The sequence below is a fragment of the Rhizobium sp. K33 genome (assembly GCF_056501445.1).
In genome coordinates, this window is the sequence record NZ_CP096478.1 from 2,708,384 (window position 1) to 2,823,726 (window position 115,343).

The following is a 115,343-nucleotide window of genomic DNA, read 5'->3' on the forward strand; positions in this document are numbered from 1 at the left end:
GATTTTTCAAAGACGCTTCTCCTCGACATGATGCATTTGCCAGCCCCGACGAGGGCTGGACCAACAACGCGCTTCACGATCCGAGGAGAAGTTTCATGACCAAGACCACCATCAACACCGCCGCCCTCGCAGCCGCCGTCACCATGGCCATCGGCAGCGCCGCCCTCCTGTCGGGTCCGGCGGTCGCCCAGGAAAAGGAAAAGTGCTTCGGCGTCGCCATGGCGGGCAAGAATGATTGCGCCGCCGGCCCCGGCACCACCTGCGCCGGCACCTCCAAGGTCGACTTCCAGGGCAATGCCTGGACCTATGTTGCCAAGGGCACTTGCACGGCCATGGCTCTTCCCGATGGCCGCATGGGTTCGCTCGAAGCCCTCGACCGCGACCTGCCCAAGGCCTGAGCCGATACGGCACCTGCGGACGACCCGCAGGTGCCGTCCCCTCGTTCCCGAAACCGGAGGAGCCGGTCATGTCAGCGGCAGATGCACCGAAGGCACCCATGCGCGTGTCGAACCAGACACCCCGCGATCACGGCCTGCCGGCCCGCGCAGGCGCCGGCTTCAAGCCGCAACACGCAGACGCCATTCTGGCCGATGACTTTCGCATCGGCTTTCTCGAAGTCCATGCCGAAAACTATATGGGCGCCGGCGGCCAGCCGCATCGCATTCTCACCCGCATGCGTGAAGACTTTCCGCTCTCGATCCACGGGGTCGGCCTTTCCATCGGCAGCCCGACCGGTCTCGATCCGACACATCTCGCTCGCCTGAAGACGGTCGTCGATCGCTACCAGCCGGAGCAGGTCTCGGAACACCTCGCATGGTCGACGCATGACAGCCATTTCCTGAACGACCTCCTGCCGGTGCCCTATGATGAGGCGACGCTTTCGCGTGTCTGCGCCCACATCGATGAGGTCCAGGACACACTTGGCCGCAAGATCCTGCTAGAAAACCCCTCGACCTATCTCGGCTTCGAGGCCTCTACGATGAGCGAGACGGACTTCATTCGCGAGATCGCCCGCCGCACCGGCTGCGGACTGCTGCTCGACATCAACAATGTCCATGTATCCGCCACCAATCACGGCTATGGCGCCCGCGACTATCTCGCCGATTTTCCGCTGGACTTCGTCGAGGAGATCCACTTGGCAGGCCATGCGGAGGACATCGACGATGCTGGTCTCCCGCTGCTGATCGACAGCCACGACCGCCCTGTCGATGACCTGGTCTGGGATCTCTACGTCCACATCATCGGCCAGCTTGGTCCTCTGCCGACCCTCATCGAATGGGACAACGACGTGCCGGACTGGCCGGTCCTGAAACGGGAAGCCATGCTTGCCGAGGCGATCCTCCACCGGCACCAGGCAATGCGTGGCGGGATGCGCCATGCGTCCTGATCCCGTCTCGAGCGGCACCTTCGCTGCGGCCCTTTTCGCCCCGGATATGGCGCCGCCGGAAGGTCTGACGGGCCGGCATCAATTCGCCCCACAGCGCCGTTTCGCCGTCTATCGCAACAATGTCACTGTCTCGCTCGTCGATGCGCTCGCCTCGATCTTCCCGACGGTCCAGAACCTCGTCGGCGAGGAGTTTTTCCGCGCGATGGCCCGTCTCTATGTGACCGCCCATCCACCCACATCACCGCTGCTCTTCACCTATGGCGAAAGCTTTCAGGCCTTCCTTGAAACCTTCCCTCCGGCAGCGGACCTGCCCTTCCTCGCGGACGTCGCCCGCATCGAGCGGCTCTGGCTCGAAGCCTATCACGCGGCCGATGCGGAACCGCTTGATCCGGCAGCCCTGGCTCAGGTCTCCGCCGACGACCTTCCCGCGATACTGTTCCGGCCGCATCCGGCCACGCGGATCAGCCGCCTCACGCATGCCGCCGGCACGATTTGCCTCAGGGACCGCTCCGGCCAGTCGCTCGAAGGCGTCAATCCGATGGCACCGGAAGCGGTGCTGATCACACGCCCCAATTTCGAGGTGGCGATCGAGGTCCTGCCATCAGGCGGCGCCACCTTCTTTGAAGCGCTCCTTGCGGGCGAAACACTGGGCGAGGCTTGCCTTGCCGCCAGCGCGGAAGATGCCGACATTCCCGCCCTGATCGGCCTATCGCTCACCTCCGGCGCCTTCTCGAAAATCGACCTAACGCAGGAAAGCGACAGATCATGACTTCAGCCGTCTCGCTCATCGAATTCTACCGGCGCACCGTCCGACAGCTGGATGCCATTCTGGACGGCTGGTTCCTCGGGCTTTTCGCGCGCCTGGTCTTTCTCGCCGTTCTCGTGCCGTATTATCTCAACTCGGCGCTGACCAAGTTCGACGGGCCCCTCTCGATTGCAGACAGCGCCTATTACCAGATTGCCCTGCCCGCCGTGGATGCTGCCGGCGGTGATGTCTCGGCCGTTTCCTTCTTCCCCTGGGGGCTGATGGTGTTTCTCGGCTCCTATGGCGAAATCATCTTCCCGCTGCTGCTCGTCGCGGGTCTCTTCACGCGCATCGCGGCCCTTGGCATGATTGGCTTCATCATCGTGCAAAGCCTGACGGACATCCTGGTGCACAATGTCGATGCGACGACCATCGGCGCACTTTTCGACCGCTTCCCCGACAGCGTCATTCTCGACCAGCGCCTGCTCTGGATCTTCCCGCTCGTCTATCTTGCCGTGAAGGGTGCGGGCCTGTTCTCGTTGGACAAGCTGCTCTGCACGATCTGGACACGCCGACACAGCGCGCATGAAAAAAGCGGCCGGCTTTCGCCGACCGCCTGACTGGAGCCCGTGGAGCGCGACCGCGCTTAGTTCACATGCGCCTCGATTGCCTTCGGTGCCGTGCCGACGGGTTCGGCGGCAATGGCAATCCGGCGCGGCTTCATGGCTTCGGGAATGTTGCGCAAGAGGTCGATGTGCAACAGGCCGTTCTTCAGCGATGCGGCGGTGACTTCCACATGATCGGCAAGCTGGAAGCGGCGTTCGAAGGCGCGCTTGGCAATGCCGCGATAGAGGAACTCGCTCTGCTCGGTCTTCTCGTCTTCGGCCTTCTCACCCTTGACGGTCAGCACATGGGCATGCGCCTCGATCGAAAGCTCGGTTTCGTCGAAGCCGGCAACGGCCATGGTGATCCGGTAAAGGTTCTCGCCGGTGCGTTCGATATTGTAGGGCGGATAGCTCTGGGCCTGTTCCGGCTGACCGAGGCTGTCCAGCATGGTGAACAGGCGATCGAAACCGACGGTGGAACGGTAGAGCGGGGAAAAATCGACGTGACGCATGGTGTCCTCCTTGAAGCGACGTTGGCGTTCTCTTTGGACCGCGGGCATCCCGCTTGGGGCGATGCTGGCGGCGGTTCACGGACCCTTCTGGCGTCCGCAGGCACGATGTGGGAAATGCCGAGATTGAATTCAAGATCCTCTGTCCCGGGCCGGATTATCCCGGGATGAACTTCGGGTGAACGGCCGGTTCAAGCCGGGTTCAAATGCCCTCTTCTAGATTGGCATCATCGGTTGTCTCGACCGACCGGGCCGGAGATATCGTCCCTTCCACTTCGGCCGGACTTCGCCGGGATCGCAGCCCTCCGTCTGCGGTCCCGGCTTTTTTCTTTGACTTGAGCCACGGCTCGGGCCTATCCCGAAAGAGACGAGACGCGCTTCAACCGACAGGCAGTGCAGGCATGGAAGCCATTCTTCACGCGACCCCCGGCAACCCCATCCCTGGAACGCCACTGGTCGGTTTCTTCGAAGGTCATCGCGGCGTAAAGCTGCGCTACGCGGTCTTCCGTTCGAGCACAGCGAAGACCAAAGGCACCATCGTCCTCGTCCACGGGCGCAACGAGGCCATCGAGAAATACTTCGAGACGATCCGGGATCTGACGGAGCGCGGCTTCTGGGTGGCGACCTATGACTTCCGCGGTCAGGGCGGCTCCGAGCGTCTGCTCAAGGATCCGCGCAAGGGCCATGTCGGCCGCTTCGACCATTACGTCCGCGATCTCGAGATCTTCCTCGAGCAGATCGTCCTGCCCGACACCCGCCTGCCCTTCTTCCTGCTTGCCCACTCGACCGGTGGGCTGATCGCGCTGAAGGCGGCACCGCGACTTTCCAACCGGATCGAGCGCATGGTGCTGACAGCCCCCTTCGTCGGGCTCGGAGGCCAGAAGGCCTCGCCGGAAAACATCAGGCGGCTGGCGACGCTCGCCTCCTTCACCGGCTTTGGCAAGATCAACCTCAACAAGGACGAACCGCTGAAGCCTTTCGAGGGCAATCCGCTGACGACGGACGAGTTTCGCTTCGCCCGCAATCAGAAGATCCTTGTCGAGCATCCGGAGCTCGCACTCGGCCCGCCCACGGCGCGCTGGCTTTACGAGAGCCAGAAGGCGATCGACGACGTCAGGCGTCCGGGCCATCTCGCCTCGATCACCGTGCCGACGGTGATCGTCGCGCCGGGCAATGACCCGATCGTGCCGTATCATTATCAGGAGTCGCTGGCGCAGTATTTCCGGGCCGGGCAACTGGTGCCGGTGCCTGGCGCGCGCCATGAAATCCTGCAGGAGCAGGACCGCTACCGGAACCAGGCGCTGGCCGCCCTCTTCGCCTTCATACCGGGCGGAGAGCCGGACGAGGCAGATCCGGTCGGCGAATTGACCGACACCGCGCTCGAAGCTTGAAGCCCCGCGTCAGCGGCGCTTCAGCATCTCCATAGCCTCGGCATGCACGGCCTTCGACCCTGCCGCGATGATCGAGCCGCCCGATTCCGGCCGCCCGCCATCCCAGGTCGTGATGATCCCGCCCGCCTGTTCGATGATCGGGATCAGCGCGCCGACGTCGTAAGGCTTCAGCACGGTCTCGATGACCAGATCGACATGGCCGGCGGCGAGCAGGCAATAGGCATAGCAGTCGACGCCGTAGCGGAAGAGCTTGACCTTGTCCTGCACGGCCTCGAAACGCTCGACCTCCCAATCCTTGAAGAGATGCGGCGAGGTGGTGAACAGGATCGCGTTTTCGAGGCTGCCGCAATCGCGCACCTGGTTCTGCCGCTCGCCGTCGGGACCGGAATACCAAGAGCGCTCGCCATCGGCATAATAGCGCTCACCCGTGAAGGGCTGCTCCATCAGCCCCATGACCGCGCGGCCCTTTTCCTGGAAGCCGATCAGCGTGCCCCAGACCGGCACGCCCGAAATGAAGGCCCGCGTCCCGTCGATCGGATCGATGACCCAGACATGATCGCTGTCCATGCGGATATTCTCGTGCTCCTCACCGAGAATGCCATGGGTCGGGAACTCGGCCTCGATCAGCTTTCGGATCGCGATCTCCGCCGCCTGGTCGCCCTCGGTCACCGGGTCGAAACCCGCCTTCTCCTTGTTGACGACGGAAAGCCCGGAGCGAAAACGCGGAAGGGTCTCGGCCTTGGCAGCATCGGCAAGGCGGAAGAAGAAGTCACGGTCAGGGCGCATGAAGATATCCGTCGTCTGGAGGGAGCACCCGTCTTACTGCCAGATGCTGCGAAAGAAAACCTCCGGCTACCCCGCGCGGGTGGTCGCGCCCGGGCCGCGACCACCAAAATGCGTAAATTTTGGCCTTGCTCAAAAATGCACCAAAAATCGACTTGACAATGGTGCACCGCAACATCTAACGTGTCACTTACAGTCTTCTGACTGTAAATACCCTCCTTGGGTGTTTCCTCCCTAGACTTAACCGCGCCACGAGCGCGGTTTTTTTTGCCCGACGCGAGGCATCGGGGAGTTTCTTCGGAGATGCAGTGGAAGTTGTTACTCGGCAGCGAGCGCCCGGTCGCCTGCATAATCCGCGACGAATTCTGCCATCTGTTCCATGAAGACAGCCAGAGAACCGGCGAGAACATCGAAATCGGAGCGTTTTTCGAGCGTCGTCTCGTCGATATAGATCGAGCGGTTGACCTCGATCTGCAGCGCGTGGAGCCCACGTGCCGGGCGGCCGTAATGCTCGGTGATGAAACCGCCGGCATAGGGCTTGTTGCGCACGGCCGTGAAGCCGAGATCCTCGAGGAATTGCAGAGCCGCCTGGCTGAGTTCGGCCGAGGCGCTGGTGCCATAGCGGTCACCGACGATGAAATCGGGTTTCAGACCGCTGCCGGCGACACGGATATTGCCCGGCATGGAATGGCAGTCGATCAGAACGCCAAAGCCGAACATTGCATGTGTCCGGGCAATCAGTCTGCGCAGGCAGGCGTGATAGGGCTTGTAGCAGCTCTCGATCCGCTCCATCGCGACGGTGAGAGGCATGCGCCGCTCGTAGATCTCCATGTTCTCGGCAACGATGCGCGGGATGGTACCGAGCCCGCCGGCCACCCGCGCCGAATTGCTGTTGGCATAAGGCGGCAGCGGATCGGAGAACATCCGCGGGTCGAGCTCGTAGGGCTCCCGGTTGACATCGACATAGGCGCGCGGGAAATGCGCAACAAGCAGAGGCGCGCCGAAACGAGGAGCAGCGGAGAACAGCTCATCGACATAGTGATCTTCCGAACGGCGAATCGAAATCTCGTCGAGTCGCGACTCATCGAGGAAGGTCGAGGGATAACGACGACCGCTATGCGGGGAATTATAGACGAATGGAATGGTCTGGATCGCGGGCTCTCGAACCTCGAACAGCTCGATTTCGTTGGTCATCCGCTTCCCAGGGCCTCTTCTTTACCAAGTCACAAACTTGTTGTGTTCGCCATGTTGCCAGTCGACCGCTGCAAAGTCCATACTCCCGGAAATGGCGGAGCAGGCTCACTTTTTCGTTGTTCACCGGTTCTTTACTGAGCCAACCCTAAAGTGAGCGGCTGCGAGCCTCCCTATGCAATCGAGTACAGCGGTCCCTAAATGACTCAGAAAATCCTTCTCGCCGAAGATGACAACGACATGCGCCGGTTCCTGGTGAAGGCGCTGGAAAAGGCGGGGTACAAAGTCTCCTCCTTCGACAACGGCGCCTCAGCCTATGATCGCCTGCGGGAAGAGCCCTTCTCCCTTCTCCTGACCGACATCGTGATGCCCGAGATGGACGGCATCGAGCTGGCGCGCCGCGCCACCGAACTCGATCCGGACCTGAAGGTCATGTTCATCACCGGCTTTGCCGCCGTCGCTCTGAACGCCGATTCGAAGGCGCCGAAGGATGCCAAGGTCCTCTCCAAGCCTTTCCACCTTCGCGATCTCGTCGACGAAGTGAACAAACTCCTTGCGGCATAAGGCCTTCCGAGGAGATCGAAAAAATCTCTTCACAAAACTGCAAAATGCCTATTGACGGGCGAAGCGGTTTTGTGGTCTTAAGCCGCCATCGGATGGGCGTGTAGCTCAGCGGGAGAGCACTACGTTGACATCGTAGGGGTCACAAGTTCGATCCTTGTCACGCCCACCATTCGAATTCTTTCAAGGGCTTGCCGGAAACGGCGAGCCCTTTTGAGTTTCTAGGATTTCAACCTGAAAAAGTGGCGAATCAGGAAGGGTCTCTACCCCTTCACCACCGCTACATCCTCCCCCGCATAGACCACCACATAACCGCCGGCCGGCTTCAGAGACCGTGCCTTTTCCTCGAGCCAGCCATGATAGGGCGCATCCCGCCAGATCGCGGCCGCCTCTGGCTCGACCAGCACCGTGAGCTGCGGCCCCTGCCCGTACATCATCATTCGGCTCACCCGCGGATCCCATTCCTCCCCGAGCGCCGGGTCTGTCCGCCAGAGGCAGAAGAAGTCGCGACAGGTGGCCGGCCTTACATCATAGGCGTCGCAGCCACCGCCGGGCTGGCAGTGGCGGCAGGGCTTGTTCGCCGGTTTGTCGAATTCCGCGATGTCGGGAAGGATGCAGCAGAGCGAACAGCTGCCGCAGTCGCGGCCCGGCACCAGCGCCGGGCCGGCTTCGACCTTGATTCCCGCACCCACTGCAGTCACGTCAGACCGCCGGGCCGATCGTGACGGTGATCGGGGAAAGGCCATCCACGGCCCCGACAAGCCGATCGCCTGGCTGCAACGCGCCGACGCCGGAGGGCGTGCCGGTATAGATGAGATCGCCCGGCGTGAGGTGGTAGTAGCGCGAGAGATGGCTGATCATCTCGGGCACCGACCAGACCATCTCGTTGAGATGCCCTTCCTGGCGCAGGGCGTCATTGACCCTGAGCGAAATGCGCTGCTCGGCAGGAGCAAAATCGGCGGCAGGCGTGATCGGTCCGATGACGGCCGACTCCTCGAATGCCTTGGCGATATCCCAGGGCCGCTGCTTCTCCTTCATCGCGTTCTGCAGGTCGCGCCGCGTCATGTCGAGCCCCACGGCATAGCCGAACACGGCCTTCATCGCGTCCTCTGCTGACACCTTGAAGGCGGGCGCACCAATGGCGATCACCAGCTCGATCTCATGGTGATAATCCTCCGTACCCGGCGGATAAGCGATCGAGCCGCCGTCGAGCACGAGGCCGGTCGGCGGCTTGGTGAAGTAGAACGGCGCGACCCGGTCGACGGTGTTGCCGAGTTCGGCCGCATGCGCCGCATAATTGCGGCCGACACAGAAGATGCGATGGATCGGAAAGCCTTCCTCGGCACCCACTATGGGGATGAGCGGAGCGGAGGGAACGGAAAACAGCGGACGGGATGCGGACAAGGCACACTCTCTTTGAATGGGACAGCGAACAACGCAGCCGGCTGCTGCGACTAAGGCACCATAACCGTCGCCGGGACGTTATGCATCCTCTCTGATTATGATGACCGATGCGCAGGTCGGGGTTGGAACATCGCGCCAAACATGTAACAAAACCGCCGCACCTGCGTTCAATTGCGCATGCGACACGTCTGTCGCTCCGACATCAGCCGGGACGGAAACGCCCCGGCAAGACATCGAAAGGCAAGAAAACATGAGCATCAAGATCGTGCCGGTCATCATGGCCGGTGGCAAGGGAACAAGGCTCTGGCCGCTGTCGCGCGCTGCCGCTGCCAAGCAGTTCATCCGCTTCCTCGGCGAAGAAACGCTGCTGCAGAAGACTTTGGCCCGCGTCTCCGACGAAGCGCTCTACGATGCTCCTGTGGTAGTGACCAACGAGGATTTCCGCTTCCTTGTAGCCGAACAGGCCCGAGAATTGGGCGTGGCCCTCGACGGCATCGTGCTGGAGCCGGAGGCGCGCAACACGGCCGCCGCCGTCGCCGCCGCAGCCCTCCTCGTCGCAGGGCGCCATGGCCGCGACACCCTGATCCAGATCCTGCCTTCCGATCATGAGATCACGGTGGATGCGACCTATCGCTCCTGCGTTGAAAAGGCCGCGAAGGCCGCACAGGACGGCAAGATCGTCACCTTCGGCATCACGCCGACCGAGCCCGCCACGGGCTATGGCTACATCGAAATCGGCAAGGAGCTTGTCGACGGCGTGCATCAGGTGTCGCGCTTCGTCGAGAAGCCCAATGCGGATGTTGCCGAGCAGATGCTGGCGGAAGGGAATTACGCCTGGAACTCCGGCATGTTCGTCTTCTCCGCCGGCCAGATGATCGCGGAGCTCGAAGCCCTTGCGCCGGAGGTGCTCGCAGCCGTCGAAAAATCCATCGAGAACGCCAAGACTGACCTCGACTTCACCCGCCTCGATGCCGAGAGCTTTGCAGAAAGCCCGAGCATTTCGATCGACTATGCCGTGATGGAAAAGACGGAGAATGCCGCCGTCGTTCCCGCCTCCATCACCTGGTCGGATCTTGGCAGCTGGGATGCGATCTGGAAGCTCGCCGGTGGCGATGAAAATGGCAATGTCGTCAACGGCAATGCCACCGTCTCCGACACCACCAATTCGCTGGTCATGTCGCGCAACGCCCATCTCGCCGTCCAGGGCATGGAAGGCGTCGCTGTCATCGCATCGGAAGATGCCGTCTATGTCGGCCGCCTCGATCGCAGCCAGGATGTCGGCAACCTCGTCAAGATGCTGGCGGCGGACAAGAAGACCAGCCACCTCACCGAAAACCATCCGACGGCACTGCGCCCCTGGGGCGGCTACACATCGATCCTCAACGGCGATCGTTTCCAGGTGAAGCGTCTCTTCGTCCATCCGGAAAAGAAGCTCTCGCTGCAGAAGCACCATCACCGCGCCGAGCACTGGGTCTGCGTCAAGGGAACGGCCGAGGTCACGATCGACGACAAGGTGACCGTTCTGCACGAGAACCAGTCGATCTACATCCCGCAGGGCTCGGTCCATCGTCTCGCCAACCCCGGTAAGATCCGCCTTGAGGTGATCGAGGTGCAGACCGGCTCCTATCTCGGCGAAGACGACATCATTCGCCTCGTCGACGAATTCGGCCGCAGCTGAGACGTCTCATCCACCGCATGTTCCACGGCCCGGCGGCTTCCACCGTCCGGGCCGCTTGCTTTATGGCGCTGCATTGCACAAGATCGATGCAAGCCGGAAAAAACGGCAGGGGCGAACAGCGAAGCGGTAACGAATGTCGATCAAGGCAAGCATCTATCACCTCACGCATTACAAATACGACAACCCGGTCCGCCTCGGGCCCCAGATCATCCGGCTGAAGCCCGCTCCCCACTCGCGCACGAAGGTGATCTCGCACTCGCTGAAGGTCACGCCCGAGAACCACTTCGTCAATCTGCAGCAGGACCCTTACGGCAACTATCTCGCCCGCTTCGTGTTTCCCGACCCGGTCTCGGAATTCAAGATCGAGGTCGATCTCGTTGCCGACATGACCGTCTACAACCCCTTCGACTTCTTCACCGAAGAGGAGGCGGTCAAATGGCCTTTCGACTATCCGGCCGATATCCGCGAAGACCTGAAGATCTACATGACGCCCGAGCCGGCTGATCCGGCGCTTGAAGCCTTCGTCAAGACGATCGACAAGACACCCGGCCAGGGCACGGTCGACATGGTCGTCGGCCTCAACGCCCGCCTTCAGCAGGAGATCGGTTACGTCATCCGCATGGAGCCGGGCGTCCAGACGCCGGAGGAGACACTGACCTCGGCCCGTGGCTCCTGCCGCGATTCGAGCTGGCTGCTCGTCCAGATCCTGCGTCACCTGGGCTTTGCCGCCCGCTTCGTCTCGGGTTACCTGATCCAGCTCACCCCGGACCTGAAGGCACTCGACGGCCCCTCCGGCACCGAAGTCGACTTCACCGATCTGCATGCCTGGGCGGAAGTCTATATCCCCGGCGCTGGCTGGATCGGCCTTGATCCGACCTCGGGTCTGCTGACAGGCGAAAGCCACATCCCGCTGGCCGCGACCCCGCATTACCGGAACGCCGCGCCGATCTCCGGTGGTTACTTCGGAGAGGCCAACACCGAATTCGCCTTCGACATGCAGGTCAAGCGCGTCGCCGAGCACCCGCGCATCACAAAACCCTTTTCCGATGACAGCTGGGATGAGCTTAACCGCCTCGGCCACCAGGTCGATGCCGAGCTGCAGGCCCGCGACATCAGGCTCACCATGGGCGGCGAACCAACCTTCGTCTCCATCGATGACTTCCAGTCGGACGAATGGAACACGGCAGCCGTCGGCCCGACCAAGCGCGACAAGGCCGATCAGCTGATCCGCCGCCTGCGCGAACGCTTTGCCCCCGGCGGCTTCCTGCATTACGGCCAGGGTAAGTGGTATCCCGGCGAAAGTCTGCCCCGCTGGACCTTCTCGCTCTACTGGCGCCGGGACAACAAGCCGGTGTGGAACAATCCGGATCTAATCGCGGTGGAAAGCCGCGACCACAAAGTCAGCCATAAGGACGCCGCGCGCCTCCTGCAGGCGATCGCGACCGAGCTCGACATTGCCACCGAAAACGTCATGCCGGCCTATGAGGATCCCGCCGAATGGATCGTCAAGGAAGCGAACCTGCCGGAGAACGTCGACCCCTCGAACTCGAAGCTCAAGGACCCGGAAGAGCGCAGCCGCATTGCCAAGGTCTTCTCCAACGGGCTGACCACCCCGGCCGGCTATGTCCTGCCCGTGCAGGCCTGGCAGTCCCGTGTGTCGGGCCGGACCTGGGTGTCGGAACGCTGGAGCACACGGCGCGGCCGGCTCTATCTCGTGCCCGGCGACAGCCCCGTCGGCTTCCGTCTCCCCTTGAATTCCCTGCCCTACATCGCCCCGTCCTGGTACCCTTATATCAATCCGGTCGATCCGACAGTCGAGAAGCCCCCGCTGCCCGACTTCACCACGGAGAAGGGCCGGGTCATGCCGGAGCACTCCTTCCAGGCGGACATTGCCCAGCAGCAGCTGCTCGGCCAGTCCTATGAGGAGATCGGCGGACGCGTCCGCACGGCAATTTCGGTGGAAGTCCGCGACGGTCGTCTTTGCATCTTCATGCCGCCGACGGCGGCACTCGAAGACTATCTCGACCTGATCGCCTCGGCCGAACGCGCGGCTGCCGCGCTCAATCTGCCGGTCCATATCGAAGGCTACACACCACCGCATGACGAGCGCTTGAATGTCATCCGCGTCGCGCCGGACCCGGGAGTGATCGAGGTCAACATTCATCCGGCCTATGACTGGGAGGATTGCGTCGCCACCACCACGGCGATCTACGAGGAAGCACGCCTCTGCCGCCTCGGCGCCGACAAGTTCATGATCGACGGCCGCCATTGCGGCACCGGTGGCGGCAACCATGTCGTCGTCGGCGGCGCGACCCCGAACGACAGCCCTTTCCTGCGTCGGCCCGATCTCCTGAAGAGCCTGGTCCTGCACTGGCAGCGCCACCCCTCGCTCTCCTACCTTTTCTCCGGCCTGTTCATCGGTCCGACCAGCCAGGCACCCCGCATTGATGAAGCGCGCCATGATTCGCTCTACGAGCTCGAAATCGCGCTCGCCCAGATCCCCATGCCGAACCAGGGCGAGCTGCCGCCCCTGCCCTGGCTGGTCGATCGCCTGTTCCGCAATCTGCTCGTCGACGTCACCGGCAACACCCATCGCTCGGAAATCTGCATCGACAAGCTCTTCTCGCCCGATGGCCCGACGGGGCGCCTTGGCCTCGTTGAATTCCGCGGTTTCGAAATGCCGCCGAACGCGCGCATGTCCCTCGCTCAACAGCTCCTGATCCGCGCGCTGATCGCTCGCTTCTGGAAAAACCCGATCAGCGGCAGCTTCGTCCGCTGGGGCACGAGCCTGCATGACCGTTTCATGCTGCCGCATTACATCTGGCAGGACTTTCTCGAAGTGCTGGCGGATCTCCGCCAGAACGGCTTTGACTTCAAACCGGAATGGTTCGCGGCCCAGCTCGAGTTCCGCTTCCCTTTCTTCGGCGAGGTCGAATACGAGGCATCCAGGCTCGAACTGCGCGGTGCGTTGGAGCCCTGGCATGTCATGGGTGAGCAAGGGGCGATCGGCGGCACGGTGCGTTATGTCGATTCCTCGGTCGAGCGCCTGCAGGTGAAGCTGGAGACGGCCAATCCGGAGCGCTTTACGGTCGCCTGCAACGGACGCGCGGTGCCACTGCGCAAGACCGATGTGAATGGCGTGGCCGTGGCCGGCGTCCGCTACAAGGCCTGGCAGCCCGCATCGGGCCTGCATCCGGTGCTGCCTGTCAACACACCGCTAACATTCGATATCTATGATACATGGTCTGGCCGATCGATCGGGGGCTGCGTCTATCACGTCGCTCATCCCGGCGGCCGCAACTACGATACTTTCCCTGTGAATGGGAATGAAGCGGAAGCCCGTCGGCTTGCACGTTTCGAGCCTTGGGGCCATACAGCCGGCTCCTATCCTCTTTGGCCCGAGACCGTGTCGCCGGAGTTCCCGCACACTTTGGACCTGAGACGACCGCAAGGTATCTGATTGATGGCACAGAAGACGGCAGCGGAACTTGCCCCGCCAGACGCGCCGATAAGCGAGGCCCGCACGGCCGGCTATCGCGCATTGGCGGGCGCTGCCGACGAGATGATCGACACACAAGGCAATGTCCGGCCCGTGTGGCAGGCCCTCGTCTCCGCCATCGACACCATGCCCGAACAGGATCTGCATGAACGCTTTGCCCGTGCGGATCGCTATCTGCGCGATGCCGGCGTCTTCTACCGAGCCTATGGCGCTGGCGGATCGAGCGAACGGGCTTGGCCCTTTTCCCACATCCCGGTGCTGATCTCCGATGCTGAATGGCAGGTGCTGGCCGAGGGGCTCGTTCAGCGCGCCAACCTGCTGGAAGCGGTCGTTGCCGACATTTACTCCGAAAACCGGCTGGTGCAGGAAGGCTTCCTGCCGCCGCAGCTGATTGCGTCCAACCCCGAATTCCTCCGCCCCCTCGTCGGCATCAAGCCTGCCGGCGGCCACTACCTTCATTTCTGTTCCTTCGAAATCGGCCGGGGTCCCGACGGCAACTGGTGGGTTCTGGCCGACCGCACCCAGGCGCCCTCGGGCGCAGGCTTTGCGCTCGAAAACCGGGTCGCCACCGCGCGTGCCTTTTCTGACATCTATTCCGAGACGCATGTCCACCGGCTCGCCTCCTTCTTCGGCGCCTTCCGCAAGGCGCTGCAGGCGCGCACCCGCAGCAGCGACGAGCGCATCGCAGTGCTGTCGCCAGGCCCCGCCAACGAGACCTATTTCGAACACGCCTATATCGCCCGCTATCTCGGCATCATGCTGCTCGAGGGCGAGGACCTGACCATCGTCAACGGCCGCGTCATGGTCCGGACCGTGGCCGGCCTGAAGCCCGTGAGCGTCCTCTGGCGCCGCCTCGATGCCGCCTTCGCCGATCCGCTGGAACTCGATCAGAACTCCTATATCGGCACGCCCGGCATGGTGCAGGCGCTGCGCAACGGTTCTGTCACCTTCGTCAATGCACTCGGCTCCGGGATCCTTGAGACCCGCGCGTTGCTTGCCTTTATGCCGACGCTCTCGCGTCACCTGCTCGGCGAAGAGCTGAAGCTGCCCTCGATCGCCACCTGGTGGTGTGGCCAGAAGGCAGAACGAGAGCACGTCGCCGCCCATCTCGACCGCATGGTCATCGGCTCGGCCTTCTCCCGCCTGCCCTTCTTCGACGACAATGGCCGGTCCGTCATGGGGTCCCGCTACAAGGACCCGCAAGGTCGCACCACGGCCGAATGGCTGGAAGCCGAAGCGGGCAACCTCGTCGGCCAGGAAGTGGTGACACTCTCGACCACGCCGGCCATGATCGACGGCAAGCTGACGCCGCGGCCGATGTCGCTGCGCGTCTTTGCTGCCCGCACGAAAGATGGCTGGCAGATCATGCCGGGCGGCTTCGCCCGGATCGGCAGTGGTTCGGATGTATCCGCGATCGCCATGCAGGCGGGCGGCAGTGCGGCCGATGTCTGGATCGTCTCGGACAAGCCTGTCGACCGCACCTCGCTTCTGCCGGCGGAAGAGACCTTTACCCGTAACATGCCCGGAAGCCTGCCGAGCCGCGCGGCGGACAACCTCTTCTGGCTCGGTCGCTATATCGAACGCGCTGAAGGCGTGTTGCGCATCCTGCGCGCCTGGCACGCCCGTTATGCCGAGAGCGCCAACCCGGATCAGCCGCTGCTGGCCTTCGTCAGCGAATATCTCTCCAACATCGACGTCGACACCAAGTCTGGCGTGCCGGAAAGCCTGCTGCGAAACATCGACAGCGCCGTCTATTCGGCGAGCAACATCCGCGACCGGTTCTCGCCGGATGGATGGCTGGCGCTGACCGACCTGTCGAAGACGGCCAAGCGCTTCCACGAGAAGGTGAAGCCGGGTGACGATGCGGCGCACGCCATGACGATCCTCCTGCGCAAGCTCGCGGGCTTTGCCGGTCTCGTGCATGAAAACATGTATCGCTTCACCGGCTGGCGCTTCCTGACTATCGGCCGCCTGCTGGAACGCGGTCTGCACATGACCCGCCTGCTCGGCCACATGACCGGACCCGACGCGCCCGATGGCGGCCTCGATATGCTGCTCGAGATCGGCGACAACGTCATGACCCATCGCCGGCGCTACAACGTGTCTACGGCGCGGCTCACTGTTACCGATCTGCTGGCGCTCGACCCGCTCAACCCGCGCTCGATCCTCTTTCAGTTGAACGAGATCCGGATCGAGGTGGAGCAACTGCCCAACGCCATGGTGAACGGCCAGATGTCGAGCCTCTTCCGCGAGGCAATGCGCCTGCATTCGGGCCTTGCGGTCATGACGCCGGAAGCCATGAATGCCGATGTCTACACCAACCTGGAGCGGGAATTGGAGAAACTCTCCGACATCCTCGCCCAGTCCTATCTGAACTGACGCGATGCTGTACGACCTGTCGCTCCATATCGGCTATCGCTACGAGGTTCCCGCATCGGGCGCTCACCACATACTGCGCCTGCTGCCGCTGTCTTTGCCCGACCGGCAGCGCCTTGTCGCCGGCGCGATAACCGTGTCGCCAGAACCCGACGAGCTCTCAACCTTCAACGACTTCTTCCACCATCCGACGAGCCATGCGATCCTGCGCGGCCCGCACGAGAAGCTCGACATCCGCATGCAGGCCCGCGTCATGGTGCAGGCCCAGCCGCTGGCCGCCGATTTCTCGCCGCTGCTCGACCGCCTGCCGCAGGAGATGGCCGAGACCTGGTCGCTCGACGCCGAATCCCCGCACCATTTCATTGGCACCAGCCCCCGCCTCCCGCGCGACAAGGCGATCGCCACCTATGTGCGCGATATGCTGAAGCCCAGCATGACGGTGCGCCAGATCGCCGAGACGCTCTGCAGCCGCATCCACAAGGACTTCAAATACGACGCCGAAGCAACCACGGTGGACACCACACCCGCGGAAGCGTTTGAAAAGAAGCGCGGCGTCTGCCAGGATTTCAGCCATGTGATGATCGTGGCGCTGCGCAGCCTCGGCATCCCCGCCGGCTATGTCAGTGGCTTCCTGCGCACCATCCCGCCACCGGGCAAGGAGCGGCTGGAGGGAGCCGACGCCATGCATGCCTGGGTCAGGGTCTGGTGCGGTAAGCTGACCGGCTGGCTGGAGCTCGACCCCACCAACGACATTCATGCGGGCACCGATCACATCGTCGTCGGTTACGGCCGCGATTATGCCGACGTGGCCCCGGTCATTGGCGTGCTCAAGAGCTACGGCTCTCATCAGACGGCACAGGCCGTCGACGTCATCCCGGTCCGACAATAGAGCATCGTTTCATCGAATTTTATCGATCCGCTTAAACGGATCGCAAGAGGCTGTAGGGTATATCGGTCCAAACGCTGATGTTGGATGGACATGATGACTAACCCTTGCAGCCGCACGAAATCTCTTCTCTCCCGCCTCTGGCGCGACCGAGCCGGCAATTTTGGTATAGTGACAGCCATCATTCTGCCGGTTGCCGCAGCCACGGCGGGTATCGCGCTGGACCTCAACAAGATGGTCCAGATCCGCGCCGCACTTCAGGAATCAGCCGACTCGGCCGTTTTGTCGGCTGCGAATGCTCTGGCTCGAGACGAGGCCATGACGGACCAGGAAGTCCTCGAGTTCGCTCGGAAGTTCATGAAGGCCCAGTTTGCCAATGTCGTTCCCTCTGCGGGCAGCGATGAGTCCGATGAAGCTGCCGAGGAGGATCCACTGGCGGGAGCCGTCGGCAACGTCGAACGGGAACTGGGCCAGAGCGGCAAGTCCGTCGAGGTCACGCTGTCGCCCTCATACACGATGCCGACCAATGGCATGACTGCTCTCCTGGGCTGGAAGGAAGTGACCTTGAGCGTCACGGCAACCGCCCAGTCCACCCCTGAAAGCGGTGCCGCCGTGTCGATGTATGTCGTTCTCGACAGATCGGGCTCGATGTCCTTCGTCACGGACACGGTGGACACCTCGGTGGATAGCTGCGTGAACTATACCTCGTCGAACTGGGCTTACAAGGACGTCAAGCCGGGGAAGAGCGGGTACATCAAGCCCACTAAACCCTGCTACGTGAAGAAGATCCAGGCCCTGAAGACAGCCTCAGCGGTGATGATGAATGAATTGGTGAAGGCAGATCCTGAAGGCGATCTCATCCGTGTCGGCGCGGTATCCTACAATGACAGCACGCAGAGCCCCTCGGGCATGGCCTGGGGTGTCACGACCGCCACGAACTACATCACCGCTTTGCCATCCGTCCCGACCGGGGGCACGAATGCCTCAGGTGGCATGAAGCTCGCCTACGATGCTCTCTACACGGAGAACAAGACTGAGGAGAATGCCCACGCGGCGAAACGGAACAGCAGCTTCACCCGCTACATCGTCCTGATGACCGACGGCGAAATGACTGGGAACAGCTCCTCGTGGAATAAGAGCATCGACGACGCCGTTCGGGCTCAGTGCACCGCAGCCAAGGAAAACGGGATTCAGGTGTTTACGGTAGCTTTCATGGCCCCTCAGAGAGGCCAGGATTTGCTGTTCGACTGCGCGACGTCCCCCGACCATTACAAAGCGCCGACCGATATGGCTGGTCTGGTCGCGGCCTTCGGCGAGATCGGCAAGGCAGCGGCCGCCGCCTCCACGCGCCTGACCAACTGACCTGATCCAAAACGTTTTGGATTTTGACAGACGTTTCGACCGCAGCTCCCGGGCTGCGGTCTTATCGTTTCTTCATGCTTCTCACATAATCCAAAGGGATCAAGGGGTTGCCCACGCGAATAGCTCCTTGAACAAATTTGCCGGCCTTAGCTGAGGCCTGTTGCAACTGTCTCATTTCGATGCGTAAACTGCCGTTCACGGGAGCGGCACCGTCATCGCGTCGCCGATGCCCGGAGACACCAACAACGCCAGGCGGACCGATGATCAAGACTCCCCACAAAGTCGACCTTCCCCTTCCAAAGCGCGGTGTTTCCGATCCGGACGCCCTGGCTGCCGAAATCATGGAAAAGCTGACCTACAGCATCGGCAAGGATGCCAAGGTAGCGACCCCGCACGACTGGCTGACGGCCACCATCCTCGTGGTGCGCGACCGCATCATCGACACCTGGATGGAATCCACCCGCAACACCTACATGAACAACGGCAAGCGGGTTTATTATCTGTCGCTCGAATTCCTGATCGGCCGCCTGCTGCGCGACGCCATGTCGAACCTCGGCCTGATCGACGATATCCGTCAGGCGCTCTCCTCGCTCTCCGTAGAGTTCGATGTTATCGCCGGTCTGGAGCCGGATGCCGCTCTCGGCAATGGTGGCCTCGGTCGCCTCGCCGCCTGCTTCATGGAAAGCATGGCGACCGTCAACATCCCGGCCTACGGCTACGGCATCCGCTACGTGCACGGCCTTTTCCGCCAGCAGATGGCCGATGGATGGCAGGTTGAACTGCCGGAGAGCTGGCTTGCGCACGGCAACCCCTGGGAATTCGAACGCCGCGAAAGCTCCTACGAAGTCGGCTTCGGCGGCACGGTCGAGACCATCGAGGGTCCCGACGGTGAGCCACGTTATGTCTGGAAACAGGGCGAGCGCGTCATTGCCACCGCCTATGACACTCCGGCCGTCGGCTGGCGTGGCGAGCGGGTCAATACGCTCCGCCTCTGGTCGGCCCAGCCGATCGACCCGATCCTGCTCGACGCCTTCAATGCCGGTGACCATATCGGCGCCTTGCGCGAGAGCAACAAGGCGGAATCGCTGACCCGCGTCCTTTATCCGGCAGACGCCACACCGGCCGGCCAGGAACTGCGTCTGCGGCAGGAATTCTTCTTCTGTTCGGCGTCTCTGCAGGACATCGTCCGCCGTCACCTGCAGCAGGGCAACTCGCTTGCCCAGCTGCCGGAAAAGGTGGCGATCCAGCTCAACGACACCCACCCGGCCGTCTCCGTCGCCGAACTGATGCGCCTCCTCGTCGATGTGCACGGTGTCGCCTTCGACGAGGCCTGGGAGATCACCCGCAACACCTTCTCCTACACCAACCACACGCTTCTGCCCGAAGCGCTGGAAAGCTGGCCGGTGCCGCTCTTCGAGCGCCTCCTGCCGCGCCATATGCAGCTCGTCTATGCGATCAATGCCAAGGTGCTGCTCGATGCCCGCAAAGTCAGAGGCTTCAACGACCATGAAATCCGCCAGATCTCGTTGATCGACGAAAGCGGCGACCGCCGGGTGCGCATGGGCAACCTCGCCTTCATGGGTTCGCATTCGATCAACGGCGTCTCGGCGCTCCACACGGAGCTGATGAAGGAGACCGTCTTTGCCGACCTCCACAAACTCTATCCCACCCGCATCAACAACAAGACCAACGGCATTACGCCCCGCCGCTGGCTGATGCAGTGCAACCCCGACCTGACCGACCTGATCAAGGAAGCGATCGGCCCGGACTTCCTGGATGATGCGACAAAGCTCAACGGACTGGATGCCTTTGCAGATGATGCGTCGTTCCAGCAGAAGTTCGCCGCGGTGAAGTTCTCCAACAAGCAGAAGCTGGCAGGCCTTGTGGCGAGCCGCATGGGCATCAAGCTCGATCCGCATGCGATGTTCGACATCCAGATCAAGCGCATCCACGAATACAAGCGCCAGCTTTTGAACATCATCGAGACCGTCGCGCTGTTCGACCAGATCCGCTCGCATCCGGAACGCGATTGGGTCCCACGGGTCAAGCTCTTCGCCGGCAAGGCAGCGCCGAGCTACCACAACGCCAAGCTGATCATCAAACTGGCCAATGACGTCGCCCGCGTCATCAACACGGATCCCTCTGTCCGTGGAATGCTGAAGGTCGTCTTCATCCCGAATTACAATGTCTCGCTGGCCGAAGTCATGGTGCCGGCGGCAGACCTCTCCGAACAGATTTCGACCGCAGGCATGGAAGCCTCCGGAACCGGAAACATGAAGTTCGCGTTGAACGGTGCACTGACAATTGGAACGCTCGACGGCGCCAATGTCGAAATGCGCGATCATGTGGGCGAGGAGAACATTGTGATTTTTGGAATGACCGCAGATGAGGTCGGACGCGTGCGAGCGGATGGACATAATCCCCGCGCCGCGATCGATGCTTCGCGCGAACTGCAGCAGGCCCTGTCATCGATCGCATCTGGCGTCTTCTCGCCTGATGACCGCGACCGCTATGCCGATCTGATGCAGGGCATCTACCAGCATGACTGGTTCATGGTGGCCGCCGATTTCGACGCCTATGCCAAGGCGCAGCGTCAGGTCGACGACATCTGGACCGATACCTCGGCCTGGTATTCCAAGACCATCCGCAACACGGCCCGCATGGGCTGGTTCTCGTCGGACCGCACCATCCGGCAGTACAACGCGGACATCTGGAGAGCTTGATGGCAAAATCACCGAAGAGGAGCGGTGACGTAGCGAAGCCGGACACACCGTCGGCAGCAGAAATCGAAGCGATCATTCAGGGCACCCACGGCGATCCCTTCGCCTTTCTGGGGGTCCACGAGGCAGGCACAGGCCACGTCGCCCGCTGCTTCATCCCGGGTGCAGAAACCGTCGTTGCCTATAATCTCGCAGGCGAACAGATCGGCGAGCTCGCGCGTCTGCACGATGCCGGCTTCTTCTCCGGCTCGGTGAAGCTGGACGGTGTCCTGCCCGTCCGCTACCGCGCCACCCGCGGCGACGCCGAATGGACGGTGACCGACCCCTACAGCTTCTGGCCGATCCTCGGACCGATGGACGATTACTTCATCAAGGAAGGGTCGCACCTGCGCCTCTTCGACAAGATGGGCGCCCATCCGATCAAGCACCAGGGTGTCGACGGCTTCCACTTTGCCGTCTGGGCACCGAATGCCCGCCGCGTCTCCGTCGTCGGCGACTTCAATGACTGGGACGGCCGCCGCCACGTCATGCGCCTGCGCCGCGACACCGGCATCTGGGAAATCTTCGCGCCTGATGTTCGCGCCGGTGCCACCTACAAATTCGAGATCGTCGGATCGCATGGTGACGTTCAACCGCTAAAGGCCGACCCCTACGCACGTCGCGCCGAACTGCGCCCCAAGAACGCCTCCATGACCACGCCGGAACTGGAGCAGGTCTGGGACGACGAAGCGCATCGCAAGCATTGGTCGAGCATCGACCAGCGCCGCCAGCCGATCTCCATCTACGAAGTCCATGCCGGTTCATGGCAGCGTCGCGACGACGGCTCCATGCTGACTTGGGACGAAATGGCAGCGCGCCTGATCCCCTACTGCGTCGACATGGGCTTCACCCATATCGAATTCATGCCGGTGACCGAGCATCCCTACGACCCGTCCTGGGGTTACCAGACGACGGGCCTTTACGCCCCGAGCGCCCGCTTTGGCGAGCCGGAGGGCTTTGCCCGCTTCGTCAACGGTTGCCACAAGGTCGGTCTCGGCGTCATCCTCGACTGGGTACCGGCACACTTCCCGACGGATGCCCATGGGCTTCGCAACTTCGACGGCACGGCGCTTTACGAACACGCTGACCCTCGCCAAGGCTTCCACCCAGACTGGAACACGGCGATCTACAATTTCGGCCGTCAGGAAGTCCTGTCCTATCTGATCAACAACGCGCTTTACTGGGCCGAGAAATTCCATCTCGACGGCCTGCGCGTCGATGCCGTCGCCTCGATGCTGTACCTCGACTATTCCCGCAAGGAAGGCGAGTGGATCCCCAACGAATATGGCGGTCGCGAGAACCTGGAGGCGGTGCGCTTCCTCCAGCAGATGAACCACCATGTCTATGGCAGCCATCCCGGCATCATGACCATCGCCGAGGAAAGCACTTCGTGGCCCAAGGTATCGCAGCCCGTCCACGAAGGCGGCCTGGGCTTCGGCTTCAAGTGGAACATGGGCTTCATGCACGACACCCTGAGCTATTTCGCCAGGGATCCGATCTACCGGAAGTACCATCATCAGGAGCTGACCTTCGGCCTGCTCTACGCCTTCTCGGAAAACTTCGTTCTGCCGATCAGCCATGATGAAGTCGTGCATGGTAAGGGTTCGATGATCGCCAAGATGCCCGGCGACGATTGGCAGAAATTCGCCAATCTCCGCGCCTATTACGGCATGATGTGGGGCCATCCCGGCAAGAAGCTGCTCTTCATGGGCCAGGAATTCGCCCAGTGGGGTGAATGGTCCGAGGAGCGTTCGCTCGACTGGAACCTGCTCGACTACGCCCCGCATGAAGGAATGCGCCGCCTCGTGCGCGATCTCAATTTCACCTATCGCTCGAAGGCAGCGCTGCATGCCCGCGATTGTGAGGGCGAGGGCTTCGAGTGGATCGTCGGAGATGACCAGGAAAACTCCGTTTTCGCTTGGCTGCGCAAGGCACCTGGCGAGAAGCCGATCGCCGTTATCTGCAACCTGACGCCGGCCTATCACGACAGGTACGAATTGAACTTGCCTGCCGCCGGTCGTTGGCGTGAGATACTAAATACCGATGCCGAGATTTATGGCGGCAGCGGCAAGGGTAATGGTGGACGCGTGGAGGCGCATGCCACGGGAAGCGGATGGGCAAAGGCGGGTCTGACCCTTCCGCCGCTCGCCGTGATCATGTTGGAATTGGAACAGTAAGGGGAGGAATTACATGACCGAGAAAACGGCAAGAAGCCTGTCGCGCGATGCCATGGCCTATGTTTTGGCCGGCGGGCGCGGCAGCCGCCTGAAGGAATTGACGGACCGCCGGGCAAAGCCCGCCGTCTATTTCGGTGGCAAGGCACGCATTATCGACTTCGCCCTCTCCAACGCGCTCAATTCCGGCATTCGCCGTATTGGCGTTGCCACCCAGTACAAGGCACACTCGCTGATCCGCCACCTGCAGCTCGGCTGGAACTTCTTCCGGCCGGAGCGCAATGAGAGCTTCGACATCCTCCCCGCCTCCCAGCGCGTGTCCGAGACGCAGTGGTACGAGGGCACGGCAGATGCCGTCTACCAAAACGCCGACATCATCGAATCCTACGCGCCGGAATACATGGTCATCCTTGCGGGCGACCACATCTACAAGATGGACTACGAGCTGATGCTGCAGCAGCACGTCACCTCGGGGGCAGATGTGACGATCGGCTGCCTGGAAGTGCCGCGCATGGAAGCGACGGGCTTCGGCGTCATGCATGTAGACGCGACCGACCGCATCATCGACTTTGTCGAAAAGCCGGCCGACCCACCGGGCATTCCGGGCAATCCGGATCTCGCGCTGGCCTCGATGGGCATCTACGTCTTCCACACCAAGTTCCTGATGGAACTTCTGCGCCGAGACGCCGCCGATCCGGAATCCAGCCGCGACTTCGGCAAGGACATCATCCCTTACGTGGTGAAGAGCGGCAAGGCCGTCGCCCACCGCTTCGCCCAGTCCTGCGTCCGCTCAGACTTCGAGCGCGAACCCTACTGGCGCGACGTCGGCACGATCGACGCTTACTGGCAGGCCAATATCGACCTGACCGACATCGTTCCGGAACTGGATCTCTACGACAAGACCTGGCCGATCTGGACCTATTCAGAGATCACCCCGCCCGCCAAGTTCGTCCATGACGACGAAGGGCGCCGTGGCTCGGCCATCTCTTCGCTCGTCTCGGGCGACTGCATCATCTCCGGATCGTCGCTCTACAAGAGTCTGCTCTTCACCGGCGTCCGCGCCAACTCCTATTCCCGCCTAGAGGGCGCAGTGGTCTTGCCGAAGGTCCAGGTTGGCCGTCATGCGCGTCTCACGAATGTCGTGATAGACCATGGCGTGGTGATCCCCGAAGGACTGATCGTCGGGGAGGATCCGGAAATGGATGCCAAGCGCTTCCGCCGCAGCGAAAACGGGATCTGCCTCATCACACAGGCGATGATCGACAAACTGGGTTAGCCAATTCGATGAAGGTCCTTTCGGTCGCCTCCGAACTTTATCCGCTGATCAAGACCGGGGGCCTCGCCGATGTCGCGGGCGCGCTACCGATCGCGCTCGCCGCCCATGGCGTCGAGACGAAGACGCTCATTCCCGGCTACCCCGCCGTGATGAAGGCGATCAAGAAGCCGAAGAAGGTCCACGAATTCGAGGATGTCCTCGACGAGCGGGCGACACTGCTAGAGGTAAAACACGAAGGCCTCGATCTCCTGATCCTTGACTGCCCGCCGCTCTACGAGCGCTCGGGCGGTCCCTATCTCGACACCCAGGGCCGCGACTATCCGGACAACTGGAAGCGTTTCGCGGTGCTGTCCAAGGTTGGCGCGGAGATTGCGGCAGGGGCTATTGCGGGTTTCAAGCCGGATCTCGTCCATGTGCATGACTGGCAGGCAGCTCTGGTGCCTGTCTACATGCGGTATTCCGAGGCGCCGGAGGTCCCGAGCCTCATCACCATCCACAACATCGCCTTCCAGGGCCAGTTCGGCGCAACGCTCTTTCCCTATCTCGGCCTGCCCACGCACGCCTGGCACGAGGCGCTCGAGTACTACGGCACGATCAGCTACCTGAAGAGCGGGCTCCTGACGTCCCACGCGCTGTCCACTGTCAGCCCCTCCTATGCCGAGGAAATCCTGACACCCGAATTCGGCATGGGCCTCGATGGCGTCATCGCCAGCCGGGCCTCCGACCTCTATGGCATCGTCAACGGCATCGATGCCGATGTCTGGAACCCGGCCAGCGATCCGCTTCTGCCGTCGGGCTATTCGGCCACGACACTCAAGAAGCGTGCCGGCAACCGCGCGGCCCTCGTCGAGCGCTTTGGCCTCGATGGTGACGACGGCCCGATCTTCTGCGTGATCTCCCGCCTCACCTGGCAGAAGGGTCTGGACCTCCTGCCTGAGGTGATCGACGAAATTCTCGCAGCTGGCGGCAGATTGGCGATCCTCGGGTCGGGCGAAAGCGGTATCGAAGCGACTTTGCAGGGGGCGGCAGCCCACAACCGTGGCCGGATCGGCATGGTGCTCGGATATGACGAGAAACTCTCCCACCTGATGCAGGCCGGGTCGGACATCATTCTCGTCCCCTCGCGCTTCGAGCCCTGTGGTCTGACCCAGCTCTACGCCCTGCGCTATGGCTGCGTGCCGCTTGTCGCCCGCACCGGCGGCCTTGCCGATACCATCATCGACGCCAATGAAGCGGCACTTGCCGCGGGTGTCGCAACCGGCATCCAGTTTGCCCCGGTGACATCAGAAGCCCTGCGCCGGGCGATCCGCCGCACGCTCAGGCTCTACAGTGACCAGCGTCTCTGGTCGCAACTGCAGAAGCAGGGCATGAAGTCCGACGTCTCCTGGAACAGGAGTGGCGCGACCTATGCCGATCTTTATCAACGCCTCGTCTCGAAAGGCCAGTAATCGATGATCTCGACCGTCTCCACGAAACCCTATGCGGATCAGAAACCGGGCACATCCGGCCTGCGCAAGAAGGTTCCGGTCTTCCAGCAGGAAAACTATGCGGAGAACTTCATCCAGGCGATCTTCGACAGCCTTGAGGGCTTCGAAGGCCAGACGCTGGTGATCGGCGGCGACGGCCGCTATTACAACCGCGAAGTCATCCAGGTGGCGCTAAAAATGGCCGCTGCCAATGGCTTCGGCAAGGTCATGGTCGGCAAGGGCGGTATCTTGTCGACGCCGGCAGCCTCGCATGTCATCCGCAAATACCATGCCTTCGGCGGCATCGTGCTCTCTGCCAGCCACAACCCCGGCGGCCCGACCGAAGACTTCGGCATCAAGTACAATATCGGCAATGGCGGCCCGGCACCGGAAAAGATCACCGACGCGATCTTCGCCCGCACCAAGGTCATCGACAGCTACAAGATCGCCGATGTCGCCGACATCGACCTCGACACGGTCGGCAGCTTCGATCTGGCTGGCATGACCGTAGAGGTCATCGACCCGGTGGCCGACTATGCCGACCTGATGGAAACCCTCTTCGACTTCCCCGCGATCCGCAACCTGATCTCGGGCGGCTTCCGCGTAGTGATCGATTCGATGAGCGCCGTCACCGGCCCTTATGCCGTCGAGATCCTCGAAAAGCGCTTGGGCGCACCTTCAGGCTCCGTCCGCAACGAAGTCCCCCTGCCGGACTTCGGCCACCACCATCCAGATCCGAACCTCGTCCACGCCAAGACCCTCTATGACGATGTCATGAGTGCCGACGGCCCGGACTTTGGCGCGGCTTCCGATGGCGACGGCGACCGCAACATGGTCGTCGGCAAGGGCATGTTCGTCACGCCCTCCGACAGCCTTGCGATGATCGCTGCCAACGCCACCTGCGCCCCCGGCTATAAAAACGGCATCGCAGGCATCGCTCGCTCGATGCCAACAAGTGCTGCCGCGGATCGCGTCGCGGAAAAGCTCGGCATCGGCATGTACGAGACCCCGACCGGCTGGAAGTTCTTCGGCAACCTTATGGATGCCGGCAAGGTCACCGTCTGCGGCGAGGAAAGCTTCGGCACCGGCTCGGACCATGTGCGCGAAAAGGACGGCCTTTGGGCGGTGCTTTTCTGGCTCAACATCGTCGCCGCCCGCAAACAGAGCGTCAAACAGATCGTCGAGGCCCACTGGGCCGAATACGGCCGCAACTACTATTCTCGCCACGACTATGAAGGCGTGGACACCGACAGTGCCAACGCTCTGGTCGCAGCCCTCCGCGCCAAGCTCGACAGCCTGCCCGGCACCGCAATCAACGGCCTGACCGTCAGCGCTGCCGACGACTTCGCCTATCACGACCCGATCGACCACTCCGTGTCGAAGAACCAGGGCATCCGCATCCTCTTCGAAGGCGGCAGCCGCATCGTCTTCCGCCTCTCCGGCACCGGCACCTCGGGTGCTACGCTTCGCCTCTATGTCGAGCGCTACGAGCCCGACGCCAGCCGCCACGGCATCGAGACGCAAGGAGCCTTGTCCGACCTCATCGCGGCGGCGGAAGAGGTGGCCGAGATCAAGCGCTACACGGGGATGAACGAGCCGACCGTCATTACGTGAACCCATCAAGATCTTCGCTCACACATCGAAACCCCGGTGTCTTTGACACCGGGGTTTTTCTTTGCCGGCAGCATCACCCCGATTGACTCCACATTCATATCCACTATTCTGGATATATGGATGAAAAATCGACAATCGCGGCCCTCGCTGCCCTGGCCCAGCCGACACGCTTGCAGACCTTTCGTCTGCTGGTGGCGCATGAACCCGACGGCGTGCCCGCCGGCGAACTCGCGCGCCTGATCGGCGTGCCGCAGAACACCATGTCGGCGCATCTGTCGACGCTTTCCCAGGCAGGCCTCGTCACCGGCGAGCGCCAGAGCCGCTCGATTATCTACCGCGCCGATCTCGATCGCTTCCGCGCCGTTGCCCTTTACCTGCTCAAGGATTGCTGCGGCGGCAATGCCAGCCTCTGCCAGCCGCTGATCGACGATCTCGCCTGCTGTTCACCCACCCTCGAAGTCACCCGCCCCAACTGAGAGACCGGCCATGTCCGACAAGATCTATAACGTGCTCTTCCTCTGCACCGGCAATTCCGCCCGCTCGATTATCGCAGAAGCGCTCCTAAACCGTCTTGGCCAGGGCAAGTTCAAGGCCTATTCAGCCGGCTCTCAGCCGAAGGGCGAAGTCCACCCCTACACGCTGCAGCTTCTGAAGGGCATGAACTACGACACCGGCTTTGCCCGCTCGAAAAACTGGGACGAGTTTGCAGTCCCCGGCGCGCCTGAACTCGATTTTGTCTTCACCGTCTGCGACAACGCGGCCGCCGAAGCCTGCCCCGTCTGGCCCGGCCAGCCGATGACCGCCCATTGGGGCGTGCCGGATCCCGCCGCCGCAGAAGGCACGGACAGCGAAAAGCACTTCGCCTTCGCCGAGGCCTATCGCATGCTCAATCACCGTATTTCCATTTTCGTCAGCCTGCCGATGGTGAGCCTCGACAAGCTCTCACTGCAAAAGCGTCTGGCCGAGATTGGCACGACCACTGATGCCGCCAACCCCGAGGTTGCCTGACCCATGTCCACTTTCGAACGTTACCTGACCCTCTGGGTCGCGCTGGCGATTGCCGCTGGCATCGCGCTTGGTTCGGTCTTTCCCGGCCTCTTCCAGCTCATCGGTTCGGCCGAGATCGCCAAGGTCAACCTGCCGGTCGCTGTGCTCATCTGGCTGATGATCATTCCCATGCTGATGAAGATCGACTTTGCCGCCATCCGCGAAGTCGGAACCCATTGGCGCGGCATGAGCGTCACTCTCTTTGCCAATTGGGCCGTGAAGCCCTTTTCCATGGCGGTCCTCGGCTGGATCTTCATCGGCTGGCTCTTCGCACCTTTCCTGCCGAGCGATCAGATCGACAGCTATATCGCGGGTCTCATCCTGCTTGGGGCCGCACCCTGCACCGCCATGGTCTTCGTCTGGTCGAACCTGACCCGCGGCGACGCGCCTTTCACCCTCACCCAGGTGGCACTGAATGATGCCGTGATGGTGCTGGCTTTCGCGCCGATCGTCGCCATCCTGCTCGGCGTCTCGTCGATCATCGTGCCCTGGGACACGCTTCTCATCTCGGTCGCGCTCTTCATCGTCGTGCCGGTGATCGTCGCCCAGATCCTGCGTCGGGCACTCGGCAGCGGCGATGGTCGCGCCCTGCAGCGCTTCCAGGCCCAGATACAGCCGCTCTCGATCGGCGCGCTGCTCCTGACGGTCGTTCTGCTCTTTGCCTTCCAGGGCAACCAGATCCTCGCCCAGCCGATGGTAATCGCCATCCTCGCCGTGCCGATCTTCCTGCAGACCATCTTCATCTTCGGCTTCGCCTACCTGGCAAACCGAATGACTGGTGAAGCCCATTGCATTGCAGGCCCCTCGGCCCTGATCGGCGCCTCCAACTTCTTTGAGCTTGCGGTCGCAACCGCCATCAGCCTCTTCGGCTTCAACTCGGGCGCCGCCCTTGCCACCGTTGTCGGCGTGCTGATCGAAGTGCCCGTGATGCTGGCACTGGTCGCCATCGTCAATCGCAGCAAGGATTGGTACGAGGCCGGCCATGCCGTCACCGCCAGATCCGCCAATCAAGCAAAGGCCTGAAATCCCATGAACGTCACCATCTATCACAACCCGGCCTGCGGCACCTCGCGCAACACGCTCGACCTCATCCGCCATGCCGGCATCGAGCCCACGGTCATCGAATATCTGAAGACCCCGCCGAGCAAGGAAGATCTGGCAAAGATGATCGCCGATTCCGGCCTTTCGGTGCGTCAGGCGATTCGCGAAAAGGGCACGCCCTATGAGGAACTCGGCCTTGCCGATCCCGCCCTCTCGGACGACCAGCTGCTCGACGCGATGATCGCGACGCCGATCCTGATCAACCGCCCGCTTGTTGTGACCGAGATGGGCACGCGCCTCTGCCGCCCGTCCGAAGTGGTGCTCGACATCCTTCCCGCTGACGCTTTCACCTCTGCCTTCGTCAAGGAAGACGGAGAAGCCGTGCTCGATGCGGAGGGCAAGCGCATTGTCTGATGTGAGAGTAGACCTGCCCGCCGCCGATCTCGATCACCTGCGCCTGCCGGACCTGGAAGCACTGCGCCGCCCCTTCTCGACCCACAAGCCGCGTATCCTGATCCTCTATGGCTCGCTGCGGCAGGTCTCCTACAGCCGGCTGCTGGCGATGGAGGCCAAGCGCCTGCTCGAGCATTTCGGCGCCGAGGTGAAAGTCTTCGACCCGTCAGGCCTGCCGCTGCCCGACGATGCACCGGTGAGCCACCCGAAGGTGCAGGAGCTGCGCGACCTCTCGGCATGGTCCGAAGGCCAAGTCTGGGTGAGCCCCGAGCGCCACGGCACGCTGACCGGCATCATGAAGGCCCAGATCGACTGGATACCGCTCTCGGTCGGCGCTGTCCGCCCGACCCAGGGCAAGACGCTCGCTGTCATGCAGGTCTCCGGCGGCTCGCAGTCGTTCAATGCCGTCAACGCCATGCGCCTGCTCGGCCGCTGGATGCGGATGATCACCATCCCCAACCAGTCCTCGGTGGCCAAAGCCTATCAGGAATTTGACGCCGACGGCCGGATGAAGCCCTCCTCTTATTACGAGCGCGTCGTCGATGTCTGCGAGGAACTGGTGAAGTTCACGCTTCTGACGCGCGACATCTCCAGCTACCTCACCGATCGCTACAGCGAACGCAAGGAGGCGGCAGTCAAGGGTGTGAACCTGAAGGCCATGTGATGGGAACGGCTCTGGTCCGGTTCGGGCCGCCTGCTATTGTTTCTCGAAGGCAAGCGAATCAACCGGACCACGAGGCGATCCATGACCAAGCCGATGCTCGGAGCCACCCCTGGCAAGACGGGTGCGGATGTTCGTCTCTGGTCGCATCATGCAAGCCTCGTGGAACTCTGCCTCTTCGACGATCGTGGGGAGACCGAACTCGCCCGCCTGTCGATGACGCGGGGTGATGGCGATGTGCATCATGTGTACGTCGACGGCATGAAGGAAGGTGCCCGCTACGGCTTCCGCATTCACGGCCCCTATGATCCGGCTGAAGGGCACTGGTACGACCCAGCGAAACTGCTGGTCGACCCCTATGCCACCGAGCTTGACCGACCCTTCGTCTATGATCCGAGGCTCGGCCAGTTCGGTATCGACACCGCCGATCTGATGCCGAAAGCCATCCTGAAGGCGCACAAGTCGCTGAAGCCCATGATGCCGCTCGGCGAGCGCACCGGCTTTATCTATGAGGTCAACGTCAAGGCGCTGACCATGCTGCATCCGGACGTGCCGGACGGGCAGCGCGGCACGCTCGCAGCCCTCGCCCATCCCGCCATCCTCGCCCATCTGAGGCGCATCGGCGTGGACATGGTCGAACTCATGCCGATCACCGCCTGGATCGACGAGCGGCATCTGCCGCCGCTCGGCCTCACCAACAGCTGGGGTTACAATCCCGTCGCCATGATGGCGCTCGATCCGCGAATTGTCCCAGGCGGTGTCCAGGAACTGCGCGAAACGGTCGCCGCCCTGCATGCCGAAGGCATTGGCGTCATCCTCGACCTCGTCTTCAACCATACGGGCGAAAGCGACGTCCTGGGGACGACGCTGTCGCTCCGTGGCATCGACAACCGCTCCCTCTTCCGCCATGTGGCGGATGATCCGGGCACGCTGGTCAATGACACCGGCTGCGGCAACACGCTGGCCTGTGACCATCCCTTTATCAGACAGCTGATCGTCGATACGCTGCGACACTTCGTTTTGTCAGCAGGCGTGGACGGTTTCCGCTTCGACCTCGCGCCGATCATGGGCCGCCACTGGGACGGGTTTCATCCGGATGCCGCGACGCTGAAGGCCATCCTCGAGGACGAGGTGCTCGAGGATCGCATCCTGATCGCCGAACCCTGGGACATCGGGCTCGGCGGCTATCAACTCGGCCGCTTCCCGCCCGCCTTCCTCGAATGGAACGACCGCGCCCGCGACACCTTCCGCCGCCACTGGCGCGGCGATGGTGGAACGACGGGCGATCTCGCGACGGCGCTGGCCGGCTCTGCCGATCTCTTCGCCCTTGACGGTAAGGACCAGACCCGCAGCGTCAATTTCATCGCCGCCCATGACGGCTTTTCGCTCTACGACCTCGTGTCCTTTGAGCACAAACACAACGAGGCGAATGGCGAGCAGAACCGCGACGGCCACAACGAGAACCATTCCTGGAACAACGGCATCGAGGGTGAAACCTCCGACAAGGCGATCCTCAAGAAGCGCCGGCAGGATGTCGAAGCTTTGCTCTCCACACTGTTTGCCAGCCGCGGCGCCGTGATGCTCACCGCCGGCGACGAGTTCGGCCGCAGTCAAGGTGGCAACAACAATGCCTATTGTCAGGACAATGCCCTCACCTGGCTCGACTGGTCGAAGGCGGATGAAGAGCTGATCGAAACCACCGCCCGCCTTGCCGCCATGCGCCAGCGCTTCAGCTGCTTCATGGATGCGAGTGTTCTCACCGGCGATGGTGATGTCAGCTGGCTGAATAGTCACGGCCTGCCCATGACGGTGACCGACTGGGAAACACCGGATCTCGGCGCCTTTGCCATGGTGCTTTGCGCCATCGATCGCGAAACCGGCAAGGAATGCCGTGTGGCGGCGCTCTTCAACCGTACATCCGAGCCGACAGACTTCGTGCTGCCGCAGGACGACAAGCGCAAATGGCGCCGCCTCCAGACCGGCCGCAGCGCCTCGAAGATCGGTGTGAAGGCCAGAACTGTCGATTTCTGGATCGAAACCTAGTTTTTTGCACGGCAGTGACCGAAGCCTATTCCGCTTCGGCGCAAGCGGCTGTACCCTTCGGAAATTATTGAAGGATCAGGTTCTTTTCATGCCGCAAGAGATTTCGCTCAGAGACGTCCCCGGCCTCGTTGGCACCGTCGTCGGCGTATCGGACTGGATTACCGTCGACCAGCCGATGATCGACGCCTTCGCCGGCGCCACCATGGACCACCAGTTCATCCATACCGACCCCGTGCGGGCGGCGGCGGAGACCCCCTTCGGGGGCACCATTGCCCATGGCTTTCTGACGGTTTCGCTGCTCTCAGCCATGAACTTCAACTGCCTGCCGAAAATCCGCGAGCAGACGCTCGGCATCAATTATGGCTTTGACAAGCTGCGTTTCATGTCGCCGGTGAAGACGGGAAAGCGCATCCGGGGGTCATTCAAGCTGGCCGGAGCACGCTTCCGCGGCGCCGGCATGCTGATGAACACCTATGAGGTAACCGTCGAGATCGAGGACGAGCGTAAACCGGCGCTGACCGCCGACTGGATTACGATTTCCCAGTTCGACCCGAAGGATCGACCCGAAAACGTCTGATGATGGCCCGGCACAAGGGAGAGCCCGACGATGACCGACGAGCGCGCTGAGGCCATCCGGCAGAGCTTCCGCCGTCAGGCAAAGGCCTGCGATGATCTGGGCTCCCCCTTCACCGCGCGCCTCTGCACGCTGGCGGCAGAGCGGATGACCGGGGAAACCCGTGTCGGTGCAACAGTCCTCGGCTGGCCCGGCAATCCCGACGGCACAGGGGATGCCCTGGCGCTGAGGCTCGCGGGCACACTGCATGCACTGGTGCGCTCCGGATCGGATCCGCAGCTGGCCGCTGTCTATCCGCCACACGCCGCCGATGACGACACCCTCTGGGCCGCTGTCGAGGCCGCCCTGCGCCGCGACGAGGCTTTCATCCTCGACCGCCTGACATCCGCCCCGCAGACCAACGAGGTGCGCCGGTCCTCCGCCCTGCTCCCTGGCTTCCTGACCATCGCTGCGTTGACCGGCAAGCCGCTCGTTCTGTCGGAAGTCGGCGCCAGCGCGGGGCTCAACCTGCAATGGGATCGCTACCGCTACCGCCTCGGAGATTTCAGCTGGGGCGAAGCCTCCGCTGTCGAACTCGCCCCGCGCTGGGAAGGCCCGCCGCCACCGCAAGCCGCAATGGAGATCACCGAACGCGCCGGCTGCGATCTGAACCCGCTCGACCCATCCTCCGATGACGCCCGCCTGCGGCTCTTCTCCTATATCTGGGCCGACCAGCAGGACCGCCTCGACCGCACGGCAGCCGCACTCGCAATGGCCACGGAAAGCGGCGTGAAGGTGGAGAAGGCCGATGCCATCGACTGGCTGCGCAAGCGTCTTGCAACGCCGCGTCCGGGCATGGCCCATGTGACCTACCACACCATCGCCTGGCAATATCTGCCGTCGGCGCTGAAAGCCGAGGGCGAAGCGCTGATCGCCGACGCCGGCAGCCGCGCGACGGAAGCCGCCCCACTGGCCCGCCTGCAACTGGAGGCCGACGGCAAGCCGGAGGGAGCGGCAATCCTGCTCACGCTGTGGCCGACAGAGGAAACCCGCGAGATCGGCCGGGCGGACTTTCATGGGCGCTGGGTGAAATGGGTGGGGTGGGAAGGTTCAGCCGCTTGAATGGCAGAAAGCCGGTCTTACGTCCACTATTGGCGCGAAGCGGAAGACGCCTCTCGGCCCAGTGCGGTCATACCTTGCTCAGCAAGTCTATAAGGCCGTCAGGGAATATGGTGTCGCAAGTTTCTCGAAGCTCTTGTTCGGACCACCAGCGATGATCGGCCATCACTTCTCGTTCATTCTCGGTCCAACCGGTGTCGGCAATGGGACTTCGTTCGGCTCGGATGCCAAAGAACCTCTCCTCCGCCCAAACAACCTCACCTCTCGTCAGGGGAAGCTCAAAGGACCGACGGCCAACTTCGCCGGTCAAATCGACGCCAACGAGGCCAGTCTCCTCTTCCAACGCTCGCAATGCCGCCGCCTCAAAAGTTTCACCCTCGTCGACCGCACCACCGGGCATTGCCCAGTATGCTTTACCAATCAAGGGCCCCGAGGAATGAGAAAATTTGAAAAGCAGAACTCAACCGAATTGGTCGATGACCAATAGCCGGGAAGATGGCCGTGACCGCATGAATAATCTCCTATCAATCATGCGTACTATAGAGCGTCAAGCGAGGCTCGCCATGACCGCTTTTGGCGCTGAGCGCCAAACGTCTCTCGACCCGAAGCGGTTGCCTGCTAACCGTCATGCGGAAGCTGGAATGGCGGCAAGCGGCATGCTGTGAGCTGGGCGAGCTTCACCGTTCTTCACCCATACAGGTTGCCCGATACAAACGATGTCGCCCTTAATCACGATCAGGCCGTCTCCGTCATTACACGCGATGATGGGTCTTGGCGTGTGCCTGCTGTAGCGAATTAGATCTGGAAGATATCTTGGGCTTGAATTGAGATGAGGAAAAAACTCGAATGGAACGAGCCCAAGCGCGGTCTCACTCATATGGTCTTGCGGCGCTTGATCGATGAATAGCGCGTCGGTGGCTATCGTTGGGGTTAGAATAATGGCTCCTGCGCTGGTTCCGATAAGCAATCCTCCATCGGTAGCCCATTGCTTCAGGCGTGGAAACAACTCGCTCCGCTTCAACCGAGAGAGAAATCCCCCGGTATGGCCTCCCGAGAGATGGATCGCATCACAGTCAAACAATGCGTCTTCATCGTGCGAAGAGCGGGGCTCATCCAGATCATGGAACAGACAAAGGTCCAGTCCATGGCGCGCATAGTAAGCTGCCCGCTCTAGGAAAAAGCGCCGATCCGGCTCAGGCCCCGAAGCGATGTATCCGAGCCGGTTCCCCAAGCCGTTAGCGGCTATCGCTGCCAGGAGTGTTTCGGTTATGGCTTCGTTCTCTGGGATGATCTGGTCGCTGTAAAAAGCCAAATTGATCAAGACGCTTCTCCAAACCTGCGCGGCAGAGACTTGCACCGAATGCTGTGGTGCGCAATGTCCCGTGTTGGCACGAAGCGGTCATCAGCTCTCCACACCTTCGAGTCACATGCTACCTCGCAATGCCATCCCCACACTTGCGCCGAATCCGCCATCAAATGAAAAAGGCCGGGTCACCCCGGCCTCCTCAAATCCCATCGAACATCCCCGCCCCTCAGAGCGAGGCATCTTCCGCGCCCTCGGCCAGCATGCCGAACGCATATTCGGCAAACGAGCGCCAGCATTCGAGACGAAACGTCTCTTCCTCGACGCGGTAGAGGATGATCTCGATCTTGCCGAAGACGGTGCGTGTGACGGCACCCACCGGGAAGGCGGTGAGCGAGAGGTCGAGCGGGCAAGCCGCATTCAGGGTGTCGGCAGCCGCAGGTCCCGAGACGATGATCGCGGTGTTGCGGTGGGAGATGTCGGTCGCCGAATGAACCACGCCGGAGGCGGCGCAGTCGGCCATCAGCGCATCACCCTTCTCGTCGATCAGGAACCACTCGTCCGGACCGATCCAGAAGGCCGTGCGCCCCTTGGCCGAGGCGGACGTCTTCGGCTTCACCGGCAGCTTCAGGCCGAGCGACTTCGACAGACCGGCAACGGCATCGGCACCGGCGCGCAGCGACACGCGGGTGGCGGGCAGCGCCGGGGAGAGGCGCACCTTGGCGCTGCCGCCATGGAAGCCGGCAAGAACGGTCTTGCGTTCTGCAACAGACATATCAGCCATGGATGCGGCCTCCTTCCTTGTCAACGAACACCATATCGGTGACTTCCACCGCGATGGTCTTGTCCTTCATCGGCACATAGAGCGTCTCGCCCATGCGGGCGCGGCCACCGGCCACCATCGCGATCGCAATCGAGCGCCCGAGGTTTTCCGACCAGTAGGACGAGGTCACATGGCCGAGCATGGTCATCGGCTTCGGCTGGTTCGGGTTGGCGACGATCTGCGCGCCCTCTTCCAGCACTTCGTTCGGATCCTTGGTAAAGATGCCGACGAGCTGCTTGCGGCCTTCCTTGACCAGATCCGGACGCTTCATGCCGCGAATACCGACGAAATCGGTCTTCTTCTTCGACACCGCCCAGGAGAGGCCGGCATCGTCGGCCGTCAGGGTGCCGTCGGTGTCCTGACCGACGATGATGTAACCCTTCTCAGCGCGTAGCACGTGCATGGTCTCGGTGCCATAGAGGCAGGCGCCGAGCGACTGGGCGCGTTCCCAGATCTGGCGGAAGACATCCGCGCCGAAATCGGCGGGGACGTTGACTTCGAAGCCGAGTTCACCGGTGAAGGACACGCGGAAGAGGCGCGTCGGCACGCCGCAGAACTTGCCTTCGGCAACGCTCATATGCGGGAAGGCTTCGTTCGAGATGTCGATGCCCTCGACGAAAGGCGCGATGATGTCACGCGCCTTTGGACCCTGGACGGCGATGACAGCCCATTGTTCGGTGGTCGAGGTAAGCCAGACCTTCAAATGCGGGAATTCCGTCTGCAGATAGTCTTCCATGTGGTGCATGACGCGCGGCGCACCGCCCGTCGTGGTCGTCACGTGGAAGCGATCCTCGGCGAGACGCCCGACGACGCCATCGTCATAGATGAAGCCGTCTTCGCGCGTCATGATGCCATAACGTGCCTTGCCCGGCTTCAACGTGTCCCAGGCGTTCGTATACATCAGGTTCAGGAACTCGGCGGCATCAGGACCGACGACTTCGATTTTGCCGAGCGTCGAGGCATTGAACACGCCGGCGGCATCGCGGACCGTCTTGCATTCGCGGTTGACGGCGGCATGCATGTCTTCGCCCGGCTTCGGATAATACCAGGCGCGCTTCCAGTTGCCGACATCTTCGTAGACGGCACCCTGGGAGACCTCATAGGCATGCATCGGCGTCTTGCGGGTCGGATCAAACAGCGCATCGCGCGAATGGTTGATCAGCGTGCCGAAGGTGACGGGCGTATAGGGCGCCCGGAAGGTGGTGAGACCGACCTGCGGGATCTCCTTGCCGAGCACTTCCGCTGCGATGGCGAGGCCATGCATGTTGGAGAGCTTGCCCTGGTCAGACGCCATGCCGTTCGTCGTGAAGCGCTTGATATGCTCGATCGAATGCATGCCCTCACGCACGGCAAGACGAATGTCCTTGGCGCAGACATCATGCTGGAAGTCGACGAAAGCCTTGACGTTGTCTTCGCGGCCAGCACCTTCGGCAGCGCCGATCATGCCGCCGGTCCAGGCATGCGCATTGGCACCGGAAAGCGAAACGGCAGGCGTTTCGGTCGCACCCGCAGCCTTGGCGGAGGAGAGACCGGCAGCGGTTGCCTCGTCGAGCAGCGCCTGCAGATCGTCGGTGCCGTTGCAGCCACCGACGCAGATGCAGTCCTGGGCATAGACGTCAGGCAGGAAGCGCTGGTTGGCAGCATCGAACTTCAACTTGCCGCGCGACTGCGAGAACATGTGCACGGACGGCGTCCAGCCGGCGCACATCAGCAGCGCATCGACCTCGATCTTGCGGGTAGAGCCGCCGCCATTGCGGCGAACGGTGATCGAACGGACACGCAGACGACCAGCGGTATTGACCACGCCATGGCCGGTCAGCACCTCGATGCCGAGTGCGCGGGCCTCTGCCAGCACCTTTTCGCCCGGCTTCTCGCGGGCATCGACGATGACGGGCACCGAAACGCCAGCCTTCTTCAGGTCGATCGCCGCTTCATAGGCCGAGTCATGTGCCGTGTAGACGCCGACCTTGGCACCGACGGCCACGCCGAAATGGTTGAGATAGGTGCGGCCGGCGGAGGCGAGCATGATGCCGGGGCGGTCATTGTTGGCGAACACCATGTGCCGTTCGATCGAACCACTGGCGATGATCACGCGCTTGGCACGCACCTGCCAGAGCCGTTCGCGCGGCTGGCTCTTCGACGGCTTGGCCACGTGATCGGTGACACGCTCGACCAGCGCCACATAATTGTGGTTGTGATAGCCGAAGGCCGTCGTGCGGGAGAGCACGGTGACGTTGGACATGCCCTTCAGCTTGGCGACGGTTGCTTGCGCCCAGTCCCAGCCGCTCTGGCCGTCGACGGTCGCACCGGTGTCGAAGTGGAAGGCACCGCCCATTTCCGGCTGTTCGTCGACGATCATGACGCGCACGCCCGTCTGGGCGGCGGCCAGCGCCGACGCGAGACCGGCGGCACCGCCACCGATCACCAGCACGTCGCAATGCGCATAGCGGTTGGCGTAATGATCCGGATCGGCTTCTTTCGGCGCATGGCCGAGACCGGCCGCGCGACGAATGAAAGGCTCATAGATCTGATGCCAGGCAGCCTTCGGCCACATGAAGGTCTTGTAGTAGAAGCCGGCGGCGAAGAAGGGCGAGAGCAGATTGTTGACCTCGCCGATGTCGAGCGACAGCGACGGCCAGCGGTTCTGCGTCTCGATCTTCATCCCGTCGAAGACTTCCTGCACGGTCGCCCGCACATTCGGCTGGCGGCGGGCGGCGTCACGCGAGACGTCGAGCAGCGCATTCGGCTCTTCCGGACCTGCGGTCAGAATGCCGCGCGGACGGTGATACTTGAACGAGCGACCGGCGAGATGCATGCCGTTGGCGATCATGGCAGAGGCAACAGTGTCGCCCTTGTAAGCCGTCAGCGTGCGGCCATCGATGGTGAAGCGGGCAGTCAGCGCCGGCGTCAGGCGGCCCTTGCCGGGGATACGGTTGGCAGCGCTCATGCCTTCTCTCCCTTGGTGACGGTGGCGGACTGAAGCGTTGCAGGATCGGGCATGGGTTCACCGGCCTTGTAGGTCAGCAGGATCTTGTCGGAGATGGTGTCGCGGGCCGCGTTGAAGAAGCGCCCGCAGCCATGGATGTGGCGCCAGCGTTCGAAGATCAGGCCCTTCGGGTTGTCACGCAGGAAGAAGTAGTCGGCGAACTCCTCGTCCGTGATCGAGGCGATGTTTTCCGGGCGTGCGATATGCGCTTCACCGGCGGCGCGAAACTCGAGCTCTGCGCGCTCTTCTTCGCAATAGGGGCATTTGATGACCAGCATGGTGAGTGATCCCTAAAATCAGTGCGCCACGGCAGCGGCAGCTGCCTCGTCGATGAGGCGGCCGGTGCGGAACCGGTCGAGCGTCAGGCCCTGGGCCAGCCGGTGTGGCTCGCCCTTGGCAATGAGATGAGCGAACAGGTTGGCAGACCCCGGCGTCGCCTTGAAACCGCCCGTACCCCAGCCGGCATTGACGAAGAGGTTCGGAACCGGCGTCACGCTCTGGATCGGCGAACGGTCGGCGGTGTTGTCGGTGATCCCGCCCCACTGGCGCATCATCTTCACGCGACGGAACATCGGGAAGAGCTCACAGATGGCATCGAGCGTATGCGTGATGATCTGCATGCCGCCGGTCTGGCTGTAGGAGTTGTACTGGTCGGTACCGGCCCCGATGACCAATTCGCCCTTGTCCGATTGCGAGATATAGGCATGCACGGTGTTCGACATGACCACGCAGGGGAAGATCGGCTTCAGCGGCTCGGACACGAGCGCCTGCAGCGGCGTCGAGTGAACCGGAAGGCGCACGCCCGCCATGCCCATGACGACGGAAGAATGGCCGGCAGCGGAAACGCCGATCTTCTTCGCGCCGATAAAGCCCTTCGTCGTGTCGACGCCGGTCACTTCACCATTCGGGCCACGGCGGATGCCGGTGACTTCACAGTTCTGAATAATGTGCACGCCGCGATCGGACGCCGCACGCGCATAACCCCAGGCGACCGCATCGTGACGCGCCGTGCCGCCGCGACGCTGGAGTGCTGCCCCATTGATCGGGTAGCGAGCGGTCTTGGAGATATCGAGCGGCGGGCAGAAAGCCTTGGCCTGCTCCGGCGTCAGCCACTCATTGTCGATGCCATAGAGATTGTTGGCATTCACATGGCGCTTGAACGACTGCATGTCATGCACATTGTGCGACAGCATCATAACGCCGCGCGGTGAATACATGACATTGTAGTTGAGGTCCTGAGACAGACCTTCCCAGAGCTTCAGCGAATGCTCGTAGATGTCCATGCTCTCTTCATAGAGATAGTTGGACCGGATGATCGTCGTATTACGGCCGGTATTGCCACCGCCGAGCCAGCCCTTCTCGATGACTGCGACATTGGTGATGCCGTGCTCTTTGGCGAGGTAATAGGCCGCGCCGAGGCCATGGCCGCCGGCGCCGACAATGATCACGTCATAGGACTGCCGCGGCTCGGGAGAGACCCACTGAGCCTCCCATCCCTTGTGGGCACGCATGGCCTCACGGACAACGGCAAAGACCGAATATTTGCGCATTCGCCTTAAACTCCTGTGGTTCAGGCACTGGGGTAGGATGATACAGGTCGCAGATCAACCCACGACATGACGTCCGTTTTGCGACGCATTGTCATCCGTCTTTCGACACCCCGAAGATGTTCTGGTGAGTAGCGCAAATTTGTTGCTTCAAGGCCCTGCGACATATGGACTTCACCAGGGTCTTCTGGTATCTCGCTCGCTAATCGCCGGACTCACGGGCCGAGCGAACCATTATGCTGTTTCCGAAGATGTGACCTCCATCGACGGAAGGACCAACTCAAAGAACCAAAGGAACGGGATAAACGTGCAGGTACTAGTCCGCGACAACAACGTTGACCAGGCGCTCCGCGCTCTCAAGAAGAAAATGCAGCGCGAAGGCATCTTCCGCGAAATGAAGATGCGCGATTTCTTCGAAAAGCCGTCTGAGAAGCGTGCACGCGAGAAGGCTGAAGCTGTTCGTCGCGTCCGCAAGCTGGCGCGCAAGAAGATGCAGCGCGAAGGCCTGCTGCCGGCTGCACGCGGCCGTTGATCTGCCCCGATTTGGGCGTTTTCCTATGAAATGAGGGCGGGGGCGAGACGAATCGCCGCCGCTCTTTTGATATGCAACACGAACTTGTGCTGCCCGATGCCTTTCGAGGTCCCGGCGGCCGCCGGATGATGCGCCTCATGACGAAAACCTCCGTGCTCTCCCCAGCCTCCTCTGTCGCATCCAGATCGCGACTGGCATCTGCAGCTGCTCTCTTTGCTGCCTTGACCCTGGCAGGCTGTGCCACGACGACGGAAACGACGGATGTCATTCGGCTCGATCGCGCGCAGGGATCCGACGAAAACATCGCCTCGCTGACAGCCGTTATCCAGGCCAATCCGCGCGATCCGGAGGGCTACAACGTTCGTGGTTCGGCTTATGGCCGCGCCGGCCAGTTCAAGCAGGCGCTCGACGATTTCAACACGGCGCTGCAGCTCAATCCGCAGTTCTTCCAGGCTTACGCCAACCGCGCGCTGGTCTATCGCAACATGGGTAAGCCGGTTGAAGCGGCAGCCGACTACAATGCGGCGCTGAAGATCAACCCGAATTACGACGTCGCCTATATCGGCCGAGGCAACATCTACCGCCAGGCTGGCCGCATCGACGAAGCTTTCGGCGATTTCAACCGCGCGATCCAGCTCGATACGACGGACGGTCGCGCCTACCACAATCGCGGCCTGATCTATCAGCTGCGCGGCGACCACCCGAAGGCCATCGAAGACTTCTCCAAGGCGATTTCGCTCTCCTCGCGCGCCCCGGAACCCTACAATGGCCGTGGCGTCTCCTACATCGCGCTGAACGACGACGAAAACGCCTTCGCCGACTTCAACCTCGCCATCGAGCTCAACGGCAACATCGCCGAAAGCTGGGCGAACCAGGCGCTTGTCTACGAGCGCCGCGGCGACAAGGCACGGGCCGCCAAGTCCTACAGCCATGCGCTGCGCCTCGATCCGAAATACGAGCCGGCCAAGCAGGGCCTTGCGCGCACGCGCGGCACGACCTGACGGGCCGACACAGCACTGAGGTTCCAAACGGCGGGGAGACCCGCCGTTTTTTGTTATCCATGCTGGGCGGATGAGACGGCAAACAAAAAGGCGGCCCGTTTCCGGACCGCCTCTGACATTCGAAGTTTTTCGACGCTGATCAGCGCATCATGAAGACGCCGGCAACCGACAGCACGATCCAGATGAAGAGGCCACCGAGCAGGCCGGCGCCGCCGAAGAAACCAGCAGCCATGGCGATCATCAGCGCGACCAGGATGGCGGTGCCATACTTGGTGCCGGCGATGAAGAGGTCATAGGTCTTCTCGTGCTCCTTGTAGTCCATCGAAGCACCGGTTTCGACCGGACCGGAATGATGTTCGCTCATGTTCGATCTCCCAAATCTTAAGCCAGACGGCACCACGGCAGAATCACGCAAGGACGCGGCTGTGGGCGAAATTTTCTCTGTTTCCGCATACACAAAGGCCGGCCCAAGTGCAATCGCATCCGGGGATCGTGGTCAATAATCACGGCCCGCCACCGCACCGATGATCTTCCCATCGGCCACGAGCCGCGCCGAAGGCAGAATCGTCAGCGGCGTCGTCGGCAACCGCCCCTCCCCGCGCCCGAACATCAGCCGCCGCTCGTGAACGCCCGAATCGAAAAAGGGATAACGCTTGAGCAACTTCGACCCGGTCGTATGGGTATTGGTCGCCATGAGAGTGAGTTCAAGACCGTATATCTCGGTCATGCGGCGCTCCACGACTGTCTCCGCATAAAACACGCGCTTATAAAACGCAGCGTGATGCGGGCGCACGTGCTGCAGCACGCGATCAGCCTTGAAATAGGCAGCAGCAACAATGCTGGGACGTAGCGTTATATAAGGTAGAATCGGCAGCTCAGCCGCGACCTGTGGATCGACAGCAAATCGGGCAGGATCGATAAGGGTCAGCCCAGCATCGAGATAGGCTTCCATAACATCCGGAAACACCCCTTCAGATTGAGAAAGCGGGTGGGAAGGTGTCACGTGATGGAGCCTGATGGTGCTCACCAGCTCTTCGAAATAGTAGATGCCGAAGACATAGGCATGTCTATCAAAGTCGGCATCATCGATCATACTTGGTGCCGCGACCGGCAGCACATTCGCTGCTTTATATGCCTTGTAGCGGAGATGCTCGATGTCTTCAAAATCCTCTTGCGTCTCAATGCGGCGATACTCGACATAGTCGAGGTATCGCATCAGTCGCTCCGAAAAGCCTTCAAGTTCCATACCCGACGCTCACCATGGTTAACACCCGGTGAATGGCTAGCACGCATTGTTCCCTGCCGCGCCCCCAAATATTAATAACAAATTAAAACCCCATAGGTTAAGGTTAACAGTCGCATATGCGACTACGCGTTTCCAAGCGGCAGGACCGAGTCACGGCGGAGCTGAGTTTTCTAATTTGCTTGGGCAGCCTCAGGCGACGCCGGCGTGACCTGACAGGCCATGAAGGGACGCTTCTTCCGCAAGACCTTCGATGGCGTGGGTCGCTATCGGTGTGGAAAACACATAGCCCTGAATGAGGTCAGCACAATTGTGTTTCTTGATGAGAGCAAGTTGCTCCCGGGTCTCCACCCCCTCGACAACAATGCCGATATCAAGCCCCCGCGTGAGGCTGACAATACCGCGCAACAGTTTGAGGCGACGGGCGTCCTCTCCAATGTTCCGAACAAACGACCGATCGATCTTGACGACGTCAACGGGCAGTGTGTCCAGATAGCTCAGACTTGAAAATCCGGTGCCGAAATCGTCAATAGAGATGGTTATGCCGAGTGATCTCAGTTGCTCCAACACGTCACGCGCAGCAGAGAGCTCTTCAATAAGACTGCTTTCGGTCACCTCCAGATGGAGGCGTGCCGCTGGCAATCCGGCATTCGTCAGGATCTTCTCTACTGTTGAAGCAAGATCTCCCTGCCTCAAGTCTTGGACTGAAAGGTTTACTGACACGCCAATGGATTCAGGCCAGGTCCGGCAATCGGCACATGCTTTCTGCAGGACCTGATGCGTGATGTCGGTAACGATACCCATCTCCTCCGCGATCTGGATGAAGATGTTGGGGGCGATCGGTCCTTTTTCCGGGTGGTGCCACCTGGCGAGCGCTTCGCAGCAGGCCAGCTTACGACCATCCGGGGTGAACATCGGTTGATAGACGACCGTGATGCCATGGCTGTCCACAGCGGCACGCAAGTCTGCTTTCAGCCGCTGACGCTCAAGATAGCGAGCATCCATCTCATCGACGAACAGCGTGAAATTTCCGCGTCCGCGTGCTTTGGATTCAAAGAGCGCGATGTCCAGCTTGACGAGCCACGCCTCCATATCGCCTTCAGCGGTGTCTACCAGTGCTGCGCCGGCAGAGAAGTTGATCGGAAAGCGGGTGCCGTCGATTTCGTATTCTCCTCTCGCCGCAGCATGTAGACCTTTCATCTCGATCTCGAGATCCGGCCGCCCCTGCACATTCGGGAAGAAGAAGATGAAGTGATCGCCTACCTGACGTCCAACGACCGCCTTGCCGGCAGCCAGTTCCGTCAACCGCTCCCCGACAGCGACGAGCAGCTTGTCGCCCGTGATGTGCCCCTTGAGGTCGTTCACATGCTTGAAATCGGCGATGTCCAGCAGCAGCATCCCGACAACGGGTCCGTATTCGCCCGGGCGATCCAGACGGTCGCGCACGAGTTCGGCAAAATAGCTGCGTTGCGGCAGCCCCGTCAGCGCATCGTAACGCGCCATGTGAAGGATCTTGCGATCCGCGCGCACACGAGCCGTCACATCTTCGAAGATCAGGACAACGCCACCCTCGTCGCGCCGTTTGGCGGAGAACTCGAGAACGAGGTCCTCGGAAAAATGCATCACGGCTCGGCTGGTTAGCCCCTGCGTGAGTTGGGAAAGCTGCTTCTGCAGCAAACTCGGCATGGCACCGTCGACAAAGGTGTGCCGCACGCCGTAGCGCAGGACCACATCCAGGTCGCAGCCCGTCAGCCGTCGACGGTCGCCCAAGTTGAGCAACTCACAGGCCTTGCGGTTGACGACCTCGATCCGGTTGTTCGGGTCGAGCATCAGCAGGCCGTGCGTCATGTTGCTCAGAGCCGTGTCGAAGCGGTCGGCGATCTTCGCCATCTCGCGCGAGGCGATGACATTTTCATAGAGAAAGTCTCGGACGCCATTGGCCATCGATCGGACCGTGAGCCCAAAGGGCACCAGCATGAGTGATAGCAACGACTTGAAGATGTCCTGCGCAAGGAGACTGCCAATCACCATCGGCGCGCAGCAGGCCAGCGTCTGCAAGTCTACAGCGAGCCGGGAACCATAATTGCGCCCGACAACGGACACCATCGACGCCATGGCCACGGCTATACATGCGAGTTCCGCGAACGTGTCCTCGAATGCGAGCATGGCATAGCCGCTACCAATCCCGAGAATAGCGGCTGTCAACGCACCGCCCAGCACATAGCGCCGTTCCCAGGCCGCGATCTGTTCGCGGCTCAGCGCGGTTTTGTCCTCACGATCGAACAGGAAAAACGAATGCAGGCGAAAGGAGAAGACGAGAACGAAGCAGCCGCAGAGCAGCAGATAGAAACCCGCACCGGTCTGAACATAGACAGTGACGAAGGTCAGGATGTGGACAACCATGCCGGTGAACAGCGTGAAGCGGTTGTCGAACAGGGAGCTCACGAACGAGAGATAGACATCCGTGGGCACATTGTGCTCAGGCCCCTTGTCGGCCCTCATGATCTGCCCTCCCGGCGCGGCTGGACGTGAAACCTCAGCTGCCAAACGATGTCTCTTCCAATCCCTGTGCCCGGTCCGAAGGGCAAAAAGCATGTACTAAAACGTCACAGTAATGTGCATAACGAAGCAATTTCTAAAATGCACTGCTTCGATGCGGGACGCAAACGAGTAAGTCACAACCTCTTAAGGGCGGCATAGGGAAACCATTAAAATGCGACGAATGGATCAAGACGGGTAATCAAGCTCACGGCATCCGCTCAGGCCGATCGAAAGAGCGGGAACTGCGACTTTCGTATGCCCGCCAGAACCACAAGCGCTGTTGAGTTGCGCCCGGTTTGCCATTGCTCTAAGCACAAAAAGACAAGGGGAGAACAAACACAATGACAATCCTGTTGGCTGTTTCCCGGCTGATCGACGCGATCAACGGGGCCATCGGGCGCTGGGTTTCCTGGCTGCTCCTGGCCGCGGTTCTGATCAGCGCCGGTAATGCCGTCATTCGCAAGGTCTTCGACATCTCGTCGAACGCCTGGCTCGAACTGCAATGGTATCTCTATGGCACAGTCTTCATGCTTGCCGCTGCTTATGCCTTGCTTCGCAACGAACATATCCGCATCGACATCCTGTCCAGCGGATGGACGAAGCGGACCCGCGACTGGATCGACCTGATCCTGCACATCATCTTCCTCGTGCCCTTCTCCGGGCTGATGGCCTATCTCGCCTGGCCGTGGTTCTGGCTGTCCTTCCGTTCGGGTGAAGTCTCCTCGAGCGCCGGCGGCCTGGTCATCTGGCCCGCGAAGGCCGTCGTTCTGATCGGCTTCATCCTCCTGACCGCCCAGGCCTTCTCCGAAATCATCAAGCGCGCTGCCGTGCTGATGGGCCGGATCGATGACGCAAGCGTCACCCCACCGGCAACCGAAGGCAAGGAGGCCTGAGATGATCGACTTCATCGCGCACAACCTCGCGCCGATCATGTTCACCAGCGTCATGCTGATGCTGCTGCTCGGCTATCCCGTCGCCTTCACGCTGGCAGCTGGCGGCCTCATCTATTTCGTCGTCGGCGTCGAACTCTCGCACATCTCCTCCGAGATCCGCCTGTTCTGGCCGCTGCTTCAGTCCCATCCGGAACGCATTTACGGGATCATGTACAACGACACCCTGCTGTCGATCCCGTTCTTCACCTTGATGGGCATCATCCTAGAACGGTCGCGCATGGCGGAAGACCTGCTCGACACCATCGGCCAGCTGTTCGGCCCGGTGCGCGGGGGTCTTGCTTATGCGGTGATCCTGGTCGGCGCCCTGCTTGGCGCAACCACCGGCGTCGTAGCCGCATCCGTCATGGCCATGGGTCTGATCTCGCTGCCGATCATGCTGCGCTACAAGTATAACGGCCCGCTGGTCTCCGGCACGATCGCCGCCTCCGGTACGCTGGCACAGATCGTGCCGCCATCGCTGGTTCTGATCGTCATGGCCGACCAGCTCGGCCGTTCCGTCGGCGACATGTATGTCGGCGCGCTTTATCCGGCGCTGATGATCATCGCGGCCTACTGCCTCTACATTTTCGCCGTCACCATCATCAAGCCGGAATGGGCCCCTGCTTTGCCCAAGGAAGCCCGCACCCTCGGTGACGGCGTGACCTCGCTGCTGGTGATGATCGCAATTGGCACCGGCCTCTATTTCCTCGGCTATCATCTGCTGTTCACCGGCGTTGCCAGCGCGGAATGGCAGCTGGTTGCAGCGCTCGCTTTCGGCGTGGTCACGGTCTATGTCTTTGCGCTCCTCAACCGTGGCATGAAGCTGAACCTGATCTCGCGGCTCGCCCAGGAGGTCATCATCGTGATGGTCCCGCCGCTGGCGCTGATCTTCCTCGTGCTCGGCACCATCTTCCTCGGCATTGCGACGCCGACGGAAGGCGGCGCCATGGGCGCCACCGGAGCCCTGATCATCGCGACTGCCAAGGGCCGCCTGAACCTGGCCATCCTGAAGAACGCTCTGGACGCCACGACGCGCCTGTCGGCCTTCGTCATGATGATCCTGATCGGCGCCCGCGTCTTCGGCCTGACCTTCTACGGCATCAACGGCAATGTCTGGATCGAGGATTTGATGCTGGCGCTGCCGGGCGGCGAATACGGCTTCCTGATCGTCGTCACGATCATCGTCTTCATCCTCGGTTGCTTCCTCGACTTCTTCGAGATCGCCTTCATCATGGTGCCGCTGCTGGTTCCGGTCGCCCAGAGCCACGGGATCGACCTTGTCTGGTTCGGCATCATCCTCGGGATCAACCTGCAGACGTCCTTCCTGACGCCGCCGTTCGGCTTCTCGCTCTTCTACCTGCGCTCCGTCGCACCGGAAGGACAATGGAAGGACAAGGTGACGGGACAGATGCGGGCGGGCATCAAGACGGTCGACATCTACAAAGGCGTGCTTCCCTTCATCATCATCCAGTTCCTGGCGATCATCACCGTTATCTCCTTCCCCGGACTGGTCATGCATTACAAGGGAACACCGACGACGACCGACCCGGGCAGCATCCAGATCGAACTGCCTGGCTTCGGATCAAGCCCCGCGCCGTCCTTCGGTCAGCCGGACGCTGGCGGTGGCACAGCACCTGCCCCGTCATTCGGTCTGCCGCCGCCGAGCTTCGGCTCCGGACCGGCGCCGGCCCCTGAAGGATCGGCACCGGCGGCTCCGGCACCAAGCCTCGGCCTACCGCCGCTGGACTTCGGCGGGGGTTCGACCCCGGCTCCGGCAGCGCCATCGGCGCCGCCGGCCGCGCCCGCCACACCGGATTTGAGCCAGCCTCCGGCCTTCAACTGAGACACCTCGAAAGCCCCCTCCCGGGGGCTTTCTTTTTGAGCGGGCAGAGGAGCAGCGCTCGCGCATAAAAAAACCGGCCTCCCGAAGGAGGCCGGCCGAAGATGGAACAGGCGATCGCTTAGAGCTTGCCTGCGCGCTGCTGCATCATCATGAAGGTGTCGTAAGTGTATTCCGACAGCTGCATCCAGAGATAGGCTTCGCGCTTGAAGGCCACCTGGTCTTCATAGATCTTCTTGAACGCTGCGTTCTGCGCGCCGATTTCCGCATAAAGCTCCATCGCCGCGTTGAAGCAGGCCTCGAGGATCTCCTGGCTATAAGGACGCAGCTGCGTGCCGGCGGCCACGAGTTCCTTGATCGCCTTCGGGTTCTTGAGGTCGTACTTGGCCATCATGTTGGTGTTGGCATAGGCGCACGCGTCGCGCAGGGCCGCCTGGTAGGCCGGCGGCAGAGCCTCGAACTTTTCCTTGTTGGCGAATGCGTGGATGACCGGGCCACCTTCCCAGAAGGCCGGGTAATAGTAGAACGGCGCAACTTTGTTGAAGCCGAGCTTCTGGTCGTCATAGGGACCGACCCATTCAGCCGCGTCGATCGTGCCCTTCTCGAGAGCCGGATAGATGTCGCCACCGGCGATCTGCTGCGGCACCACGCCGAGCTTCTCGACCACGCGGCCAGCAAGACCGGCAATGCGCATCTTGACGCCCTTGAAGTCGTCGACCGTGTTGATCTCCTTGCGGAACCAGCCGCCCATCTGAGCACCGGTGTTGCCGGCGATGAAGCCGACGAGGCCATGCGTGGCATAGAATTCGTTGAGCAGCGTGTTGCCGTTGCCTTCATAGAACCAGGCATTGGTCAGGCGTGCATTCAGGCCGAAGGGAATGGCCGTGCCGATGGCGAAGGTCGGGTCCTTGCCGACGTAGTAATAGGAGCAGGTATGGCACATCTCGACCGTGCCGGCCGATACGGCATCGGCGGCCTGAAGGCCGGGTACGATTTCGCCTGCAGCAAATACCTGAATTTCGAAGTTGCCGCCGGTTGCATCCGACACGTTCTTGGCGAGATCTTCGGCACCACCGTAAATGGTATCGAGCGACTTCGGGAACGACGACGTCAAGCGCCAGGTCACCTTCGGCATTTCCTGCGCGATGGCAGGTGCGGCCAACACGGTGGACGCGGCAGCGCCTGCACCGGCGACACCGGCTTTCTTGATAAATGAACGACGATCCATAAACTTCCTCCCAGTTGTTGCCCTACCGGCGGGCATCGGCGGCCCCTCCCGGCAGCGATGTGCGAGCTAACCATTTTGGTCAAAGCGTTTCAAGCGCTTGCAAGCTATTCTTTTGGATGAGAGGTTTCACTTCGTCGTGGCCTATTTCCGAGGCTCGATGTTAGCGCAATCAGACAAAATACTTGAGCGAAGCAGACGGTCGAGTCTGACCGATCGAGCCAGCAGCCGTCCAAGAGGCTATCTTGCACTCAAGGCAGCATCAGAAGCGCGAGATCGGCATCGGCGGCGTCGGTGACCTCATAGGAAAAGCGCCGGCCGCGAACGAGCGTCAAAAGTGTGCCACCACCGGTATCACTGATGGTGACACTGCCATCCTCGTTTTGCGTCCAGGTGGTTGCCCGTGTCAGGCCGGGCCAGACTTGCTCGCAATCCGGTGGCGCGTAGAAGTCACGACTGCGGCTGGTGAGCGCCGCACCACGCTCCACCAGACAGACCGTCTTGCGGGTAAAATTCGAGACCGAGAAGATGGCCGGAGGCGAGACCGGGGCTGTCCTCAGCGACGCAATCGTCGGATGCGACTGTCCGACAGTGGTCGGGATCGTTCCGAGCACGATCGGATCCGCAGTCACTGCGTCTGAGGGTGCCGAGCTCGCCCAGAAGCCGAGACCCGCCGCCGAAACACCCGCACATATCAATGCCGTCGCCACGATGACGAGAGAGGACTTCATCGGAGCATCCTTCCGCTCGAGACCCCAAGTCTCGGAAGAATGCGCTCTCAAGCTTGCCGAAGGCTGAACAGCCGAATCAGCGGGCCGCAGGCGTTTCGGGCACCGGCGTCAGCGGTCCACGGCCCTCAAACCAGCTAATGAGGTTATCGACCACCAGATCGGCCATGGCATCACGCGTTGGCACAGAGGCCGACGCGACATGCGGCAGCAGCGAGACATTGGGAAGGTCGATCAGCGCCTGTGGCACATGCGGTTCGTCGGCGAACACATCGAGACCTGCCGCGGCAATCGTGCCGTTCTGAAGGGCCGCAATAAGCGCGGGCTCGTCCACCGTCGAACCGCGACCGACATTGATCAGCACGCCATCCGACCCCAGTGCGGCCAGCACCTCAGAATTGATGGCGCCGTTCGTCTGAGGCGTCGACGGGACGATCGAGATGAGGATATCCACCGCCTTGGCCATGCCGACGAGGCTGTCGTGATAGGTGTAGGCGACATCCGCGCGCGGGCGCCGCGTGTGGTAGGCGATTTCGACCTTGAAGGGCACGAGCCGGGAGGCGATTTCCATGCCGATCCGCCCCAGTCCATGCAGGCCGACCTTCCGGCCCTTCAGCGACATCGGGGAAAGAGGAAAGGCCCCTTCCTTCTCCCACCGCCCTTCGCGCAGAAACTGCTCGGCAAAATGAAAGCGCCTGATGGTGTTGAGCAGCAATGCGATGGCCGTATCCGCCACTTCGTCATTCAGCACATCGGGCGTATTGGTGACGACGACCCCTCGCTGAGCCGCGGCCTTCACGTCCACCCCATCATAGCCAACGCCGAAGCTGGCGATTACCTCGAGCTTCGGTAGCCGCTCGATCAGCGCGGCAGGGAAACGGCCGGAAACGGCTGCGCCGCGCACCTGCTGAAGGATATCCGGGTCACAATCTGCAGCCGAAGCATCGGCGACTTCAACGAGCTCGAACTGCTCGGCAAGGCGGGATCGGACGCGGGGATTGATGCGGCCGGGGATCAACACGAGGGGGCGATCGGACATGGCTGTCTCCTCTGGCGGTCTGGGTGGGGAGCCGCCGGCTGGGTCAGCCGGCCGCGCTTCAGCGGCGGATCGGGCCCGTCGACTGGCGAATGCGCATCTCGGGCTTGATCAGGTGAATGCCGTCAGGCTCATGACTGCCGGCAAGCTTGTCGAGCAGCGCACGCGCGGCCAGCCGCCCCACTTCGGCCTGACCATTCCAGACGGTGGTTAGAGAGGGTGTGGCGATCGAGGCCTCCTCAAGATCGTCATAGCCCGTCACCGAGATATCCTGGCCGGGAACGAGCCCCGCGCGTGCAATGCCGTTCATCAACCCGATCGCGACGAGATCGTTCCAGCACACGGCGGCCGTCGGCTTCTGCGGCAGGGACAGGAAGTTGACGGCCGCTTCGAAGCCCCCCTGCTTGGTTCGGGGGCCGGGGATGCGAAGCCCCGGATCGACCTCGATCCCGGCTTTGCGCAGCGCGTTCACGTAACCCTGGTAACGGTCGCGCCCCGTCGAGGTCTGATCCGTACCGCCGATCATCGCAATCGAGCGGTGACCAAGACCGATGAGATGGTTGGTGGCCAGCGATATCCCGTAGGTGTCGTCGCCTCGATAGATCGGCACGTCGAGTCCCTCCATCGAGCGCGCCACAAAGATCGCCGGCATGCCGTTGTTTTCACAGAGCAGCACGTCTTCCGGTGGCGTGCCGATCGCGGGCGACATGATCACCCCGTCGCCGCCGAGCTGCAGCAGGGTCTCGACGAACATCCGCTGCTTGTCGACGCTGTCATAATGGTTGGAGAGAATGAAGGTATGCCGGCTCCGGTCGAGCTCGGTCTCGATGGCCTTCAGGATTTCGCCGTAGAAGGGGTTCATGATGTCGTGCACGACCACACCGATGATGCCGGAGCGCGAGGTTCTAAGGCTGGCGGCACGACGGTTGTAGATGTAACCGAGAACCCGGGCCTGCTCCTTGATCTTCTCACGCGTGTCGGCGGCAACGAGCGGGCTGTCACGCAGGGCGAGCGAGATGGTTGCGGTGGAGAGACCCAGCGTTTCCGCAATGGTCGAAAGCTTTACCTTTTGTGCCACGTTTCCTCCCTCGCAGCAGACCGGTGGGCGCTTTACCGCCCTTAAACGTTTTAATTAAACAGTTTAATCGACAAGATCAATCGTCGTCATCGGCCTCGTGCGCAGAGCGCGATTCCCCATGGCCGGAGAGATTATCATCGATCAACGAGAGCAGCTTCACGAGGGTCTTCAGCTCTTTCCCGGACAGGCCCTGAACGGCCAGCGTCTCGCAGTCGGCCATCGCCTCCGCAATGCGTGCGACGCTGCCGCGACCTTCGTCGGTGAGGTAGACCTTGGTGAGCCGGCCATCGCGATCATCGGTCCGGCGCTGGACAAAGCCCTGCGCCTCCATTCGGCCGATCGTTCGGGTCATTGTCGGTGCCTTGACCCCCAGCTGATGGGCAAGCGCCCCTGGCGTCTGACCGTCTTCCTGCGCGAGCAGCTGCACCACACCGTCCTGGCCGGGGTAAAGGCCACTTTCGGCAAGACCATGGGAGAGGCGCGTGCGCATGGCGCGCGCAACCTGGGTGACGGCAGCACTCAGCACGCCGGAGCCTGGTGGCGACTTCTTCTTGGCCTTCTTCTTTTCGCCGCGGTCCTTGTCGGCCTTGTCCTTTTTCGCCATGACTCTCCCCGGTCGGCACACGCTGCGGTGGCTACTTCATCCCTGTCGCGACGGTTGCCATGCATAACGAAGATCAGGAGATTAGGCCAGATGGCGAAACCGGGCCCTTGGTTCAAGGATAACGATCCGCACCTGACCGCCGCAGATCGGCACGACTGGATTGCCGTGCTGCCTCTCGGCGCGCACGAGCAGCACGGCCCCCATCTCCCTTTCGAGACGGACACGATCATTGCCTCCGGCATCGTCGAGCGCGTGGCGAATGCCCTCCCCGACCATCTGCCTGTCACCTTCCTGCCGGTCGAACCCATCGGTTACTCCATCGAGCATATAGACGTCGAAGGCACACGCACCCTCACATTTGACGAGGCGGTAAACCGCTGGCTAGCAATCGCCACAGACCTCCGCGATCAGGGGATCCGAAAGCTGGTCCTGCTAAACGCCCATGGCGGCAACTCCCCGCTGCTCACCATCGTCGCGACCGAGGCGCGCGTCCGTCTGAACATGCTCGTGGTCGCCACGAGCTGGACCCGCTTCGGTCAGCCGGACGGCTGGATCTCACCGGAAGAAAAGGCAATCGACATCCATGGCGGAGATATCGAAACCTCGGTCATGCTGGCCCTTGCGCCGGACCAGGTCGACATGACGAAAGCGAGAGCCTTCCACTCGCACCAGTCGGATTTCGCGGCTCGCTTCAAACACCTGCGCGCCTATGGCCCGCATGCATTCGGCTGGAAGATGTCGGATCTGAACCCGGACGGCGTGGCAGGCAATGCCGCAGCGGCCACGGCAGAGAGAGGTGAGCTGCTGATCACGCATGCGGTGAAGGGGATTGTTGAACTGTTGGACGACGTTCATCGGTTCGACGTGGCAACACTGACGTGAGCTTGAAGGCTCCAAGGGGAAAGCGCATATATGTTGGAAGAGACCATGAGGGGAAAACATGCGTGTTTCCATGGAACAGGCAGCAGCAAGGGTCGAAGAACTCATAGAGCGCGTTGAAAGCGGAGAACCCGTTATCATCACCCGCGACGGCCAGGATGCCGCGGTCTTGCGCCCCATCGAGACCGTCGAAACGCGGGCACCCCTTTCCGAAGAGGAAAGGCGCAAGGTCTTTAGAGAGATACGCGAACGCATTTCGCAGTTACCTGATCCATTTCCCGGGGAAACGGCAGAAAGGAGCCAGGACTTTCTGTATGACGAACACGGTCTACCCAAGTGATCGTCGTCGACACCTCGGCACTGATGGCGATCCTCAAAACCGAAGCTGCCGCGATCGAATGTGAGACTATTCTGGCTGACTCATCCCGGCGGCTGTTGATGTCTGCCGGCACGATAACGGAAGCCCACATTGTCGCTGCGCGCAATCAGCGGCTCACGGAAATGAAGATGCTCATCTCAGCGTCCGCGATTGAAGTCATCCCGTTGACATCGGCACGAGCGGAACGAGCCAGCTTCGCCTACCAACGCTTCGGCAAAGGCTTCCACCCCGCCGCACTCAATTTCGGCGAGTGCTTTTCCTATGCCACCGCCGAGGAGTTTGACTGCACTCTCCTCTATGTCGGCGACGACTTCGGCCGCACGGATCTCCGCTCCGCGCTCACCACCGACTGAACCTCACGAAAGCCTTTGAACTGAATGGCCGGAACCCCTATATGGGGGTAATACCATTACAGCCGCATCGCCCGGCGCCCCCTGACATCAGAGGCTTTCATGACCGAAGCAACCGCGAAACCGACACCCGTCACCGTGCTCACCGGCTATCTCGGCGCCGGCAAGACGACGCTCCTGAACCGGATCCTGTCCGAGAACCACGGCAAGAAATACGCAGTCATCGTCAACGAATTCGGTGAAATCGGCATCGACAACGACCTGATCGTCGAGTCGGACGAAGAAATCTACGAGATGAACAATGGCTGCGTCTGCTGCACGGTGCGCGGCGACTTGATCCGCGTCGTGGAAGGCCTGATGCGCCGCCCGGGCCGCTTCGACGGCATCATCGTCGAGACCACGGGCCTTGCCGATCCGGTTCCGGTTGCCCAGACCTTCTTCATGGACGATGACGTTCGGTCCAAGACCGAGCTCGACGCGGTCGTCGCCCTGGTCGACGCCAAGCACCTGCCGCTGCGTCTGAAGGACAGCCGCGAAGCCGAAGACCAGATCGCCTTTGCCGATGTCGTTGTGATCAACAAGGCTGACCTCGTCTCCCACGACGAGCTGCACCAGATCGAACACATTGTCCGTGCGATCAACCCGTCGGCCCGCATTTACTCGACCACCCGCTCCGGCGTGGATCTCGCCAAGGTGCTCGATCAGGGCGCATTCAACCTCGAGCGCGCACTGGAGAACGACCCGCACTTCCTGGACCACGATGATCCGGATCACGTCTGCGGCCCGGATTGCGACCATGATCATGGTCATCACCATCACCACGATCATCATCACCATGATCACGACCATCACCACCATCATGGCCATGATCATCACCATCACGATCACGGTCCGTCCCCGATCCATGATGTGACGGTGACCTCGGTGTCGCTGCGCGGTGGCGAGATGAACCCCGACCGCTTCTTCCCCTGGATCCATAAGGTGACCCAGACGCAAGGCCCGAACATCCTGCGCCTCAAGGGCATCATCGCCTTCAAGGGCGACGAGGAGCGCTATGTCGTGCAGGGCGTGCACATGATTGTCGAAGGCGACCATCAGCGCCCGTGGAAGGACGGCGAGAAGCGCGAGAGCCGCCTGGTCTTCATCGGCCGCGAACTCGACCGCGAGAAGCTTGAAGCAAGCTTCAAGGCCTGCGAAGCCACCGCCTGATCTGTCGGAGTGGGCGCGCCCCGCGCCCTCCCCGCCCGCACATTGCCCGAAAGAAAGCCTGAACCTATGCCCACAGTCGCCCCTCTCGATATCGAAGGTCATGTAGTCTCCACGCATTTCCTAGGAGACATCCCGGTCTTTGCTGCCGCGACGGGTGCCGTCCACCGCTTGGACGGCGGCGAGAAGGTGACGGAAGCCAATGCCGGCCTCCTCACCTGCGTCAAGGATCCGGCGAGCCAGACCCTCCTGACCGGCGGCGAAGACGGTCGTGTCCTGCGCATCGCCCATGACGGGACCGTCACTGAACTGGCGCATGTACCGCGCAAGTGGATCTCGGTCGTTGCGCCCGGGCCACAGGGTGCTGTCGCCTATGCGGTCGGCAAGTCGACCTTCGTGCGTCTCGCCGATGGCACGACCAAGGAATTCGTGGAGGAGCGCACGGTCGAAGCCGTCGACTTTGCGCCCAAGGGGCTGCGAATTGCTGTTGCCCGCTACAACGGGGTGACCCTGCACTGGGTCGGCACGTCGGGCGCACCCGTCGATCTGGAGTGGAAGGGCGCTCATACCGGCGTCACCTTCTCACCGGATGGCCGCTTTGTCGTGACGATGATGCAGGAAAGCGCGTTGCACGGCTGGAAGCTCGACGGCAAATCCTCCGACACGCGCCACATGCGCATGACCGGTTACCCGGCCAAGGTAAAGTCGCTCTCCTGGTCGCCCAAAGGCAAATGGCTTGCCTCGTCGGGCGCGCCGGCCGCCATCGTCTGGCCCTTTTCGGGCAAGGACGGCCCCATGGGCAAGGCACCGCTGGAACTTGGCACACGCGCCAATATCCTCGTCACCCAGGTCGCCTTCCATCCGATGGAGGAAGTCTTGGCCATCGGCTTCATCGACGGGATGATCCTTGCTGTCCGCATCGCCGACGGAAAAGAGGCGCTGTTGCGGCGTCCCGGCAAGGGCGCAATCACCTCGCTTGCCTGGAGCAGCACCGGCAAACTGCTCGCCTTCGGCTCCGAAACGGGCGACTGCGGTGTGATCGATATCACCGGCTGATTGTCTGAAATCGGCCCTCAAAGCCTTTTGGTTGCGTGTATGGGCGACAAAAATCGCGCCTAAGGTCAAAAATACCTAAATCTTGCACTAAACCGTTCACCGAATACTCACCTTAACCATGTGGTAGTGATTGCCTCCCTAATTTCGGGGAGGCGAGCGAGAGACAAGACAGCCGCGTCTCGCTGGGACTGGAATCATTCCTCTGAATTCAACTTTGATTATTCTCTCCAACCACGGCAGCTGAGCCGAGGGCGCAGACGCCTGCGCCCGGCCGCGGCGCGCGTTCGAAACGGACGACACATGAACCTGAACCTCAAAATCGTGGTGACGGCGGCAGGCCTTGCCCTCGCCGCCGGCATTGTCGCGGTCGCGGGCGTAGGCGCCCAGACACTGCAGACCCTCAAGGTCAACGGCCCCATCTACAAGGAGATCGTCGACGGAAAGGACCTGATCGCCGACATCCTGCCGCCCCCGCTCTATCTGATCGAATCTTACGCGCTGGCCAACGAAGTCTTCGTTCATCCGGACACCGCGGCCGTGAACCTGCCGCGCTTCGATCTGCTCCACAAGCTCTATGACGAGCGCCGGGAATACTGGAAGAACTCGACGCTGCCGGATAACTTGCGTGCCAAGCTCTACGACGAAGTCATCGCCAAGGGCGACCGTTATTGGACGACTTTGCAGAATGAACTGAAACCGGCTCTTGCTGCCGGCGATGCCAGCGCTACCACGCCGGTGCTCGTGAAGCTCAAGCTAGAGTTTCATGACCATGAGACCTCGGTCAACGAACTGGTGACCATGGCCGGCGACTATCTCGTCGGGCGCGAATCCTACGCGGCAGCCAAATCCGCGAGCGAAGAAGCCCTGCTGCTGACGCTCGGCCTCATGCTGATCGCCACGGCCCTTGGAAGCGTCTACTTCATCCACCGCCGCGCTCTGAAACCGCTCGGTGAGATCACCGGCTTCATGACCAACATGGCCTCCGGCGACTTCACCGGAACCGTTCCCCATGCCAATCGCCGCGACGAGATTGGTCACATCGCCGAAGCGGTGGAAGTCTTCCGCCAGTCGGGTCTGGAAAACCAGCGCCTGCAGGCAGAGACCGAAGCGGCACGTGCCGAGGCAGATCGCGAACGCGCGCTGCGCGACCAGGATCGGACGATCGAGGCGGAAGCGCTGCGCTTCGTCATAGAGGCGCTGGGCGCCGGCCTTCACCGTCTCGCCGAATGCAACATCCGCATCACCCTGGACGAAGCCTTCGATGCCCGCTTCGAACCCCTGCGCCAGGACTTCAACCATTCCATCGCCACCTTCCAGGCGACGCTGGAAAAGGTCATGGAGGAGACCCGCCGCCTGTTGGAAAACAGCCAGGAGATGCGCGAAGCCTCCGGCAACCTTGCAAGCCGCACCGAACAGCAGGCCGCAGCACTCGAACAGACCTCGGCAGCTCTGGAACAGGTGACCGCCACGGTACGGGCCTCCGCACAGCGCACGAGCGACACCCGTGAACTGGTACGGGACGCGAAGAACTGCGCCGTGGCTTCGGGAAGCGTCGTTCGCTCCGCCGTTTCGGCCATGGAGCGCATCGAATCGGCTTCGTCCGAGATCGGCCAGATCATCGGCGTCATCGACGAGATCGCCTTCCAGACCAACCTGCTCGCTCTCAATGCCGGGGTCGAGGCGGCCCGCGCCGGCGAAGCCGGAAAGGGCTTTGCGGTTGTCGCCCAGGAAGTCCGCGAACTCGCCCAGCGGTCTGCCAACGCAGCGCGCGACATCAAGGGCCTCATCCAGAAGTCCAGTGTCGAGGTCTCATCCGGCGTCCAGCTCGTCGGCGAAACCGGCAGCGCCCTTGATCAGATCGGCGACTTCGTCAGCCGCATTGACACCAATGTCGATGCCATCGCGACAGCAGCCCGCGAGCAGGCCATCGGCTTGCAGGAAATCAGTGCTGCCATCAACAGCATCGACCAGATGACGCAGCAGAACGCGGCAATGGTCGAGGAAACCACGGCTATCAGCCACACGCTTGCCGAGGGTGCGGTTCAGCTGACCTCATTGGTCAATCGCTTCCAGCTCAATCGCCGAAGCGATATCCGCGGCACAGAGGCTACCGCGATCGAGCATCGCGCCGCCTGATGGAACCGCAAACAGAAAAGCCCGGCTTCCGCGAGGAAGCCGGGCTTTTCCGTGTCAGATCAGTTGAATCAGAACTTGACGGCGAGGCCGACATTCACCGTGTGCTGGCTGAAGTCGACGTCCGCACCACCGAGGTCACCGCTGCCGAAGTCGTTGTAACGATATTCGACGCGGGTAAACATGCGGTCGGTCAGAGCGTAGTCAACGCCACCACCGATGGTCCAGCCATGCAGCGTGTCGTCGTCACCAGCACCTTCGATGTTGGTGCCGGTGTAACCACCTGCTGCGAACAGCAGTGCGCGGTCCATAGCATAACCAACGCGGGCACGTGCCGACCAGTTGAGGCCGGACTCATAATCCGTGCCAGCAATGGTTTCTTCGTTCCAGTCGTAGTTCAGGTCGCCTTCAACGCCAACAACCAGCTGGTTGCCGAGGTCCCAGTTGTAACCAACAAAGCCGCCGAAACGAGCGCCGTCGAAGCTCTCGTCGATCGCGCCGACTTCGCCGTCACCCCAACCGTAGCCGGTCAGGATACCTGCATAGCCACCTGCCCAGGAAAACTGCGGAACAGTTTCGACGGCAACCGGCGGCTCAGCCGGGGCTTCGTAAATGGCGTCAGCCGCGAAAGCCGAGGTCGAAATCGCCAGAGCGGCGGCAGATCCGAGAAGGATGCTTTTGATCATGTGATAAACTCCTGTGTTACAAGATCGCTTATAGCGCCATCTGTGGTTCATGTATGTGATGATTATACAACATAACCACCTAAACCCAACCAGCGGTTTTGTTCCCGCCCATGCGATAATTTTCCGCACAGGACCCGCAGCAAGAAGTATCGAGCAGCAAAATGGTTCCTTCGTGTGGCGGAAAAATGGACGAGCCTGTCAGCAGTGCGTGAACACTGCGTGAGATTTGCAACACAGGAAACAGGTGCAGTCGGGCTTCCGACCTGGCACAAGATCCTCAACCCGTTGATATCACGACATCAACGGCATCCATTGCTGGCCGAAGACGCAAAAAAGGGACGGTGCCAACGGCATCCGCCCCCTCTCAAAAAAAGAAACCGCCCGGCGATCAGAAACGGTAGGTGACGCCGGCGCCGATCAGCCATGGATCGAGTTTCGCCTTGCCGGAATAGTCCGTGCCGTTAATCGTCGCGTCGAAATCGGCCTTGAGGAAAAGCTTCTTCACGTCGAAGTTAACGCCCCAATGTTCGTTGACCATGTAGTCGGCGCCGATCTGCAGCGCCGTGCCGAACGAATTCTTCACATCGAGGCTCGTCGCCGCGTCGCCATCCTGGCTGTAGAAAATGGTGTAGTTCACGCCGGCGCCGACATAAGGCTTGAAGGCGCCGAAGTCGGTGAAGTGGTATTGCAGCGTCAGCGTCGGCGGCAGCACCCAGGTCTTGCCCACCTTGCCCACGCCTGCGAGTGCACCCTCGCCATAGATATTGGCATAGGTGGTGCCGAGGATGAGTTCGGCGGCAATGTTGTCGGTGAGATAATAGGTGATGTCGAGTTCCGGTATCACGCTATTGCTGTAGGACAGGTCCGAGCCCGCAACGCCATTCACCGAGCCCGAATCATTGGTGATCACGCCGAGACCGCGGACACGAATCTGCCAGGGGCTGGTCGCCGCCACCGCCTCGGTCGCCGCCTCCGGTGCGGGTTCCATCAGTGGCGCGAGATCCGCCGCCGAAACTGCCGGTGTAAGCAGCATCAGTGTGGCGGTCGCGACAAGAGCGCGGGTTGAGGCAGTCCGGACGGTGGTCATCATTCTCTCCTTGAAACAAGCATTGGCGTTAAGCCGATGCCAGCTAGCAGCCTGAGAGAGGCGAGCCACTTGAGCCAGATCAATAGGTTAGAGCTTGATTATGAAGAACAACGATCGCCGCTCGAACTGTGACCGCCACGACACGGCCAGAGTTGACGATTGGAAAAAACCTTCGTCATGCGGCTGTGGTCGACCACCAAAGGAAAGGGCCCGGCGCGAACGAGTCGCGGCCGGGCCCTTCAGCGAGCATCCGGGAGCCTTCACTCAGGCTGCGCGGCGCAGGTTCGTCGGCTGCGACAGCTTGCGACCCGACGCGACCACCATGCCGGCGGCTCCTTCGAGCCAGCCATGCACGAGTTCCAGCGCCAGGAAGCGGTCGCGCGCAAACGGACCCGGCATCACCAGATGCTGCGTCTTGTCGGCAAAAAAGCCGAAGCGCTCGTAGTAAGGTGCGTCACCCACCAGAAGCACGGCACCATGGCCGCGCTTGCGGGCTTCGAGGAGGGCGGCCCGCATCAGCGCGCCACCGATACCCTTGCCCTCATGCGCCGAATCGACGGCGAGCGGACCGAGCAGCAGCGCATCAATGGCCTTGCCTTCGCGGCTAACGCCGGCCTCGACATTCCACAGGCGCACGGTCCCGATCACATGCCCCGCCGGATCACGCGCAACGAACGCCAGCCCCTCGGCCGGGATCCGGTTGCGACGGATCTTCTCCGACGACTTCTTGCGGCGATTGGTGCCCATGGCACGGTCGAGCAGCGCCTCACGCGCGACGACGTCGGCTGGCGTTTCGGTATCGATGACAAAGGCAGGCGCCGGCGCGAAAAGCGCGCGCATGCTGGTCAGAACAGCGGCCATGGTGGCCTCCCATCCCAAGCGGTGACGATGATTGTGAAGGTCCGTGCCGGTTGGCCGGCACGGGAGACGTCAGATGACGTAGGACTTCAGCGGTTCGAAGCCATTGAACGCCACCGCCGAATAGGTGGTGGTGTAGGCGCCGGTGCCTTCGATCAGGACCTCGTCGCCGATCGAGAGCGAGATCGGCAGCGGATACATGTTCTTCTCGTAGAGCACGTCGGCCGAATCGCAGGTCGGGCCGGCGATGACGCAGGGCTCCATGTCATCGGCGTCACGAACGGTGCGGATCGGGTAACGGATCGCTTCGTCCATGGTTTCTGCGAGACCGCCGAACTTGCCGATGTCGAGGAACACCCAGCGATGCTCGTCATTGTCGGACTTCTTCGAGATCAGCACGACTTCCGCCTTGATCACGCCGGCATTGCCGACCATGCCGCGGCCCGGCTCGATGATGGTCTGCGGGATGTTGTTGCCGAAGTGCTTCTTCAGCGACGCGTTGATCGCCTGACCATAAGCCTCTGCGGACGGGATGTCGCGCAGGTACTTGGTCGGGAAACCGCCACCCATGTTGACCATCTTCAGGACGATACCCTGCTTGGCCAGCGAGTTGAACACGCGCTTGGCATCGGCAAGGGCGCCATCCCAGGCATCGACCTTGGTCATCTGCGAACCGACATGGAACGAGACGCCGAAGCTTTCGAGGCCGAGCTGGTGGGCGTAGACGAGAACGTCGACGGCCATCTGCGGCACGCAGCCGAACTTGCGCGACAGCGGCCATTCGGCGCCTTCACCATCCGTCAGGACGCGGCAGAACACGCGAGCGCCGGGAGCGGCACGGGCGATCTTCTCGACTTCCTCATGGCTGTCGACTGCGTAGAGGTTGACACCGAGTGCAAAAGCACGGGCGATGTCGCGCTCCTTCTTGATGGTGTTGCCGAAAGAGATGCGGTCGGCGGTGGCGCCGGCATCGAGTGCCATCTGGATTTCGGCAACGGAAGCGCAGTCGAAGTTCGAGCCGAGCGAGGCCAGGAGCTGGAGGATCTCCGGCGCCGGGTTCGCCTTGACTGCGTAGTAGATGGCGCTGTCCGGCAGGGCGTGACGGAAGGCACCGAAGTTGTCGCGCACCACGTCGAGGTCGACCACGAGGCAGGGACCTTCCGGACGTCGGGTGTTGATGAAGTCGAGGATACGTGCAGTGGTCATCGGTCAACCTTCCATAGGCCAAGGGTTCCGAAGCCTGAGACTTCGGATGGACAAAGGACGGCGAGACATCGCAAGAAACCAGTCGGTGGAGACACTGGTACCGTACGAACGCTCGACGCGCGAAACGATGGATAAACGCACTCTTGCCTGAGCGCATAAATCCGCTTTGTCTGCCATGGATTGGAGGGAGACCCTACCGCACTTCCGGCAATGATGGTGTGCCTCTTCAGTACCCCGACTGATGGAAAGCCGGCAGAGAACCAGAAAGGCCCGCACCGTCGTTGCTTCAAGATGTCCTCGCATTTCCCGGTTGGCCGGAATAGCGACTGGAGGGGTTAGTTCCAGGTACCTTACCGATGACCTCACCTTAGGGATAAATCCCAGTTCGAGGGTCGGCGGACACCCACAGGCACGTGCGACTTTGGGCAAGCACGGAGATAAGAAAACTGTCCGTCATAATCAAGAGGAAAATTCGCCCCTGGTTAATTTCTGCGCGGACCGTGCTATTCATTGAACAATTCACTTCGCGCGTTCACAATCTGCGCGGCAACAGGGGAGCGACATGGATACGCTGACGAGGATCCGGGCTTTTATCGATGTGGTGGAAGCCGAAGGTTTTTCGGCCGCCGCCCGCAAGACGGGCCGATCCAAGGCATTGCTGTCCAAATATGTCCGTGAATTGGAAGACGAATTGGGCGCCCTGCTGCTCAATCGCACCACCCGGCAGTTCTCCCTGACGGAGGCTGGACATACCTATTACAGGACGGCTGCCGATATCCTGAAGGAGATCGACAACCTTGCCGATCTCGTGCGCGAGAACAATGCCGACCTCAAAGGCAAGCTGAAGGTCACCCTGCCCCGCACCTTTATCGACGCCGAGATCGGTCAGTCGCTGATCGATTTCGCCAAGGAAAACCCGGAACTGTCTCTGGAGATCGTCGCTGAAGACCGATTCGTCGACCTGATCGAGGAAGGCTTCGACCTCGGAATCCGAATCACCAAGCTGGACGATTCCGGCATGATCGCCCGCAAGCTCTCGGACTTTCGGGTCTATGCCTGTGCGACCCCGGCCTTCCTGGAGGCGAAGGGCCCTCTCGTTCACCCCAGCGAGCTTTCCCGTGTCCCCTTCCTCATCGACACCAATTCGCGGTCGCATAACAGCCTGCGGTTCGTCGATACCGACGGCAGCCCGATCACCGTCAGCGTGTCCGGTCCGATCGAAGTGAACAGCCCGCAAGCCACCCTGCGCGCTGCCCGTGCAGGCCTGGGTGTCGCCATGATCCCTGACTTCATCGCAAGGCCCCATCTCGCCTCGGGCGAGCTCGTGTCGCTCTTCGACGAATACATCGCCAAGGACCGCGGCATCTATGCCGTCTATCCGCACCGTCGCTATCTGCCGGCCAAGGTGCGCGCCTTCGTCGATTACCTTCACGCATGGTTCAAGCGCTACTCGTGATCGGCGAATCGCGTCGGGTCCCACTTTTGTCCCATTCATCCGACAGGAGGGAACCCATGCGGGACATCGGGAAGGGTCTGGACAGAATGCTGAGAAGCCTGAGTTATTGGGCGGCCGGAGCGGCCGTTGCCTTCGCGACACCGGCACTCTCCCATCCTCACATCTTTGCCGAAGCGCGCGTCGAGATCGTGGCCGCCGATGACGGCACGCTGAAGGAGCTCCGCAATGTCTGGCGCTTCGATGACATCTTCTCCTCGAGCGTCCTCATGGACTTCGACAAGAACACGGACCTCAAGCTCGACCACGCCGAGCTGAACGAGATCGCCAACACCATCCGCGATTCGCTCGGCGACTACAGCTACTTCACCTTCATCACCAAGGACGGAACCACCAGCGAAATCGCGAGGCCCGAGGTCTTCAACGTCGACTTCAAGGACAACCAGCTTCTGGTCTTCTTCGTGGCAAAGCCGAAGACGCCCGTGAAGATCGGCGGCCGGATGAATTTCGGCGTGTATGACCCGACACTCTATACCGCGATCGACTTCGCCAAGGACGAGGACATGGTGGTCGAAGGCAAGGCGTTCGAGGCTTGCACGCACAAGGTCGTCCGACCCGACCCGGACGAGATCATCGCGCAGAACCAGCTGAATCTGACCGAAGCCTTCTTCAGCGATCCGACCGGCAATGACATGGGCAAGCTCTTTGCCACCAGGCTGGAGGTGACATGCTGAGCCATGCCCGACGCGGCCAGGTTGCCCGGATCGCAGCAGCAGCACTCGCTCTCGCCCTTGTCGCCGGCGTCGCCCACGCCGCCTCCCCGCTCGGCATCGGCACGGCCGAGCCCAGCTATCAGCCGTCTTCCGGCCCCTTCGCCGAGCTGCTGGTCTGGATCAACGCCCATCAGCAGGCCTTCTATCGCTCGCTGACCGATGCTCTGAAAGCGATGCGCGAGGATCCCGCGAGCCTCGTAACCCTGATCGGCCTCTCTTTTGCCTATGGTGTCTTCCACGCTGCCGGCCCCGGGCACGGCAAGGCCGTCATCTCGTCCTATCTGTTGGCCAACGAGATCGAACTGCGCCGCGGCATCCTGATCTCCTTCGTCTCGGCCATTCTTCAAGGCATGGTGGCGATCGCGGTCGTCGGAACGGCCTATCTCGTCCTGCGCGGCACCTCGATCAGCATGACGGACGCCACGCGCACGCTGGAGATCGCAAGCTATGCGATGATCGTGGCCTTCGGCATCTGGCTCCTGGTGCGCAAGCTGCGGACGTCATTCGCCCATGCAACACCGTCTGCAGCAACAGCCGGCCTTTTCGAGAGAACGGAGGCGCCTTCAGGCAGCAGCGTCACGGCATCCCTGTTTGCCAGCCCCTCTGAACCGACGTCATCGAAAGAGGCAGCCGGCTCACGCTTCCGCGCTGTCGCCGTCGCCCACGATCATGACGCGCTCGCGCCCGGCTCGGTCTGCCATGAGTGTGGGATCGCCCATCTGCCAGACCCGAGCCTTCTCGGCGGCAGCACCTTCAGCCTGCGCGACGCCTGGTCGGCTGTCATCGCCGTCGGCATGCGCCCCTGTTCCGGCGCGCTGCTTGTCATGACCTTCTCGCTGCTGAACGGCCTCCTGCTCGGCGGGATACTGTCGGTCTTCGCCATGGCACTCGGCACCGCCATCACCGTCTCGGTTCTGGCAAGCCTTGCCGTCGGCGCCAAGGGCTTCGCCTTGAGGCTTTCCGGCCCCGGCTCCCGCCGCGCCGGCATTGTCGCAAGCTCGATCGAAGTGGGAGCAGCACTGCTCGTGATCCTGCTGGGCGCCCTGCTGCTGGCCGCCAGCCTCAACGCCTGAGGATCAGCCCTCGTCGCTTTCGTGGCTGCGCTGATAGCGCGAGCGTAACCAGAGAATGAGGAATAAGGCCATGAGGGCGACGCCGCCGACCAAAGCGCCGAGTTCCGGAGAATAGCGGCCAAGCCAGAGCACGACGGTCGGGACGACAAGCATCAATCCGAAAATTACGGCGACGACCACCGCAGCCTGTGCTGCCGGTGACCGTTGCGTCTTGGGCGCCTCGTCCGACCGCGCCACCTTCTTCGGCTCCGGCAATAGGCTGAAAGCATAGACCACGACACCAATCGCCACGCAGATGCCGACCGACCAGGCAACGGTGGCGCTCTTGAAACTCGCATAAGCAAGCGCCAGAGCGGCGACAGCCGTTCCGACATAAAGGATGATGCTGTAGATATTCGGCTTCACGGTATTTTTCCTATCAGGTCGAGGCGGCTGCGATCTCGGCGCGCAACTCTTCCAGCCGCCGCTTCTGGCGTCCGGCCTCATCGAAATTGTCAGGGGCGAGCCAGGCCTCGAAGGCGGCCCGGATGACCGGCCACTCGCCATCGATCATAGAGAACCAGGCGGTATCGCGGTTCTTGCCCTTCGACAGCATATGCTGGCGAAACACGCCTTCAAAGCTGAAGCCGTAGCGCTTCGCCGTGACCTTGCTCGGTTCGTTTTCGTTGTGGCACTTCCATTCATAGCGGCGATAGCCGAGGTCATCGAAGACATGCCGCGCCAGGAGATAATGAGCCTCGGTCGCGAGCGGCGAACGGCTCATGGCGGGACCATGCGCAACACCGCCCACTTCGACCACACCGTTCGCCGGGTCTGGCCGCATGTAATTTGCCATGCCCACGACCTTGCCGGTCGCCTTGTCCCGGAAGACTTCCGTGACCCACCCGCCCTTCTGAACGGTCGTCAGCCAGGCATCGAAGTCTTCGATCCCCTTGAAATCCGGCTGCGTGAAATAGGTAAGCAGCGGGTTGATCTCCATTCCGCCGAGACCGTCCCAGAGCGCCTGAAGATGCGTATCGCGGTCGTAAGGTTCGACAACGACGAAGCGCCCTTCCAGCCTGACGGGCTGAGGAGCCGGACATCCCTTGAAGGTGGACAGATCACGCATGAAAAAGTCTCGGGCCCAGTGTTTGCCCGAGGCTTATGTCACGCTGGCGCCAAAGGCAACCGCCACACGCGGCAACCAGACGGACCGGTTGCCGCAGAGCGTCGTTCTCAGAGGCTGACCTTGGCGGAGGCGACGGTCGCCTCGATGTGGTCGACGAGTGCATCGGGAAGGCCGAGGCGGCCGGCGAGCATGTCGAGATAGCCGCGCTCGGTGCGGGTATCCGGCTCGATCGTCAGACGCGAGGCCGTGTAGATTTCGACACGCTGCTCTTCCGTCTTCGCGGAGGCAACGAGCGCATCGAGGTCGATGGGCTTGGCCAGTTCTGCTTCGATAAAGGCCTCAGCCTCCGCACCCAGGCCCGACAGATGCACCTTGTCCATGATGCGCGAGCGCTCGCTGGCATCGATGTGACCATCGGCCTTGGCGGCTGCGATCATCGCACGCACAAGCGAAAGGGCGAAATCATTGGAGACGGCCTGCGGCTCGGTGCTGAAGGGCGAATCCTTCGGTGGCGGCAGGAGTTCGGGCAGCGACTGGGTCGGCTCTGCCGGCTGACCGGACTTGTAGTTCTTGTAGGCCTGGTAGCCGAGACCTGCGATGACGGCGAGGCCACCGATCTTGAGGGCGTTGCTGCCAAGGGAGCGCCCCGTCTTCGTGCCGAGCAGCACGGCTGCAAGAGCGCCGGTCTTCCAAGGATTGGCCTTGGCCATGCCCATGAGGTCATTGCCCTTCTGGCCGATCGAACCGGCAGAACCGGGCATCTGCGAACCGAGGAATTGATCCAGCAGCTTCTTGGCGTCGAACATCGCGGTCTCCTTGTTGTCTCTGTCGCTCCCTAGATAGGAAGCCACAGAGACAATACAAAGAGCGGTAAACGGCGACGTGACGGGAATGTCAGCCCTTCAGGGCCGAAGCTTCACTGGCAAGCTTCGTGATGCCAGCCCAATCACCGGCCGAGACCAGTTCCTTCGGCGCGACCCAAGAACCGCCCACGCAGACGACGTTGGGCAGCGACAGGTAATCCATGGCATTCTTCAGCGAGATGCCGCCGGTCGGGCAGAACAGCGTGCCGGCGAGCGGCGAGGACAGCGCCTTGAGGTAAGCGGCACCGCCGGCCTGCTCGGCGGGGAAGAACTTCAGAACCTTGTAGCCCTCTTCGCGCAGCGCCATGACTTCGGATGCAGTCGCAGCCCCCGGCAGCAGCGGAATGTCGGACTGGCGCGCCACATCAAGCAGTTCCTGGGTCGTGCCCGGGCTGACGATGAATTGCGAGCCGGCATCGACAGCCGCCGCATAATGTGCGGCATTGAGGATGGTGCCGGCACCGACCACGGCGCCTTCGACTTCCTGAGCAACCAAGCGCACGGCTTCCAGTGCGGCATCGGTGCGGAGCGTGATCTCGATCGCCTTCAGGCCACCTGCGACAAGAGCGCGCGCCAGGGGCACGGCGGTCTTCGCGTCCTCAACGATCAAAACCGGCACGACCGGCTGAAGCTTCAGGGTGGAGAGGAGCTTTTCGGTTTTGTCGCCCATGGCAGAACCCTCTTTTAAAACGATTAGATCGGCCCTTCACTAACGCGCGAAGCTGCCGATGTCGAGACCGACAGGTAGCACGGAATCTTTCCAGTTTGCTAACGCTGCAGCCTCGGATATGTTTGCAACGGTTATATTTCGGAGCGTGAGCGTATGGCGAAGGAAATCGAGCGCAAGTTTCTCGTCCGAACCGATGGCTGGAAAAAGGCCGTTACATCGCAGACCCATATCCGCCAGGCCTATATTGCTGCCGAGCCGGACCGTTCGGTGCGTGTGCGCACACGCAACGACAAGACGGCCCAGCTGACCATCAAATTCGGCAAGGGTGCGCTGACCCGCGACGAGTTCGAATATCCGATCTCCCACGACGATGCCTTGGAAATGCTCGCATTCTCGATCGGCAACGTCATCGAGAAGACCCGCTACACCGTCGACTTCGAAGGTTTCACCTGGGAAGTCGATGTCTTCGAAGGCGCCTATCGTGGCCTGGTGACGGCCGAGGTTGAAATGACATCGGAGGATGACGCGCCGAGCCTTCCCACCTGGCTTGGCCGCGAGGTCACCGGCGACAAGCGCTATTCCAATCAGGCTCTTGCGACCGAGCGCATGCGGCCGGAGCTGGTGCATGCCATATCGCATTAGGCCGGACCGCCCGCTTCTCGACGAGGTCCAGACCGTCGCGCGCCGCGAGCTGGAAAAGGCGATAGAGGCCCTCGAGGCAAGGCCTGAAGGTCTCCATGCCGCAATCCACGCCGCCCGCAAGAAATTCAAGCGCCTGCGCAATCTCTACCGCCTGATCGCGACCGGCGACAAGGAATTCCGCCGCCAGGAAAACGTCAGACTGCGCGATGCCGGCCGCAGCCTCTCGCGCATCCGCGATGCGACCGCACTGATCGAAACCGTCGAGCATCTCTCGGACCATGCCCTGACAGACGACGAGGCGGAAACGCTGGACGCGACCCGCGCGGTGCTGGCGCTGCGCCGCGACGAGATCGCCGCCGAGGAAAAGGATCTGGAAGCCGGGGTCGAAGCTGTCGTCGGCGAATGCCGAGCGGCGATCGACGCGCTGGACACACTTTCCCTGCCGTCAAAGCCCAGACTGGCGTCGCGCCTGATCGCCAAGGGCTGGCGTAAGGGGTTGGAAAACGCCCATGAGGCGCTTGAGACCTGCAAGGGCGAAAGCCACGGCGAAGCCTTCCACGACTTGCGAAAGGCGGCCCAGGCCTACTGGATGAACCTGTCGCTGCTGCGCGACCTCTGGCCGAGCGCCTTTGCCGCCAAGCGCAACGAAGCGAAAAGGCTGGTCGACCTTCTCGGTCACGAACATGACCTCACGGTCCTGACGACGCTCCTCGACCACGAACCCGAGACCTTCGGAGACGGCGAAGGTCAGTCTTTCCTGCTCGCAATCATCATCCGCCGCCAGCAGGACCTGCGCCGCGAAGCGCTTGATCTCGCCGATCAGGTCTTCGCCGACCCCGCAAAACACGAGGCCGGCATTGTCGAGACCTTGTGGATGCGCGCGGCGACCTAAACCGCGCCGATCTCAACCTGCCTGTCGCAGGTCTTCTCGATCATCGCCGCGTCGTGACTGACCAGCAGAACCGCGCAGTTTCGCTCCCGCGCGAGCTCCGTCAGCAGCTCGATGGTCTCCTGTTGCGTGATCAGGTCAAGACGCGAAGTCGGCTCGTCGGCGAAGACGAAGACCGGATCGAGGAGTAGAACCCGCAACAGCGCAAACCGCTGCAATTCGCCGCCCGAAACCTCCGTGGGCAGCCTTGTCAGCAGAACCGGCGACAGCCGCAGCCGCTCCATCAGCGGCTGGACGCGTGATGCGTCGAGCCGATGCAGCCGCACCAGATCGGAGATGGCTTGACCCAGGGTGAGTTTCTGCGGGAAGGCCGAGGGCGGATCCTGATAGAGCTTCTGATAGCGGACCGGTTTTGCCTGTGGCAGACGGATAACTTCACCGGCATCGGCTTTCAAAAGCCCGAGGAGGACATCTCCGAGCGAACTCTTGCCCGAACCGCTCGGACCGGTGATGCCGACGATCTCGCCGCGTCTGATCGACAGATCCTGATCCGAGAACAGAAGCTTGCCGCCGCGCGCCTTCGCCAGTCCGGAAGCCACGAGGATGGGGGCTTCCTCTGCAGCAGAGGCTAACGCCCGGCGCTCCCAGTTTTCCGGCTCAGCCGCAATCAGACGACGGGTATAGTCATGCCTTGGCGAGGCCAGCACCTCTGCGGCTTCGCCGATTTCAATGATCCTGCCATCGAGCATGACGGCGAGATCCCCGCCCATCTGACGAGCGAGCGCCAGATCGTGGGTAATGGTCAAGACGGTCCCGCCGGCTTCGACTTCCCTCATCAGAAGCGCGATGACCTCGTCGCGGCGGGCGACATCGAGCCCCTTGGTCGGCTCATCGGCAATGATGATGCTCGCACCACCGGCACGCGCTGCGGCAAAGGCGACACGTTGGGCCATGCCGCCTGAAAGCTGACCCGGCAGCTTCGCCTCGGCATCGAGCACACCCAGCGCTTCGAGATCGGTGCGCGCGGCCGAGACGGCCTCGTCTTCCCCGAGCCGCCTCAGATAACGGTGCCCCTCGCTGACCTGCTCGAGCGCCACCATGGTGGGGTCGAGCGCCAGCCACGGCTCCTGCGGCAGGACGCCGACCTTCCGGCCCCAGAGCGGGCGAAACCGCTTGGGCTCTGCCAGCGAAAGGACCTGGCCGTCGATGGTCACCGAGCCAGTGGCCGTCAGTCCCTCTGGGAGCACGCCGATCATGGCCTGTGCCAAGAGGCTCTTGCCCGACCCGGTCTCCCCGAGAATGGTGAAGGGTCGTCCGGCCCGCAAGGAGAAGGACACGGGAGACACGATCTCGCCGGTCACGGCAGAAACGGAAGCGGAAACGACAGAAAGAAGAATGGTCATGACTTGTCCTTTCCGCCGATCAACTGGAGTGCGAGCACCATCAGAAAGATGACCGCGATCGGCTGCAGCAGCGCATGCGGTGCTTCCTGGTAGTAGGGCAGAAGCTCGATCATCATCGAACCGAGCTCCGGCGTCGGGGGGCGCACGCCGACACTGACGAAGCCGAGGGCCGCGATCGCCATGATGGCCGTGGCTGCACCATAGGCAGCGACAGTCAGCACCATCGGAGCAAGTTCCGGCCACAGATGCCGACGCAGGATATAGGCAGGCCCGAACCCGAGAAGCCGTGAGGCTTCGACCGCCGGCGACATCAGGAGGGGCCGTGCCAGGGCGCGCGTGAGGCGGAAGTATTCCACCCAGAGCACCAGCGAAATGCCGATATAGAACATTGCCGGATTATCCGGCACGATCGCCGTCAGCATCAGAACCAGCAGGAGGCCGGGCAGCGCGAGGAAGGCCTCGGAGACCGCACCGACGGCGCGATCGACAAAGCCACCGCGCCAAGCCGCCAAGACGCCGAGCAACACGCCCGGGATCATGGCGGTGAAGACCGAAAGAAGCGCAAGCCCCAGCGACAGCCGAAGGGCAGCCGCCAGACGCGCCTGCATCGAACGGCCGAGGTGATCATAACCAAACCAGTCCGCAGCAGTCGGTCCCTGCAGTGTCTGCCGCAAGGTCTGCTTCAACGGGTCGGCTCCGCCGATCAGAAGCGGCAGGAATGCAAAGCCGAGGAGAGCCAGAAGGATGGTCGCGCCAATGATACGGCGGACCGGCCAGCGCGCCGGGCGCGGTGCCACATAGTCGAAGGTCGTCATGCGCTGCGCCTCCTCGGATCGATGCCATGGCAAAAGAGATCGACAAGCGCGTTGAGCGCCACGAACATCAACCCCATGACAAGTGCCGTTCCCTGGATCATCGGCACGTCCCGCCCAAAGATGGCGTGGACCAGAGCATGGCCGATGCCTGGCCAGGCAAACAGCGTCTCGACGACCACAACGCCTTCAACGAGATAGACGAATTGCACGCCGAGATAGGTGACGATCGGCACTGCGACATTGCGCAGCCCGTGCCGCGCAAAGACCTGCCACTCGGAAAGACCCTTGGTGCGGCCAAAGGCGTAATAGGGCGAGCGCGACACCGCGACCATCGCATCACGCGCGACGCGATTGGAGACGGCCGCAAGACCGAGCGCCAGTGTCAGCGCCGGGAGCACGAGATGGGCGCCATGCGTATGTCCGGCCGCAGGCAAGACATTGAGCGTGATGCCGAAGACGATGATCAGGATCAGCCCGACCACGAATTGCGGCAGAGCGCGAAGCCCCGTCGATACCAGCATCAGTGCCCGGTCCAGGACCCCGTCGGGCCTGAGGCCCGCAAGGATGCCCAGCGGCGGCCCGATGAAAAGCGACAGCACGATCGCTGCGAGCGCCAGCTCGATCGTATGGCCAAGCTGCATGCCGATCTCATCGATAACGGGTTTGCCAGTCACCAGTGACGTGCCAAGATCGAAGCGCAGAAGGTCGGCCATCCACTCGAAAAGAGCGACGATCGCCGGTTTGCCCAGGTCGAGTTCGGCAGCCACCTTCGCGGCGGCTGCACTGTCGACGACGTCAAAGCCATAGCGGCCAGCAGCGATACGGTAGGCAAGGTCGCCAGGCAGCGACCGTGTCATCACAAAGCAGATGAGGCCAACCATGAATGCCACCAGAGCCGCCTGAATGAGGCGGTTCAGGATTGCTTTCGTCATTTCGCCCACCGCATGTCTTCAAGCCCGAAGGAACGTTCGAACGGATCAAGCTCAGCCCCCTCCAGTTGCGGGGAGACGGCAACGGTTTGCTGGTACCAGGCGATCGGGATGACCGGCAGGTCGGCCTGGATCGCCGCGACGGCCCGGTGACGCAGAGCTTCGCCTTCTGCCGGGTCCGCCACGCGGGTCAGGTCGTCCAGCGCCGCCTCGAAGCCGGCATTGGTCCAGTTCATGGCGCCCCAGTCTCCACCACCCGGTCCATAGTCGGAGAGCATCGTGCCGATCGGATCAGGAACGAGCGCGAAGTTGCGCGCCATCAGCGCAAGCTCGAGTGACCCGTCCTGATGTTTGGCCGGGATCTCGGAGGAATTCGTGGAATTGATCGTCAGCGCGCCACCGATTTCCTTGAGCTGGTCCTGGAGGACCGCAGCAATCAGCGGCAGCTCCGGGCGATCGGGGTAGGTCGTCAGCGTCAGCGCGAACGGCTTGCCGTCCTTCTGAAGCATGCCATCATCGCCCGCGCTCCAACCGAGCTCGGCAAGAAGCGCCCTCGCTTTTTCCGGGTCATAGGCAAGCGGGGCAAGCCCGGCATCGTGCCAGATCTTGAGGCTCGGCGGGAAAAGCTGCGTGGCTGCTGCCGGATAGCGCAGGATCGCGATGGCCAAGCCCTCGCGGTCGATGGCAAGGCTGAGCGCTTCGCGCGCCTTGACGTCGGAAAGGAAGGCATGACCCGCATTGACCTTCAGGAGCACGCTGCGCGGGATGGACACGGATTGCAGCACCACCTTGTCGCTCTTTGCCAGACGCGTCCGGCTTGCGGGATCGAGATTGAAGACATAATCGGCGTCGCCGCTCTCGGCCATCAGCGCGCGGGTCTCGGCGCGGCTGACCGACAGATAGGTCGCCTTCTCGATTGCAGGCTTGTTACCCCAATAATCGGCAAAGCGCTCGACCGCGAGGCTTTGCGGTGCCTCGAGCTTGGTCAGCTTGAACGGTCCCGTCCCGATGATCGCCTTGACCTCGGCCCCTTCGTAAGCAGCCGGCGCCAGGATCTGCGCACGGTTTTCGGCGAGGAAGGCAAGAAGCGGCACGAAAGGCTTCGACAGCGTCACCACGACCGTCCCCTCCCCTTCAGCCTTGATGTCGGCAATGGGCGCCTTGCTCAATAGCCCGGCCTTGGCCTTGGCAATGTTGAGCGCAGACGCGGCAGCGTCGGCAGTCAGTGCCGTGCCGTCCTGAAACTTGACGCCGGGCTGCAGCTCGAAGCGCCAGACCAGCCCATCCTCGCTGACGGACCAGGTCTTCGCGAGAGCCGGAATCGGATTGCCGGCCTTGTCCGCTTCCACAAGCGTTTCCACGATCCCCATGCGCAAGAAGATGTCGCCGGACTTGGCGGGATCGAGGCCTGTGATCTCGAACGGCGCGACGATATCGACAACCCCATCCGTTGCCATGGCGGGCGCTGTGCCTGAGAGCAGAAGCGCGAGCGAAGCTGCGAACATATTCTTGAACATTAGCATCACCTTTAATGTTATAAAGTAACAAGCGTGTAGCCAATGCCATTTCTGCTGTCCAGTGTCATGGCGCACTGCCCACAGCCTGCTCATGGACTTGACGATTTTCAAACTTGTCCCGGCACGCGGAAATCCGTTGCACCGCAGGGGTAGAGGGGGTATTTCGCAGGCCATGACAGAACACTCAGCAGCCCCACGCCCCGAGACCAGCGGCGCCTTTTGCGTCGCCGCGCTTTATCACTTTGCCAAGTTCCCACGCTTCGAAAGCTTCCAGGAGCCGCTGGAGAGCCTTTGCAAGGCCGAAGGCGTGAAGGGCACGCTGCTTCTCGCCCATGAGGGCATCAACGGCACGATCGCCGGGACTGATGCGGCCATTGCCAAGGTGCTGGCCTATATCCGCAGCCAGCCGGAATTCGCGAGCCTCGAGCACAAGGAAAGCCGTGCGTCGAAGATGCCCTTTCTGCGCATGAAGGTGCGGCTGAAGAAAGAGATCGTGACCATGGGCGTCGAGGATATCGACCCCAACGAGATCGTCGGCACCTATGTCGATCCGAAGGACTGGAACGATCTCATCTCGGACCCGGACACCATCGTCATCGACACCCGCAACGATTACGAGACGGCAATCGGCATCTTCCGCGGCGCAGTCGACCCGAACACGAAGACATTCCGCGAGTTTCCCGACTGGGTGAAGAACAATCCAGGTTTGCACAACAAGCCGAAGATCGCGATGTACTGCACCGGCGGGATCCGATGCGAGAAGGCAACGGCCTTCATGAAGCAGCAGGGCTTTGAAGAGGTGTACCACCTCAAGGGTGGCATTCTGAAATATCTGGAGGAAGTGCCGGAAGAACAGAGCCTGTGGGACGGCGCCTGCTTCGTGTTCGATGAGCGCGTCTCGGTCACGCATGGCCTGAAGGAAGGCAACCACAAGCTCTGCCACGCCTGCCGCAATCCGATTACCGCCGAGGAACTGACCCATCCCCATTACGAGGAGGGTGTCTCCTGCAGCCATTGTTATGAAACCCGCACCGAGGCCGATCGCGACCGTTATCGGCAGCGCCAGCTGCAGATAGCACTGGCGAAAAAGCGTGGCGAAAAGCATATCGGCGGCTGAACGCCGCCGAATGTCTCTTTAGCCAGAGATCATGTCGCCACGTTTCCACTCGCGACGACCCCAGTTGCGCAGACGCATGCGCGGGGCGATCACAAGCGCGAACAGGGGTGCTGCGGCGAAGGCGGCGATGATGACGAGCGGCAGCAAGACCTTGGCGTGGACGGCAAGCGCCGGAACCGACAGGACAAGAATGGCACCAGCGCCGAAGATGACGGCGTTGATCATCATGCTGCAGACAATTTTAAGCCAGGTATCGGTGGTGAGCATCTGATCTCTCCTTTCTCCGAGAGAAAGGCATGAAGACCGGATCCGGTTCCCCCTCGCCTTACACCAGCTGCCCACCGTCGCGGCTCGCTGCAAAGGCAAGCTCCGCTGCCTTGGCACGCAGCTCCATCGGCCGGACCATCAGTGCTGCAATGTCCTCCGGCGATTGCGGTCGACCGAAGAGATAGCCCTGCAGCTGGTCACAGCCGGCAATGCGCAGGATCACCGCCTGCTGCTCCGTCTCGACCCCCTCGGCCGTGACGGGAATGCCGAGCGAGCGCGCAAGCGCGACCGTTGCCTGCAGCATTTCCACTGCCCGATGGCCCCTATCAAGCGACTGAACGAGCGACCGGTCGATCTTCATGCGGTCGAAGCCGAACTGCCGCAGATAGCCGACACTGGAGAAGCCGGCGCCGAAATCATCGAGCGCAATGCGCAGCCCCAGACCTTTGAGCCGCTCCAGCGCCTGGCGCGCCCGGTCCGGGCTCTGGATGAAGTAGGTCTCCGTCATCTCCATGACGACGCGGGCCGGCTCGATCCCGGCCTCGTCAAACACCTCGGCCACACGATCGACAAAGGCCGGATCGCGAAACTGCCCCGGAGAAACATTGACAGACAGCTTGAGCTCGGGCCACTGCGAGAGCTGGGAGAGTGCCCGGCGCAGCACACACAGGCCCAGCTGATCGATGAGGCCGCTCGCCTCGGCGATCGGAATGAAGACATCCGGAGAGACGGGGCCGTGCCCCCTGCGGTTCCAGCGGGCCAGCGCTTCGACGCTGACAAGCGCAAAGGTCTTGGCGTCGACGACGGGCTGATAGACGACCTCGATTTCGCCACGCGCAATGGCCGCCCGGAGGTCCAGCTCCAGCAGATTCCGGGTCTCGCGCGCCTCGTCCATCTGCGGGTCATAGAATGTCCAGCGGCCTCGTCCTCCATCCTTGGAGGAATACATCGCCATATCGGCCCGGCGCGTCAGCTCCGCGCCGTCGACACTACCGGCCGGTGACGTGCAGAGACCGATGCTGCAGCCAACCACGACCACTCGCTCGCCAAGCGTCAGTGGCTCGTCGAAGAAGGCGAGAATGGCGTCGGCCAGAGCCGTCGCACGCATGTTGAGGTCGGTGCCGGAGAGCACGACGGCAAATTCGTCGCCCCCGATACGAGCGAGTGCCGCTTCCGGACCGACAAGCACGGTCAGGCCCGCGGCCACGGCCCGGATCAGGCTGTCCCCGGTTGCGTGACCATAGGCGTCGTTGACTTCCTTGAAGCCATCGAGATCGAGATAGAGCAGAACGACATCGGTCTGGTTGGCGCGGGCGGCCTCAACGCGCTCCTGCAGCAGCACACGCAAGCCTTCCCGATTGGCAAGCCCGCTCAACCTGTCTGTCAGGGCAAGCTTCATCGCGACGGCTTCGTCGGCGGAAAGGCTCCGGAAGATGCGCTGGCCGACCACCAGGAGCAGCAGGCAGTAGATTGCGACCAGCGTCAGTGCCAACGTCACCAGAGGCTGCACCTGCCCACGGCTGAGATCGCCCGGCGCCCGCGGGGTCCAGGCAAGCGCGGCAATGGCGGCATTCGACGGTGAGACGATCGGTACAAGATGGGTGGCCCGGGTCGACGGCGGCACCAGCATCAAGCCGGGCAGCACATAAGCCTTACCGATCCGCTCGACGGTCGACGTGAAGAGGTGCCGGATGAAGATGAGATAGGCACGTTGCTCGTCGGGCACGCCGAGTTCGCCGGACTTCATGCGGATCACGGCGACGCCGGCAGCACCGATGCCCTTGTGCGTGCGCACGAAGCCGCTGGCCTGCGGGATCTGGTTCGCAGGCGTGCTCTTCACCTTGTCGAGCAGCTGTTGAACGTCGGCCTGCAGGAAACCACCGACCTCGCCGATGATCGGCTGACCGTCGGAATAGGCCATGCTGACCTCGCCCTGCTGGTCGATGACGATGGCGACATCGAAGAGATCGCTGTCGAAGGTCATGTCGCCGAAATTGCTGTTGACCCAGTCGCTGTCCCGCAACCGATAGACATTCTCTGCGGCATCGTCCCAGGCGGCATAGTCGTTCAGCGTTGCGCCGAGTTGGTGCTCGAAGGTCTGGATCGCGCCGACCAGCGTCTCGCGCGAGCGTTCCTGATCGAGATGGTTGGCATAGGTCGCCACACGATCAAGTGCGGTGAGCACAGTGAAGGCAACGAGAACGGCGACCGCGGCAAACACCAGCAGCAACGCACCGACGGCAAAACGACGATCTCTGATCGGCTGGAGCCGTCTCTTTGAATTCTGAAGCCGCATTCTCTACACCCTGGCCTGGGAAGCACGGTGCCTCAGAATTGTTCAATTTGACTTAACATGCTGAGGAAAAAGAGGAATATCAGAAGATCGCGGAATCCTGTTTCGAGCAGACCAAAAACAAAGGGGCCTCCTTTCGGAAGCCCCTGTCGCGCTGCCGGCCTGGAGGCGCCGGCGAGGTTGAAAACAATCACGCAACGACGGAAACGAATTCGTCCTTCGGGCGGCGCACCTTCTTGAGCGGCGCAAGCCAGTCGCCCTCAGAGGCGCGATAGCCGAGCGGCAGGATCGTGACCGAGCGCAGGCCTTTCTCGCGAAGACCGAGGATCTCGTCGAGCTTGTCGGCTTCGAAGCCTTCCATCGGGGTCGCGTCGACGCCCTCGAATGCGGCAGCGGCAACGGCCATGCCGAAGCCGATATAGGCCTGGCGCGCGGCGTGCTCGAAATTCACGTCCGGATCGCGGCCGGGATACATGCCAAGCAGCATCTGGCGATAGTTCTCAAAGCCCTCATTCTTGAAGCCGCGCTCATCGTTGACGAGATCGAACATGTAATTGATGCGGTCGGCCGTATAGTTGTCCCAGGCGGCGAAGACGAGAAGATGCGAACCCTCGGTGACCTGCGCCTGGTTCCAGGCGATCTCCTGAATGCGGGCGCGCACTTCCTTGTTGGTCACGACGATGACTTCGAAGGGCTGCAGACCGCTGGAGGTCGGAGCGAGACGTGCGGCCTCGACAATGCGCTCGACCTTGTCCTCGGACACGCTCTTGGTGGGGTCCATCTTCTTGGTGGCGTAGCGCCAGTTCAGCTTTTCAATGAGTGCGGACATAGTCGGCTCCTGGTTTGGATCCGCAGCGATGGAGGGAGTTTGCATCGCAGGGCGGATCTGGTATCAAATAGTAACCAGGCCTAGATATGTAACTGGGCTGGATGTGCAAGAAGGCACATTTTTGATACCAGGTAACATCGATAGAACGATTGGACGCGCCATGTGCGACAACTACGACCCGAACAAATGCCAGACGGTCAGCGAGATGCTGGCAAGGCTGGGCGACAAGTGGACGGTGCTCGTGATCATGATGCTCGGCGACGGTCCGCAACGCTTTTCGGATCTGAAACGATCGGTGGTCGGCATATCGCAGCGCATGCTGACATTGACGCTGAGGGCGCTGGAGAGAGACGGCATCGTCGAGCGCACGGTGCATCCGACCGTGCCGCCGAAGGTGGAATATGCCTTGACCGATCTCGGCCGCTCGTTCGGCGAGCCGATCCGGGCACTCGGCGGCTGGGTCTTCACGCATCACGAGCGCATTCAGTCAGCCCGCGCCGAATTCGATCGTCGAAACGAGATCGATACGGGCAACAAACTGATCAAGCTGGGATGACGGCGAAGTTGCGGGGCGTGATGCCTCGCTCTGTCAGTCGGCCTTGAAGTTCCCCTTGGGGAATTCGAGCGCCAGATCGCGGTACCACTTCCCGCTCTTCTTGATAGTGCGCACCTGCGTGTCGTAGTCGACATGCACGAGGCCGAAGCGCATCTTGTAGCCCTCCGCCCACTCGAAATTGTCCATCAGAGACCAAGCAAAATATCCCTGCATCGGATAGCCCTCGGCGATCAGGTCGGCGACCTTGTCGAGATGTTCTGCGTAGTAATCGAGGCGCGGCTGGTCGTCGACCTCGCCCCCTTCAACTTCCATGTTGTAGCAGGCGCCGTTCTCGGTGATGTAGCACGGCGGCAGTTCGTAACGGGCGTAAAGACGCTCGACGAGCGACTTCAGCGCCGGCGCATAGACTTCCCAGCCGATATCCGTCTTGACCTTGGAAACCGGCGGCGCACCCACCGTTGCCGGGAATTCGGCACCGGGTGTCGGATCGTCGGCGACACGCATCGGCGTGTAGTAGTTCAGCCCCCACCAGTCGAGCTTCTGGTTGATGATGGCAAGATCGCCCTCTTCGATCTTCGGCATGCGGTGACCGAGGGCCGAAAGGAAATTGGCCGGGTATTCGCCCTTGAAGACCGGGTCGAAGAAGACGCCGTTGTGGAACTGATGCGCCCGTTCGGCGGCCGCGAGATCAGCGGTACTGTTAGAGCCCGGCAGCGTCTCATGGGCGTTCAGCACCAGCCCGACCGGCACCTTGGGCGCCACGTCGCGGATGGTCTGAACCGAAAGGCCATGCGCCAGATTGGTGTAATGCAGGGCATGAAGGGCTGCATCCATGCTGCGCTCGCCCGGCGCATGCACGCCGTAGAGATGGCTGAGCCAGACCGAGCACCAGGGCTCGTTGAAGGTTGCAACCGCATCGAGCCGGTCGCCGAGCCGCTCCATCACCACCTTGGTGTAGCGCTGGAAGGCCTGCGCCGTGGAGCGCGCCGTCCAGCCGCCGTCGCCCATCAGCGCCAGCGGCAGATCCCAATGGTACAGCGTCGCATAGGCCTTGATGCCCCGCGCCTTCAGGCCATCGATCAGCTTGTCATAGAAATCGAGACCCTTCTCGTTGATCGGGCCGGTGCCCTCCGGAATGATGCGCGGCCAGGCGATCGAGAAACGATAGCCAGTAACGCCCATCTCCTTGATCAGGTCGAGATCGCTTTCCCACCTGTTGTAGTGATCGCAGGCGACATCGCCATTGTGCCGTCCGAAGACCCGGCCCGGCATGTTGGAGAATGCATCCCAGATCGACGGCTTGCGGCCATCCGCCTTCGACGCCCCTTCGATCTGGAAGGAGGCTGTGGCGACGCCGAACAGGAAGTCACCGGGGAAGCGCGAGGCGAGAGCCTTGGGATCGATCATGGAGTAAGTCCTTCGTCATGCAAGCGCGGACACCGCCGCCGCTTATCCGTGGCTCAGCGGTTTAGAGCAAAGCCAAGACGGGGTGAAGACGGCGGAAATAAAAAACTGCAACGTTGCAGTTTTCACACCCCCCTTGAGGGGGAGGGTCGGAGCGAAGCTCCTGGGTGGGGTGATCGCCTGCGTGACCGCCTCGCCGCTTGGGAAAGGGCCGCCGAATAAAGCGGAGGCGGGATGTGGGTGAGGATCAGCATGCCTCGTCAAGACCACGCCCCTCATCCGCCCTTCGGGCACCTTCTCCCCGCAGGCGGGGAGAAGGCCTCGCCGCTGGCCAAGCATTCCCCCCTCTCCCCGCTTGCGGGGAGAGGGTAGGGTGAGGGGCAATTCACGCTCGCGTGGACTTAAACCTTCACCCAGCCACCATTCTGCTTCGAAGACGCGATGCAGGCCTCAACGAAAGCAACACCCTTCACGCCATCATCCACCGTTGGGTAGACCACCGCCGCATCGACCGCAGTGCCTGCCTTCGCCGCATTGATGGCGGCGGCGGCCTCCGTATAGATCGTTGCGAAGGCTTCGAGATAGCCTTCCGGATGCCCCGACGGAATGCGCGTGACACGGGCTGCTGCGGCATTCGCCCCTGCCCCGCCGCGCGTGATCAGCTGCTTCGGCTCGCCGAGGCGCGTGAACCACAGATAGTTCGGATCGGCCTGCGTCCATTCGATGCCGGCCTTGGTGCCGTAGATTCGAACCTTCAGACCGTTCTCGTTGCCGGTCGCGACCTGGCTGCACCACAGCATGCCCTTCGCACCGCCCTTGAAGCGCAGCATGACATGGGCGTTGTCGTCGAGGCGGCGGCCCTCGACAAAGGTGTGCACGTCAGCCGCCAGTTCGTCGAGTTCGAGGCCCGAAATGAACGAGCCGAGATTATAGGCATGCGTTCCGATATCGCCGGTCGAACCACCCGCACCCGACTGCTTCGGATCCGTGCGCCAGGCGGCCTGCTTCTGGCCGGTCTGCTCGATCGGCTCGGCCAGCCAGTCCTGCGGATATTCCATCTGCACGAGACGGAGATCGCCCAGTTCGCCGGAGCGCACGAGTTCGCGCGCATGCCGCACCATTGGATAGCCGGTGTAATTATGCGTCAGGATGAACAGCGCCTTCGCCTTGTCGGCAACCGCCTTCAACGCCTTGGCATCTTCGAGATTGGAGGTCAGCGGCTTGTCGCAGATGACGTGGATGCCCCGCTCCAGAAACGCCTTGGCCGCCGGGAAGTGCACATGGTTGGGCGTCACGATCGAGACGGCCTCGATACCATCGGGGCGAGCGGCTTCCTTTTCCGCCATCTCTTCGTAAGAGCCATAGCAACGCTCCGGATCGAGCCCGAGTTCGCGACCCGAGGCAGCAGATTTTTCCGGCGTCGAAGAGAGAGCACCGGCAACGAGATCATACTGGTCATCGAGACGGGCTGCCATGCGATGCACCGCGCCGATGAAGGCCCCGGCGCCTCCGCCGACCATACCCAGCCGAATCTTCGGTGTCCGTTCGCCCGACTTGCTTGCTTCGATCGCCATGATGCGTCCTCCTTCATGAGCTGCGTCTGGAGTTCACGCTCCAGATCCGTTAGACTGGCATCCGAGAAGAAGGATGCCCTGACAGTGAACAGCTAAGATCCGCCTCTTTGGAGGCAAAGCAGAAAAAACGGTGTCGGCGACTGCCGCGACATCAGATGCATGCTTTTGCAAGGATCTCAGCCATGCCTTTTCTCGATCCGAGAAAACCCTATCCCATCACCCTCGCCGATGGCACGCCCTATCGCGAGACCGTTCAGCTCGCCGTCGTCATCGACCATCCCCGCATGGACATCGGCGACTTCAGCTACTTCACGCATCCCGGTCCGACAGAAGAGACGGCAGCGATCCTCGCGCCCTATCTCTACCCCTTCAGCCAGGAGCGGCTGGTGATCGGCCGCTTCGTCCAGATCGCGCGTGAGGCGATCATCATCACCAGTTCGGCCAATCATGCCATGGCGGGCGTGACAACCTTTCCCTTCCGCGTCTTCAGCCCTGAGACCATCAATGGCTATCAGGACCTGCCGTTCCGCGACACCGTCATCGGCCACGATGTCTGGATCGGTCATGGCGCGACGATCATGCCGGGGGTCAAGATCGGGTCCGGCGCGATCATCGCCGCCCGCGCCGTCGTCACCCGCGATGTGCCACCCTACGCAATCGTCGGCGGCAACCCTGCGACCGTGATCCGACAGCGCTTCCCAGACGATCAAATAGCCGACCTGCTAGCCCTTGCCTGGTGGGACTGGCCGCTCGACAAGATCGAGCGAGCACTGCCCCACCTCGAGAGCGGCGATATCGCCGCCCTCAAGACCGTCTAGGTCTCAGAGCCCCAGCATCCGGCGGTTGGCCGCATCGTCGGTCCCGCCGGAGGCGAAGTCGTCGAAGGCCTTCTCGGTGACGCGGATGATATGCGCCCGGACGAAGTCGGCCCCTTCGCGGGCGCCGTCTTCGGGGTGCTTCAGCGCGCATTCCCATTCGACCACGGCCCAGCCGTCGAAATCGTTGGCCGCCATCTTCGAGAAGATCGCGCCGAAATCGACCTGGCCGTCGCCAAGCGACCGGAAGCGCCCTGCCCGCTGGACCCAGCCTTGATAACCGCCATAGACGCCCTGACGGCCGGTCGGATTGAATTCCGCGTCCTTGACGTGGAACATCTTGATCCGGTCCTTGTAGATGTCGATGTTGTCGAGATAGTCGAGGCACTGCAGCACATAATGCGAGGGGTCGTAGAGCATGTTGGCGCGGGAATGGTTCTTCACCCGCTCAAGGAACATCTCGAAGGTCACGCCGTCATGCAGGTCTTCACCCGGATGGATCTCGTAGCAGACGTCCACGCCCTGCTCCTCGGCATAATCGAGGATCGGCAGCCAGCGGCGCGCGAGTTCATCGAAGGCGGTCTCCACGAGACCGGCCGGGCGCTGCGGCCAGGGATAGATGAACGGCCAGGCCAGCGCGCCGGAGAAGGTCGCGTGCGCCTTGATGCCGAGATTGCGGGACGCCTTCAGCGCATACTTCACCTGCTGCACGGCCCATTCCTGGCGCGCCTTCGGATTGCCGCGCACTTCGGGTGCCGCAAAGCCGTCAAAGGCTTCGTCATAGGCCGGATGCACCGCAACCAGCTGGCCCTGCAAATGGGTGGAAAGTTCGGTGATCTCGACGCCGTTCTGGCGGGCAACGCCGGCAAGCTCGTCGCAGTAGTCCTTGGATTCGGCGGCCTTCTTGAGGTCCATCAGCTGGCCGGCCCAGGTCGGAACCTGAACGCCCTCATAGCCCTTTTCGGCCGACCATTTGGTGATTCCATCCCAGGTGTTGAACGGCGCGGCATCACCCGCGAACTGGCCGAGAAAGATCGCCGGTCCCTTGATCGTCTTCATGAATTCTCCTCCCTGAGTATTACTGCAACGTTTCCGTGAACGATTACAGGAGATGGAATTTTGACACAACCGCAATGATGGTTGCAGCAGAAATCTGCCCGGGAAAACCCGGGCAGACCTTGGTTTTGGGTGGTTCGGATCAGAACGGCGAATCCGGGAAGTAGTAGTTCTCGGCATTCTCCGGCGTGATCAAGGTCGCGTCGAGCGTGTAGGTGCCGTGAACCGGAACCGCATCATAGAGCGCAGCAGCCGTCAGCTCCATCGCCGTGCCGACCATGGACGGCGGGTAGAGAACGTTGACCGGCACCATCTTGTCGCCATCCATGACCTTCTTGATCATGTCCTTCGAACCGGCACCGCCGATGATGTACTGGATGTCGGTACGACCGGCCTGCTCGATGGCCTGGAGAACGCCCACAGCCATGTCGTCGTCCTGGCACCAGACCACATCGATCTTCGGATACTTGGTCAGGTAATCCTGCATGACCTTGAAGGCATCGTCGCGGTTCCAGTTGCCGAACTGGCGATCGAGAACCTTGACGTTGGAGCCTGCGATACCCTCATCGAAACCGTCCTGGCGCTGCTGGTCGATCGGGATCGGCAGACCGCGGATGATGACGACTTCGGCATCCGGCGAGTTCTTGGCGATGTACTCGCCGGCGACCTTGCCAAGCGCCGGATTGTTGCCGGCGACATAGAGGTCACGCACGCTATTGTCGTTGGTCGAGGGTGCACGGTCGACGATGGTGACGAAGTGACCCTTGTTCTTCACTTCCTTCATCGCGTTGACCAGCGGATCCGGATCGGTCGGCAGTATGACCAGCGCATCGATGCCCTGGACTTCCAGGTCCTGCACGGCATTCGCCTGCGTGGCCGGATCGGCCGAGGTCTTCACGACGACGTTGAGGCCGGGATGCTCCTTCATCAGGAGTTCAGCGACGCGGTTCGCGTGGTAGACGACGCCAGCGGTCCAGCCGTGGTCGGCGGCCGGGATGGACACGCCGATCGTCTTGGTTTCCTGCGCCTGCGCTGCCGCGAAGAGCGAGGTGAGCGCCGTCATGGCAACGGCAAGCCCGAGCAGTTTCTTGTGCATTGGTTTCCTCCCAAAATGCCTAGGGTCGAGTTGGAACGGACCGGGCGACCCTCCTGCCCGGTCACGCGTCACGCCTTGCGCGCCAGCGACCGCTGGACGAGCATCGCGATGATGATGATCGTGCCCTGGATGGCGCCGATCAGATATTCGGAGATGAAATTCGAGAGCAGCATGATGTTGCCGACGAGCTCGAGGATGAAGGCGCCGCAGATCGTGCCCCAGACGCGACCCGCCCCACCTTTCAGCGCCGTGCCACCCACGACAACAGCGGTGATCGCCTGCAGCTCCCACAGAATGCCCGTGGTCGCAGACGTCGAGCCGAGACGCGGCACGTAGAGCAGCACAGCGATGGCCACACACAGGCCTTGGATGACGAAGGCGATGGTGCGCACCCGGTCGACGGCAATGCCAGAATAGCGCGCGACATCGCGGTTCGAACCGACGGCGACCACATGGCGGCCATAACGCGTGCGATAGAGTATGACGGCGGCAATGGCGGTCACCACGAGGATCACGACGATCGGCACGGGCAGCCCGAGGATCGAGCCGAAATAGACGGGCCGATAGATCTCCTGCTGGGCCGGGTCGCGCAGCGTGATCGCCCCGCCCTGGGAGAGCCAGGTCGTCAGGCCACGATAGATGCCCATGGTGCCGAGCGTGGCAATGAAGGGCTCGATCTTGCCGACGGTGGTGATCAGGCCATTGGCGAGACCACAGAGCGAGCCGATGATGATGGCGAGTGCCATGGCCGCTGCGATCATCAGGCCGGGATCGGCAATCGCGCCGGAATTCATGAAGAGGATCATCAGACTGGCCACGAATGCCACCATCGAACCAACCGAAAGATCGAGATCGCCCGAGGAGATGACGAAGGTTGCCCCGACGGCAATGATCGCGATGAAGGCGGAACGCGTCGCGACATTGGCCAGGTTAGTGAGGCCGATGAAGTTCGGGTTTACCAGCGCACCGATGATCAAGAGGATCAGCAGCGCCGCAAAAGGCGCTACCGCCCGCAGGTCGACGTCGCGCCAGGTGCGGCGGCCAGGGCCAGGGGTGGTCGTTTCAGTCTCGGCAGTCATGGTTTTCCCGTCTCCTCCCGCACCTCGCATCGGAGGTCGCGTACCCTGAAGTCTTCGTTTCGAAGCCCGGTCTTGTGCGCCGAGCCTTGGGCATTGATCAACTTGCCATCTGCCGTTTCAGGCCGGCGGCGTAGCGCATGATCGTCTGTTCATTGATATCTTCGCCCTCGAGCAGACCGACCATGCGACCCTCGCGCATGACGGCGACCCGCGTGCAAAGCCCGATCACTTCGGGCATCTCCGAGGAGATGACGATGATCGACCGTCCTTCGCGGGCCAGTGCCGCGATAAAGTGATAGATCTGCTGCTTGGTGCCGACATCGATGCCGCGCGTTGGCTCGTCGATGATGATGATGTCGGGCTCGACTTCCATGATCTTGGCGAGCAGCAGCTTCTGCTGATTGCCGCCCGACATGCGCCCCACCCGCACCCGATCGTCGCGCACACGGATGTCGAAGCGGCGCTTGGCGCGCGCCATCGCCTTCGCCTCGCTGCCGGGATCGAGGTAGCCGTGGCGCACATGGTTGTCCATCGACTGCAGCGTCAGGTTGGCGGTCATGCCCTCGCCGAGCAACAGGCCCTTGCCCTTGCGATCCTTGGTCATGTAGGCGAGCCCGCGCCGGTTCGCCTCGCGGAAGTCGCCGGCGTCGAGCACCATGCCCTTCAACTGCACGTCACCGGAGAGGCGCGGACGAAGACCCGCCACCGCTTCCATCAGCTCCGTGCGGCCCGAACCGATGAGGCCGGAAAACCCCAGCACTTCGCCCCGCTTCAGGTCGAAGCTTGCATTCTTGACGAAACCGGTGGTCAGGTTTTTCACCGACAGGACGATTTCCTCGTCGACATCGGGCTCGTGTTTGGTGGGATAGAGGCTCGACAATTCACGGCCGACCATCAGCTGCGCGATCGCCTCGCCGTCGAGTGCCGATGTAGGTGCGGTCTTCACCCATTGCCCGTCCCGCAGAACGGTGACGCGGTCGGTGAGCTCCATCACCTCATCAAGTTTGTGGGACACGAAGACGAAGCTCGTGCCGCGGGCGCGCAGCTTGCGCACCTGATCGAAGAGCACTTCCGTCTCCTCACGCGACAGCACCGCGGTCGGCTCGTCCATGAAGACGATCCGCGCCTTGCGGCTGATCGCCTTGGCGATCTCGACCATTTGCTTGTCGGCAACCGCAAGCGAACTGATCAGCGCATTCTCATCGATCTTGGAGCCGAGCTGGTTCAGCACACGGCGCGTCTCGGCCCGCATCGTCTTGCGGTCCAGAAGGCCGAAGCGGGTCACTTCGCGGCCAAGAAACAGGCTTTCGGTGACGGTCAGATGCTCGGCGAGATTAAATTCCTGATGGATCAGCACGATGCCCATGGCTTCAGCGGCACCGTTGGCCGGCAGCGTCACGGGCTCGCCATCGAGTAGGATGCGCCCCGCCGTCGCCTGCTCGAAGCCCGAGAGGATCTTGACCAGCGTCGACTTGCCCGCGCCGTTCTCGCCCATCAGCGCATGGACCTCGCCCGGCGCCACATCGAAGTCGACGCTGAACAGCACCTGGACGTCGCCAAATGACTTGGAAATACGCTCCGCCACGAGCACGGGTGTCCGCGCCTCGCCCCCAACCGATGTCATGCAATCCTCCCGGCGGTCCTCCACCGCTCTGCCATCTGTGTAAACCTTTACATGACCGATGTAAAGGTTTACATCATTCACTCACAGGGAGATTTTGTTCCCTCTCGGCTTTCGCAGTCGCAGCAGTAAATGTAAGGTCTCCAACGATTCCAGACGGATAGGGGATAAAGCCGCGTGCCGAATTCTGCACCAGCGACGATCGAGGACGTGGCACGCATCGCAGAAGTGTCGATCGCGACCGTGAGCCGTGCGATCCACACGCCGGACAAGGTGGCGAAATCGACCCGGCAGCGGGTGAACCAGGCCATCGCCATCACCGGCTACACGACCAATGCCATGGCGCGCTCGCTGCGCATGGGCCGGTCGAACATGATCCTGATCCTGGCGCCCGACATCGGCGACCCCAACTTTTCCTCGACACTGATCGGCCTCGAGAACGAAGCTCGCGCCCATGGCTACGGCGTGCTCATCGGCCATACCCAGAACGATCCCGAACGTGGGCTGGAATATCTGAAATTCCTGAGTTCCGGCCAGGCCACGGGCCTCGTGCTTTTCACCGGCCACGAACCCTTCGGCCATCAGGTTGTCGGCCAGCGCCTGCCGCCCTCGGTCGCCGTTTTCGAACCCGTCTTCGGCTCGAAGATTTCCTATGTCGGCGTCGATGACGTGGCCGGCGCGCGAAAGGCGGCCGAACATCTGCTCTCCTCCGGCCACCGTTCCATCGCCTTCATCGGCGACAGCAAGACGCGCCTCGGCCACCAGCGCCGCCGCCAGGGCTTCGACAAGGCGCTGGATGCCGCGCGCATCCCGCCGAACCAACGTTTCGTGCTGGAAGGCGAAGGCACGATCGAAAGCGGCCGCCTGGCTGTCGAGCAGCTCTTCATGCGCGACCAGTTGCCGACGGCCTTCATGTGCGTCAACGACGCCACCGCCGTCGGCGTGATCAACGGCCTCACCGCCCGCGGCTACGACCTGCCGCACGACTTTTCCGTCATCGGCTTCGACGACGTACCCCAGGCGACGTATCTCAACCCGGCGCTGACCACCATCCGCCAGCCCCGCACGGCGATCGGCCGCCAGGCCATGGCGCTGCTGATCAAGTCGCTGGGTGACCGCACAATGGAACGCCAGGAGATCCTGCTGATGCCGGATCTCATCGTGCGCGGCTCGGTGACGGGGCCGGCAAGGCGCTAACCGCCGTAGCGCCGCCTTTGCAGATGGACCCATCATCAGTCTTGGCCGTTGACCGAGATACCCCTACATTCGCGGGTCCGGATCCAGGCCCCGCCCCAGCAATCGGAATGCCCCCATGAGTGTCGCCTTCACCAAGGAAGAGAGTTCGGAAACCGCAGCGGAAACCCATCTGCCGGATCGCCCGATCTCGCCCCATCCGAACCTCGTGACGGCGGAAGGCTTGAGGCGTCTGGAGAGCGAAGCCGAAGAAGCCCGCGCCGCCTATCTCGCCGCGCAGGCGATCGAGGACATCAACGAGCGCCGCCGCCAGTCGGCCGTGCCCTATCGCGACTTGAAGTACCTGACAGAGCGCATCCGCACCGCCCAGGTCATCCCGGCCCCGGAGAGCAATGCCCTTGTGGCCTTTGGCAGCACGGTGACATTCGAGCGGGACGACGGGCGAGTGCAGACCTACCGCATCGTCGGCGAGGATGAGGCGGACCCGAAGACGGGATCGATCTCGTTCGTCTCACCGGTCGCGAGCCGATTGATGGGCAAGGCCGTGGGTGACGTCGTGACGGTCGGCGATCAGGAGCTGGAGATCACCGCCATCGGGTGACGGTAACGTGGAGGGCAACGTCCTTTCACCGCCGTCATCCTCGGGCTTGTCCCGAGGATCTACTGGCATCTGCCGTAGACCGACGCTTCAGGCGACCGCTGCGCCCGCCCGGCGGTCCTGAAGCGTCCAAACCGCGACACCCTTGGTAGATCCTCGGGACAAGCCCGAGGATGACGACGGTTGAACAATGCAAAAGGCCGGGACGCTTGCGCGCCCCGGCCCCAGCCGCACTCGTACACCCAGCAATCAAACGTAGCGATTGACCACGTTTTCGAGCAGTTCCTGCTTGCCGGAGACCGGCTTCGGGTTGATGTTCTGGCTTTCGACGCGGGCGGCGATGGCGTCGAGGCTTTCTTCGCCGCGCAGCATCTTCTGGTTCTCGGCCTTGTCCCAGCCGGCATAGCGGTTGGCGAGAGGCGTTGACAGGGCCTTATCTTCCACCATCTTGGCGGCAGCCTTCAGACCACGAGCGCAGCAATCCATGCCGCCGATATGACCGATCAGCAGGTCTTCCGCGTCGAGCGACTGACGGCGCAGCTTGGCGTCGAAGTTTGTGCCACCGGTGGTGAAGCCGCCAGCCTGAAGAACCTGATAGTAGGCCAGCGCCATTTCCGGAACATTGTTCGGGAACTGGTCGGTATCCCAGCCGGACTGGTAGTCGTTGCGGTTCATGTCGATGGAGCCGAAGATGCCGAGCGCATTGGCAAGCGCCAGCTCGTGCTCGAAGCTGTGGCCGGCGAGGATCGCATGGCCCTGCTCGATGTTGACCTTCACTTCCTTTTCGAGACCATAATTCTTCAGGAAGCCATAGACTGTCGCGACGTCGTAATCGTACTGGTGCTTCGACGGCTCCTGCGGCTTCGGCTCGATCAGGATCGCGCCCTTGAAGCCGATCTTGTGCTTGTATTCGACCACGAGGTTGAGGAAGCGGCCCATCTGGTCCATTTCCTTCTTGAGGTCGGTGTTGAGCAGGGTCTCGTAGCCCTCGCGGCCGCCCCACAGCACATAGTTCTCGCCGCCAAGCTTCTGCGTTGCGTCCATGCAGGTCTTCACGGTCGCGGCTGCGAAGGCGAAAACATCAGGATCCGGATTGGTGGCCGCACCCGACATATAGCGGCGATGCGAGAACATGTTCGCCGTGCCCCAGAGGAGCTTGACGCCGGTCTCTTCCTGCTTCTTGGCGAAGTAGTCGACGATCTCGTTCAGATTCTTGGTGTTCTCGGCAAAGCTGTTGCCCTCAGGGCGAACGTCGGCATCGTGGAAGCAATAGTAAGGCGTGCCGAGCAGCTGGAAGAATTCGAAGGCCACATCGGCCTTCATCTTCGCCGCATCCATCGTATCCTTGAACCACGGGCGCTCGAAGGTATTGCCGCCGAACGGGTCGGTGCCCGGCCAGACGAAGGTGTGCCAATAGGCAATCGCAAAGCGCAGATGGTCTTCCATGCGCTTGCCGAGAACGACTTCGTCCGGATTGTAGTGGCGGAAGGCCAGCGGATTGGTGCTGCCTTCGCCTTCATATTTGATCTTCTGGATGTTGCCGAAGAAACCTGTGCTCATGGGTAGTCCTCCTTGGTGTGTTGTGACCACCCTCCCCTTGAGGGGGAGAGTCGGACCGTAAGGTCCGGGGTGGGGTGAAAGTGGGGGATCACCCCCACCCGCTGCTTGCGCAGCGACCTCCCCCCTCAAGGGGGAGGTGGACGTTCAAATCCCGCGGATCGCCGGATAAAGCGCCCGATAACGTCCGTAAGCCGTCTCATAGGCCGAGGTCAGCGCCCTGACCGGCTCGACCGTCTCCGCCGTTTCCGGCGCGGTGCAGACCGAAAGCGGATCGGCTCCCGTCGCGGCGATCAGGCCCAGACGAGCCGCACCGAAGGCAGCCCCGAAGTCGCCGTCAGCGGGAATATCGACCGGCATGTCGAGTGCCGTCGCAATCGAAGACAGCCAGTAGCGCGAGCGCGAACCACCACCGATCGCCGTCACGCGGTCGATCTTGGTGCCGGCGGATTTCAGCGCCTCGAGGCTGTCGCGAATGGCGAAGGTCACCCCTTCCAGCACCGCCTGGGTCAGCACCGCGCGGTCGCTCTCATGGCCAAGCCCGATAAAGGCACCCCGGATCTTCGCATCATTGTGCGGCGTGCGTTCGCCCGAGAGGTAGGGCAGGAAGGTCACCCCGGTCGGGGGCTTCAGCGCATCGCCGAGTTCACCGGTCAGTTCGCCCGCAGATTTGCCGGTGACGCCAGAATGCCAGTTGAGCGCGTCAGTGGCCGAGAGGATGACGCCCATCTGGTGCCAGGTCTTGGGGAGAGCGTGGCAGAAGGCATGCACTGCACTTTCCGGCTTCGGCAGATAGGAGGCATTGGCCGCAAAGAGAACACCCGATGTCCCCAGCGAAACAAAGGCCTGGCCTTCCGCAACGGTCCCCATGCCACAGGCGGAGGCCGCATTGTCCCCTGCCCCACCGGCGACAACGACATCAGAGCCGAGGCCCCATTTTTCGGCCAGCTCGGCACGCAAGGTGCCGGCGCGATCCGTCCCCTCAACGAGGCCCGGCATCTGCTCGACGGTGAGGCCCGTGGCCTCCAGCAACTCACTCGACCAGGCGCGCTTGCCGGTGTCGAGCCAGCTGGTGCCGGCCGAGTCCGACATGTCGGAGAAATATTCACCCGTCAGCCAGAGGCGCAGGTAATCCTTGGGCAGGAGCACCTTGGCCACCTCGCTGAAGGTATCGGGCTCGTTGTTCTTCACCCAGGCCAGTTTCGGTGCCGTGAAACCGGGGAAGACGATGTTGCCGGTCAGTGCCCGGAAGCGTGGATCGGCATCGAGGCTTGCCGCTTCCGCATGGCTCCGCGTATCGTTCCAGAGAATGCAGGGCCGCAGCACCCGATCCTTCGCATCGATCAGTGTCGCGCCATGCATATGGCCGGAAAGGCCGATGCCCTTCACCGCCGCCAGTTCCTTCGGATGCGAGGCCTTGAGCGCAGCAACGGCCTCTTCCGTGGCGCGCAGCCACTCGCCCGGCGCCTGCTCCGACCAGCCCGGATGCGGCCGCTGTACGGTCAAGGCCGCATGGCCGACGCCGATGACCTGCTGCGCATCATCGATGAGCATCGCCTTGACGCTGGATGTGCCGAGATCCAATCCGAGATACATGGGTGTCCTCCGTTCCTCTGCCTTCAGGGCAGATTGTCCTTCAAGAATATGTCGATACGAATGCGCTCCTGGGCAGCCACGACCGGCAGCCCGTCGGCCTTCGCCTTCAGGACGCGGATGGCGCTGCGCACCTCGTGGCCTGCGTCCTGGTTGAGCACCGCATCGATCAGCCCCGATTGCAGGGCATCGCGGGTCGTGTCCGTCAGCTCATGCGCAATGACGACGGGACGTCGCTCGCCCGGCAAGCGATCCAAAGCCCTCACCAGACCGCGATTGCCGGCGCCGAGGCTGTAGAGCGCGACGATATCGTCCCGCTTCGAAAAGAGCGCCGCGACCAGCCGCTCCACGGTGACGGGATCGTCCCGCCCTTCGAGCACCGGCAGCAAATCAAGTCCGGCATAATCGGCGGCCATCACGGAGGCGAAGGCATCGCAACGCTCCCGGTGGTCACGCACCATCATGGAGCCGGCGAGCACGCAGACCTTGCCCTGGCGACCGCCGGCAAAGCGCCCGAGCAGGCTGGCAGCCGTTCGCCCTGCAGCGGCATTATCGATCCCGGCATAATGATCGCGACCGGTTCCGGAGAGATCAGAGACCAGCGTCACCAGCGGAATGCCAGCAGCCGATATCTCCGCTGCGGCCTCGGCCACGTCGGGCGCATCGACAGCGACGAAGGCAATACCGGCAGGCTCCTGCGTCGCGGCCTCTCTTAAGGCGGCCGCCAGTGCTGGCGCATCGAATGCGGGCACATCGACAATGCGGATCGCGATGCGCTCCACGGCAGCGCGCGCGCTCGCCTCTTCAAGCGCTAGCCTCAGGCCGCGCATGAAGGAATTGTCGTTCGAGGGAATGATGAAGGTCAGCGGATAAACGCGCCCCTTGGCGAGGTTCGCGGCCGCCACATCGCGCACGAAGCCGAGTTCACTGACCGCCTGATCCACCTTCTCGCGGGTACGCGCGCTGACCCCCGGCCGCCGGTTTAAAACCCGGTCGACGGTTGCAAGGCTGACGCCCGCGCGGCTTGCGATGTCATGGACAGTCGGCTTCATAGTCTCCTCCGGCGCCTGTCCTACACCAGTCGCTGAGGTACGTAAATCAGAAATCTGATGTACGTACCTCTATTGCCACAAAAAAAACAGGCCGCCCGAAGGCGGCCTTGAGGCTTGGAGATCCTGGGCAGGATGGCGAGGCAAGCTTACGCCGGGATGATCCTGTCAGTGCCCGGAGCCGGCCGGCGCTGCCCCCTTCGGCTTCTTCAACAGCAGCACGAGGAAGATCAGCGCGACGAAAAGCACCGTCAGCCCCATGAAGACGTCGATGAAGGACAAGAGCCAGGATTGCTGCGTGACGACGCCCGAGAGCTTCTTGATGGCGACTGCCGTTCCATCGAGGCCATAGCTGTCATAGTTCGTACCGACACTCGCAAGCCAGTCGAGAGCCGCCTGGTTGCTCCAGGAGAGCTGCTCCGAAAGCCGGGCATAATGGTCATCGGAGCGCTGTGTCAGCATGGTGTTGATGATCGCGAGCCCCACGGCGCCGCCGAGGTTACGGGTGAGGTTGAACAGGCCGGACGCATTCTTGATGCGGTCCGGCGGAAGAGTCCCGAGCGCCAGATTGTTGATCGGGACCATGCAGATCATCAGCGAGCAACCGCGCAGGATCTGCGGCACGAGCAGCTCGTAGAAGTCCCAGTCCGCCGTCATGCCGGTCATCATATAGGTACCGAGCCCGAAGCCCCCGAAACCGATCATCATCATGACGCGCGGATCGAGCTTGTTCGACAGAGCCCCTGCAACAGGCGCCGTCAGGAACATGGCAGCACCGGAAACGAACATCGTTTCACCGATCATGAGCGAGTCATAACCGCGGATGCGTCCCAGATAGAGCGGGTAGAGATAGGTGAGACCGTAAAGGCCAACCCCCATGACGAAGGAAAAGAGCGAACCGAAGGCGAAATTGGCGTTGGAAAAGGCTCTGAGATCGACCACCGGCAACTCGACCTTGAACACGCGCCAGAAGAAGATTGCCCCACCGATCACCATGGCGATGGTGCCCATCACGATGTGATGGTCGTTGAACCAGTCCTTGTTATTGCCCTCCTCCAGCACGAACTCCATCGTTCCCAGGAAGACCGCCATGGAGGCAAGCCCCCACCAGTCGAACTTCTTCAGAAGCTTGAGATCCGGCTTGTCGAAATCGATCAGACTCCAGGCAGCGGCTGCGACCAGCACGCCAGGAATGACGTTGATCAGGAACAGCCAGTGCCAGGACATCGCATGGCTGATGTAACCGCCGATCGTCGGACCGATCGTCGGCGCCAGCGTTGCCACAAGGCCAACCATGGGCGACACGATGTTGCGCTTGGACGGCGGGAAGATCGTGAAGGCGGCCGCAAAGACGGAGGGGATCATGCCGCCACCGATGAAGCCCTGGATCGCGCGATAGACGATCATCTGCTCGATGTTCGTCGCGGTCGCACACAGCGCGCTGGCAAGCGTGAACCCGGCAGCACAGAAGGTGAAGAGTACCCGCGTCGACAGGATGCGCGCGAGCACGCCCGAGAGCGGGATCATGATGACTTCGGCAATCAGGTAAGAGGTCTGCACCCAGGCGATCTCGTCGGAACCCGCACCGAGACCGGCCTGGATTTCGGAGAGTGAGGCCGAAACGATCTGGATGTCGAGGATCGACATGAACATACCGAAGACCATCGCCAGAAAGGCGAAGACGCGTCTCGGATCCATCGGCTCCTCGGCGGGAGCCGAGGGCGCGATATCTGTCGTGACTGCGGCCATGACACGGCCCTTTCGATAACGTCAGCCGGTGATGTTACTTCGCGGCAAGCGCCTGGCCGTCAGGGGCCGTGCGGGTGTCGACGTCGACGATGACGCTGAGGCCGGCGCGTAGATGGCCACCGGCGAGAGCATCCTTGGGCAGCGCGATGCGAACGGGCACCCGCTGCACGACCTTGGTGAAGTTGCCGGTCGCGTTCTCGGCCGGCAGCATCGAGAAGATGGCACCCGATGCAGGAGCGATCGACGTAACCGTGCCCTCGAGCGGCTGGTCGCCATAGGCGTCGACATGGATCGACACCTTGGAGCCCGGCACGAGATCGGCGATCTGCGTTTCCTTGAAGTTCGCCTCGATATAGAGCTCGCTGGTCGGAACAAGCGCTGCAAGCCGCTTGCCGGCAGAGACGAGATCACCGGCCTGAACGGCCAGATTGCCGACAACGCCGTCATAAGGCGCCTTGAGGACGGTAAAGTCTAGGTCGCGCTTTGCCTTATCGATCGCCAGCTGCTGCAGGCGCACGGTGTTCAGCGCTTCCTCGCGCTGCGCCTTGAGGATCGAAAGATTGGCATTGGCGGAATCCACGGCAGCCTGGCCGGCAACGAGATTGGCGCGCGCCTGATCCAGCGCCACCTTGGCATTGTCGAGATCGGCCGTGGTGCCGACGGACTTGGATGCAAGCTCGCTCGCCCGATTGGCCGTGATTTCGGCGCCGCGGACCGAGGCTTCCAACGCTCCGAGCTGGGCCTGGGCCTGGGCCACACTGGCCTCTCCGCCGATGATCTGGGCGTCGATCCGCTTGACCGACAGCTCAGCCGTCTCCTTGTTCGCCACAGCCTGGTCGTAAGCGATCTGATAGTCGCCGCCGTCGAGCGTCACGAGCGGTTCACCCGCGCGGACGAACTGGTTGCTGCTCACATTGACCGTCTGGACATAGCCCGACACCTTCGGCGAGATGATGGCGATATCGCCCTCGATATAGGCATCCTCAGTCGACACCATGAAGCGGCCATTGGTCCACCACTCATAACCATACCACGCGCCACCGGCGAGCAGTGCTGCCAGGATGACGGGCAGCACCGGACTGCGGCGCTTCGGCTTCGAGGGAGCGGCTTCCGGAGCCGGATCTGGTACCCCGGCTTCCGTTTCGGTCACGGGCGCGGCCTCATTCCGATCGACTGGAGTAGGAGTGGAACGAAGGGCGGTGGATCTTTGCGTCGATGACATGGTGGAAACCAGGGATGGGTTGAATTTATTCGAACTGAACCGTTCGGTTCGATTGACATATAGGTTTCGCTAACGCATATCAAGGCATAGAAACGCGGATTTTCACTGAAGATCCCTCTAAGTTAATTTTTGATGGCGTGATGCCGAGGCAGACGATGAAACAGGAAGAGATCACAATGGCAGTCCCCGAGGGCTGCGGTGGGGTCGGCCGGTTCGCGGCGGGTGCAGACCCGGTCAAGCGAGGCCAGATCCTGGACGGCGCGAAGCGCGTTTTCATGAAGCTCGGCTACGACGCCGCCAGCATGAACGACGTCACGCGCGAAGCTGGCGTGTCGAAAGGCACCATCTACGTTTACTTTCAGAGCAAGGAAGATCTTTTCGGCGCTCTGGTCGAGCGTGAGAAGAGCGCCTTCGATGCCGCAATTCGCCAGATCCTGGCAGAAAGCGCCACTGTCGAGGAAGGCCTGCGCCGCTACGCGCTCGCCCACGCGCACTTCATTCTCGACACCGAGATGATCCCCACCATGCGCATTCTGATGGGCGTGCTGGACCGTATGCCGGCCCTCTGTCAGCGCTTCTTCGCCTCGTCGCCGACCAATATCAAGGTTCTGTTGCAGGACTATATTGCAGCGGCGCATGAGAAGGGCGAGCTCGACGTCGAGGACAGCGACCTAGCGGCCCGTCAGTTCATCGACATGTCCACGGCGGGTTACTTCAAGAAGCGCCTCTTCAATGACATCCCGGTTCGTCCGGATGACAAGGAGATCGAGCGGGTCGTCGATTCCGGCCTGCGGATGTTCATGAACTTCTATGGTCCGAAAAACACGGAACCCCGTGCCTGATCACTGAGGGAACTTTGTTCCGTCGGGGGACTTTTATCGGCGGCTTGCCAATACCCAAGATATGCCGCATGTCTTGGGTCCCCCCCTCCGTTTGATCAGCACGGAAGACAACAATGCAGGATATCCTTCTTCTCCTCCAGGACCCCGCCGCCTGGGTCGCCCTCGTGACGCTCGTCGTCATGGAAGTGGTTCTCGGCATCGACAACCTCATCTTCATCTCCATCCTGACCAACAAGCTGCCGCAGGAGATGCGCGAAAGGGCCCGCCGCATCGGCATCGGGCTCGCACTCGTCATGCGCCTGGCCTTGCTCGGCACCGTCGCCTGGATCGTCCAGCTGACCACGCCGGTCTTCGAGGCCTTCGGCCACGGCTTCTCGTGGAAGGACATGATCCTGATCGCCGGTGGCCTCTTCCTCGTCTGGAAGGCCACGAAGGAAATTCACCACAATGTCGATCCGATCGACAAGGAAGAGGATTTCATCGCGTCCACGGCGTCGACGACCTTTGCCAGCGCGATCGGCCAGATCCTGCTGCTCGACCTCGTCTTCTCGATCGACAGCATCATCACCGCCGTCGGCATGACGCCTCATCTGCCGATCATGGTCGTGGCCGTTCTTGCCGCCGTCACCGTGATGCTGGTGGCTGCCACCCCGCTTGCCAACTTCATCGAAAAGAACCCGACGATCGTCATGCTGGCACTCGCCTTCCTCCTGATGATCGGCACCACGCTGATTGCCGAAGGCATGGGCTTCCATGTCCCGAAGGGCTATGTCTACGCCGCCATGGCCTTCTCCGCACTGGTGGAGGTCCTGAACATGTTTGCCCGCCGCAAACGCGAGCGCGACCGCCTGTCGAAGCAAGTGGTCCATTGAGGATACCGGCTTTAAACAAACTGAAAGGCCCATCGCGAGATGGGCCTTTTTTACGGGAGCAGTGGCCACGGACACGGATCGCCTCTTGCCGGACCTGCCGCAAGCGCTTACGCCTTCATCGATGATCCGCACTCTTGCCGGAGCCCCATGACCTACGAGCAAATTCTCGCCTTCAGCCTCATCGCCTTGATGATGGGCGCGTTTCTCTGGGAGAAGTTCCGCTACGACGTCGTGGCCTGCGTGGCCCTCGTCGCGGCCGTTGCCCTCGGGCTGGTGCCGGCCAGCGAAGCCTTTTCCGGCTTTTCGGACGATCTCGTGATGATCGTCGGCAGCGCTCTGGTGGTCAGCGCCGGCGTGGCGCGCTCAGGCGTCGTGGATCTCGCCATCAAGCGCTTCTTTCCGGCCTTGAGCTCCCTGCACGGGCAAATGCTGCTCTTGCTGGTGACAGTGACCGTGCTCTCGGCCTTCATCAAGAATATCGGCGCGCTCGCCATCATGATGCCCGTCGCTTTCCAGTTTGCCCGCAGATCCGCTGTCACGCCCTCCGTCTTCCTGATGCCTATGGCATTTTCGGCCCTTCTCGGCGGCCTGATGACGCAGATCGGCACCTCGCCAAACATCGCGGTTTCGCGCCTGCGCGAGGAACTGACTGGCCAACCCTTCACGATGTTCGACTTCACGCCCGTCGGCGGGACCCTGGCCCTTGCCGGCATCCTCTTCCTGATCTTTTTCTACTGGCTTGTGCCACGCCGCGAGAACCAGAACCCCTCGCTGCAGGAAGCGCTGGAAGCCTCGAGCTTCGCCACTGAGGCAATGATCACGCGCCAATCGCCCTTCGTCGGCAAGACGCTCCATCATCTCCTGCAGGCGGCCCATGGGGATGTCGTTGCCACGGCCATCCTGCGCGGGCATACACGGCTCTCGCCCTTTCCGGATGTCCTGCTGCATGAGGAGGATACCCTCCTGCTGGAAGGCCCTTCCGAGGCGCTCGACCGCATCGTCTCGCAGGGCAATCTCAGCCTCTCGGGCAACACGCAAGGCGACCGGAAAAAGCGTGGTGACATTTCCTCCGTCGAGGCGGTCATCGGTCGCGGCTCGCCGCTGATCGGACAGACGACCAGCGAGCTCTCGCTGGTGCACACCTATGGGGTCAACCTCCTGGCCGTCAGTCGCCAGGGCAAGCGCATCCGCGAGCGCCTCGGGCAACTGACGCTGCGCTCCGGTGACGTCGTGGTGCTGCAGGGCCTGCGCCAGCAGATGCCCGCCATCCTCACAGAGCTCGGCTGCCTGCCGCTCGCCGAACGCGAAATCCTGCTCGGCACCAGCCGCAACATCTTCATCCCGCTGGCGATCCTGGTGGTCGCCATGGGGTCGACGGCCCTCGGCCTCGCTCCGGTTGCCATCGCCTTCTTCGCGGCCGCTCTGGCCATGGTAGCCTTCGGCGTGTTGCCGGTGAGCGAGGTTTACCGTGCCGTCGACGGGCCGATCCTCGTGATGCTGGCAGCGCTCATTCCGGTTGCAGATACCCTTCGCACATCAGGCGGCAGCGATGTCATCGCCGGCTGGCTGAACGCGGTGGCTGGCGGTATGCCGGCCTGGGGCGCGGTCGCCATGATCCTGCTCACCGCCATGGCTGTGACGCCCTTCCTCAACAATGCGGCGACCGTTCTCGTCATGGCCCCGATCGCCGCGAGTTTCGCCACAGGTCTCGGCTACAAGCCGGAAGCCTTTCTGATGGCGGTCGCGATCGGCGCGGGGTGCGACTTCCTCACCCCCATCGGCCACCAGTGCAACACGCTGGTCATGGGTCCCGGCGGCTATCGCTTCTCGGACTATCCGAGGCTCGGCCTGCCTCTGTCGTTTCTGATCGTGGTGGTCTCGGTCCCAGCACTTCTGATGGTCTGGCCGGTCAGCTAGCCGCCTTTTGAAACGGGGAAAAAACGCAAAGAAAAACCTGCGTCGGCGGGACGCAGGTTTTCCTTGGGGGCGGGGACTTGGGGGAGAGCACAGGCCGGACGGTTAAGGGGCTCGCCTGCCATTTCGTTGGCCACGGAGAGAAACCGGAAAAACCTCCATGTTCCCCATATCCCGTCGCGTCCGGTTGGCACGGCCTGCGCTCTGTTCTCAAGAACGCGCGCCCAGCCTCCGGGTTCCGGCCCTCGAAAAATAATTTTGAAGTTTTTTCGGCAGGGCCACCAAAGGGCCGGCATCCGTGGTTTTTCTTGACGCACGGCGATGAATATGGCCTAAGGCCACCCGGTGGAACAGGCCGCCCGTCCGGGCGCAAACCTGCATCACGCAGCCATCATCGGCAGTCTCACAATTTTCGGTCCGGCGTTCAGGCGCCAGGTCCCCCGCACGCACCACGAGCTGAATTCCATGACCACATCAGGCGTCCGCGTCCGCATCGCACCCTCCCCGACCGGCGAGCCCCATGTCGGCACCGCCTATATCGCGCTGTTCAACTACCTCTTCGCCAAGAAATTCGGCGGTGAGTTCATCCTGCGCATCGAGGACACCGACGCGACCCGCTCGACGGCTGAATTCGAGCAGAAGGTGCTGGACGCGCTGAAATGGACCGGCCTCACCTGGTCAGAAGGTCCCGATGTCGGCGGCCCCTACGGTCCCTATCGCCAGTCCGAGCGCAAGGACATCTACCGCCCCTTCGTCGAGCAGATGGTCCGCGACGGCGGCGCCTTCCGCTGTTTCTGCACGCCCGAGCGGCTGGAGCAGATGCGCGAAGCCCAGCGTGCAGCCGGCAAGCCCCCGGGCTATGACGGGCACTGCCTCAACCTGAAGGCCGAAGAAGTGACCGCCCGCATGGAAGCCGGCGAACCCTCCGTCGTGCGCCTGAAGGTGCCGACCGAAGGCTCCTGTGATTTCCACGACGGCGTCTATGGCGACGTGTCGATCCCGTGGGAAAGCGTCGACATGCAGGTGCTGCTCAAGGCCGACGGCATGCCGACCTATCACATGGCGAATGTCGTCGACGACCACCTGATGAAGATCACCCACGTCGCCCGCGGCGAAGAGTGGCTGGCATCCGTGCCGAAGCACATCCTGATCTACAAGCATCTCGGTCTCGAGCCGCCTGTCTTCATGCACCTGTCGCTGATGCGCAATCACGACAAGTCGAAGCTGTCGAAGCGCAAGAACCCGACCTCGATCTCCTATTACTCCGCTCTGGGCTACCTGCCGGAAGCGCTGATGAACTTTCTCGGCCTGTTCTTCATCCAGATCGCCGAAGGCGAAGAGCTGCTGACCATGGAAGAGCTGATCGAGAAGTTCGATCCGGACAACCTCTCCAAGGCAGGCGCCATCTTCGACATCCAGAAACTGGACTGGCTGAACGGCCGCTGGCTGCGCGAAAAGCTTTCGCCGGAGGATTTCGTCGCCCGCACGCTCGACTGGGCCATGGAGAATGATCGACTGGTCGAAGGCCTGAAGCTTGCCCAGAGCCGCGTCACCAAGCTCGGCGAAGTCCCGCCGCTGGCCGGTTTCCTGCTGGCTAACGATGTTGGTCTCACACCCGCTTCCTTCGGCGGCTTGAAGACCAGCCCGGCCGAGACGCTCGAAATCGTCACCACCGTTCAGGCGGATCTCGAAAAGATCCTCGAATGGAATGTCACGACCATCGAGGAAGAGCTGCGCGCGATCTCCGATCGCATGGGCAAGAAGCTCCGCGTCGTCACCCCGCCCCTCTTTGTCGCCGTCTCGGGCAGCCAGCGTTCGCTGCCGCTGTTTGACTCAATGGCGCTGCTCGGCCGCTCGGTCGTGCGCCAACGCTTGAAGGTGGCAATCCAGGTCCTAACCGCGATGGCGGGTGCGCAGAACTGAGGGAAAGCCCCTCCCCCTTGTGGGGAGGGGTTGGGGAGGGGTATGTGCCCCGAGCAAGACGCCTCCCCTCCCCGTCGCTTCGCTCCGACCCTCCCCACAAGGGGGAGGGTTAACCGAGCAAGCCGCACCGGCCAACTGAAACGAACACAGCCGCAAGAGGCATTCACACGATGACCGAACAGACCACCGAAACTGCCCTCTCCTCCGACCCGACGGAAGTCCGCCGCCAGAAACTGGCGCTGCTGCGTGAACAGGTCGGCGACGTCTATCCGGCGCATTTCCACCGCACGATGACCAATGCGGAATTTGCCGAGAAATACGCAGGTCTTGAGCTGGACGAAACGTCTGAAGACATCGTCACGGTCGCCGGCCGCGTCTATTCCTCGCGCAATTCGGGCATGTTCATGGACATACATGACGCCTCGGGCAAGATCCAGATCTTCTCCCACAAGGACACGACCCCGGAAGAGGCCCGCGCGCTTCTGCCGATGATCGACCTCGGCGACATCATCGGCGTCAAGGGCCAGGTCCGCCGCACCAAGCGTGGCGAGCTGACGATCAACGCCCATGAAATCACCATGCTGACCAAGACGCTTCTGCCCATGCCGGAGAAGTATCACGGTCTGGCCGACATCGAGCTGCGCTATCGCAAGCGCCATCTCGACATCCTGACGAACGAAGAGTCGAAGCTCCGCTTCCAGCAGCGCTCGAAGATCGTCTCCGGCATCCGCCGGTTCATGGAAGGAGAAGGCTTCCTCGAGGTCGAGACGCCGATGCTGCAGACGGTCTATGGCGGCGCCACTGCCGAACCTTTCAAGACCCACCACAACACGCTGAAGATGGACATGTATCTGCGCATCGCGCCGGAACTGTTCTTGAAGCGCACGCTGGTGTCGGGCCTGTCCGACAAGGTATTCGAGGTCAACCGCAACTTCCGCAACGAAGGTGTGTCGACCCGCCACAACCCCGAATTCACCATGATGGAATGCTACTGGGCCTATGCCGACTATGAGGACATCATGGGCCTCGTCGAGCGCATGTTCGAGACGTTGGCCGTCGCGATCCACGGTTCGAGCGACGTCACCTATGGCGACAAGACGCTCTCCTTCAAGGGGCCCTTCAAGCGCGTGCCGATGCCGGACGCCGTCAAGGAAGCGACCGGCATCGATTTCCTGGCGATCAAGACCGACGAGGAAGCCCGCGCCGCCGCCAAGGTCGCCGGCTTCGAAGTCGAGAAGGACTGGACCTGGGGCGAATGCCTCGCCTTCATCTTCGAGGAAAAGGTCGAGGGCACGCTGATCCAGCCGTCGCATGTCACCCATTTCCCGAAGGACATCTCGCCCTTCGCCAAGGAAGTGCCGGGCGAGCCGCGCCTCGTTGAGCGCTTCGAGACCTATTGCAACGCCTGGGAAGTCGGCAACGCCTTCTCCGAGTTGAACGACCCGGAAGAGCAGCGCAAGCGCATGGTCGAGCAGCTCGAACAGGCCCATTCGCGCGGTGAAAAGGACAAGCAGCTCGACGACGAGTTCCTTGACGCGATCGACCAGGGCATGCCGCCCGCGGGTGGCCTCGGCATCGGCGTCGACCGTCTGATCATGCTCTTGACCAACGCCCCGTCGATCCGCGACGTCATCCTCTTCCCGGCCCGCCGCAACAAGACCGACTAAGCCGGATCATCCCGGAAAAGACAAAAGCCCCGGTCACAAGCCGGGGCTTTTTCGTTTGATCAATTGATGGTCCGAGGGGCCTCCGCGCCTAGCATGAGCACTCAGGCCAACGCGCAGCAGCGGTTGGTGTCAGTGCCCCGCCTCGGCATGCTCGTCGCCCGTGGCCGTTGCCTTTGGCGGCAGGATGGCTTCGTCTTCGGCAGGCATGTCGTGACCGCCGGCCGCGTGATCGTCGCTGGGCTTGGCGGCATGATCCTCTGCAGCCGGTTCATGCGCATCCTTGGCCGCACCATGCTCTTCCGGCTTGGCCGCTGACGGCGAGGCGGTGTCGGGCGTGATCGGCTGGGCGCGCATCTTTTCCAGCCATGCGGCGCCATGATCGGCACTCGCAGCACCGTCAGCGCCGTGGCCTTCTTCGGCCTTCGCGGCCTTCTCCTCGACCGGCGCGTCCTCTTCCGAGCCGCCGAGACCCACCATCGACTTCAGCGAGCTGAACCAGCCCTCGTCCGCTGCGGGCGTTTCTTCTGGAGCGGCCTCATGTCCGGCAACGGCGTCCGCACTCTGCTCATGGGCACCGGCATCGCCGCCATGCGCCGTCTCTTCGGTGGTCGCGTGTGTTTCCTCGCCATGCGCCACCGGTGTTTCGCCATGGTCAGAGGCCTCGCCATGCGCGGCGGCAGCAGGTTCTTCGCCGTGAGCAGCCGGTTCGGCTGTCGCGTGCTCGCCTTCAGCATCATGGCCGGCATTGCCATGTGCGACAGCAGCCGGTTCCGCATGATCCTCGGCCGGCGCCTCGTGACCCTCGGCCACGGCACCATGGCCGTCAGCGGGTGCTGCATGGCCATCCGCCGGTGCGGCATGTCCCTCGGCCGGGGTCTCGTCTCCACCGAGACCGACCATGCCCATCAGCGAGGCCATCCAGCCCTTGCTTTCTTCCGCGCCGTGCTCGGCAACGGGCGTTTCCTCACCATGCTCGCCGGCAGGTGCCTCGCCATGGCCCTCAGCCTCGCCGTGCCCACCCGCATCTCCGTGACCATCGGCTTCGCCATGTCCGGCCGCTTCGCCATGTCCGTCGGCGCTCTTCTCGCCATGCGCATCCGCCGCCCCATGGCCGGCATCGCCATGGCCACCGGCCTTCTCCCCATGGCCGTCGCCTTCCGGCACCAGCACCTCGGGTTTCACGCAGTCGGTCTGGTCGTTGAGCCGTGCAACGAGTGCCTGGATGTCGTCTTCGAGCATGTCCACGCGCTCGCCGAAGAACTCGCCATTCGGCGCCGCCGATCCATCGACATACCGCGCCGTCAGCACCCGCGCGGAAACCTCTTCCGGCACATGGCTCGGATCCGGCACATAGATGACATCGGCGCCAACCGCACGTCCGCGCATGCCCGCGCGATCCTTCGGCCCGTTGGCATCGAGCACGACCACCTGCACGAGGTCGGCCTTCTTGGTTTCCTGCGATGCCTTGGCGACCCGCAGCGCCGTCTTGACGCGCGTCAGCCCGTCGCCGGGTTCGTTTGTCGTGATGAACTTGCGCACCCAGAAGCGGTCCTTCTTCTGGATCTCGACCGTCTTGACTTCGGTGCATTCGAGGCCGTTCAGCTCGGCATAGGAGGGCCCGAGAAGCTTGTCGGCGCCGATATAGACGGCAGCGGCACCCGTGCCGCCGAGAGTGACGAGCACCCCGCCCAAAATCAGCATGAGCTTTCGTGAAAGGTGGATCTTGGGCACCTTCACGCTTGGAACTCCGCCATGACACCGTCCCGACTGTTTACGCAATACTGAAGGCGACCATACCCCCCTCTCCTTGCGGAACCTTTAACCCCGCCTTTTCAAATCGGGACAGCAGTCGCTCCCAGAGTTTTTGCGAATGATTTGCAAGAGCATTGACAACGACGCGAAGCGCTATAGATTTTAATGCGAATGACTTGCAAGAACAGGAATGGACCATGGTAAAGCTTGCGTGCCGTCTGTTTGCCCTGGCGCTCCTCGTGCCGGGAGCAGCCTTTGCCGATGACAAGCCGAAGGTCGTCACCACCTTCACCGTGATTGCCGATATCGCGCAGAATGTTGCAGGCGATGCCGCAACTGTTGAAAGCATCACCAAGCCCGGCGCTGAGATCCACGGCTACCAGCCGACACCGCGCGATATTCTCAAAGCCCGCGATGCCGATCTCGTCCTGCGCAACGGCCTGAACCTCGAAGCCTGGTTCGAGAAATTCCTCGCCAATCTCGGCGATGTCCCGACTGTTACCGTCAGCGACGGTGTCGAGCCGATTGGCATTGCCGGCGGCGCTTATGACGGCAAGCCGAACCCGCATGCCTGGATGTCACCGGAAAACGCGCTGATCTATGTCGAGAACATCCGCAAGGCGTTGACGGACATCGATCCGGCCAATGCCGCGATCTACGAAGCCAATGCGCGGACCTATTCGCAGCAAATCAGCGCCGAGATCGAGCCGATGAAGGCGGAGATCGCCAAGATCCCGGAAAACGAGCGCTTCCTGGTGACGAGCGAAGGCGCCTTCTCCTACCTCGCCCGCGATCTCGGAATGCAGGAGCTCTATCTGTGGCCGATCAATGCCGACAGCCAGGGCACGCCGCAACAGGTGAAGGCTGTCGTCGACCAGGTGATCGAAAACAAGATCCCCGTCGTATTCTCCGAGAGCACCGTCTCCGACAAGCCGGCCCAGCAGGTCGCGGCGGAAACCGGCGCCCGTTATGGCGGCATCCTTTACGTGGATTCGCTGAGTGAGCCTGACGGTCCGGTCCCGACCTATCTGGATCTCCTGAAGGTGACGGTCTCGACCATCGTGAAGGGATTTGCCGGATGATCATGGGATCGGGCGGAAGACGCAGTCGCGAAGGGATCGCCGCTGAGGATGTGACGGTCACCTATCGCAACGGCCACACGGCCTTGCGCCATGCAAGCTTTGCGATCCCGCCCGGAACGATCACCGCCCTTGTCGGCGTCAACGGCGCCGGCAAGTCCACCCTCTTCAAGGCGATCATGGGCTTCGTGCCGGTTGCCTCAGGCGAAATCCGCGTGCTCGGCATGAGTGTCCGCGAAGCCCTGCGACAGAACCTCGTCGCTTACGTCCCCCAGGCGGAAGAGGTCGACTGGAACTTCCCCGTTCTCGTCGAGGATGTCGTCATGATGGGCCGATACGGCCATATGAGCTTCCTGCGCATTCCCTCGAAGCGAGACCACCAGATGGTCGAGGAGGCACTCGCCCGAGTCGGCATGTCCGACTACCGCAAGCGGCAGATCGGCGAACTCTCCGGCGGCCAGCGCAAGCGCGTCTTCCTGGCCCGCGCGCTCGCCCAGGAGGGACAGGTCATCCTGCTCGACGAACCCTTCACCGGCGTCGATGTCACCACCGAGGAACAGATCATCGGATTGATGAAGGACCTGCGCGCTGAAGGCCGTGTGATGCTGGTTTCCACCCACAATCTCGGCAGCGTGCCGGATTTCTGCGACCGCACCATCTTCGTCAAGGGAACGGTGATTGCCTCCGGCAAGACCGAGGACACCTTTACCGAAGACAACCTCAAGACCGCCTTTGGCGGCGCACTGCGCCACTTTGTGCTCGCAGGCCGCGACCTACACGACGACGATGACGGCCGCGAAGTCACCGTTATCACAGACGACGAACGTCCCTTCGTCATCTACGGCCAGCCGAAACCGGGAGCCGCTGATGCTCGTGATCCTGGCTGAGCCCTTCACCTATGACTACATGCGCAACGCCATTCTGGTGTCTGCGCTGGTCGGTGGCGTCTGCGGCTTCCTCTCCGCCTATCTGATGCTGAAAGGCTGGTCGCTGATCGGCGATGCGCTCTCCCATGCCATCGTGCCCGGCGTCGCCGGCGCCTATATGTTGGGCCTGCCCTTCGCCTTCGGCGCCTTTCTCTCCGGCGGGATGGCAGCTCTCGCCATCCTCTTCCTGAACCAGCGCACCAAGCTGAAGGAAGACGCGATCATCGGGCTGATCTTCACCTCCTTCTTCGGCCTCGGCCTGTTCATGGTGTCGATCTCGCCCGTGTCGATCGACATCAAGACCATCGTGCTCGGCAATATCCTCGCGATCTCTCCTGCCGACACGCTGCAGCTCGTCCTGATCGGCGGCGTCAGCCTTCTCGTGCTGACGGTGAAGTGGAAGGACCTGATGGTGACCTTCTTCGACGAGAACCACGCCCGCTCGATCGGCCTGAAGCCGGAGCGCCTCAAGGTGATCTTCTTCACTTTGCTTGCTGCCTCGACCGTCGCCGCCATGCAAACCGTCGGCGCCTTCCTCGTCATCGCCATGGTGGTCACTCCCGGTGCCACCGCCTACCTTCTGACCGACCGGTTCCAGCGGCTGATCCTGATGGCGCTCGGCATCGGTGCCGGCACCAGCTTCGTCGGCGCCTATGCGAGCTATTTCCTCGATGGCGCCACCGGCGGCATCATCGTTGTCCTGCAGACGCTGATCTTCCTAGCAGCCTTCCTCTTCGCCCCGAAGCACGGCATGCTCGCCGCGCGCAGCCGTGCGCGTGAAGCACTGCAGCCCCTGCCCCAGGCAGCCGCGGCAGAACCACATCGCCTGCCCGAGGAGCGCCCCGCATGAGCGAAACCCTCGAACTCGCCCTCCTCCCCTTTCAGCTGCCCTTCATGCAGACGGCCTTCATCGTTACACTGATGATCGCGGTGCCGATGGCGCTCCTCTCCTGCCTGCTGGTGCTGAAAGGCTGGTCACTGATGGGAGACGCCGTCTCCCATGCCGTGCTGCCGGGCGTCGTCATTGCCTATATCGCTGGCATTCCGCTTGCCATCGGTGCCTTCGTCGCCGGCCTCTTCTGCGCGCTTCTGACCGGCTTCATCAAGGAGAACAGCCGCATCAAAGAAGACACGGTGCTCGGCATCGTCTTTTCCGGCATGTTCGGCTTGGGGCTCGTGCTGTATGTGCAGGTCGAAAGCTCCGTGCATCTCGACCACATCCTTTTCGGCGACATGCTGGGCATCCTGCCGTCGGACCTGATCGAGACGGGCCTGATCGCGCTCTTCGCCACGGCCTTCCTCGTCCTCTTGCGCAAGGATCTCCTGGCCCACGCCTTCGATCCGCAGCATGCCCAGGCGATCGGCCTCTCCGTGCGCCTGCTGCATTACGGTCAGCTGGCCGTGCTCTCGCTGGTGGTCGTCGGCGCCTTGAAGGCCGTGGGCATCATCCTCTCGGTCGCGATGCTCGTCGCCCCCGGCGCGATCGCCTTCCTGCTGACCAAGCGCTATGCGACGATGCTCCTCACGGCCGTCATCGTCGCCGTCACGTCCTCGCTTGCAGGCATTTATTTGAGTTTCTTCATCGACAGTGCGCCCGCGCCGACGATCGTCTTGATCATGAGCGCCATCTTCGTCGTGGCTTTCCTGATCGGCCAGGTGCGAAATCGAAAGACGGAAGCGAGCGCCTAGACGCGGCCGACTTCCTCGGCCCGCCGTGCGCGTCGTGACACCACCCATTCCCGCCACACGGTGAAGAGCCCGGCGCCCACGACGATGACGGCGCCGACAACCGTGTTCCAGCGCAGCACCTCGCCGAAGACAGTCACCGCGATCATCGCACCCAGCACCAGCTGCCAGTAGGAGATCGGCTGGACGATCACCGCGTCGAGGTTTTCATAGGCCTTGATCAGCGACAGGTGGCCGATGATGCCGGTGCAGCAAAGCCCGATCATCAGAGCCCATCCCGCCGGCGTGAAGGGCGTCCAGAAGAAGGGCCCGAGCAGGTTCGAGCCGATGAAGCCGACGATTGCGAGATAGAAGAAGCTGGTCGATGGCTGGTCGTCGCGGCTGACGAGGCGGGTGGCGATGCCATAGATCGCGCCGAGCACCGCGCAGATCAGCGGCAGCCAGATATAGGAATTGAACCCGTCGCTGCTGGGCGACAGCATGATCACCACGCCGACGAGGCCAAAGAGAATGGCCGTCCAGCGCCGCCAGCCCACCGTCTCGCCGAGGATCGGCATGGACAGGAGCGCGACGAAGATCGGCCCGGCCGCAAAGATCGCCTGGCTCTGGGCAAGCCCCACCTGCGTGAAGGCGACGATCGAGATCAGGATCTGCGAGAAGAGGATCAGCCCGCGGAGGATCTGCAGGAACGGTCGCTTCGTGTTGACCGCCACGCGAAGGCCACCGCTGGAGCGCATCGCGAGGAACAGCGCGAAAGCGACGAAGGCCCAATAGCGCACCATGGCGACTTGCACCGGCGAATGGGTCTCGCCGAGATGCTTGGAAAGGCCGTCCTGTATGGCAAAGACGGAAAAGGCGGTGAAGGTGAAGAGATAGCCGAGCGGCGTCGATTTCATGGGGCGAAGGGAACTTTGCACGAGGAGGGATCCGTGGACGAAGCAACGGCGCGGGCGGTCTGATCCTACACCGTGACTGCGCCTTGCCTAGTGCAGTTTTGCACAGCTGCCCTGCAACCTGACAACCACTCGCACGAGATCGAGCCCGCCTTGCCTCGAACCGGGCGGCATGCTTGAAAGAGCCATGGCCTTCACCCTCCGCCAATTGCAGTATTTCGTCGCCGTCGCCGAGCAGGGATCGGTCACGCGTGCGGCCCAGAACCTCTCGATCTCCCAGTCCTCGGTGACCGAGGCAATCAAGGAACTGGAGGGCGATCTTGGCGTCGAACTCTTCGAGCGCCATCCGCGCGGCCTGACCATCACCTATAACGGCCACCAGTTCCTGCGCCACGCAACGAAGATCCTCGCTGACGTGTCGGACGCCCGCAACGTCTTCACCGAGACTCAGAACAGCACCGGCGGCACCCTCAATATCGGCGTCACCTCGCTCGTTGCCGGCTACGTGCTGTCGGACCTCCTCGCCCGCTATCGCCGCGCCTGCCCGGGTGTCGAGGTCTCGGCGATCGAGGACAATGGCTCCTATCTCGAACATCTCCTGATCGGCGGTGAACTCGATGTCGCCGTCATGGTCATCTCCAACCTGCGCGACCGCATGGCGCTGCAGGCCGAGATCCTGGAAACCTCGCCCTATCGCCTCTGGCTGCCCATTGGCCATCCGCTGGTCTCGGCCGATATCATCTCGATTGCCGATATCACCAAGGAACCGCTGATCATGCTGACGGTTGACGAAATCGAGGAGAACACCGGCAAGCTCCTGTCGGCGCTGGGCGCCCGCCCGCATGTCGCCTTCCGCACCCGCTCGGTCGAAGCGGTCCGCAGTCTGGTTGCGACCGGCGCCGGCGTGGCGCTGCTCCCAGACCTCGTCTACCGCCCCTGGTCGCTGGAAGGCGACCGCATCGAAAGCCGCGACGTGTCCGGCGCCCTGCCGGTGGTGCAGGTCGGCATGGTTTGGCGCAAGGGCTCGAGCCTGCCGCAGTCGGCACGGGATTTCGTGGGGATCGCCGAGGCGAGCCGCAGTGGGCGGGTGAGGTAAACTGTAGTGATCGCCCCTCATCCGGCTGCCGCCACCTTCTCCCCGCGGGCGGGGAGAAGGCCGGTGCGGGCGCGCCTTGCCCCTTCTCCCCGCCCGCGGGGAGAAGGTCCCGGCAGGGGGATGAGGGGCTTGAAGAATACAAAGCCACACGCGCCCCATCGGAAAAACCGATACCGCCATTCTGACGAATGAATTTGCGAATGCGGTAAAATCGCGGCAACTTTTTCTCCGGGAACAATAAGGGGCACGCAAAGCGGCCTCACAACCGGGAGACCTCGCGATGAAATCTCTTCTGAAGTCTTGCACTGTCCTTGCCTCCGTCCTCAGTCTGACCACGGCCGCCGTTGCCCAGGAGCCGCTGAAGGAGCTGGGTCCGGGCGAAGGCGCGCTGTCCATCGTTGCCTGGGCCGGCTATATCGAGCGCGGCGAAACCGACAAGAATTTCGACTGGGTCACCGAATTCGAGAAGAAGACCGGCTGCATGGTCTCGGTGAAGACCGCCGCCACCTCGGATGAAATGGTTGCCCTGATGAACGAAGGCGGCTTCGACCTCGTCACCGCCTCGGGCGATGCGTCGCTCCGCCTCGTCGCGGGCAAGCGCGTCCAGCCGATCAACACCGCGCTGATCCCCTCCTGGAGCACCATCGACGAGCGCTTGCAAAACGCCCCCTGGCACACCAAGGATGGCGTCCATTACGGCACCCCCTATGTCTGGGGCCCGAACGTCTTGATGTACAACACCAAGGCCTTCGGCGACAAAGCGCCAGACAGCTGGAACGTCGTCTTCGAAGAGATGACGCTCGCCGACGGCAAGTCCAACAAGGGCCGCGTCCAGGCCTATGACGGCCCGATCCACGTGGCCGACGCCGCCAACTACCTGATGTTCCACAAGCCGGAACTCGGGATCAAAGACCCCTTCGAGCTGAACGAAGATCAGTACAAGGCAGCGCTTGATCTGCTTCGCGGCCAGCGCCAGCTCGTCAGCCGTTACTGGCACGATGCCTTCATCCAGATCGACGACTTCAAGAACGAAGGCGTGGTCGCCTCCGGCTCCTGGCCCTTCCAGGTCAACCTCCTGAAGGCCGACCAGCCCGTCGCTTCGGTTTTCCCGAAGGAAGGTGTCACCGGCTGGGCAGACACCACCATGCTGCATGCCGACAGCGAACACCCGAACTGCGCCTATATGTGGATGGAACATTCGCTCTCGCCCAAGGTCCAGGGTGACGTCTCCGCCTGGTTCGGCACAGTTCCCTCTGTTCCCGCCGCCTGCAAGGGCAATGCGCTGCTCGGCGACGAAGGCTGCAAGACCAACGGCTACGAGAACTTCGACAAGATCAAGTTCTGGAAGACCCCCGTCTCCAAGTGCGAAAGCCAGGGCGAATGCGTCCCCTACCACCGCTGGGTCTCCGACTATATCGGCGTGATCGGCGGACGTTGATCTTGTCATCGGGGCACTTGCCCCTCACCCTAACCCTCTCCCCGTAAACGGGGAGAGGGGACTTGCCCCGAAACCACCGCTCTGACTGCTGCCAGCCGACGCTCTGCGAGGCCGGCGGAAGCGCGCCCTTCTCCCCGCTTGCGGGGAGAAGGTGCCGGCAGGCGGATGAGGGGCTACAAAACAATTCTGGAGTCCTTGATGACCGCAGCCGTCTCCTTCTCGAAGGTCTCGCGCCATTTCGGCAGCGTGAAAGCCGTAGACAGCGTCGACCTGACGGTCGAGCCCGGCGAATTCTTCGCCATGCTCGGCCCCTCCGGCTCCGGCAAGACGACCTGCCTGCGCCTGATCGCCGGCTTCGAGCAGCCGACGGCCGGCCACATCGAGATCTTCGGCGAAACCGCCGAGGGCGTGCCGCCCTATCGTCGCAACGTCAACACGGTCTTCCAGGACTATGCCCTCTTCCCGCACCTAAACATCCTCGACAACGTCGCCTATGGCCTGATGGTCAAGGGCGTCGCCAAGGCCGAGCGCCACCGCGAGGCCGAGAAGGCGCTGGAGATGGTGAAGCTCCCCGGCTACGGCGCCCGCAAGCCCGGTCAGCTCTCCGGC

103 protein-coding genes and 1 tRNA gene (1 of these 104 cut by a window edge) are annotated in these 115,343 nt (G+C 62.2%); 57 read left to right on the forward strand and 47 right to left on the reverse strand.

The window, feature by feature from the left end; all coding sequences use genetic code 11:
* Positions 1-95: 95 nt before the first annotated feature.
* The 4 genes from M1E12_RS13295 to M1E12_RS13310 all read left to right on the forward strand — a co-directional run bounded on the left by M1E12_RS13295 (position 96) and on the right by M1E12_RS13310 (position 2,752).
* Positions 96-398: a BufA1 family periplasmic bufferin-type metallophore gene (locus M1E12_RS13295; RefSeq protein WP_113461008.1), complete on the forward strand. Its 303-nt coding sequence runs from the start codon at positions 96-98 to the stop codon at positions 396-398.
* Between the two features lie 98 nt (positions 399-496).
* Entirely contained in the window at positions 497-1,387 is an 891-nt protein-coding gene (gene bufB / locus M1E12_RS13300; protein WP_479564885.1) for an MNIO family bufferin maturase, read from the forward strand.
* On the forward strand, positions 1,377-2,156 hold the full coding sequence (locus M1E12_RS13305) for an HvfC/BufC N-terminal domain-containing protein (RefSeq protein WP_479562113.1): 780 nt from the start codon (positions 1,377-1,379) through the stop codon (positions 2,154-2,156). Before bufB ends, M1E12_RS13305 begins: the two co-directional genes overlap by 11 nt.
* Positions 2,153-2,752, forward strand: coding sequence for a DoxX family protein (locus M1E12_RS13310; RefSeq protein ID WP_479562114.1), 600 nt, complete (start codon positions 2,153-2,155; stop codon positions 2,750-2,752). The genes M1E12_RS13305 and M1E12_RS13310 overlap by 4 nt, the downstream gene beginning before the upstream one ends.
* Before the next feature lie 26 nt (positions 2,753-2,778).
* Here M1E12_RS13310 and M1E12_RS13315 read toward each other — a convergent pair whose 3' ends face one another.
* Positions 2,779-3,249: an Hsp20 family protein gene (locus M1E12_RS13315; RefSeq protein WP_113461011.1), complete on the reverse strand. Its 471-nt coding sequence runs from the start codon at positions 3,247-3,249 to the stop codon at positions 2,779-2,781.
* A gap of 398 nt (positions 3,250-3,647) precedes the next feature.
* Between M1E12_RS13315 and M1E12_RS13320 the strand changes: the two genes are divergently transcribed.
* Positions 3,648-4,637, forward strand: a complete 990-nt coding sequence (locus tag M1E12_RS13320; RefSeq protein WP_479562115.1) for an alpha/beta fold hydrolase — start codon at positions 3,648-3,650, stop codon at positions 4,635-4,637.
* A gap of 9 nt (positions 4,638-4,646) precedes the next feature.
* On the opposite strand, the gene hisN is transcribed toward M1E12_RS13320, so the two are convergent.
* Both hisN and M1E12_RS13330 read right to left on the reverse strand, forming a co-directional pair.
* The gene (gene hisN, locus M1E12_RS13325) at positions 4,647-5,423 is read right to left on the reverse strand and encodes a histidinol-phosphatase (RefSeq protein WP_479562116.1); all 777 of its coding nucleotides are present in this window, start codon (positions 5,421-5,423) and stop codon (positions 4,647-4,649) included.
* Between the two features lie 315 nt (positions 5,424-5,738).
* A complete protein-coding gene (locus tag M1E12_RS13330) occupies positions 5,739-6,614 on the reverse strand; it encodes an N-formylglutamate amidohydrolase (RefSeq protein ID WP_113461014.1) in 876 nt (291 codons plus the stop codon).
* A 198-nt stretch (positions 6,615-6,812) separates the two neighbouring features.
* On the opposite strand from M1E12_RS13330, the gene cpdR1 reads away from it, so the two are divergent.
* Both cpdR1 and M1E12_RS13340 read left to right on the forward strand, forming a co-directional pair.
* Positions 6,813-7,175: a response regulator CpdR1 gene (gene cpdR1, locus M1E12_RS13335; RefSeq protein ID WP_006726917.1), complete on the forward strand. Its 363-nt coding sequence runs from the start codon at positions 6,813-6,815 to the stop codon at positions 7,173-7,175.
* Between the two features lie 94 nt (positions 7,176-7,269).
* Positions 7,270-7,344: transfer RNA gene (locus M1E12_RS13340), tRNA-Val, on the forward strand.
* A gap of 91 nt (positions 7,345-7,435) precedes the next feature.
* Here M1E12_RS13340 and M1E12_RS13345 read toward each other — a convergent pair.
* Positions 7,436-7,873, reverse strand: a complete 438-nt coding sequence (locus M1E12_RS13345) for a hypothetical protein (RefSeq protein ID WP_479562117.1) — start codon at positions 7,871-7,873, stop codon at positions 7,436-7,438.
* Between the two features lies 1 nt (position 7,874).
* On the reverse strand, positions 7,875-8,576 hold the full coding sequence (locus tag M1E12_RS13350; RefSeq protein ID WP_479562118.1) for a fumarylacetoacetate hydrolase family protein: 702 nt from the start codon (positions 8,574-8,576) through the stop codon (positions 7,875-7,877).
* A 250-nt stretch (positions 8,577-8,826) separates the two neighbouring features.
* Here M1E12_RS13350 and M1E12_RS13355 point away from each other — a divergent pair, with 250 nt between their 5' ends.
* The 18 genes from M1E12_RS13355 (at position 8,827) to M1E12_RS13440 (ending at position 34,586) form a co-directional block, all read left to right on the forward strand.
* Positions 8,827-10,254, forward strand: a complete 1,428-nt coding sequence (locus M1E12_RS13355) for a mannose-1-phosphate guanylyltransferase/mannose-6-phosphate isomerase (protein WP_479562119.1) — start codon at positions 8,827-8,829, stop codon at positions 10,252-10,254.
* Positions 10,255-10,387: 133 nt separating this feature from the next.
* Complete coding sequence (locus M1E12_RS13360; RefSeq protein ID WP_479562120.1) at positions 10,388-13,714, forward strand: transglutaminase family protein; 3,327 nt, start codon at positions 10,388-10,390, stop codon at positions 13,712-13,714.
* Between the two features lie 3 nt (positions 13,715-13,717).
* Positions 13,718-16,132: a circularly permuted type 2 ATP-grasp protein gene (locus M1E12_RS13365; protein WP_479562121.1), complete on the forward strand. Its 2,415-nt coding sequence runs from the start codon at positions 13,718-13,720 to the stop codon at positions 16,130-16,132.
* 4 nt (positions 16,133-16,136) lie between these two features.
* Entirely contained in the window at positions 16,137-17,018 is an 882-nt protein-coding gene (locus M1E12_RS13370; RefSeq protein WP_479562122.1) for a transglutaminase family protein, read from the forward strand.
* A gap of 168 nt (positions 17,019-17,186) precedes the next feature.
* Positions 17,187-18,377, forward strand: coding sequence for a VWA domain-containing protein (locus M1E12_RS13375; RefSeq protein WP_479562123.1), 1,191 nt, complete (start codon positions 17,187-17,189; stop codon positions 18,375-18,377).
* Between the two features lie 260 nt (positions 18,378-18,637).
* Positions 18,638-21,100 carry a glycogen/starch/alpha-glucan phosphorylase gene (locus M1E12_RS13380; protein WP_479562124.1) on the forward strand — a complete coding sequence of 821 codons (2,463 nt, stop codon included), beginning with the start codon at positions 18,638-18,640 and terminating at the stop codon, positions 21,098-21,100.
* Positions 21,100-23,313 (forward strand): 1,4-alpha-glucan branching protein GlgB, encoded by a 2,214-nt coding sequence (gene glgB, locus M1E12_RS13385; protein WP_479562125.1) that lies wholly within the window; start codon positions 21,100-21,102, stop codon positions 23,311-23,313. Before M1E12_RS13380 ends, glgB begins: the two co-directional genes overlap by 1 nt.
* 13 nt (positions 23,314-23,326) lie before the next feature.
* Positions 23,327-24,586 (forward strand): glucose-1-phosphate adenylyltransferase, encoded by a 1,260-nt coding sequence (glgC, locus tag M1E12_RS13390; RefSeq protein ID WP_102018417.1) that lies wholly within the window; start codon positions 23,327-23,329, stop codon positions 24,584-24,586.
* 8 nt (positions 24,587-24,594) lie between these two features.
* Positions 24,595-26,034, forward strand: coding sequence for a glycogen synthase GlgA (gene glgA / locus M1E12_RS13395; RefSeq protein WP_479562126.1), 1,440 nt, complete (start codon positions 24,595-24,597; stop codon positions 26,032-26,034).
* 3 nt (positions 26,035-26,037) lie between these two features.
* Positions 26,038-27,666 (forward strand): alpha-D-glucose phosphate-specific phosphoglucomutase, encoded by a 1,629-nt coding sequence (locus tag M1E12_RS13400; RefSeq protein ID WP_479562127.1) that lies wholly within the window; start codon positions 26,038-26,040, stop codon positions 27,664-27,666.
* A 116-nt stretch (positions 27,667-27,782) separates the two neighbouring features.
* Complete coding sequence (locus M1E12_RS13405) at positions 27,783-28,142, forward strand: ArsR/SmtB family transcription factor (protein WP_148166783.1); 360 nt, start codon at positions 27,783-27,785, stop codon at positions 28,140-28,142.
* A gap of 10 nt (positions 28,143-28,152) precedes the next feature.
* A complete protein-coding gene (locus M1E12_RS13410; RefSeq protein ID WP_479562128.1) occupies positions 28,153-28,674 on the forward strand; it encodes an arsenate reductase ArsC in 522 nt (173 codons plus the stop codon).
* Positions 28,675-28,677: 3 nt separating this feature from the next.
* Entirely contained in the window at positions 28,678-29,736 is a 1,059-nt protein-coding gene (gene arsB, locus M1E12_RS13415) for an ACR3 family arsenite efflux transporter (RefSeq protein WP_479562129.1), read from the forward strand.
* A 6-nt stretch (positions 29,737-29,742) separates the two neighbouring features.
* Positions 29,743-30,168, forward strand: a complete 426-nt coding sequence (gene arsC / locus M1E12_RS13420; protein WP_136538117.1) for an arsenate reductase (glutaredoxin) — start codon at positions 29,743-29,745, stop codon at positions 30,166-30,168.
* The gene (gene arsH / locus M1E12_RS13425; RefSeq protein WP_136538116.1) at positions 30,143-30,871 is read left to right on the forward strand and encodes an arsenical resistance protein ArsH; all 729 of its coding nucleotides are present in this window, start codon (positions 30,143-30,145) and stop codon (positions 30,869-30,871) included. The genes arsC and arsH overlap by 26 nt, the downstream gene beginning before the upstream one ends.
* An 81-nt stretch (positions 30,872-30,952) precedes the next feature.
* Entirely contained in the window at positions 30,953-32,911 is a 1,959-nt protein-coding gene (glgX, locus tag M1E12_RS13430; protein WP_479562130.1) for a glycogen debranching protein GlgX, read from the forward strand.
* A gap of 88 nt (positions 32,912-32,999) precedes the next feature.
* Positions 33,000-33,488 (forward strand): MaoC family dehydratase, encoded by a 489-nt coding sequence (locus M1E12_RS13435; RefSeq protein WP_479562131.1) that lies wholly within the window; start codon positions 33,000-33,002, stop codon positions 33,486-33,488.
* Between the two features lie 30 nt (positions 33,489-33,518).
* Entirely contained in the window at positions 33,519-34,586 is a 1,068-nt protein-coding gene (locus tag M1E12_RS13440; protein ID WP_479562132.1) for a DUF2332 domain-containing protein, read from the forward strand.
* 67 nt (positions 34,587-34,653) lie between these two features.
* Here M1E12_RS13440 and M1E12_RS13445 read toward each other — a convergent pair whose 3' ends face one another.
* The 6 genes from M1E12_RS13445 to M1E12_RS13470 form a co-directional block, all read right to left on the reverse strand.
* On the reverse strand, positions 34,654-34,983 hold the full coding sequence (locus M1E12_RS13445) for an NUDIX domain-containing protein (RefSeq protein ID WP_479562133.1): 330 nt from the start codon (positions 34,981-34,983) through the stop codon (positions 34,654-34,656).
* A gap of 225 nt (positions 34,984-35,208) precedes the next feature.
* Positions 35,209-35,904 carry a Type 1 glutamine amidotransferase-like domain-containing protein gene (locus tag M1E12_RS13450; protein ID WP_479562134.1) on the reverse strand — a complete coding sequence of 232 codons (696 nt, stop codon included), beginning with the start codon at positions 35,902-35,904 and terminating at the stop codon, positions 35,209-35,211.
* Between the two features lie 211 nt (positions 35,905-36,115).
* On the reverse strand, positions 36,116-36,670 hold the full coding sequence (locus M1E12_RS13455) for a sarcosine oxidase subunit gamma (RefSeq protein WP_479562135.1): 555 nt from the start codon (positions 36,668-36,670) through the stop codon (positions 36,116-36,118).
* Positions 36,663-39,656 carry a sarcosine oxidase subunit alpha gene (locus M1E12_RS13460; RefSeq protein ID WP_479562136.1) on the reverse strand — a complete coding sequence of 998 codons (2,994 nt, stop codon included), beginning with the start codon at positions 39,654-39,656 and terminating at the stop codon, positions 36,663-36,665. The genes M1E12_RS13455 and M1E12_RS13460 overlap by 8 nt, the downstream gene beginning before the upstream one ends.
* On the reverse strand, positions 39,653-39,973 hold the full coding sequence (locus M1E12_RS13465; protein ID WP_136538109.1) for a sarcosine oxidase subunit delta: 321 nt from the start codon (positions 39,971-39,973) through the stop codon (positions 39,653-39,655). The genes M1E12_RS13460 and M1E12_RS13465 overlap by 4 nt, the downstream gene beginning before the upstream one ends.
* Positions 39,974-39,991: 18 nt before the next feature.
* Complete coding sequence (locus M1E12_RS13470) at positions 39,992-41,245, reverse strand: sarcosine oxidase subunit beta family protein (RefSeq protein WP_113461039.1); 1,254 nt, start codon at positions 41,243-41,245, stop codon at positions 39,992-39,994.
* A gap of 304 nt (positions 41,246-41,549) precedes the next feature.
* Here M1E12_RS13470 and rpsU point away from each other — a divergent pair, with 304 nt between their 5' ends.
* Positions 41,550-41,774 carry a 30S ribosomal protein S21 gene (rpsU, locus tag M1E12_RS13475; protein WP_006726944.1) on the forward strand — a complete coding sequence of 75 codons (225 nt, stop codon included), beginning with the start codon at positions 41,550-41,552 and terminating at the stop codon, positions 41,772-41,774.
* Positions 41,775-41,911: 137 nt separating this feature from the next.
* Complete coding sequence (locus M1E12_RS13480) at positions 41,912-42,775, forward strand: tetratricopeptide repeat protein (RefSeq protein ID WP_246034977.1); 864 nt, start codon at positions 41,912-41,914, stop codon at positions 42,773-42,775.
* Positions 42,776-42,914: 139 nt separating this feature from the next.
* Here M1E12_RS13480 and M1E12_RS13485 read toward each other — a convergent pair whose 3' ends face one another.
* From M1E12_RS13485 to M1E12_RS13495, 3 genes are all read right to left on the reverse strand, one after another.
* On the reverse strand, positions 42,915-43,139 hold the full coding sequence (locus M1E12_RS13485; protein ID WP_113461040.1) for an aa3-type cytochrome c oxidase subunit IV: 225 nt from the start codon (positions 43,137-43,139) through the stop codon (positions 42,915-42,917).
* A 132-nt stretch (positions 43,140-43,271) separates the two neighbouring features.
* Positions 43,272-43,991, reverse strand: a complete 720-nt coding sequence (locus tag M1E12_RS13490; protein ID WP_479562137.1) for an N-acyl amino acid synthase FeeM domain-containing protein — start codon at positions 43,989-43,991, stop codon at positions 43,272-43,274.
* Between the two features lie 219 nt (positions 43,992-44,210).
* Positions 44,211-46,565, reverse strand: coding sequence for a putative bifunctional diguanylate cyclase/phosphodiesterase (locus tag M1E12_RS13495; protein ID WP_479562138.1), 2,355 nt, complete (start codon positions 46,563-46,565; stop codon positions 44,211-44,213).
* Positions 46,566-46,900: 335 nt separating this feature from the next.
* On the opposite strand from M1E12_RS13495, the gene M1E12_RS13500 reads away from it, so the two are divergent.
* Both M1E12_RS13500 and M1E12_RS13505 read left to right on the forward strand, forming a co-directional pair.
* On the forward strand, positions 46,901-47,452 hold the full coding sequence (locus M1E12_RS13500) for a TRAP transporter small permease subunit (protein WP_136538106.1): 552 nt from the start codon (positions 46,901-46,903) through the stop codon (positions 47,450-47,452).
* A 1-nt stretch (position 47,453) separates the two neighbouring features.
* Complete coding sequence (locus tag M1E12_RS13505; RefSeq protein ID WP_479562139.1) at positions 47,454-49,334, forward strand: TRAP transporter large permease; 1,881 nt, start codon at positions 47,454-47,456, stop codon at positions 49,332-49,334.
* A 118-nt stretch (positions 49,335-49,452) separates the two neighbouring features.
* Here the strand turns inward: M1E12_RS13505 and M1E12_RS13510 are convergent, their stop codons facing one another.
* From M1E12_RS13510 to M1E12_RS13530, 5 genes are all read right to left on the reverse strand, one after another.
* Positions 49,453-50,559 (reverse strand): TRAP transporter substrate-binding protein, encoded by a 1,107-nt coding sequence (locus tag M1E12_RS13510; RefSeq protein ID WP_136538104.1) that lies wholly within the window; start codon positions 50,557-50,559, stop codon positions 49,453-49,455.
* A gap of 248 nt (positions 50,560-50,807) precedes the next feature.
* Positions 50,808-51,287, reverse strand: a complete 480-nt coding sequence (locus M1E12_RS13515) for a hypothetical protein (protein WP_479562140.1) — start codon at positions 51,285-51,287, stop codon at positions 50,808-50,810.
* A gap of 76 nt (positions 51,288-51,363) precedes the next feature.
* The gene (locus M1E12_RS13520; RefSeq protein ID WP_479562141.1) at positions 51,364-52,323 is read right to left on the reverse strand and encodes a 2-hydroxyacid dehydrogenase; all 960 of its coding nucleotides are present in this window, start codon (positions 52,321-52,323) and stop codon (positions 51,364-51,366) included.
* Between the two features lie 58 nt (positions 52,324-52,381).
* Positions 52,382-53,398 (reverse strand): LacI family DNA-binding transcriptional regulator, encoded by a 1,017-nt coding sequence (locus M1E12_RS13525; RefSeq protein ID WP_113461048.1) that lies wholly within the window; start codon positions 53,396-53,398, stop codon positions 52,382-52,384.
* A gap of 76 nt (positions 53,399-53,474) precedes the next feature.
* Complete coding sequence (locus tag M1E12_RS13530) at positions 53,475-54,002, reverse strand: MarR family winged helix-turn-helix transcriptional regulator (RefSeq protein ID WP_479562142.1); 528 nt, start codon at positions 54,000-54,002, stop codon at positions 53,475-53,477.
* Between the two features lie 90 nt (positions 54,003-54,092).
* On the opposite strand from M1E12_RS13530, the gene M1E12_RS13535 reads away from it, so the two are divergent.
* From M1E12_RS13535 to M1E12_RS13560, 6 genes are all read left to right on the forward strand, one after another.
* Positions 54,093-54,884: a creatininase family protein gene (locus tag M1E12_RS13535; protein ID WP_479562143.1), complete on the forward strand. Its 792-nt coding sequence runs from the start codon at positions 54,093-54,095 to the stop codon at positions 54,882-54,884.
* Between the two features lie 58 nt (positions 54,885-54,942).
* A complete protein-coding gene (locus M1E12_RS13540) occupies positions 54,943-55,221 on the forward strand; it encodes a type II toxin-antitoxin system Phd/YefM family antitoxin (RefSeq protein WP_479562144.1) in 279 nt (92 codons plus the stop codon).
* On the forward strand, positions 55,218-55,613 hold the full coding sequence (locus M1E12_RS13545) for a type II toxin-antitoxin system VapC family toxin (RefSeq protein WP_479562145.1): 396 nt from the start codon (positions 55,218-55,220) through the stop codon (positions 55,611-55,613). The genes M1E12_RS13540 and M1E12_RS13545 overlap by 4 nt, the downstream gene beginning before the upstream one ends.
* A 99-nt stretch (positions 55,614-55,712) precedes the next feature.
* On the forward strand, positions 55,713-56,819 hold the full coding sequence (locus M1E12_RS13550) for a CobW family GTP-binding protein (RefSeq protein ID WP_479562146.1): 1,107 nt from the start codon (positions 55,713-55,715) through the stop codon (positions 56,817-56,819).
* A gap of 66 nt (positions 56,820-56,885) precedes the next feature.
* Complete coding sequence (locus M1E12_RS13555) at positions 56,886-57,872, forward strand: WD40 repeat domain-containing protein (RefSeq protein ID WP_479562147.1); 987 nt, start codon at positions 56,886-56,888, stop codon at positions 57,870-57,872.
* A 300-nt stretch (positions 57,873-58,172) separates the two neighbouring features.
* Positions 58,173-60,008 (forward strand): methyl-accepting chemotaxis protein, encoded by a 1,836-nt coding sequence (locus M1E12_RS13560; RefSeq protein ID WP_479562148.1) that lies wholly within the window; start codon positions 58,173-58,175, stop codon positions 60,006-60,008.
* A 68-nt stretch (positions 60,009-60,076) separates the two neighbouring features.
* Here the strand turns inward: M1E12_RS13560 and M1E12_RS13565 are convergent, their stop codons facing one another.
* The 4 genes from M1E12_RS13565 to odc2 form a co-directional block, all read right to left on the reverse strand.
* Entirely contained in the window at positions 60,077-60,691 is a 615-nt protein-coding gene (locus M1E12_RS13565) for an outer membrane protein (protein ID WP_479562149.1), read from the reverse strand.
* 388 nt (positions 60,692-61,079) lie between these two features.
* Complete coding sequence (locus tag M1E12_RS13570) at positions 61,080-61,724, reverse strand: OmpW/AlkL family protein (RefSeq protein WP_479564886.1); 645 nt, start codon at positions 61,722-61,724, stop codon at positions 61,080-61,082.
* A gap of 318 nt (positions 61,725-62,042) precedes the next feature.
* Positions 62,043-62,639 (reverse strand): GNAT family N-acetyltransferase, encoded by a 597-nt coding sequence (locus tag M1E12_RS13575; RefSeq protein WP_479562150.1) that lies wholly within the window; start codon positions 62,637-62,639, stop codon positions 62,043-62,045.
* Positions 62,640-62,708: 69 nt separating this feature from the next.
* Positions 62,709-63,842: an ornithine/lysine decarboxylase gene (gene odc2, locus M1E12_RS13580; protein WP_479562151.1), complete on the reverse strand. Its 1,134-nt coding sequence runs from the start codon at positions 63,840-63,842 to the stop codon at positions 62,709-62,711.
* Between the two features lie 562 nt (positions 63,843-64,404).
* Between odc2 and M1E12_RS13585 the strand changes: the two genes are divergently transcribed.
* From M1E12_RS13585 to M1E12_RS13595, 3 genes are all read left to right on the forward strand, one after another.
* The gene (locus M1E12_RS13585) at positions 64,405-65,298 is read left to right on the forward strand and encodes a LysR family transcriptional regulator (RefSeq protein ID WP_136538091.1); all 894 of its coding nucleotides are present in this window, start codon (positions 64,405-64,407) and stop codon (positions 65,296-65,298) included.
* A gap of 86 nt (positions 65,299-65,384) precedes the next feature.
* Positions 65,385-66,029, forward strand: coding sequence for a DUF1007 family protein (locus M1E12_RS13590; protein ID WP_479564887.1), 645 nt, complete (start codon positions 65,385-65,387; stop codon positions 66,027-66,029).
* Positions 66,023-67,141 carry a nickel/cobalt transporter gene (locus tag M1E12_RS13595; protein ID WP_479562152.1) on the forward strand — a complete coding sequence of 373 codons (1,119 nt, stop codon included), beginning with the start codon at positions 66,023-66,025 and terminating at the stop codon, positions 67,139-67,141. Before M1E12_RS13590 ends, M1E12_RS13595 begins: the two co-directional genes overlap by 7 nt.
* A 3-nt stretch (positions 67,142-67,144) precedes the next feature.
* Here the strand turns inward: M1E12_RS13595 and M1E12_RS13600 are convergent, their stop codons facing one another.
* From M1E12_RS13600 to M1E12_RS13615, 4 genes are all read right to left on the reverse strand, one after another.
* On the reverse strand, positions 67,145-67,546 hold the full coding sequence (locus tag M1E12_RS13600; protein ID WP_479562153.1) for a hypothetical protein: 402 nt from the start codon (positions 67,544-67,546) through the stop codon (positions 67,145-67,147).
* A 13-nt stretch (positions 67,547-67,559) separates the two neighbouring features.
* Positions 67,560-68,249 (reverse strand): GNAT family N-acetyltransferase, encoded by a 690-nt coding sequence (locus tag M1E12_RS13605; RefSeq protein WP_479562154.1) that lies wholly within the window; start codon positions 68,247-68,249, stop codon positions 67,560-67,562.
* 107 nt (positions 68,250-68,356) lie between these two features.
* Positions 68,357-69,055 (reverse strand): tellurite resistance TerB family protein, encoded by a 699-nt coding sequence (locus M1E12_RS13610; RefSeq protein ID WP_113461063.1) that lies wholly within the window; start codon positions 69,053-69,055, stop codon positions 68,357-68,359.
* An 88-nt stretch (positions 69,056-69,143) separates the two neighbouring features.
* Positions 69,144-69,782 (reverse strand): 2-dehydro-3-deoxy-phosphogluconate aldolase, encoded by a 639-nt coding sequence (locus M1E12_RS13615; protein ID WP_136538088.1) that lies wholly within the window; start codon positions 69,780-69,782, stop codon positions 69,144-69,146.
* A 153-nt stretch (positions 69,783-69,935) separates the two neighbouring features.
* On the opposite strand from M1E12_RS13615, the gene M1E12_RS13620 reads away from it, so the two are divergent.
* Positions 69,936-70,424, forward strand: a complete 489-nt coding sequence (locus M1E12_RS13620; RefSeq protein ID WP_136538087.1) for a CYTH domain-containing protein — start codon at positions 69,936-69,938, stop codon at positions 70,422-70,424.
* Positions 70,408-71,316, forward strand: a complete 909-nt coding sequence (locus M1E12_RS13625) for a CHAD domain-containing protein (protein ID WP_479562155.1) — start codon at positions 70,408-70,410, stop codon at positions 71,314-71,316. The genes M1E12_RS13620 and M1E12_RS13625 overlap by 17 nt, the downstream gene beginning before the upstream one ends.
* On the opposite strand, the gene M1E12_RS13630 is transcribed toward M1E12_RS13625, so the two are convergent.
* Genes M1E12_RS13630 through M1E12_RS13645 form a run of 4 tightly spaced genes read right to left on the reverse strand, consistent with a single transcriptional unit; the run spans position 71,313 to position 75,977 of the window.
* On the reverse strand, positions 71,313-72,716 hold the full coding sequence (locus M1E12_RS13630) for an ABC transporter ATP-binding protein (RefSeq protein WP_479562156.1): 1,404 nt from the start codon (positions 72,714-72,716) through the stop codon (positions 71,313-71,315). The genes M1E12_RS13625 and M1E12_RS13630 overlap by 4 nt on opposite strands.
* On the reverse strand, positions 72,713-73,531 hold the full coding sequence (locus M1E12_RS13635) for an ABC transporter permease (protein ID WP_479562157.1): 819 nt from the start codon (positions 73,529-73,531) through the stop codon (positions 72,713-72,715). The genes M1E12_RS13630 and M1E12_RS13635 overlap by 4 nt, the downstream gene beginning before the upstream one ends.
* On the reverse strand, positions 73,528-74,463 hold the full coding sequence (locus M1E12_RS13640) for an ABC transporter permease (RefSeq protein ID WP_479562158.1): 936 nt from the start codon (positions 74,461-74,463) through the stop codon (positions 73,528-73,530). Before M1E12_RS13640 ends, M1E12_RS13635 begins: the two co-directional genes overlap by 4 nt.
* The gene (locus M1E12_RS13645; RefSeq protein WP_479562159.1) at positions 74,460-75,977 is read right to left on the reverse strand and encodes an ABC transporter substrate-binding protein; all 1,518 of its coding nucleotides are present in this window, start codon (positions 75,975-75,977) and stop codon (positions 74,460-74,462) included. Before M1E12_RS13645 ends, M1E12_RS13640 begins: the two co-directional genes overlap by 4 nt.
* A gap of 172 nt (positions 75,978-76,149) precedes the next feature.
* Here M1E12_RS13645 and trhO point away from each other — a divergent pair, with 172 nt between their 5' ends.
* Positions 76,150-77,094 (forward strand): oxygen-dependent tRNA uridine(34) hydroxylase TrhO, encoded by a 945-nt coding sequence (gene trhO, locus M1E12_RS13650; protein ID WP_479562160.1) that lies wholly within the window; start codon positions 76,150-76,152, stop codon positions 77,092-77,094.
* 18 nt (positions 77,095-77,112) lie between these two features.
* Here trhO and M1E12_RS13655 read toward each other — a convergent pair whose 3' ends face one another.
* From M1E12_RS13655 to M1E12_RS13665, 3 genes are all read right to left on the reverse strand, one after another.
* Positions 77,113-77,361, reverse strand: a complete 249-nt coding sequence (locus tag M1E12_RS13655) for a hypothetical protein (RefSeq protein WP_479562161.1) — start codon at positions 77,359-77,361, stop codon at positions 77,113-77,115.
* Between the two features lie 58 nt (positions 77,362-77,419).
* On the reverse strand, positions 77,420-79,657 hold the full coding sequence (locus M1E12_RS13660) for a bifunctional diguanylate cyclase/phosphodiesterase (RefSeq protein ID WP_479562162.1): 2,238 nt from the start codon (positions 79,655-79,657) through the stop codon (positions 77,420-77,422).
* Positions 79,658-79,844: 187 nt separating this feature from the next.
* Positions 79,845-80,483: an NAD(P)H-dependent oxidoreductase gene (locus M1E12_RS13665; RefSeq protein ID WP_310241381.1), complete on the reverse strand. Its 639-nt coding sequence runs from the start codon at positions 80,481-80,483 to the stop codon at positions 79,845-79,847.
* A 160-nt stretch (positions 80,484-80,643) separates the two neighbouring features.
* Here M1E12_RS13665 and M1E12_RS13670 point away from each other — a divergent pair, with 160 nt between their 5' ends.
* Positions 80,644-81,039 carry a winged helix-turn-helix transcriptional regulator gene (locus tag M1E12_RS13670; RefSeq protein ID WP_136538079.1) on the forward strand — a complete coding sequence of 132 codons (396 nt, stop codon included), beginning with the start codon at positions 80,644-80,646 and terminating at the stop codon, positions 81,037-81,039.
* Positions 81,040-81,072: 33 nt separating this feature from the next.
* Here the strand turns inward: M1E12_RS13670 and M1E12_RS13675 are convergent, their stop codons facing one another.
* Positions 81,073-82,446: a GH1 family beta-glucosidase gene (locus M1E12_RS13675; protein ID WP_479562163.1), complete on the reverse strand. Its 1,374-nt coding sequence runs from the start codon at positions 82,444-82,446 to the stop codon at positions 81,073-81,075.
* A gap of 398 nt (positions 82,447-82,844) precedes the next feature.
* Positions 82,845-84,017 (reverse strand): Gfo/Idh/MocA family protein, encoded by a 1,173-nt coding sequence (locus M1E12_RS13680; protein ID WP_136538077.1) that lies wholly within the window; start codon positions 84,015-84,017, stop codon positions 82,845-82,847.
* A 182-nt stretch (positions 84,018-84,199) separates the two neighbouring features.
* Between M1E12_RS13680 and M1E12_RS13685 the strand changes: the two genes are divergently transcribed.
* Positions 84,200-84,835, forward strand: a complete 636-nt coding sequence (locus tag M1E12_RS13685) for a CatB-related O-acetyltransferase (protein ID WP_479562164.1) — start codon at positions 84,200-84,202, stop codon at positions 84,833-84,835.
* Between the two features lie 3 nt (positions 84,836-84,838).
* On the opposite strand, the gene M1E12_RS13690 is transcribed toward M1E12_RS13685, so the two are convergent.
* From M1E12_RS13690 to M1E12_RS13705, 4 genes are all read right to left on the reverse strand, one after another.
* Positions 84,839-85,891: a sugar phosphate isomerase/epimerase family protein gene (locus M1E12_RS13690; protein ID WP_479562165.1), complete on the reverse strand. Its 1,053-nt coding sequence runs from the start codon at positions 85,889-85,891 to the stop codon at positions 84,839-84,841.
* Between the two features lie 139 nt (positions 85,892-86,030).
* Positions 86,031-86,984, reverse strand: a complete 954-nt coding sequence (locus M1E12_RS13695) for a substrate-binding domain-containing protein (RefSeq protein ID WP_136538074.1) — start codon at positions 86,982-86,984, stop codon at positions 86,031-86,033.
* Between the two features lie 68 nt (positions 86,985-87,052).
* The gene (locus M1E12_RS13700) at positions 87,053-88,063 is read right to left on the reverse strand and encodes an ABC transporter permease (protein WP_113461077.1); all 1,011 of its coding nucleotides are present in this window, start codon (positions 88,061-88,063) and stop codon (positions 87,053-87,055) included.
* A 97-nt stretch (positions 88,064-88,160) separates the two neighbouring features.
* A complete protein-coding gene (locus tag M1E12_RS13705; protein WP_479562166.1) occupies positions 88,161-89,687 on the reverse strand; it encodes a sugar ABC transporter ATP-binding protein in 1,527 nt (508 codons plus the stop codon).
* 174 nt (positions 89,688-89,861) lie between these two features.
* Here M1E12_RS13705 and M1E12_RS13710 point away from each other — a divergent pair, with 174 nt between their 5' ends.
* The gene (locus M1E12_RS13710; protein WP_479562167.1) at positions 89,862-90,881 is read left to right on the forward strand and encodes a LacI family DNA-binding transcriptional regulator; all 1,020 of its coding nucleotides are present in this window, start codon (positions 89,862-89,864) and stop codon (positions 90,879-90,881) included.
* A 115-nt stretch (positions 90,882-90,996) separates the two neighbouring features.
* The gene (gene greA / locus M1E12_RS13715) at positions 90,997-91,479 is read left to right on the forward strand and encodes a transcription elongation factor GreA (protein ID WP_479562168.1); all 483 of its coding nucleotides are present in this window, start codon (positions 90,997-90,999) and stop codon (positions 91,477-91,479) included.
* 246 nt (positions 91,480-91,725) lie between these two features.
* On the opposite strand, the gene xylA is transcribed toward greA, so the two are convergent.
* The 5 genes from xylA to M1E12_RS13740 all read right to left on the reverse strand — a co-directional run bounded on the left by xylA (position 91,726) and on the right by M1E12_RS13740 (position 98,646).
* A complete protein-coding gene (gene xylA, locus M1E12_RS13720) occupies positions 91,726-93,036 on the reverse strand; it encodes a xylose isomerase (protein WP_479562169.1) in 1,311 nt (436 codons plus the stop codon).
* 144 nt (positions 93,037-93,180) lie between these two features.
* On the reverse strand, positions 93,181-94,629 hold the full coding sequence (gene xylB, locus M1E12_RS13725) for a xylulokinase (protein WP_479562170.1): 1,449 nt from the start codon (positions 94,627-94,629) through the stop codon (positions 93,181-93,183).
* Positions 94,630-94,652: 23 nt separating this feature from the next.
* Positions 94,653-95,678 (reverse strand): LacI family DNA-binding transcriptional regulator, encoded by a 1,026-nt coding sequence (locus M1E12_RS13730; RefSeq protein ID WP_479562171.1) that lies wholly within the window; start codon positions 95,676-95,678, stop codon positions 94,653-94,655.
* Positions 95,679-95,843: 165 nt separating this feature from the next.
* Positions 95,844-97,424, reverse strand: coding sequence for a DHA2 family efflux MFS transporter permease subunit (locus tag M1E12_RS13735; RefSeq protein ID WP_479562172.1), 1,581 nt, complete (start codon positions 97,422-97,424; stop codon positions 95,844-95,846).
* A 34-nt stretch (positions 97,425-97,458) separates the two neighbouring features.
* Positions 97,459-98,646 carry an HlyD family secretion protein gene (locus M1E12_RS13740; protein ID WP_479562173.1) on the reverse strand — a complete coding sequence of 396 codons (1,188 nt, stop codon included), beginning with the start codon at positions 98,644-98,646 and terminating at the stop codon, positions 97,459-97,461.
* Between the two features lie 176 nt (positions 98,647-98,822).
* On the opposite strand from M1E12_RS13740, the gene M1E12_RS13745 reads away from it, so the two are divergent.
* From M1E12_RS13745 to lysS, 5 genes are all read left to right on the forward strand, one after another.
* A complete protein-coding gene (locus M1E12_RS13745; RefSeq protein ID WP_479562174.1) occupies positions 98,823-99,488 on the forward strand; it encodes a TetR/AcrR family transcriptional regulator in 666 nt (221 codons plus the stop codon).
* A gap of 113 nt (positions 99,489-99,601) precedes the next feature.
* On the forward strand, positions 99,602-100,360 hold the full coding sequence (locus M1E12_RS13750) for a TerC family protein (RefSeq protein WP_113461086.1): 759 nt from the start codon (positions 99,602-99,604) through the stop codon (positions 100,358-100,360).
* Positions 100,361-100,507: 147 nt separating this feature from the next.
* The gene (locus tag M1E12_RS13755; RefSeq protein ID WP_479562175.1) at positions 100,508-102,277 is read left to right on the forward strand and encodes an SLC13 family permease; all 1,770 of its coding nucleotides are present in this window, start codon (positions 100,508-100,510) and stop codon (positions 102,275-102,277) included.
* Positions 102,278-102,739: 462 nt separating this feature from the next.
* Positions 102,740-104,197 carry a glutamate--tRNA ligase gene (gene gltX / locus M1E12_RS13760; RefSeq protein WP_479562176.1) on the forward strand — a complete coding sequence of 486 codons (1,458 nt, stop codon included), beginning with the start codon at positions 102,740-102,742 and terminating at the stop codon, positions 104,195-104,197.
* Positions 104,198-104,367: 170 nt separating this feature from the next.
* A complete protein-coding gene (lysS, locus tag M1E12_RS13765) occupies positions 104,368-105,864 on the forward strand; it encodes a lysine--tRNA ligase (RefSeq protein WP_479562177.1) in 1,497 nt (498 codons plus the stop codon).
* Positions 105,865-105,993: 129 nt separating this feature from the next.
* On the opposite strand, the gene M1E12_RS13770 is transcribed toward lysS, so the two are convergent.
* The gene (locus M1E12_RS13770; protein WP_479562178.1) at positions 105,994-107,565 is read right to left on the reverse strand and encodes a hypothetical protein; all 1,572 of its coding nucleotides are present in this window, start codon (positions 107,563-107,565) and stop codon (positions 105,994-105,996) included.
* A gap of 248 nt (positions 107,566-107,813) precedes the next feature.
* Here M1E12_RS13770 and M1E12_RS13775 point away from each other — a divergent pair, with 248 nt between their 5' ends.
* The 4 genes from M1E12_RS13775 to M1E12_RS13790 are packed head-to-tail and all read left to right on the forward strand — an operon-like array spanning position 107,814 to position 111,310.
* Complete coding sequence (locus tag M1E12_RS13775; protein ID WP_479562179.1) at positions 107,814-108,698, forward strand: metal ABC transporter substrate-binding protein; 885 nt, start codon at positions 107,814-107,816, stop codon at positions 108,696-108,698.
* Complete coding sequence (locus M1E12_RS13780) at positions 108,695-109,582, forward strand: manganese/iron ABC transporter ATP-binding protein (RefSeq protein WP_479562180.1); 888 nt, start codon at positions 108,695-108,697, stop codon at positions 109,580-109,582. The genes M1E12_RS13775 and M1E12_RS13780 overlap by 4 nt, the downstream gene beginning before the upstream one ends.
* Positions 109,563-110,471, forward strand: a complete 909-nt coding sequence (locus tag M1E12_RS13785) for a metal ABC transporter permease (RefSeq protein ID WP_479562181.1) — start codon at positions 109,563-109,565, stop codon at positions 110,469-110,471. Before M1E12_RS13780 ends, M1E12_RS13785 begins: the two co-directional genes overlap by 20 nt.
* Positions 110,468-111,310: a metal ABC transporter permease gene (locus tag M1E12_RS13790; protein ID WP_479562182.1), complete on the forward strand. Its 843-nt coding sequence runs from the start codon at positions 110,468-110,470 to the stop codon at positions 111,308-111,310. Before M1E12_RS13785 ends, M1E12_RS13790 begins: the two co-directional genes overlap by 4 nt.
* Here M1E12_RS13790 and M1E12_RS13795 read toward each other — a convergent pair.
* Positions 111,307-112,203: a DMT family transporter gene (locus M1E12_RS13795; RefSeq protein ID WP_113461092.1), complete on the reverse strand. Its 897-nt coding sequence runs from the start codon at positions 112,201-112,203 to the stop codon at positions 111,307-111,309. The two genes, M1E12_RS13790 and M1E12_RS13795, sit on opposite strands and share 4 nt — an antisense overlap.
* 184 nt (positions 112,204-112,387) lie before the next feature.
* On the opposite strand from M1E12_RS13795, the gene M1E12_RS13800 reads away from it, so the two are divergent.
* From M1E12_RS13800 to M1E12_RS13810, 3 genes are all read left to right on the forward strand, one after another.
* Positions 112,388-113,296 carry a LysR family transcriptional regulator gene (locus M1E12_RS13800; protein WP_136538057.1) on the forward strand — a complete coding sequence of 303 codons (909 nt, stop codon included), beginning with the start codon at positions 112,388-112,390 and terminating at the stop codon, positions 113,294-113,296.
* A gap of 280 nt (positions 113,297-113,576) precedes the next feature.
* Positions 113,577-114,734 (forward strand): ABC transporter substrate-binding protein, encoded by a 1,158-nt coding sequence (locus M1E12_RS13805; protein ID WP_136538056.1) that lies wholly within the window; start codon positions 113,577-113,579, stop codon positions 114,732-114,734.
* A gap of 198 nt (positions 114,735-114,932) precedes the next feature.
* Positions 114,933-115,343: the beginning of an ABC transporter ATP-binding protein gene (locus tag M1E12_RS13810; protein WP_479562183.1), read on the forward strand. Its footprint extends 579 nt past the window's final position; 411 of the gene's 990 nt are visible here — the first part of the coding sequence; its start codon is at positions 114,933-114,935; its stop codon lies off the right edge, out of view.

Bases quoted from the DNA above. Each gene is read 5' to 3' on its own strand.
- M1E12_RS13735 (WP_479562172.1), bottom strand. From the start codon at position 97,424: ATGGCCGCAGTCACGACAGATATCGCGCCCTCGGCTCCCGCCGAGGAG.
- M1E12_RS13620 (WP_136538087.1), top strand. From the start codon at position 69,936: ATGGCGAAGGAAATCGAGCGCAAGTTTCTCGTCCGAACCGATGGCTGG.
- M1E12_RS13660 (WP_479562162.1), bottom strand. From the start codon at position 79,657: ATGCGGCTTCAGAATTCAAAGAGACGGCTCCAGCCGATCAGAGATCGT.
- glgX (WP_479562130.1), top strand. From the start codon at position 30,953: ATGACCAAGCCGATGCTCGGAGCCACCCCTGGCAAGACGGGTGCGGAT.
- M1E12_RS13355 (WP_479562119.1), top strand. From the start codon at position 8,827: ATGAGCATCAAGATCGTGCCGGTCATCATGGCCGGTGGCAAGGGAACA.
- M1E12_RS13365 (WP_479562121.1), top strand. From the start codon at position 13,718: ATGGCACAGAAGACGGCAGCGGAACTTGCCCCGCCAGACGCGCCGATA.
- M1E12_RS13575 (WP_479562150.1), bottom strand. From the start codon at position 62,639: ATGGCCGCTGTTCTGACCAGCATGCGCGCGCTTTTCGCGCCGGCGCCT.
- M1E12_RS13535 (WP_479562143.1), top strand. From the start codon at position 54,093: ATGGCGAAACCGGGCCCTTGGTTCAAGGATAACGATCCGCACCTGACC.
- M1E12_RS13655 (WP_479562161.1), bottom strand. From the start codon at position 77,361: ATGCTCACCACCGATACCTGGCTTAAAATTGTCTGCAGCATGATGATC.
- M1E12_RS13565 (WP_479562149.1), bottom strand. From the start codon at position 60,691: ATGATCAAAAGCATCCTTCTCGGATCTGCCGCCGCTCTGGCGATTTCG.
- M1E12_RS13705 (WP_479562166.1), bottom strand. From the start codon at position 89,687: ATGACATCGGTTGGGGGCGAGGCGCGGACACCCGTGCTCGTGGCGGAG.
- M1E12_RS13755 (WP_479562175.1), top strand. From the start codon at position 100,508: ATGACCTACGAGCAAATTCTCGCCTTCAGCCTCATCGCCTTGATGATG.
- M1E12_RS13670 (WP_136538079.1), top strand. From the start codon at position 80,644: ATGTGCGACAACTACGACCCGAACAAATGCCAGACGGTCAGCGAGATG.
- glgA (WP_479562126.1), top strand. From the start codon at position 24,595: ATGAAGGTCCTTTCGGTCGCCTCCGAACTTTATCCGCTGATCAAGACC.
- M1E12_RS13445 (WP_479562133.1), bottom strand. From the start codon at position 34,983: ATGCCCGGTGGTGCGGTCGACGAGGGTGAAACTTTTGAGGCGGCGGCA.
- M1E12_RS13730 (WP_479562171.1), bottom strand. From the start codon at position 95,678: ATGAAGCCGACTGTCCATGACATCGCAAGCCGCGCGGGCGTCAGCCTT.
- M1E12_RS13550 (WP_479562146.1), top strand. From the start codon at position 55,713: ATGACCGAAGCAACCGCGAAACCGACACCCGTCACCGTGCTCACCGGC.
- M1E12_RS13615 (WP_136538088.1), bottom strand. From the start codon at position 69,782: ATGGGCGACAAAACCGAAAAGCTCCTCTCCACCCTGAAGCTTCAGCCG.
- M1E12_RS13305 (WP_479562113.1), top strand. From the start codon at position 1,377: ATGCGTCCTGATCCCGTCTCGAGCGGCACCTTCGCTGCGGCCCTTTTC.
- M1E12_RS13750 (WP_113461086.1), top strand. From the start codon at position 99,602: ATGCAGGATATCCTTCTTCTCCTCCAGGACCCCGCCGCCTGGGTCGCC.
- M1E12_RS13500 (WP_136538106.1), top strand. From the start codon at position 46,901: ATGACAATCCTGTTGGCTGTTTCCCGGCTGATCGACGCGATCAACGGG.
- glgB (WP_479562125.1), top strand. From the start codon at position 21,100: ATGGCAAAATCACCGAAGAGGAGCGGTGACGTAGCGAAGCCGGACACA.
- M1E12_RS13785 (WP_479562181.1), top strand. From the start codon at position 109,563: ATGCTCGTGATCCTGGCTGAGCCCTTCACCTATGACTACATGCGCAAC.
- M1E12_RS13645 (WP_479562159.1), bottom strand. From the start codon at position 75,977: ATGTTCAAGAATATGTTCGCAGCTTCGCTCGCGCTTCTGCTCTCAGGC.
- M1E12_RS13680 (WP_136538077.1), bottom strand. From the start codon at position 84,017: ATGGCGATCGAAGCAAGCAAGTCGGGCGAACGGACACCGAAGATTCGG.
- M1E12_RS13310 (WP_479562114.1), top strand. From the start codon at position 2,153: ATGACTTCAGCCGTCTCGCTCATCGAATTCTACCGGCGCACCGTCCGA.
- M1E12_RS13470 (WP_113461039.1), bottom strand. From the start codon at position 41,245: ATGCGCAAATATTCGGTCTTTGCCGTTGTCCGTGAGGCCATGCGTGCC.
- M1E12_RS13465 (WP_136538109.1), bottom strand. From the start codon at position 39,973: ATGCTGGTCATCAAATGCCCCTATTGCGAAGAAGAGCGCGCAGAGCTC.
- M1E12_RS13685 (WP_479562164.1), top strand. From the start codon at position 84,200: ATGCCTTTTCTCGATCCGAGAAAACCCTATCCCATCACCCTCGCCGAT.
- M1E12_RS13795 (WP_113461092.1), bottom strand. From the start codon at position 112,203: ATGAAATCGACGCCGCTCGGCTATCTCTTCACCTTCACCGCCTTTTCC.
- M1E12_RS13330 (WP_113461014.1), bottom strand. From the start codon at position 6,614: ATGACCAACGAAATCGAGCTGTTCGAGGTTCGAGAGCCCGCGATCCAG.
- arsB (WP_479562129.1), top strand. From the start codon at position 28,678: ATGTCCACTTTCGAACGTTACCTGACCCTCTGGGTCGCGCTGGCGATT.
- M1E12_RS13775 (WP_479562179.1), top strand. From the start codon at position 107,814: ATGGTAAAGCTTGCGTGCCGTCTGTTTGCCCTGGCGCTCCTCGTGCCG.
- glgC (WP_102018417.1), top strand. From the start codon at position 23,327: ATGACCGAGAAAACGGCAAGAAGCCTGTCGCGCGATGCCATGGCCTAT.
- hisN (WP_479562116.1), bottom strand. From the start codon at position 5,423: ATGCGCCCTGACCGTGACTTCTTCTTCCGCCTTGCCGATGCTGCCAAG.
- M1E12_RS13780 (WP_479562180.1), top strand. From the start codon at position 108,695: ATGATCATGGGATCGGGCGGAAGACGCAGTCGCGAAGGGATCGCCGCT.
- M1E12_RS13675 (WP_479562163.1), bottom strand. From the start codon at position 82,446: ATGATCGATCCCAAGGCTCTCGCCTCGCGCTTCCCCGGTGACTTCCTG.
- lysS (WP_479562177.1), top strand. From the start codon at position 104,368: ATGACCGAACAGACCACCGAAACTGCCCTCTCCTCCGACCCGACGGAA.
- M1E12_RS13770 (WP_479562178.1), bottom strand. From the start codon at position 107,565: ATGCTGATTTTGGGCGGGGTGCTCGTCACTCTCGGCGGCACGGGTGCC.
- M1E12_RS13635 (WP_479562157.1), bottom strand. From the start codon at position 73,531: ATGACGACCTTCGACTATGTGGCACCGCGCCCGGCGCGCTGGCCGGTC.
- M1E12_RS13485 (WP_113461040.1), bottom strand. From the start codon at position 43,139: ATGAGCGAACATCATTCCGGTCCGGTCGAAACCGGTGCTTCGATGGAC.
- M1E12_RS13700 (WP_113461077.1), bottom strand. From the start codon at position 88,063: ATGACTGCCGAGACTGAAACGACCACCCCTGGCCCTGGCCGCCGCACC.
- M1E12_RS13540 (WP_479562144.1), top strand. From the start codon at position 54,943: ATGCGTGTTTCCATGGAACAGGCAGCAGCAAGGGTCGAAGAACTCATA.
- M1E12_RS13595 (WP_479562152.1), top strand. From the start codon at position 66,023: ATGCTGAGCCATGCCCGACGCGGCCAGGTTGCCCGGATCGCAGCAGCA.
- M1E12_RS13555 (WP_479562147.1), top strand. From the start codon at position 56,886: ATGCCCACAGTCGCCCCTCTCGATATCGAAGGTCATGTAGTCTCCACG.
- M1E12_RS13405 (WP_148166783.1), top strand. From the start codon at position 27,783: ATGGATGAAAAATCGACAATCGCGGCCCTCGCTGCCCTGGCCCAGCCG.
- M1E12_RS13410 (WP_479562128.1), top strand. From the start codon at position 28,153: ATGTCCGACAAGATCTATAACGTGCTCTTCCTCTGCACCGGCAATTCC.
- arsC (WP_136538117.1), top strand. From the start codon at position 29,743: ATGAACGTCACCATCTATCACAACCCGGCCTGCGGCACCTCGCGCAAC.
- M1E12_RS13745 (WP_479562174.1), top strand. From the start codon at position 98,823: ATGGCAGTCCCCGAGGGCTGCGGTGGGGTCGGCCGGTTCGCGGCGGGT.
- M1E12_RS13320 (WP_479562115.1), top strand. From the start codon at position 3,648: ATGGAAGCCATTCTTCACGCGACCCCCGGCAACCCCATCCCTGGAACG.
- M1E12_RS13490 (WP_479562137.1), bottom strand. From the start codon at position 43,991: ATGCGATACCTCGACTATGTCGAGTATCGCCGCATTGAGACGCAAGAG.
- M1E12_RS13295 (WP_113461008.1), top strand. From the start codon at position 96: ATGACCAAGACCACCATCAACACCGCCGCCCTCGCAGCCGCCGTCACC.
- M1E12_RS13315 (WP_113461011.1), bottom strand. From the start codon at position 3,249: ATGCGTCACGTCGATTTTTCCCCGCTCTACCGTTCCACCGTCGGTTTC.
- cpdR1 (WP_006726917.1), top strand. From the start codon at position 6,813: ATGACTCAGAAAATCCTTCTCGCCGAAGATGACAACGACATGCGCCGG.
- arsH (WP_136538116.1), top strand. From the start codon at position 30,143: ATGCGGAGGGCAAGCGCATTGTCTGATGTGAGAGTAGACCTGCCCGCC.
- M1E12_RS13740 (WP_479562173.1), bottom strand. From the start codon at position 98,646: ATGTCATCGACGCAAAGATCCACCGCCCTTCGTTCCACTCCTACTCCA.
- M1E12_RS13805 (WP_136538056.1), top strand. From the start codon at position 113,577: ATGAAATCTCTTCTGAAGTCTTGCACTGTCCTTGCCTCCGTCCTCAGT.
- trhO (WP_479562160.1), top strand. From the start codon at position 76,150: ATGACAGAACACTCAGCAGCCCCACGCCCCGAGACCAGCGGCGCCTTT.
- M1E12_RS13530 (WP_479562142.1), bottom strand. From the start codon at position 54,002: ATGGCGAAAAAGGACAAGGCCGACAAGGACCGCGGCGAAAAGAAGAAG.
- M1E12_RS13665 (WP_310241381.1), bottom strand. From the start codon at position 80,483: ATGTCCGCACTCATTGAAAAGCTGAACTGGCGCTACGCCACCAAGAAG.
- odc2 (WP_479562151.1), bottom strand. From the start codon at position 63,842: ATGACCACTGCACGTATCCTCGACTTCATCAACACCCGACGTCCGGAA.
- bufB (WP_479564885.1), top strand. From the start codon at position 497: ATGCGCGTGTCGAACCAGACACCCCGCGATCACGGCCTGCCGGCCCGC.
- M1E12_RS13610 (WP_113461063.1), bottom strand. From the start codon at position 69,055: ATGTTCGACGCCAAGAAGCTGCTGGATCAATTCCTCGGTTCGCAGATG.
- M1E12_RS13630 (WP_479562156.1), bottom strand. From the start codon at position 72,716: ATGACCATTCTTCTTTCTGTCGTTTCCGCTTCCGTTTCTGCCGTGACC.
- greA (WP_479562168.1), top strand. From the start codon at position 90,997: ATGAGTGTCGCCTTCACCAAGGAAGAGAGTTCGGAAACCGCAGCGGAA.
- M1E12_RS13560 (WP_479562148.1), top strand. From the start codon at position 58,173: ATGAACCTGAACCTCAAAATCGTGGTGACGGCGGCAGGCCTTGCCCTC.
- M1E12_RS13605 (WP_479562154.1), bottom strand. From the start codon at position 68,249: ATGCGTGATCTGTCCACCTTCAAGGGATGTCCGGCTCCTCAGCCCGTC.
- M1E12_RS13380 (WP_479562124.1), top strand. From the start codon at position 18,638: ATGATCAAGACTCCCCACAAAGTCGACCTTCCCCTTCCAAAGCGCGGT.
- M1E12_RS13570 (WP_479564886.1), bottom strand. From the start codon at position 61,724: ATGCTGCTTACACCGGCAGTTTCGGCGGCGGATCTCGCGCCACTGATG.
- M1E12_RS13360 (WP_479562120.1), top strand. From the start codon at position 10,388: ATGTCGATCAAGGCAAGCATCTATCACCTCACGCATTACAAATACGAC.
- M1E12_RS13690 (WP_479562165.1), bottom strand. From the start codon at position 85,891: ATGAAGACGATCAAGGGACCGGCGATCTTTCTCGGCCAGTTCGCGGGT.
- M1E12_RS13625 (WP_479562155.1), top strand. From the start codon at position 70,408: ATGCCATATCGCATTAGGCCGGACCGCCCGCTTCTCGACGAGGTCCAG.
- M1E12_RS13440 (WP_479562132.1), top strand. From the start codon at position 33,519: ATGACCGACGAGCGCGCTGAGGCCATCCGGCAGAGCTTCCGCCGTCAG.
- M1E12_RS13435 (WP_479562131.1), top strand. From the start codon at position 33,000: ATGCCGCAAGAGATTTCGCTCAGAGACGTCCCCGGCCTCGTTGGCACC.
- M1E12_RS13695 (WP_136538074.1), bottom strand. From the start codon at position 86,984: ATGCACAAGAAACTGCTCGGGCTTGCCGTTGCCATGACGGCGCTCACC.
- M1E12_RS13480 (WP_246034977.1), top strand. From the start codon at position 41,912: ATGACGAAAACCTCCGTGCTCTCCCCAGCCTCCTCTGTCGCATCCAGA.
- M1E12_RS13520 (WP_479562141.1), bottom strand. From the start codon at position 52,323: ATGTCCGATCGCCCCCTCGTGTTGATCCCCGGCCGCATCAATCCCCGC.
- M1E12_RS13790 (WP_479562182.1), top strand. From the start codon at position 110,468: ATGAGCGAAACCCTCGAACTCGCCCTCCTCCCCTTTCAGCTGCCCTTC.
- M1E12_RS13370 (WP_479562122.1), top strand. From the start codon at position 16,137: ATGCTGTACGACCTGTCGCTCCATATCGGCTATCGCTACGAGGTTCCC.
- M1E12_RS13585 (WP_136538091.1), top strand. From the start codon at position 64,405: ATGGATACGCTGACGAGGATCCGGGCTTTTATCGATGTGGTGGAAGCC.
- M1E12_RS13455 (WP_479562135.1), bottom strand. From the start codon at position 36,670: ATGGCTGATATGTCTGTTGCAGAACGCAAGACCGTTCTTGCCGGCTTC.
- xylB (WP_479562170.1), bottom strand. From the start codon at position 94,629: ATGTATCTCGGATTGGATCTCGGCACATCCAGCGTCAAGGCGATGCTC.
- M1E12_RS13510 (WP_136538104.1), bottom strand. From the start codon at position 50,559: ATGGATCGTCGTTCATTTATCAAGAAAGCCGGTGTCGCCGGTGCAGGC.
- M1E12_RS13400 (WP_479562127.1), top strand. From the start codon at position 26,038: ATGATCTCGACCGTCTCCACGAAACCCTATGCGGATCAGAAACCGGGC.
- gltX (WP_479562176.1), top strand. From the start codon at position 102,740: ATGACCACATCAGGCGTCCGCGTCCGCATCGCACCCTCCCCGACCGGC.
- M1E12_RS13590 (WP_479564887.1), top strand. From the start codon at position 65,385: ATGCTGAGAAGCCTGAGTTATTGGGCGGCCGGAGCGGCCGTTGCCTTC.
- M1E12_RS13640 (WP_479562158.1), bottom strand. From the start codon at position 74,463: ATGACGAAAGCAATCCTGAACCGCCTCATTCAGGCGGCTCTGGTGGCA.
- M1E12_RS13515 (WP_479562140.1), bottom strand. From the start codon at position 51,287: ATGAAGTCCTCTCTCGTCATCGTGGCGACGGCATTGATATGTGCGGGT.
- M1E12_RS13800 (WP_136538057.1), top strand. From the start codon at position 112,388: ATGGCCTTCACCCTCCGCCAATTGCAGTATTTCGTCGCCGTCGCCGAG.
- M1E12_RS13505 (WP_479562139.1), top strand. From the start codon at position 47,454: ATGATCGACTTCATCGCGCACAACCTCGCGCCGATCATGTTCACCAGC.
- xylA (WP_479562169.1), bottom strand. From the start codon at position 93,036: ATGAGCACAGGTTTCTTCGGCAACATCCAGAAGATCAAATATGAAGGC.
- M1E12_RS13460 (WP_479562136.1), bottom strand. From the start codon at position 39,656: ATGAGCGCTGCCAACCGTATCCCCGGCAAGGGCCGCCTGACGCCGGCG.